Source organism: Rhizobium sp. BK456, from assembly GCF_014194045.1.
GTDB lineage: Bacteria > Pseudomonadota > Alphaproteobacteria > Rhizobiales > Rhizobiaceae > Rhizobium > Rhizobium redzepovicii.
On record NZ_JACIAO010000007.1, the window covers coordinates 55,972 to 167,030 of the forward strand.

Consider the following 111,059-nt stretch of genomic DNA (forward strand, 5'->3'; position numbering starts at 1 on the left):
GAGATCGTCGACCTCGATGTTCGAGAAGGGTACCAGCCCCGCATCCGACCTGGCATCACCCGGCAGCACCGCAATCTGCGCGCCGGCGCGGGACGCTGCAGCATGCAGCGCCTCCAGCGCATAGCGGAAATAGCTGGCGCCGCCGAGCGCACGGACGATGATGAGCCTGGCGTGCCGCGCCGTGCGCTCGACATAGGTATCGACCGACATCGGGTGCTTGAGGCTCATCAGGCTGGCAAGCCGCAGCGAATGCGGCCCACCGCAGGCGTGATGGGCGGCCGCGATCGCCGCAAGCTCGCTGTCGGCGGCCGACAGAAACAGGATATCGCCCGGCGTCTGACCGAGATCGATCGCCTCTTCGCCGTCGCTGATCGTTCCCTGCTGGGCCAGAAGCAGATGCATGGGCCTACGCCAGCGCCTCGATCGCCGCTCTCACCGCACCCTGATCCATCTCATGCAGACCAATGACGATGAGGCGCGTGCCGCGGTTTTCCCCAGGCGCCCAGGCGCGATCGAAATAGTGGTCGATGCGGCTGCCGACTGCCTGGAGCTGCAGGCGCATCGGCTTGCCCGAAACATCGACGAAGCCCTTGAGGCGCAGCACGTCATGGGCCGATATGATGCTCTTCAGCGCCTCGATGAAGCCGGCCGGATCGGCGACCGGGCCGAGATCGACGACGAAGCTGTCGAACTCGTCATGATCGTGCGGCGTGCCGTCCTCATGCTCCAGTTCGTGATGGGACTTGCGGTTGGCGATATCGTCCTCCGTGCCGATGCCGAGGCCAAGCAGGATGCCGGCCGGCACCTCGCCGTTTTTCGCCTCGATCATCACGGGCTTGCGCGAGGTGCGGGCGGCGACCTCGTCGCGCACCCGGCCGAGGCCGGCCACGTCGATCAGGTCGGTCTTGTTGAGCACGATGAGATCGGCGCAGGTGAGCTGATCCTCGAACAGTTCCTCGATCGGGCTCTCATGATCGAGCGATTGATCCCCGCTGCGCGCCGCCTCGACGGCATCGTGGTCGTCGGCGAACCGGCCGGCGGCAACAGCCGCGCTGTCGACCACCGTGATCACGCCGTCGACGGTCACCTGGGTGCGAATGTCAGGCCAGTTGAAGGCGGCGACCAGCGGCTGCGGCAGAGCGAGGCCCGAAGTTTCGATAACGATATGGTCGGGCCGCTGTTCTCGCTCCAGCAGCTTCGTCATCGTCGGAATGAAATCGTCGGCGACGGTGCAGCAGATGCAGCCATTAGTCAGTTCGATGATGTCGTCCTCGCTGCAGTTCTCCGCACCGCAGCCCTTCAGCACCTCGCCGTCGACACCGAGATCGCCGAATTCATTGATGATCAGCGCGATCTTTTTACCGCCGGCATTGGTAAGCAGGTTGCGGATCATCGTCGTCTTGCCGGCGCCGAGGAAACCGGTGATGACGGTTGCGGGAATCTTCTGTTGGTTCATGGATTTAACCCTTCATTTTCAGCGGCAGGCCTGCCGCGATGAAATAGACTTCGGCGGCCTTTGCCGCGATCAGCTGGTGGAGACGGCCGGCATGATCGCGAAAATCCCGCGCCATGCGATTGTCCGGCACGATGCCGAGGCCGATCTCGTTTGACACGAAAACGAGCCGCGCCTTTGCCCGCGGCAAATAATCGGCGAGCGCCAAAAAATCCGCCGCCATATCGCGCTCCTCCATCATCAGATTGGTGACCCAGAGCGTCAGGCAGTCGATCAGCACGACCCGGCCCTCGCCGTCGATGGCGGCGAGCCTGCCGACGAGATCGAGCGGTTCCTCATGCGTCGTCCATGACGGGCCGCGATCGGCTCTGTGCTGGGCAATCCGCGACTGCATCTCCTCGTCCCACGCCCGGCCGGTCGCGACGTAGTGACGATCGAGGCCGGTTGCAACGACGAGGTTTTCGGCAAACCGGGATTTGCCGGAGCGTGCGCCGCCGAGGATGAAAATGGCATTGGAGAGAGCGGTCGTCATGCGCAGAAGGCCTGCTGGGAGAATGCGACACCCCACCACGCTCCCTCATTCCTGTGCCTGTCACAGGAATCCAGCCACGGCGCGTCCGCGCCGTGAATGACTCTCATTCGGGAAGTAAGTCTCTCGCGCCCAAGGACTTGGTCGCACTGGATTCCTGTGACGGGCACAGGAATGAGGGAGGAGAGGGAAATGCGCTCCAGTACCCCACGAGGCAACGCCGAATTCAATCGTTCAGCCAAAACAACCTCCGTGCTGGCAGCGGGTCTCTTGCCCAGGATTGGGCTTTTCGCCCGGCACGAATGGCAGGTCTCCTGGCTCGCGGTTGTCGGCCGCGATCGGGGCGGACCGGAAACCGGTCGCCCCTGATCGTGCCAGCGGATCTGCCTCGCCTTCCCGGCTGCATTGGTGAAGAGGTGGACGATTCGTAGAAATAGAGGCGTCCGACCCCGGTTGATCACCATGCATGTCCAGTGGCTTTTCCGGCATGTCGCCCGTCACGCCCGCCTGCGCGATTGCAAGCGGGCAGGAAGGGCTCGATGCCGGATGGAAGACCCTGACCGCTCTACAGTCGCGGGGTCGGCTGTGATGAAGGCGCCCGGTGTGGGTCCGCCCCGTCACATTCCCTTTTCATCCGGAAGGCGTAACGCCGATCCGGAACCATCCGTTATATCCGCGGATGATCAGATGACCATCCGCGTGGGATGGTCTGGCGACCATCCGTTGAGGGATGGTTAGGCAAGCTCAGGAGTGAAGTCAACCGGCCTTGGCGGTCGGCCGTGGGCGGCAAGGCAGGCACGCTCATCCGAACACGACTTACTCGACCAGGAATATCGTCATTTATCAGAGGCTTACGTCATAAATATTTGACGCGCCCGCCGGCTTTTCGCCGCAATTGCGCTGCAAGCGGACTTCGCCATCGCCCTTGACCGGGCCTCTTCCTGCCTAGTTGTCTTGCCATGCTTATGAAATTGGATCGGCGCCGGTTCCGAGCGCTGCGTGTTTTCTTCGATCCGGGGCGGCTGCGGGCGCTGACCCGCCGCAGCGAAGTCGGTCTATCTCTGGCGGGCGCTGTCGTCGGCATTGCCTCCGGTCTTGCCGTGACCGGCATGAGCTTCGTCTCCAATGAACTGCATCAGTTGGTCTTCGGTATCGCCGACAGCGAAAGGTTGAGCTCGTCGGTGATCGACGACAAGCTGCTGCTGCTCACCGCCCCGATCATCGGCGGCATCCTGCTCGGCCTGTTGCTCTTCATTTTGGCCAAACGCCGCAAGAAGCCGATGGTCGACCCGATCGAGGCCAATGCGCTGCATGGCGGCCGCCTGTCCTTGACTGACAGCATTATCGTCGCCGTGCAGAACCTGATCTCCAACGGGTTCGGCGCCTCCGTCGGCCTGGAGGCCGGCTATACCCAGCTTGCCGCAGGGCTCGCCTCGAAACTCGGCCTGAAGCTGCAGCTTCGCCGCTCGGATCTCCGCGTCCTCGTCGGCTGCGGCGCAGCCGGCGCCATCGCCGCCGCCTTCAACGCGCCGCTGACCGGCGCCTTCTATGCCTTCGAACTGATCATCGGCACTTATACGATCGTCTCGCTGACCCCTGTGGTGGTTTCGGCCCTCGTTTCCACCCTGATCGCAAGGCTGCTCACCCACGGCGATTTCACCATCGATATCGGCGGCTTCGGCGCGGTCGTGCCGGCCGATTATATCCCGGCGCTGCTGCTCGGCGCGGTCTCAGCCGGCGTCGGCATCCTGATCATGCAGGGTGTCGCCTTTGTCGAAGAACTGGCGCGCAAGAGCGCGATCGCCCCGCCCTTCCGCCCGGCCCTCGGCGGCATCATCGTCGGGCTGCTGGCGATGATCTCGCCGCAGGTGCTTTCGGCCGGCCATGGCGCGTTGCATCTGAACCTCTCCCGCGACGTCGCCATCCCGGCGCTGATCGGCCTCTTCCTGTTGAAATCCTTGGCTTCGGCGATCTCGATCGGCTCGGGCTTCAGGGGCGGCCTGTTCTTCGCCTCGCTGTTCATGGGCGCCCTGCTCGGCAAGCTCTTTGCTTATTGCGGCCCCTATTTTGCCGATGCGACGCTGACGCCCGTCATTTATGCCGTGGTCGGCATGAGTTCGCTTGCCGTCGCCGTCATCGGCGGGCCGCTGACGATGACCTTCCTGGCGCTCGAAATCACCGGCGACTTCCCGATCACCGCGCTGGTGCTCGCCGCCGTCATCACCTCCTCGCTCGTCGTGCGCTCGACCTTCGGCTACTCCTTCGCCACATGGCGCTTCCACCTGCGCGGCGAAAGCATCCGCAGCGCCCATGACGTCGGCTGGATCCGCAACCTGACGGTGGACAAGCTGATGCGCGCGGACGTCAAGACGGCAAGGGCTGGCATCTCGCTGGAGGAATTCAAGCAGGCCTTCCCAATCGGCTCGACCCAGCGTGTCATCCTTGTCGAGGAGAGCGACAAATATGCCGGCCTCGTGCTGGTGCCGGAGATCTACGCCAACCCGACCGACACCCAGGACGAGGGCAAGACGCTTGCCGATTTCATCCACTACCGCAACGATTTCCTGCAGCCACAGATGAATGCAAGGCAGGCGGCGGCGATCTTCGATAAGAGCGAAAGCGAAGCACTCGCCGTCGTCAACAATTTGATCGAGCGCAAGGTGATCGGCCAGCTCAGCGAAAGCTATACGCTGCGCCGCTACAGCGAAGAACTGGACCGCCGCCGTCGCGAAGTCTCCGGCGAAATCTGAAGGGGTGTTATGACGCGGCGCCGGCCAGCCGGAAGACGTCGGCCTTCTTCGAAACGCCCCGCAATTCGAAAGAGCCGAGATACTCGCAGGGGACGGCTGAGGTCGCCGCGAAGCTCTCCGACAGCAGCAGGTGCTGCTCGAGCATTCCGCAGAGCTTTTCCAGCCGCGAGGCTTCGTTGACAGCCCTGCCGATCACCGTGAAGTCGAGCCGGCCGTGGGCGCCGACATTTCCGTAGAAAACCTCGCCGAGATGCAGCACGACATCGATGCCGATATCGGGGCCTCCGTTGCGTGTCCGCTCGCGATTAAGCTCTTCGTTGGCCTTCAGCAGATTCTGAGCCGAAGCCAACGCTGCCCTGCAGGCCTTTTGCGGATCCTCCGCCTCAGTCGGAAAGATCGCCAGTACACTGTCGCCCATGAACTTGAGGATCTCGCCGGAATTTTCCTCGACATGCCGGTCGATCAGCTCGAAATGCTCGTTGAGAAACCCGACGATCTCCGCGGGCTGATAGACCTCGGTCAAGGCCGTGAAATTGCGAAGGTCGGCCAGTAGGATGGCGGCATCGATGGAACCGCCCATTCCTCTGCGGGTTTCGCCGGCAAGGATACGCGCACTCGTCCTAGCGCCGGTATAGACCGCGAGGATATCGCTCGCCGTCTTCGAAACCGCCACGCGGTAGGCCGCCAGTCCGAGTGCCGGGAATAGCGCTGCGACGATCGCCAGTTGATCATCGGAAAATCCGCCCGGCGCATCGCTCGTCAGCGAGAAACCGAGCCCGCGCAACGCGACTTCCTTCGGGAATTCGAACAGGCTAATCACGTGATCCGTGCCCCCGGAAAGCGCGAATTCGTTGAGCTCGGTATAATCGAGACCCTCGCCCCTCGCCAAATTCCATCGCCCCGTTCTTTCGCCGCGGCTCAAAAGGTAAAAGATCGGCGTCTTCTCGAAGTCACGCTCCGTAGCACTGCCGTGCTCGGCATTTTCAAGGACGGTCTCACCGCCCCGCATGAAATTGGCCGCGACGCCGCGATACATCGGATGCAGGGACGGCATTCTGATACTCGCCCGCCAGATCGGAAACCCGTCCGCGATCAGCCGCTTACACAGGCCGGAAACGAGCTCGCCAATATGCTCGCTGGTGATTCCCTGCTCTATAATCCACTGAATATGACCGTTAATTTCCGAACCTCCACATGAGCCGGCGCAACCTTATGACGGCAAATCGGGCAAATGGGCGGCGATGCCGAACCGGCTGCCGCCCTATCAATTGATAGTCGCGCCAAACCGATATTTCCAGCCGTTATCAACGGCAAGTCATTTTATCCGAAGCCGGCACAACGCCGGCGGGTATCGTCCTCACATCCGGACCGTCATGCCGCCGTCGACGGTCAATACGTGGCCGTTGACGAAGGATGCGGCGCCGCTTGCAAGAAACAGTGCTGCACCGGCGATCTCGTCCGGGCGTCCCCAGCGTTGGACCGGGATGCGCTGGCGCACGAAGGGCATCAATTCCTCATTCGCGGCCATTGCCGCGTTCGTCTCCGTGGCGAACCAGCCGGGTGCGATCGCGTTGCTGGTGATGCCGTGAGGGCCGAATTCGACTGCCATGCCGCGCATCAGTCCGGTCAGACCCTGCTTGGCAGCCGGATAGACGCAGTCGCCGGGCATGACGACATGACCGCTGATCGAGGTCACCGCGATCAGGCGGCCATAATTGCGCCGCTTCATCAGCACCGCGGCATCGCGCGAAAGCATCATTGCCGCGGCCAGATCGGTGTGCAGCAGCTCGATGATGGCCTCATCGTCGAATTCGGTCAGCGGCCGCCTGTCGCGGGCGCCGACATTGTTGATCAGAATATCGAGACGGCCGCGGACCTTTTCGATATCGGCCATCACAGAACGCTGGGCCTCGCGGTCGGCGATGTCGAACACGGCAGCCTCCGCCGAGCCGCCCGCCGCACGCAGCGTTCTTAGGGCCTCGTCCAGCGTCGCCGCCGTCCGTCCGGTGATGATGACATGCGCGCCGGCCTCGGCAAGCACGCGCGCCATCTCGAAGCCCAGACCGCGGCCGCCCCCGGTCACGAGCGCCACCTGACCAGCCAGTGAAAATCTATCCATTACGCTCATGGTTTATGCTCTCGACCGAATTCTCGTGGTGAGAGAATTAATGGACTCAGTCAACTAATTTGGCAAGAATGGAGCGGCAGACAGTGGGCGCAAGTCGCTGCTCTGAGCATTCGATGGCGCCCCAACTCTCCTCCTCCTTCATTCCTGCGCTTGTCACAGGAATGACGGAGAAGAGGTTAAGCACCTCAGATCAACCGAACATAGGGGACCTGCTTCCAGCGGGAGCAAGGCAGCGCGGCAATCCCCGCCTAACACACATCCATCCCTACCCCAGCAACCCCGCAAGCCAGCGCGAATCGAGATGCTTCTCCAGGTCACTCGCGATTTCATCCAGCGCCCACTCGACGCTCTCGCGGTAATTCCTCTGCTCCCCCGAGAGCCCAAAGCTTTGAAGCAGCAGGGCGCGATAGGCGTCGCTGCCGAAGAGCCCGTGCAGATAGGTGCCCATGATCCGGCCATCGGCCGAAAGCGCCCCGTCGGGTGCGCCGTCGATAATCGCCGAAGGCCGGTCGCAATCCGGGCCGTGGGTGATGCCGAGGTGGATCTGGTAGCCGGCAAGCGGCACGTCGTATTCAGTCGAGCGGGCATGGCTGTTGCGCACGGTTTTTTCAGGCGCCATCTCGGTCTCGACGTCGAGCAGCGCAAGCCCCGGCGTCTCGAGTGTCCCGCCCTCGAGACCGAGCGGATCGTGCACCGTGCGGCCGAGCATCTGGTAGCCGCCGCAAATGCCGATCACTCGGCCGCCGCGTCTGACATGCATATGGAGATCGCGGTCCCAGCCTTCAGCCCTGAAATCGGCGAGATCCGATATCGTCGCTTTCGAGCCGGGAAGAATGACGAGGCTCGCATCGGCAGGCAGCCGTTCGCCCGATCGCACGAAGACCAGTTCGACGTCCGCCTCGGCCCGCAGCGGGTCGAGATCGTCGAAATTGGCGATGCGCGGCAGCACCGGCACGGCGATCTTCAGCGCCCCGGCCCTGCCCTTCGCCAGCCGTTCGAGCACGACCGAATCTTCGGCCGGCAGGCGCGCCGCACCCGGCAGCCACGGCACGACGCCGAAACACGGCCAGCCGGTAAAGCCTTCGATGGCGCAGATGCCGTCGTCGAACAGGGAGATGTCGCCGCGGAACTTGTTGATGATATAGCCCGCGATCATCGCCCGGTCCCCTTGATCGAGAATCGCATGCGTGCCGACCAACGAGGCGATGACGCCGCCGCGGTCGATATCACCGACGAGCACGACAGGCACGCCGGCCCGGGTCGCAAAACCCATATTGGCGATATCGCCGGCCCTGAGATTGATCTCGGCCGGCGATCCGGCACCCTCGACGATGACGAGATCGGCGCCCGCAGCGACTTTTTCGAAGCTTTCGAGCACTGCGCCGAGCAGCTGCGGCTTCAGCCGCTGATAATCCCGCCCTTTCGCCTGTCCGAACACCCTGCCCTGCACGATGATCTGACTGCCATTCTCCGATTGCGGCTTGAGCAGCACCGGGTTCATGTGCACCGAGGACTGCGTGCGCGCCGCCAGCGATTGCAGCCACTGCGCCCGGCCGATTTCGCCGCCGTCATCGGCAACCGCCGCATTGTTCGACATGTTCTGCGGCTTGAATGGCCGGACGGCAAGCCCGCGATTGGCCGCCAGCCGGCAAAGGCCGGCGACCAGCACCGTCTTGCCGACATCCGAGCCGGTTCCCTGCAGCATGATCGCTCTTGCCATAGTGGCCGCCTTTCGCTGAGGCGAGGCCTACAATGGGCGACGATCCCGGGTCAAGGCGTGCCCTCGGTCAAGACGTGTTCTGAGTCAGGACTTGACCCTGCTCAAGCGTCCCGCAGAAACGCGAAAACCGCGCATGGCCTTGGCTCTGCGCGGTTTGCCGAAAACTCAGGCGTCTTCGCCCCTACACGGCGAAGCTCGCTTTCCCCGGTACGCACTACCTGAACCGGGGAAGCGGCGGTCATTGCCGCCACGACCCAACTGATAACGGCACATTCTTACCGGAGAGTTATTGAAGCCTTACGCAAATGTTAATTTTGACTTTTTTTGACTTTCTCGCCGAAATTTCTGCCGAAGCCCCACCGGCGATCGCCAAGAGCGTGCAAACTGCTTAAAGGCGCCATTTTCGGGATATTGAGATAAATTCTTCGAATTCAATCATTTAGTCCCGCAACCATCAGCAGAAGACGGTTGATTTCTGCGAGCGAACGCGTAGGCTTCCCAAAAACGCCATTTTCGAACCATGACCTGCGATAAGCTGCCGGAGCCGCAAGGACGAAGCGCCCCATGAAGCGGAAAACGTTTGTCGCGGGATCGCGGCATTTCCTTTTGGGCGCCGGAGAAACTTGTCGCTGATTTGCGACCCCCGGCTGCGCATCGGTAAATGTCTCCCAGCATCCTTAGCGCGTCTGAAAAGACGCGGCGCTGTAAAGAAGAATTCGGGGAATGACGATGAAGACGATTCTGATTCCAGCCGTCTTTGCCGCGGCTCTTTCTACCGTTGCGCCGGCCGAAGCCGCAGAGTGCGGCAAGGTTTCGATCGCCGAGATGAAATGGGCCTCAGCCGGTATTGCGGCGAATTTCGACAAGATCATCCTGGAAAAGGGCTACGGCTGCTCGGTCACCATCGTCGACGGCGACACGCTGCCGACCTTCGCCTCGATGAACGAGAAAGGCACTCCGGACATCGCCTCTGAATATTGGATCAATTCCGTCAGAGCCTTGCTTGATCAGGCCGTCAACGCCGGACGGCTGGTGCAGGGAGCCGAGATCCTGGCCGACGGTGCGGTCGAGGGCTGGTGGATCCCGAAATTCATTGCCGACGCCAATCCCGACATCCGGTCGGTCGAAGATGCGCTGAAACATCCCGAACTGTTCCCCGCCGAGGACGATGTGTCGAAGGGCGCGGTCTACAATTGTCCCGCCGACTGGAGCTGCCAGATATCGACCACCAACCTGTTCAAGGCGCTTGCCGCGGACAAGAAGAGCTTCGAACTCGTCGAAACCGGCAGCCCCGAACGGCTCGATGCCTCGATTGCTCGCGCCTTCGAAAACAAGGTCGGCTGGCTCGGATACTATTGGGCGCCAACGGCCGTCCTCGGTAAATACGACATGACGCGGCTGAGCTTCGGCGTCGGCCACAACAAGACAGAGTGGGACCGCTGCACGGCGGTTGCCGGCTGCTTGAGGCCGGAAGTCAATTCCTACCCGGTCTCGCGCGCCTTCACCTTGATGACCAGGTCTTTTGCCAGCCGCTCCGGACCTGTCACCACCTATCTCAAAACCCGCAAATGGGACAATCAGACGATCAATCAGGTTCTCGCCTGGCAAGACGAAAACCACGAAAGCAACGAGGATGCCGCCATCCATTTCCTTCGCAATTACGAGGGTCTGTGGATGAAATGGGTTCCGGCCGATGTAGCCGAGAAGGTCAAGGCGAGCTTATAACGGCAGGAGACGATCAACGACCGGACGATTCGACATGAATGGCAATGTTCCCTTTCCCGACCGCGATACCGTTGCGGAAAAGCTCGCCGCGCTGTCGGAGACGGACAAATCATATCTGACGCTGCTCATGGAAAATGTCGCTCAGGACGATAACCTGCTTGACGGCCTGCGCCGCCATCTCGATCTCGCCGCGGGTTCGCGTTTCCTGAACTCGCTGAAGCTCGAAAATCTCGGCCTGTGGCTCGGAGCTCAAGCACCGGATCGGCTGCAGATCCGGCTGATGGAAACCGCCCGTTCCAGCCAGCATCCTGCTTACCAAGCCTTCCGGACCGGTCTTGACCGATCCGGCGGCCTGGAAAAGGCTTATCCCCCGGTCAACTCTTGATCCGGCCCGGTCAACATTTGATCCGGTTCCCGGGCAGGACTTGATCGGCCGATTCCCGCAGGAATCGAACGGCCGTTATTTCTTCGCAGCGCGGTCAACCGAGCGGCCGGCGTCCTGCGTGGCGTTCACGGTGTTTGCGGTATCTTTTCCTATGCCGCGGATCGTGTTGCCGCAGGAGGAGAGCGCCAGAAGAACCATCAAGGCTGCGGCGATTTTGGCCGTTGTCGTCATTTCGAATATCCTTGTTTGAAATCAACCCCGAACGGGACTTATGCCGTTCGCGCCGATAACGCACAAGGGGACAAAAGGTTCAACGCTGGAAAGAGATCGTCAGGCAGCAACCGCCTTCGCTCTCTCGGCAAAGGCGCCACGAATGCTGTCGGCTACCGTCTCGATCGGCCCTGATACTTGCGAGGCGGTCAGCAGGCGGATATCGAAAGCGCCGAGTTCCGGCAGGCCTTCCTGCGGGCCCAGGATCGCCATGTCTTCATTGACATAGGATAGCGGCAGCGGCGCAATGGCCAGATCGGAGAGCACGGCGGCGCGTTGTGCCATGGTGTGGCCGCTGAGATAGGCGACGCGATAGTGCCGTTTATTGCGTTCGAGTTGGGAGAGCGCCTCCTGGCGCCAGATGCAGCCGTCTTCCCAGATCGAGATCGGCAGTGGATCGCGGCGATGCGCCGAACCGCACCTGGCGCCGGCCCAGACCAGCCGCTCGCGGAACACCACCTCGCCACCTGTCGGGAACGGCCGCGTCGCACAGTTGATCAAGGCCAGGTCGAGCCGCTGCTCCTCCATGCGCTTTTTCAGCCCAATGCTCATGTCAATCGTCACATCGACCATGATGCCGGGATAACTTTCAGCGAAACTCTTCAGGATGCTCGGGAGCAGCCGCTCACCGATATCTTCCGGCGCGCCGAGCCTGACGACACCGCTGAGCTCCGGCATGATGAAGCGCGACACCGCCTCGTTCGACAGTGCCAGGATGTTGCGGGCGTAAGACAGCAGCATCTCGCCGTGGCGCGTCAGCGATACCGAGCGCGCGTCACGCAAAAACAGTGTTGCGCCCAGCTGTTCCTCGAGCTTCTTGATCTGCATCGACACCGCCGAAGGCGTACGGAAGACCGCCTCAGCGGCAGTCGAAAAATTGCCTGTCTCGGCGATGGCCACGAAGGTTCGCAGTACATCGTTGTCAAGCAAAGGAATGGGACGGCGAAAGGGAAGGCTCATCGTCGCATCTTTCAATTTTTCTGATTTATAACCCCATATCATTTTGTTTGATTGAATGTCAATCGGCACTCATATTCTGGGTATCGGAGGCTAAAGCAAGCAAAGGAGGCCGAACATGGCACAATCAAGCACATGGAATATCGTACAGGCTCTTTCCGCATTCAAGTCGCGCCGGCGCAGAGATGCGAACCACGAGCATGCGTTGCGGGAATTGAAGCGATTTCCGTCGCACCTGATGGCCGATTGTCAGCGTGAAATGGAGCCGCCGCTTGTGAACAGGGCCGCTCGGCCGAAGCGGGCGCTGAGGATCGTAGAATCACCGGGCCGCGCATAAGGCGCGCCGCCAGCGCCGCTTTTTTCAGACGCGCAGAGCTTGCAATTTGTCGCAGGTTCTGACTTGGTCTGCGCACGGGTCTGCTGAACAGGAACCGCAAGGACGGCTCGCCAATTCGTCACCGTGCGTAAAGCCGACCGTTGAGTCGTCTACATCCCGCCGAGCAGCTTGAAGGCGATGATCCACATGGTGAAAGCGACGACTGTTTCCAGCATCCGCCAGGACGGCGGTTTCGAGAAAATCGGCCGCAGCCATGTCGCGCCATATCCGAGAGAGAAGAAGAACAGGAAGGAACCCGTTACCGCTCCCGCGGCAAACGAAGCCTGCTGTTCGGGGTAACGCGTCGAGATCGTGCCGAGCAGCACGACCGTATCGAGATAGACGTGCGGATTCAGCCAGGTGAGCGCGAGGCAGGTTGCGAGCGTCTGGCGAAAGCTTGAAGTCTTGGCTTCTGCCGCCGAGAGGGTAGCGGATGACCGAAAGGCGGAATAGAGGCTTTTCGTGCCATACCAGGCGAGAAACGCCGCCCCTCCATAACGCATGACCGGATCGAGCCAGGGCATGAACCGGGCGATCTGCTGCAGGCTGGTCACGCCGAGCACGATCAGCACGGCATCTGAGAGCGCGCAGGCGAGACAGACGGCGAAAACATGTTCATTGCGCAGACCCTGGCGCAGGATGAAAGCGTTCTGCGCACCGATTGCGACAATCAAGCTGAGGCCCATCATCAGGCCGGTGGCATAGATCGAAAAATTCATTGCTTCGGCGAACACCCTCACTTCGGTAACGGTGGGCTATCGCCAATCCGCGAATTAGACTAGTTAATCCAACTTATCCCAATTAAGAAAAACTAATCCATGCTCAATTATCCCGCCCTGCGCGCGGTCGCAAGCGTTGTCCAGACCGGCAGCTTTGAACGCGCCGCGACCATCCTCAACGTCACGCCGTCGGCGATTTCGCAGCGCGTGAAGCAACTCGAAGAGCGTCTTGGCACCGTGCTCATCGTCAGAGGCACGCCCTGCACGGCAACGGAAAAAGGAGAATGGCTCTGTCGTCACATGGAGAATGTCGGCATGTTGGAGGCCGAACTCCTCGGGCAGTTGCCGGCGCTCTTTGATCCCGACGAGCCGCGCCAGCGGGTCACCCTTCAGATCGCAACCAATGCCGATAGTCTCGGAACGTGGTTCGTCGAGGCCATGGCGAATTTCGCGAAGAACGCGTCCTACCTCCTGAACATCGCCGTCGACGACCAGGATCACACCGCCGAATGGCTTGAGCGCGGACGGGTGATCGCCGCCGTCACCAGTCTGGAAAAGCCGATCAGGGGATGCCGTCGCTTCGAACTCGGCATTCTCCGCTATCACGCCACGGCGAGCCCCGATTTCGTTGCGCGCCACTTTCCTGATGGCGTTACCGCCGAGGCGATCCGCAATGCGCCGACGCTGACCTTCAATCAGAAGGACAGGTTGCAGAGCGGCTGGATAAGGCAGACCTTCGGACAGGATCTCGATCACCCCACCCACTGGCTGCCCTCGACGCAAAGCTTCGTCGAGGCCGCCCTTTCGGGTATGGGCTGGGGGATGAACCCGACTCAGCTGACCCGCGAACATTTCGCCTCAGGTCGGCTTGTGGAACTCGTTCCCGGTACACCGCTGGATATTCCACTCTATTGGCAGATCAACCGCCTCGCCGCCGACCGCCTGGCGGAGCTGACGCGCGAAGTCGTCACTGTGGCGAAGCGCCGCCTCTATTGCGATCAAACGTAAGCGGTGCGGCTGCCGAACTCGCTGGTCTCGTCGAAATTCTTCGTGCCGATACGGTCGCTTTCGCCGGCAAGCTCCTGCGGAGCCTCGGCGGCGGGCTTCGATCCGGCAGACGCCTCGGCCTTGCTGCTCTCGGACGCTTCGAGCTTGGCAATCTTGGCTTCCAGCGTCTCGATGGATTTTTCGATTGTGGCTTTCTCTTTCTCGTCCTTTGTCTGCGACAGGGCTGCCTGCTTTTCGGCAAGCTGCGCCTCGAGAGAAGCAAGTTGATCCGATGAACTGGAAGACGAGGTTGAAGCGGCTGAACTCAAAATGGTGGATGCAGAACTGGAAATTGCGCTGACCATGAGCATGACTTTCGATGATGGAATGTCACCTTCTAAGTCACGATTGGTAAATGCCTCATAAATAAAGTACCAAACAGTACCATTTTTAAAACAATAATTGCGTGTCGCTGAATCCGACACCACTTAGAGATCGCGTCCTATGCGATAGTGATGATCTCCAGTTCCTGGCCGCCCGTTTCCACCACGTCGCCGACAGCCCGGCCCATCAGCAACCGCGCCACCGGCGAGACATAGGAAATCGATCCGGCCTTGGGATCGGCCTCATCCTCGCCGACGATCCGATAGGTCTGCACGCGCCCGTCGTCACGGCTGAAGGTCACCGTGCTGCCAAAGGCAACAGTGTCGGTTGACGCAGGATCGTCCATAAGTTGGGCGGTGCGTAACCTTACCGCGAGGTAGCGCAGGTCGCGCAAGGGACCTGCAGCCTGCCGCCGCCGTTCGTTCACGTCATCGATCGTGCTCGCTGCATCATAAGCCTCGCGAGCTTGCCGGAACTGCAATTCCAGAGCCGTGAGCCCGGCCTCCGTGACCAGGTTCAGATGCGGCGAAACCGGACGATCGGGCAGCAGGGTTTCCGAGGCGGTTTCGAAACTCTCTTCCTTGGTGAAGGCGACGGCCAATTCTATACTCCGTTTTGGGCGCAGCGCCCTTTTGTTGACGGGCGAACTGCCCATATTTGAAATCATACATACATCAGCTGCAGCCGAACCGCCAATCTCGACCTGGCGGCGCGGGCGCCGGCAACGGGGAGCGTCTTGCGGTAAGGCGTTTAGACCCGGATGCATCCAGGCCGAGGAGGATCGAATGCCCGACGAGCAGCGGAAAGGCCGGGATGAAGTCTGGAGCGCGGCATGCCTTCGCTCTTGACCGACGCCATGCCGCTGACGCCGAGCTGGTGGGATATCACCGCGCGCATCATGCTGACGGTGATCGCCGGCGGCCTTATCGGCCTCGATCGCGAGCGCGGCGGCCACGCCGCAGGCTTCAGGACCACGATCCTGGTGGCGCTTGCCGCCTGCATCGCAATGGTCCAGGCGAACCTGCTACTCTCGACCTACGGAAAAACCCTGAGTTTCTTCACGCAGATGGACGTGCTGCGTTTTCCCCTCGGCGTCCTCACAGGCGTCGGCTTTATCGGCGGCGGAGCAATCCTCAGGCGCGGCGACATGATGACCGGCGTCACCACGGCGGCAACCCTGTGGTTCATGACGGTGGTCGGCCTCTGTTTCGGCGGCGGCCAGATCGTCACCGGCACAGTGGCGACGGTCGTTGCCTTCATCGTGCTGTCGCCGCTGAAACGCCTGGACAGTTGGCTGCGCTGCGAACGCAAGGCGACGCTCGTCGTCTATGGCTCGAGCTCCGATATTCCCGACCTGTCAAATGTGCTGGGCTCCCTTGAATGCAGCGCATTGTTCATTTCGCTGGGACAGACCGAAGATGGCCGCATTGGCCTGACGTTCGAGTTGCGCTGGCTGGCGAAAGATCCGGATGCATCAGCACGCGCAATCCTTTTCGCCGTCTCCGAGACGCACGAGGTCGCGAATTTCTCGATGCATTCAACCACGACGTAATCGGACAGCGCGGCCGTCGCTGCCGCTGTTCTTCGACCTATTTGGAGGCGTGCTCCGGTTTACCCTTTCTTTTGGTGGAGGCGAACTCCTCGAGTTGCTTCTCGCTCATGGATTTCTCCATCTGCTTCGAGGCACCCTTGAGCTCTTTCTTGGGCGTATCGCCGCGCTTGGCCGAGAGTGCGGCACCCGCCGCCTTCTGCTGGGCCTTGGACTTGGCTGGCATATCGATCTCCTTCTCGTTGGGATCAGCAGCCCTTAAAGCTTCCTCAGTTCACCTGGCTTGTGCGCGGCGCGTTTTCCCGATTTATCGCTCTCGACGATATATTGCGGTTCCGCCGCCGATGCCTTCACCTTGTGACTTTTGATCTTCGTGGGGCTGGTCTGCTTCTTCACCACCTTGCCTTCGGTCTCTCCCTGGCTGGTATCCCAGCTTACTTCGTCGCCCTTTTTCAATTGTTTGGACATATGTGTTCCCTTGATGATGGGGCTGCGGCCGAAGCCGCAGCCGACCGCTCGTCAGTTGATGGTGGCCCACTGGCTGCGGACATCCCTGGCGTTCTTCGACAGGTGAACATGTGCGTCGACGTGATCGACCCAATCAATCGGGATCAGGTGGTGTTTGCCGTCTTCCGAGTCGGTCTTCGTCAGCTTGATGCGGGTGGGACCGTCGAGATGATCGACCGTCCCCATATGGGTGCCGTCGGCAGCCCGCACTTCCATATGTTCTCGGATCTGGTCTGCGGAAATCATCGTTTCCTCCTTTGCGTCATTGCTACGAAACGGCAACGACGTGGAGCGGACATGGTTCCGATGCGTCTTGCCGCAGCCGGAATTATGCTGGCCGGGATCAATCTAGCGACTCAAGAAAACCCGGCAGCGGCGCAATGATCATTCAATATCTCTGATGTTATCCATAAACTCTATTCGTTTGAATGATGGGTTCCCAGAGGCCATATTGGCATCGTGGACATGGACGAACCTCCCATCGATGACCATGTCCCTGACCTAAGAAAGGAACCGGAAAATGACCACGCTCACCTATCGCGGTGGCGGCAAGCCCTTCACCTCCGGCGCAGGCCGCTTCGATCTGGCAAATTATGCTCGCAAGCTCGTGCTTGCCTGGACCCGCTGGCGGACCGCCCGTGAAATCGAAGCGATGCCCTTCGACATCCGCAAGGATATTGGCTGGCCGAGCACGGACGACAACAAACACCGGACCATGTAATGAATGCGACATTCCTCTCAAGATGAGGGCGGCGTCTGCATCACGCAACGCCGCCTTTTTCGCGGCCTGACCGCCCATTCCCAGGCCGTTTTCAGGCTTGAATGTCAGTCGCCCGTCAGCCCGATCTTTGTCCCATCCTCAGCCCTCCGGGCGGTTTGACTGACTAGATCGCGACCAATGTCGCATATTTGCTCTTCCCGGCCGCATTTTTCCATGCCAGTGTCGCTTTCAGGACATCGGCGCGACGCATTCCGCGCAACGAATGTATCATCGCCCCTCGAGCATGGATTTCGCTATGAACAGGATGCAGATCAAGAAGCGTTCGCTGGTCTTCTTTATGGTACCGCAATTCACCATGCTGCCCTTTTCGGCGGCCGTGGACACCTTGCGCATCGCCAATCGCATGCTCGGCTACCAGGCCTATACCTGGCGGCTCGCCTCCCTCGACGGGGAGAAGGTCTATTCCTCCTGCGGCATCGGCGTCGAGGCCAATTCCTCGCTCGCCGAAGAGCGCCGCCATCTCGGCGGCGAAAACCGGCCGGGCATGGTGCTTGTCTGTTCCGGCATCGATGTCGAGCAGTTCAACAACAAGTCGGTCAATGCCTGGCTGCGTGAGTGCTACAATCGCGGCGTTGCCGTCGGCAGCCTCTGTACGGGCGCGCATGTGCTGGCCCAGGCCGGCCTTCTGAACGGCAAGCGCTGCGCCATTCACTGGGAAAACCTGCCGGGCTTTTCGGAAGCCTTTCCGCAGGCCGAAGTCTATGCCGATCTCTACGAGATCGACGGCAATCTCTATACCTGCGCCGGCGGCACCGCCTCGCTCGACATGATGCTGAACCTCGTCGGCGAGGATTTCGGCGAAAGCCTCGTCAACCGCATCTGCGAACAGCACCTGACCGACCGCGTGCGCAACCCGCACGACCGCCAGCGCCTGCCGCTGCGCGCCCGCCTCGGCGTGCAGAACGCCAAGGTACTGTCGATCATCGAGCTGATGGAAGGCAATCTGGCCGAGCCGCTGTCGCTGATCGAGATCGCCGATGGTGCCGGCCTCTCCCGCCGCCAGATCGAACGGCTGTTCCGCCAGGAGATGGGCCGCTCGCCGGCCCGCTACTATCTCGAAATCCGCCTCGATCGCGCCCGCCATCTTCTGGTGCAATCCTCGATGCCCGTCGTCGAGGTCGCGGTTGCCTGCGGTTTCGTCTCGGCCTCGCATTTCTCCAAGTGTTATCGCGAACTCTACCATCGCTCGCCGCAGCAGGAGCGCGCCGAGCGCAAGATGACCATGGCGACCGCGCGCCAGCAGGCGGTCGCTGCCTGAGAGTTTGAAAGAGCGCGCCGCCTGACATTAGGGCGGCGCTTCGCCTGAATAGCTTATTGCGCCGCTTCTTCCGTCATCCTGGCGTCGGAATAGACCTGGTTGCGGCCTCTGTGCTTGGCCATATAGAGGAACTGGTCGGCGGCGTTGAGGTAGTTCTCGAAAGTTTCGTAGCCTTCGATTTCGGCAATGCCGATCGAAATCGTAACGCCGAGTTCCTCGTCGTCGGCGGTGACCTTCAGCCGGGAAATGTCCGAGCGGATCTCGTCGCAAAGCTTGGTCGCGGCAAGGGAATCCATCTGTGGGAAAAGGATGGCGAATTCCTCGCCGCCAAGCCGCGAGAGCAGATTGTCGCTGCCGTCGAAGATCGTGAACAGCCTGTTCGCGACAGCCTTCAGCACCTTGTCACCGATCTCGTGGCCGTAGGTATCGTTCAGCCGCTTGAAATGGTCGATATCGAGAATGGCCACGGAACTCGGCACTTTCAGCCGCAGACACTCATTCACCAGCTTCGGGCCGTTGTCGTAGAAATAGCGGCGGTTGTAGAGGCCGGTCAGGTAGTCGCACGCCGCCGCCGCCCTCAGCTGCCGCATCTGCGCCAGCGTTTCCGCATTGTTGGCGATGCGGCACTGCAATTCCTCGGCGACGAAGGGCCGGTAGACGAAATCGCTGGCGCCGGCCTTGAGGAAACTGGCAGACAGCATGCGGTCATTGGAGGCGGAAACACCGATGACGCGCAGCCTGTCCGATCCGAAGCGGTGGCGGATACGCCGCGTCAGCTCGTAGCCGCTCATGTCGGGCATATGGTGGTCGGTGACGACGAGCTCGATATCGCTGTAAGCCTCGAGTGCTGCCAGTGCCTCGAGCCCCGAATTTGCCTCGACGACGAGATATTGCTGCGCCTTCAGCAGGTCGACCAGCACCTGCCGCGCCGAGACGACATCATCGACAACGAGCACCCGCGTCTTGCGGTTGGAGATCGCCCGCCGGACGGTGGCAACCAGATTGTCGAGCGCGAATTCATTGTCCTTCAGCACGTAATCGATGACATTGCGCTCCATGATCCTGTTGCGCGTGTTGAGATCGAATGTCGCGGTGAAGACGATCGCCGGGATATCGTGCTCGATCGTGCAGTCAAGCGCTTCGCCATAGGGCGAATCCGGCAGGTTGAGATCGACGACGGCCATGGTATAGCCGTGACCGTCCTCGGCAAGTTCCTCGCGAAGAGCCTTCAACGACGGGCAGGACTTGACTGCAAGGCCGAGCTCGGTCTGGAACCGATGGCAGAGCACAGCGGAAAACATCCGGGAATCTTCAACCAGAAGTATTTTGAGCCCGCCTGAGCGGAGCCCGATGCCATCTCGCTGAAAATCCGCTTGAAAAGCCACAGCCGCTAATCCCCCATGCGTCCGATGGCCTCGACTCGGCCCTCTCCCCGGCGCGGCGGAAGATAACCGAGGGGCCTGCGCGCGTGAAGGGGACAAATGACGGCGTTACTTGTAATTGCAGAAATTCGATGACGGTCTGCGACCATCATCTCCGCCTCGCTGGCGATATCGATACTGGAAGGGCCGTCAGGCAACCGCCCGCTCCCTGCGCATCGACTGGATTTGCAACAGCGTATCGAGGTTCTGGTTGACGCGGCAATAGAACTCCTCGTCGATGAAGGGGCGCAGCATGAAATCATTGCCACCGGCCTTCAGGAAACGCGCGGAAAGCAACCGGTTCGAGGAGGAGGAAACGCCGATGATGCGCAATTCATGCGAGCCGATATTCGAGCGGATGCGCCGCGTCAGCTCGAAGCCGTCGATGTCGGGCATGTTGTAATCGGTGATCATCAGGCCGATATCGCGGTTGGCCTTCAGGATCTCCAATGCCTTGGCGCCGTTCTCGGCGGTGCTGACGCGGAAATTATAGCGTTTCAGCCGGCTCGACAGCAGCGCGCGGGCCGTGGCGCTGTCGTCGACGATCAGCACGTGGTGACGATGATTGGTCAGGAACCGGCAAATCGATTCCGCCAGAAGGTCGACGGCGAAGATATTGTCCTTGAGGATATAGTCGACAATGTCCTTGGCCATCAGCTTGTCGCGCATGCCGTCGTGGAAGGTGCCGGTAAAGACGATGGTCGGGATGGAAAGATCGACCAGATATTCAAGCGCTTCGCCGTTTTCGGCGCCGGGCAGGTTGATGTTCGAGATTGCCAGCGTGATCGGATCGGAAGACTTGTCGTAGGAAAACTGCAGATCCTCGAAGCTGCGGCAGATCTCGACGTCAATGTCGAACAGCTCCTTGAGGCGTTTGCTGATCATCGAGGTGAATACGTTGGAATCTTCCGCGACAATAATACGCGCACCAGCAAACATTTCCCCGGAATATTGCATCCCCGAAATACCTAGAAACGCCATAGCAAACCTTTGATGTAAAATCTGTCCCCGGATCAATTTGGTACATCAATTAATTTGAGTAATTATTAATCGGCGCGTCCGGACGTGAAACGAAGAAGCGGCCTGATAGGGCCACCTCCGACTTCTTGCAGATATGATTAAGAAATCAGCCGCGAAACGGAGGCTGCAGCCTCGAAGGACGGGCTGATCACGCGGGTAAGACGCCACTTACGCGCGCCCATCGGCTGGCAGCGCGCCGCCGAAGCATTTTTAAACAGGGTTACGACCGACCGGCCGACGAGGCTTGCCCAGAACCCAATCCGACCCGGTGATCGAATGGCTGATCGATTCCGACCCGTCGATCCGGTGGCAGGTGATGCGTGACCTGCTGGACGCCCCAGAGCGGGAATAGATGGCCGAGCGGGCCAAGGTGGAGACCGAGGGCTGGGGCGCCAGGCTACTTGCCTGCCGGGACGAGGACGCGCAATGGGCGGGCGGCGCCTTCCTGCCGCCGGTTTCGATCCCCAGGAATGGCGCGAGCACGGCCAGGCATGGACGGCCACGAGCTTTTCGCTGTCGCAACTCAGGGAATTCGGTCTCGATCCCGCCTGCGGGCAGGCCAGGCGCAGAGTCGAATTGATCGGCACCAACGCCGTTGGGAAGAAGACGGCCAGCCCTATTGGCAGTGCGAGGTCGAAGAATGCATCAACCGCCGCACGATCGCCGACGGCGCTTATTTCGGCATCGATGTCTCGCCAATTGTCGACAGGCTGACCGGCGAGCGTCTCGACGACGGCGGTTGGAACTGCGAGCGGATCGACGGCTCCTACCGCTCCTCCTTCGCCGCACCATCAATGTGCTGGAAGGCCTGCTGGAATTCGAGAGACCGACTGGCGGCACGCCGCAATGCCGGGAGGCGCGCCGGTCTGGTGAGGAATTTCTGCTTGAGCGCCACCTGTCGCGCCCCTCCGAGCTGGTACTGGAAATCCTGCCTGAGACGCACAAAGGCGCCTTCACCAAGGAAGACGGCGAGAAAGTGCTCGACGCCAAGGGCAAGCGGATCGTCTGATCCCGCTTACTTCACCACGGCCGAGCCCTTGACAATGTCGATCGTCTCGCCGCCGTCAAGCCCGATGCGGTCGCCGTCGGGCGTCGTCATGAAACAGCCGGAAGCGCAGAGGTTCTCCGAAGCACCGGCATCGACCACGACCTCGACGCGCTGGCCGCTCTCGGTGATGACAAGCACCACTGCAGCCGGATCGGTGTTAGTGATGGATGCCGACTGAACCGCGGGCGCGGCAAGCAGCGGGACAAGCAAAACGGCGGCAAACCTTGCCATCATGTGCGGCGGCGCGGGCGCGCCCTCCCCTCGAACGACCGGTGCTGCCCTCGGCAGCGATCCCGATGGTGGAGATCATGCACATAGACCTGTGAATGATGGCTGAATGAGCCGTTCAGCTCTTCAAGCTGCCATCCGCCGTCCGCCCGCGCAGTTGCCGCACCGGCCGCTCCTCTTCCTCGATGGGCTTGTTCTTTGGATCGTCCCGGCCGTCCGTCCGCTCCTTGACGGCATTGGCAAGGACAGGCGGAGCATCGCGATGGATGGTGAGGTCGCTCTGCGGCAGCGGGATCTCGATGCCTTCGGCCTTGAAACGCCGGAGGATCTCGATCCTGAGATTGTTGCGCACCGTCATGCCGTCGCCCATGTCAGCGAGGAAGAAGCGCAACTCGAAATCAAGCGAATAGGGTCCGAAGCGCAGGAATTCGACGTGCGGCTCGGGATTGCGCATGACCAGCGGTATCTTCGCCGTCAGTTCCAGGAGTATATCCATCACCTGCTGCGGATCGGCATTGTAGCTGACAGAAACCGGAATTTCCGAGCGGCCGATCTTGTTACGATGCGTCCAGTTGCCGACCAGGCCGTTGATCAGCTCCGAATTCGGCACGATGATCGACTGTTTGCGGAAGGTCTCGATCTCGGTGGCGCGCACCGAAATGCGCTTGACGATGCCTTCGGCCGTGCCCGACACCACATGGTCGCCGACCTTGAACGGCCGCTCCACCAGCAGGATCAGGCCGGAGACGAAGTTGGAAACGATGTTCTGCAGGCCGAAACCGATACCGACAGAGAGCGCCGAGGCGACGAGCGCGAAGCTCGACAGATCGATGCCGGCGGCCGAGACGCCGATGATAGCGGCGATGCCGACGCCGAGATAGCCGATGCCCGTCTTGACCGAATTGCGCACGCCGAGATCGACATGGCTTCTTGCCATCACATTTCCGTCGAGCCAGCGCTGCAGCCAGCGTGTCAGCAGGTAGACGCCGGCAAACAGCAGGATGCCGGTGCAGATGCCGAGCAGCGAGATGCTGATGCCGCCGAGCCTGACCTCGGTAAACAGCCTATAGGCGATGATCTGCAGATCCTGCACATGAAAGCCCCAGAGCAGCAGGATCAGCGGGACGCCGACGATCAGCGCCACGGCATAGATGGCAAGGCCGACGAGCAGGCCGGCCTGGTCAATCGCCACCGGCCCCAGATTGAAGCGGCGTGTCAGGAAGCGGGCAAAGAAGGTATCGCCGAAGCTTTCCTGCCTTGAAATCGCCTTGCCGGAAAGCAGGCCGACATACATGGTGGCGACAACAGCACCGGTAATGATGAGCTGCGTGGCGACGAAGCGCGCGAGCCCGACATACCCTGTCAGCGCGGCGATGATGAGACTGGCGCCGACGACCCGCAGGATGATCGCCATGCCGCGCGGCCAATGCCTTCCCGGCGCGTCGGGATCGCCGTTCCTCGCCAGCATCGGCTTGCCGAAGGAGACCGTGATCAGGATCATGCCGATGATCAGCGCCGCAAACAGGCTTCTGATCACGGTCAGCACCAGCGGCGAGCCCATCGCCTCGCTGACGGTGCCGAACAGATAGTCGAGCCCGTTGACCACAGCCATCGCCAGCAGGCAATAGCCGATCGAGCGGGCGCCGAGATTGGAAAGCCGCACAAGCCGCCAGCGCGGCTCACGCGGCGCGAAGATGGCGTTGACGAAGCGGCCGACGAAATAGACGAGCCCGATTGTTCCGAACAGCGCGCCGATGACCGGCGCGATATCCGGCCTCAGCACGTTGAAGCCGTTCAGGAAGAAGAACGAGGTGACGAGCAGCACCGAGAGCGCCAGCGTACGGATCAGGGTCGACCAGAAGGCGATCGACAACCGGCCGATATAGGATGGCTCCTCGACCGCCTCATCGCGGCGTAGATACGCGCCGAACAGCCGGTAGCTGCCGGAAAGCAGGATGAGCGCTGAGGCGAGCGACAGGAAGATCGCGGCAAACATCGGAAAACGCTTGAATTTCCAGACGAAGACGGCCCAGCTCGACAGAGCCTGCGAGAATTCGCTGATCTCGTGCACGAAGGCGCCAGCCGCATCGTCGATCACCGAAGCGGAGACCTCGGTCCGCTTGAAAAGCGTATCGGCAAACAGCTGCCGCCGCATCTCGATGATCTGGTTGACGAGCTTCGTCACCGCGATCGACAGGTTTTCGGCGTCGCCTGTCACCGCATTGATCTGCGCCCGCTCGGCAGCGAGCGTATTGCGCTCCTGGGTGACGATCTCGGCTTCGGGAGGCTGCCCGTCCTTCGGCGGATCGCCGATCTCGGCAAGCCGGTTCTTTATCTGGTCGAAACGCGGCCTGAGATTGACCGATATGGTGATGACGGCGCGGCTGAGCTCGTCGGCCTTGGTCGCGAGCCCAACCAGCGCATCGTCATTGTCGGCATTCTGCTTGACGCCGTCCTGAAGCGCCGTCAGTTGGACCTTCGCCTTGTCGATCTCTTTCGCCGCCTGGTCGAACGGCGTATCGACAGGCGCCGGCACGGCCGCCTGCGTCTGCGCTTCCTGCGCGAAGGCTGCGGCACCCTTGAAATGCGCGCCGGCGAGCGCCAGCGTCACGAGAAGAATGGTGCGAAGCAGGATGGACCTCAGCCGCAAAAGCGCCTCCGGAAAGGTTGTCGTCGGGATGGAGTTCCAGCTTTTCCTAGCAAAGAAAGGCGACAGAAAGGCGGAAGCTCCTGGAAAGGTTTAGAAGCCGGCCCCGGGCTTGGAGAGATAATCGCGTTCCCCAGCCGTCGATTCCCGTCCGAGCATGGCATTGCGGTGCGGAAAGCGGCCATAGGCGGCGATTATGTCGCGATGGCGGATCGCATAATCCAGATATTCCTCATCGCCGAGCGCGGCGAACAATGCCACCGAACGTTGCTGCTCACCAAGGTCTTCGGCATGTTCTAACGGCAGATAGAAGAAGGTGCGGCAGGCGGTCTCGACCACCTGGTCGGCGCCGACGGCAAGGGCGAGCTTGGCCTCCCGAAGCGCCAGCCCGTCGGTTGCGAAGGCGAGAGGCGTGCCGCGATAAATATTGCGGGGAAACTGGTCGAGCACGATGACGGCCGCGAGCCGGCTCTCGGCATCCGCCCGCCATTCATCACTGATGCCCGCGGCAAGAGTCAGATGCGTCTCTCGGAAGCCTTCGCGGATCTCGACGTCGAGCTCCGGCGGCGGGCGAAACCACAGCTCCCGGCCGCATCGGACGAACCAGAAATCATAGACTTCCCTCGGCGTACGGATCGTCGTCATGTTCGCTTCACCTAGCGTTATGTTCGATAATGCGGCGTCGGTAAGCCATTGCATAGAAGGGATCATAGTGTGCGGCATGATCCATACAGCAGACCTTCCTACTTCCAGCCACCCACGTCTATCTACTTCCCCTCACTCAACGAAAACACCAGCGTCGCCTTTGTCCCATCATGCCCGGGGTCATAGGCAAAATCCGATTTCAAGCTCGCAGCCATGGCCGTCAATATCCGCGTGCCGAGCCCGGTTCCCCTCGCCGGGCTCTCCGGATCGAATCCCGCCCCATCGTCTTCGACGATGACCCTCAACGCCTCATCCGTCTGATCGACAACGACGCGGATTTCGCCCGGCACGCCGTCGGGATAGGCGTATTTGAAGGCATTGGTGACGAGCTCGCTGACGATCAGGCCGAGCGTGATCACCTTGTCGGTCGCCAGATTGACGGGCCCAGCGGTGAGCACGATGCGGTGCGGTCGTTTGTCATCGCGCATCGAGGCTTCGAGTTCGGTGAGCAGGCTGTTCAGATATTCATCCACCTGCACCGAGCCGACCTGCCGGTTGGTATAGAGCCGGCGGTGCACGCTGGCGATGGCGTTGATGCGCATCTGGGTTTCGTGCAGCGCATCGATCGCCACCTGGTCCTTGGTCATCGAGGATTGCATGCGGATCAGCGCGCCGACAAGGCCGAGACTGTTGGCGATGCGGTGATTGACCTCGGCAAGCAGCATCTCGGCAAGGTCGCGCTGCTGGCGGATCACCTCCTGCGCCTGCGCCGTCTCGCGGCGAAAGCGCGCCCGCTCCAGCGCCTGTTCGAGGGCAGCGGCGATCAGGTCGAAATAATCGGCCGAGATCCCCTTGAGCATATAATCGTCGGCGCCGGCTTTCAGCGCCGCGACCGCGATGCTGGTATCGTCCGAACCCGTCGCATAGATGACCGGCGGATGATCCGGCAGCGCCGTGATGCAGGGCAGGATGTCGAGTCCAGTCTCGCCGGCCAGAACATGATCGAGCACCACGGCGTCGATGCCGCCTTTGCCGAGTCTCGCAAGGCCGGCAGCACCGCTCTCGGCCCATTCGACCGAAAAACCACGCCGGCCGAGGTTCTTCTGCATCAAGAGGGCGAGCCCCTCGTCGTCATCGATATAGAGGATGCGGATCAGGGCATCCGCATCGCCGCTAGAAGTGCTCATTCCATCTCCCGGCTTTCTCTCGCAGCAACGACCGCCCGCAAGCGTCCGAGTCGTCCGCGTAGCAATGTGGTATTGCATCGGCCGCCTGCGGTAAACAGCGGCTATCCCTCGCCCTTCTTGCAGGCGGCGCGGAAGGAGGATGGCTGGAAACCGGCATTTTCAGAACACGACCTGACCTGGAGGAGGTTCCCATGGAGCCGTTCAAGGAGATTGGAAACGGAAAACCTGAAATGAAACGCTGAAACGCCGAGCGGCCCGATTGGTTCCGCCGGCGGGCTAATTCCTCTGGAATTTCCGATGGCCGGACACTTCGGCGCCTGCCTCCGCCGGCAATTGCAGGAAGCGCAGCGACGACATGACGCCGATCGCGCCGACCACGACGAAGGCCCAGCGGAAATCGGCAAGAACGGGATTATCGGCGCCCCTGAGGGCCGAGGTGATATTCAGCACGGCCGCCGCAACGGCGACGCCGAGCAGCATCGACACCTGCTGCAGCATGCTCGACAGCGTCGAGGCCGAGCTTCGCTGCGCCGGACCGATATCGGCAAAGGCCAGTGTGTTCAGCGCGGTGAATTCCATCGACCGCGACAGGCCGGCAAGAAAAAGCAGCGCATGGATGAAAAACTGCGGTGTACCCGGCGTGAGGAAACCGCAGGCGGCGATTGAAAGTGCCGCAATCAGCCCGTTGAACACCAGCACGACGCGGAAGCCGAAGAATCGCAGCAGCGGTGTCGTCACCGTCTTCATGCCGAGATTGCCGAGGAAATAGACGAGCAGATAGGTGCCGGCAGCAATCGAACTCAGCCCGAAACCGAGCTGGAACAGGAGCGGCAGCAGGAACGGCGTCGCGTTGATCGCCACCCTGCAGGCCGTGCCGGCCGACAGCGTCGACATCGAGAAGGTCTGGACGCGGAAGGCTGAAAGGTCGAGCAGCGGATTGTCGACAGCGAGGAAATGCCGGGTCGCCATCACAGACAGCACGATGCCGGCGGCGAGCATTGATATGACGGGGAAAAGCCCGCCGTCCCATTTGACCGAAAGCTCCAGGGCGGCAAGCAGGAAGGTCAACCCTGCAGCACTCAGAACGAAGCCGGCGAAATCCAACCGGCCGGGACCTGTCTCGCGCTGCTCCGGCACGAAGCGCAGCACCAGCGCCATGCCGAGAATGCCGACCGGGATGTTGATGAGGAAGTTCCAGTGCCAGCTGGCATAGGTGGTGATGAAGCCGCCGAGCACCGGGCCGATCACGGGTGCGGTCAGCGCCGGCCAGGTGATCAGCGCAATCGCCTGGACGAGTTCGGATTTGCGGGCGTTCTTGAGCACGATGATGCGCCCGACCGGCGTCATCAGCGCGCTGCCCGCGCCTTGGAGGGCCCGCCACAGCACAAATTCCGTAAGACTGCCGGACAGACCGCAAAACAGAGAGGCGGCGGTAAAGACGGCGATCGACATCAGGAAGATACGGCGCGCACCGAACCTGTCGCCGAGCCAGCCCGACAATGGAATGAAGGCGGCCATCGTCAGCATGTAAACGGTGATGCCGATGCTCATCGACACCGGCTGGACATTAAAGCTTGCCGCCATCTGCGGCAGCGAGGTGGCGACGATCGTGCCGTCGAGGATCTGCATGAAGAAGGAAACGGCAACGACAAGCGCCACGATCTTCGCCTGGCGGCCGCTTGCCGCCTCCTGCCCGTTCTCGCTCGTCTCTGCCGTCGTCATCGATCTGCCAATGAAAGTTTGGATACCGCGGCAGGAAAACGGGAAGGAAGCCGATCGGAGATCTGCCGCGCGAGAGAACGCGGAAAAGCGCCGCGCAATGGCTGCATACGCTCGTTGCGCGCGGCCGGAAAGGCTAAATCTCGCACTGCGCGGGAATATTCCCGACGCGGCGGGCGGCGCGACTTTAAGAAAAAGGCCCCGCCGGAGCGAGGCCAAGTTTGAACCGCTCCCGGGAAAACAGGAACGGCACCGAGGTCCATATCCTGCGGCCCATCTCGCATCGAGGTCAGATTTCTCCGTATCGGTACTCTCGCAAACCAAATTCGGGGAAGCGCCGAGATTAGTCCGCGAAGTCGTTACCCACTTGGCGAGCGACCTGTTGGGTGCAGCAACGATTGGCGCTTGCAATGTTTATATAAACTGCTATCACTAAACATATTGCTAAACATGATGATTGAGGAGTTCATGTGAGCATTCTCTAAAATGGGTGAACATGCGACGCCGGCGGGGAGCCGGCATTGGTTCTGGGAGGAACTTATGCAGAAAACATCGAAAGCCCTTTTGGGGCTGGCTGCGGCACTCGTCATGTCGTCGGCATTGCCCAATCTCGCCAAAGCTGAGGAACTGACGCTGTGCTGGGCCGCCTGGGACCCCGCAAATGCGCTGGTCGAGCTGTCGAAGGACTTCACCGCCAAGACTGGCACGCAGATGAAGTTCGAATTCGTTCCCTGGACGAGTTATGCCGACCGCTTCCTCAACGAGCTGAATTCCCATGGCAAGCTCTGCGACCTCATCATCGGCGACAGCCAGTGGATTGGCGGCTCGGCCGAGAACGGCCACTACGTCAAGCTCAACGACTTCTTCGACAAGGAAGGCATCAAGATGGATGACTTCGTGCCGGCGACGGTCGTCGGCTATTCGGAATGGCCGAAGAACACGCCGAACTACTGGGCACTGCCTGCCATGGGCGATGTCGTCGGCTGGACCTACCGCAAGGACTGGTTCGAGAAGCCGGAACTGCAGAAGGAATTCAAAGCGAAATACGGTCGCGATCTCGCAGCTCCGAAGACCTACGACGAACTGAAGCAGATCGCCGAGTTCTTCCAGAAGCGTGAGATCGACGGCAAGACCGTCTACGGCGCCTCGATCTATACCGAGCGCGGCTCCGAAGGCATCACCATGGGCGTGACCAACGTCCTTTACGACTGGGGCTTCCAGTACGAGAACCCGAAGAAGCCTTATGACATGGAGGGCTTTGTAAACTCGGCCGACGCGGTCAAGGGTCTCGAATTCTACAAGTCGCTCTATGATTGCTGCACACCGCCCGGCAGCTCCAACGTCTACATGGTCGAATCCGCCGACGCCTTCAAATCCGGCCAAGTCGCCATGCAGATGAACTTCGCCTTCACCTGGCCCGGCCTCTACAAGGACGAGAAGGTCGGCGGCGACAGGATCGGCTTCTTCCCCAATCCTGCTGAAAAGGCGCATTTCGCCCAGCTTGGCGGCCAGGGAATCTCGGTGGTCTCTTACTCCGACAAACGCGACGCCGCCCTGCAATACATCAAGTGGTTCGCACAGCCCGATGTGCAAGCCAAATGGTGGGAGCTCGGCGGGTTCTCCTGCCTGAACTCCGTGGTCAATGCGCCGGATTTTGCCAAGAGCCAGCCCTATGCCCAGGCCTTCCTGGACTCGATGGCGATCGTCAAGGACTTCTGGGCCGAGCCGAGCTACGCCTCGCTGCTGCAAGCTATGCAGAAGCGCGTCCATAACTACGTGGTTGCCGGCAACGGCACCGCCAAGGAAGCGCTCGACGGCTTGGTGAAGGACTGGAGCGACGTCTTTAAGGACGACGGCAAGATCTAGTGCCGGACGAAGGAACAGGCGGCACCCCTCTGCGCGCCATCCTCACCAGGGTGGCGGCCCGGATCGGCAGACGAGCCGGGCCGCCAGATCTTCCATATCCCAATAGACCGGGTGAAAAATTGACCATTTCCCATTCCTCCATCGTCGAGAATGCAGTCGATGCGACAGCAAGGGCAACGCCGGTCTCGGTCGCCCGGCGCGTCCGCGGCCTCTCCGACAGGGCGATCGCCTGGCTGTTCATCGCGCCTGCCATCATCCTACTGCTGGCGATCAACATCTTCCCGCTGATCTGGGCAATCTATCTCTCCTTCACCAATTACCGCGCCAACCGGCCGAATGCGCCGGTCCAGGGTGTTGGCTTTGGAAATTACCAGCGCGTGCTGAACGACCCCGATATCTGGCAGGCGATGCAGACCACCGCGCATTTCGTCTTCTGGACCATCCTCCTGCAAACGGTGATCGGCTTCAGCCTTGCCTATCTGATCGACCGCAAGTTCCGCGGCCATGCCTTCTGGACAACGATCATCCTGATCCCGATGATGCTGTCGCCCGCCGTCGTCGGCAATTTCTGGCGCTTTCTCTACGAGCCGCAAATCGGTCTCTTCGCCTATGCCGTCTCGCTGGTATCAGGCATTCCGACCTCCGATATCCAGATGCTTGGCAATGTCACTCTGGCGCCCTGGGCGATCATCATCGTCGATACGTGGATGTGGACGCCTTATGTGATGCTGATCTGCCTCGCCGGCCTGCGCTCGATTCCCGACTATATCTACGAGGCGGCCGAGGTCGACCGCGCCTCGCCGTGGCGCCAGTTCTGGTCGATCACCGTGCCGATGGCGCTGCCCTTCATCATGCTCGCCGTGCTCTTCCGCGGCATCGAGAATTTCAAGATGTTCGACATGGTGACGCTGCTCACCGGTGGCGGGCCGGGCTCGGTCACCGAAGTCGCCTCGATCACGCTGAAGCGCGCTGCCTTCGAAAGCTGGGCGACCGGCCGGGCCTCGGCCTTCGCCATCGTCCTCTTCGTCGCGGTGTTCGGGCTCGCCAACATCTATGTCAAGGCATTGAATAGGGTGAAGCAACGATGAGCGCCGCCAACTCAGCCCATTCGGTCGTCGCACCGAGCCGTTCCAGCAAGTGCATCGCCGGCACGATTGTCGTCCTCTATGCGCTGATCACCCTCATTCCGCTCGTCTGGATCTTCCTGACCAGCATCAAGTCTCCGCCGGATTCGATCAGCTATCCGCCGAAGATCGTCTTCACGCCATCGCTCGAAGGTTATTGCAACCTGTTCACCACGCGTACGCGGCAGACGCCCGACTATATCGCCTCGCTGCCGGCGCCGGTCGGCACCTGTGATGAGGTGACCCGCAAGCGCAACATGGTGATCGCAGGTCCGTCGAATTTCCTGCCGCGCTTCATCAATTCGCTGGTGATCGCCTTCGGCTCCACCTTCCTGGCGGTCTTACTCGGAACGCTTGCCGCCTATGGTTTCTCGCGCTTCAAGGTCCCGCTTGCCGACGACCTGTTGTTCTTCATTCTGTCGACGCGCATGATGCCGCCGATTGCCGTCGCCATCCCGATCTACCTGATGTATCGCGAACTCGGCTTGTCGGACACGGCCGTGGGCATGATCCTGCTCTATACCGCCGTCAACGTCTCGCTCGCCGTCTGGCTGCTCAAGGGTTTTATCGACGAGATCCCGCGCGAATACGAGGAAGCGGCGATGATCGACGGCTATACGAGGCTGCAGGCCTTCCGCAAGGTCGTGCTGCCGCAGGCAACCACCGGCATCGCCGCGACCGCGATCTTCTGCCTGATCTTTGCCTGGAACGAATATGCCTTCGCCGCCCTGCTGACCTCGGGCGAGGCCCAGACCGCACCGCCTTTCATCCCGACGATAATCGGCGAAGGCGGGCAGGACTGGCCGGCCGTCGCCGCCGGCACGACGATCTTCCTGATCCCGATCCTCGTCTTCACCATTTTATTGCGCAAGCAGCTGCTGCGCGGCATCACCTTCGGAGCCGTCCGCAAATGACCCACCTGATCGAAACACGCACCCCTGCCCGCTCGAAACGACCATTCTTCCTGCGCCGCGGCCCGATGGAGAGCATCGCAACCGTTCTGATCGGGCTCGGCTTCCTGATGCTGTTCCAGCCCTTCCTGCTGGTGCTTTACACCTATTCGCTGGTCACCCTCCTTGCGGGCACCGTCATGTTCATCATCGTCTCGAAATTCCCGGAGTAAATCATGGCGGATATCCGGATCGAAAATCTCCGCAAGGAGTTCGGCAGTTTCGTCGCCGTGCAGGATTCGAGCTTCACCGTTCATGACGGTGAATTCCTGGCGCTGCTCGGTCCATCAGGCTGCGGCAAAACGACGACGCTTCGCATGATCGCCGGCCTCGAGCTGCCGAGCAGTGGCAAGATCTATCTCGACGGCGAGGATGTTACGTTCAACCGCGCCAGCGCCCGTGACATCGCCTTCGTCTTCCAGCTCTTCGCACTCTACCCGCATATGAACGTGCGCAAGAATATCGGCTTCCCCTTGCTGTCGCAGGGCATGCCCAAGGCCGAAATCCGCCAGCGCGTCGAAGAGACCGCTCGCCTGCTGCAGATCGACCATATTCTCAACCGCTCGGTCTCGGGTCTCGCCGGCGGCGACCGGCAGCGCGTGGCGCTCGGCCGCGCCATCGTCCGGCGCCCGAAATGCTTCCTGATGGACGAGCCGCTCGGCACGCTCGACGCCGAGTTCCGCGAAATCATGGTCCACGAGCTACGCGAACTGCACAACCGCATCCATGCCACGACCGTCTACGTCACTCACGACCAGCACGAGGCGATGGCGATGGCCGACAAGATTGCCGTCATGAACCATGGCATCATCGAGCAGTTCGGCACGCCGCAGGAAATCTACGCCAAGCCCGCGACCATGTATGTCGCCGATTTCATCGGCTCACCGCCGATGAACTTCATGCGCTTCACCTCGGGACTGAAGAGCGGTGACCGCTCCATCCTGCTCGACGGCGTCGATGTCGCCGTTCCGGAGATCCATCAGGACATGGCCCAAAGCGAGCTCGCGCTCGGCGTGCGGCCGGAGCATATCCGATTCAGCGACGCCTCGGCGCTCCGCGGCGCCATCTACGGCAGCGAATATCTCGGCACCAACCAGGTCGTGGCCGTGGAAACCCAGGGCGGCCTGATCAAGGCCCGCGTTCCCGCCAATCGCAGCTTCCGGATCGGCGAGACAGTCGGCCTCGAATTCAACCCGTTGAAACTCGCGCTCTTCGATTGCACGTCGGGCCGCGCGGTGCCGTCCCAGCTCTATCAGGAGACCCGGCATGGCTGATGTCGTCCTCAGAAAACTTAACAAGCGCTTCGGCGACACCCAGGCTCTATCGGATCTCGATCTGTCGATCCGCGACGGCGAATTCGTCGTGCTGCTCGGTCCTACAGGCGCCGGCAAGACCACGACGCTACGGCTGATCGCCGGCCTGGAAAGGCCGGATAGCGGCCGCATCGAGATCGGCGGCCGCGATGTCGCCGCGGAAGCACCCGCCGAGCGTGACGTTGCCTTCGTCTTCCAGCAATATTCGCTCTATCCGCACATGACGGTTTACGAGAACCTCGCCTTCCCGCTGAAGGCGCCGGTCCGCAAGCTGAGTGCGGTGGAGATCGACCGGCGCGTCCGCGAGGTCGCCCGCATGGTCAGGATCGACCACAAGCTGGAGAACCGCTCGACCAGGCTTTCCGGCGGCGAGATGCAGCGTGTCGCGATCGGACGGGCATTGGTGCGCCGGCCGGCGATCTATCTGATGGATGAACCCTTGTCCTCGCTCGATGCGAAGCTGCGCGCCGAACTGCGCCTGGAACTGAAGCGCATCCAGAAGGAACTCGGCTCGACGCTGCTCTATGTCACCCATGACCAGGTGGAAGCCATGACCATGGCCGACCGGATCGGCATCGTCGCCGAGGGCCGGCTGATGCAAGTCGGAACACCGCGCGAGATCTATGGCAATCCCGCCAATCTGCACGTCGCCGCCCGCCTCGGCCAGCCGCACATCAACCTTCTGCCGGCGGACCTCCTGCCGGGCGGCCGGCCGCCGGCCGGCACGAAGACAGTCGGCGCCCGCACCGAACATCTCGACATAATCGTCGGCAAGGATGCCAATGCCGAGATCGACTGGATCGAGCATCTCGGCGACCAGAACCACCTGCACATCAGGGTTGCCGATCCCAAACAGCCTGCGCGGGATCACAAGCTCGTCACACTTGCAGATCCATATCTGGCGATCGCACCGGGCGACCGGATCAGCCTGACGCTGCGCGATCCGCTTTATTTCGACGCGAGTGGACAGCGCCTTTCCTGACCGGCAAACAGACGTGGTGATGGCATGAAAAACAAACAGACGGGTGTCAATCGATGAAACATTTCTTCAACCGCAGGGAAAACATCGTCACCGAATCCTTGGACGGTCTGCTTCTGACGAGCGGTGCTGGCCGTCTTGCCCGCCTCGACAGCTATCCCGACATCAAGGTGATCCTGCGCGCCGACTGGGACAAGTCGAAGGTGGCGATCATATCAGGCGGCGGCGCCGGTCATGAGCCCTCCCATGCCGGCTTCGTCGGTAAGGGCATGCTAACGGCTGCCGTCTCCGGCGAAATCTTCGCCTCGCCGAGTGTCGATGCCGTGCTGACGGCGATCCGCGCCGTCGCCGGCGAAAAGGGCGCCCTGCTGATCGTCAAAAACTATACCGGCGACCGCCTGAATTTCGGCCTCGCCGCCGAAAAGGCGCGCGCCGAAGGCTTCGATGTCGAGATGGTCATCGTCGCCGACGACATCGCTATCCCCGGCATCAACCAGCCGCGCGGCGTGGCCGGCACGCTATTCGTCCACAAGATCGCAGGCTATCACGCCGAAAGGGGCGAGGACCTGAAGACGGTCGCAACCTATGCCGCTAGTGCCGCAGGCGACATCATTTCGCTTGGCATGTCGCTCTCCACTTGCAGCGTGCCCGGCCAGGCGCATGAGGACCGTCTCGGAGCCGACGAGGGCGAACTCGGCCTCGGCATCCACGGCGAACCTGGCATCGAGCGCATCACGCTGCAGCCGGTCGCCGATATCGTCGCCACCATGGTGGCGCGCCTGTCGCCGACGTTGCGCGAAGGGGTAAGCCACGCCCTCCTCGTCAACAATCTCGGCGCCGTGCCGCCGCTCGAAATGGCGGTCATCGCAAATGCCGTGCTGTCCTCGCGGCTTGGCCGTCACGTCCGACTGATCATCGGGCCGGCGCCGATGATGACCGCGCTCAATATGAACGGCTTCTCGCTGTCGCTGATCCGGCTGGATGACGTTCGCGAGGCGGCGCTGACGGCGGCAGTGGAACCGCATGCCTGGATGCCTGCCGTCGAACGCCACGAGATCAACATCATCGCCGCACCGAGAACGCCGGCCGGCATGAATGGCGCGGCCGCAGCCGGGGAAAACACGCGCAACCGTCGCTTGATCACGGCGCTCTGCGAGCATCTGATCTCGCAGGAAAGCGAACTCAACAGGTTGGACGGCCGCGTCGGCGACGGCGATACCGGCTCGACAGTGTCGGCGGGCGCCCGCAGCGTGCTTGCCCGCCTCGACACGCTGCCGCTAGATCGTCCGGCGGCAACGCTCGCCTCGCTCGGCGATATCCTCGGCACCAGCATGGGCGGGTCGAGCGGCGTGCTGCTATCGATCTTCTTCACCGCGGCGGCAAAGGCGATGGCTGACAAGGCCGAATTCGCCGCCGCTCTCCTTGCAGGGCTCGACAGGATGACGTTCTATGGGGGCGCCGGAGTCGGCGACCGGACGATGGTCGATGCGCTGTCGCCCGCCCTGCAGGCGCTCGCGTCGGGCGATGTCGCTGCGGCGGCAAAGGCTGCGGCATCAGGCGCCGAGTCGACGAAGACGATGACGAAGGCGAGAGCCGGGCGCGCCTCCTATATCGGCGAAAGAGATCTGGCGGGCGTCGCCGATCCCGGCGCCGTCGCGGTTGCCGGCGCGTTCGGGGTGGTGGCCAGCCTCGCCTGACCTGAGTAAAGTTTGAGAGCCGCACGGGAGATGCGGCGACAGGGAGGATGACAGTGCAGGCGGAACCGGTGCTTGTGGCAGGATTGATCGAGGTGTGCCGCGCGACGATCGCGGCAAACAGCGATCACCTCTGCGCGCTCGATCGCGCCATCGGCGATGGCGATCACGGAACCAATATGCGGCGCGGCTGCGAGGCAGTCAGCGCCGAAGGCGAAAGCCTGTCCAGCCTGCCCTTCCCCGACGCCATGGAAAAGATCGGCCTGACGCTGGTGATGAATGTCGGCGGAGCGGCCGGGCCGCTCTACGGCACGCTGCTGATGGAGATCGGTCGCGAGCTTCGCAAAAGCGACGAGACGGCCGATTTTTCGCTGGTGCTGAAGCAGGCTATCGACGCCGTCGCGAGACGCGGTCGGGCGCATGCCGGCGACAAGACCCTGCTCGACGTGCTCTATCCCGTGCATGCCGCGTTAGCGAAGAGGTCTCCACTCGGTGACGTCGCCCGCAAGGCCGAACGCTCGGCCAACAGAACCGCCGCGATGAAGGCGATGCGCGGGCGCGCCGCCTATCTCGGTGACCGCTCGATCGGCCATGTCGATCCCGGCGCGTCGAGCTGCGCGCTGCTGACCACGGCAATCTGCCGCTATCTCGGGGAGCATCGTCCGCAATGAATGGAAAGACCGCAAATGTGGGTATCGTGATCGTCTCCCACTCGCCGCTGGTGGCAAGGGGTATCGCCGACATGGTCAGGCAGATGGTGGGCGACAGCGTGCCGCTCTCTTGGTCCGGCGGCAATGTCCATGGCGATCTCGGGACCGATGCCGGCGGCATCCTGAGAGCCATCGAGGCCGCCTGGTCCGAGGCCGGCGTCGCCGTCTTCGTCGACCTCGGCGGCGCCGAAACCAACAGCGAGATGGCGATCGAAATGCTAGGCCTTCCCCGCTCGGCCCTCGTCTCCATATGCAACGCGCCGCTCGTCGAAGGCGCCGTCATCGCTGCTGCCGAGGCGTCGGGGGGCGCGTCGCTGGCCAAGGTCGTCGCCACAGCCGAGGAACTGTCCCCCTGATGACACCAGGATTGCGTAGTGAAAAACAGGAGCCCGATCCATTGCACGTGAATTGCCAGACGGAGGTGGAAGTCAAGCACGGTGTCGGGCTGCACGCCCGCCCCTCCGTCACCTTCACGCGGCTTGCCAAGTCCTTCCCCTGTTCGATCGAGGTCGCCGTCAACGGCAGCGATATCTGGCTGAACGGCAAGAGCATCATCAAGATCATGGGCGCGAGAATCCGTAAAGGTTCGATCCTGAGGATCCGCGCCGACGGCATTCTCGCCGAAGAGGCGATCCGCGCGCTGAAGGAACTCATCGAGCGCAACTTCGATGAGGAAAAGAAGCATGGCCGAACCGCTTAGACTGAAAGCGAAGAGCGCATCCCCGGGCATCGCATCCGGCCCGGCCTTTCTCGCGGAGGAGCCGAGGGCTCCTTCCGCTGCCGAGCGGCCGGACGCCGCCCCTGCATCCCGAGCCGTCGGTGGATACAGCGCGCTGGAGAAGGCGATCGACATCTCGATCGGCGAACTCGAGCACCTTGCCGATGGAGCCGATGCCGAAAGCCGGGATATCATCGATTTCCAGATCGAGGTGCTGCGCGATCCGACGATCGCGGAAGCGACGGGCGCGCGCATGGAGGCCGACGAGAATGTCGTCTTCGCCTGGGTCGCCACCCTCGACGCCTATATCGGTGAACTCGAAGCGGCCGACGAAGAACAAATGCGGGCACGCGCCGTCGATATTCTCGACATCAAGAACCGCGTGCTCGGGGCGCTCGCCGGCACCCCGATCGCCGATTTCCCGCCCGGCTCGGTCTTCGTTGGGAAGGATATGGAGCCGAGCCGCTTTCTCGCCCATGACTGGTCGAAAGGCGGCGGCATCGCGCTGTTTGCAGGCAGCACCGCCGGCCACGTCGCCCTGCTTGCCAGGGCGAAATCAGTGCCGATGGTGGTCGGCACGGGCCGCTTTTCGGCAGCAGATGGAGATCCCGTTCGCGTGGATGGCGATGCCGGCACGGTCGTCCTGAAGGCCGGCGGCATGCTGATCCCCTTGCCGGCGCCCGCACGAACTCCTGCCACCGACATGCAAACAGCAAGCGGCGAGCTACGCACGGCGGATGGCGTCCCGATCCTGCTCTCCATCAACATCAACGATCCTGCCGAGATCGGCGCGCTCGATCCGGCAACGGCAGGCGTCGGCCTGATGCGCTCGGAGTTTTCAGTTGCCTCGGTCGCCGATGCCGCCAACGAGGAACGACAGCTGGCAATCTATCGCCGCGTGCTGGAGCAGGCGGGCGAAAAGCCGGTAACGATCCGCATGCTCGATATCGGCGGCGACAAGCCGCTCGCCGGCCTGGAAGACCTGCCGGCTCTCGCCGCCTCGGGTCTGCGTGGTGTCCGGCTGCTGCTTGCCCAGCCGGAAATTGCCCGCGTCCAGGCCCGCGCCCTACTGCGCGCCGCCGTCTTCGGCAGGCTGTCGGTGATGCTGCCGATGGTGACCTACCCTGATGAGGTCGACAGGATGCGCGAGCTATTCCGCGAGGAAGCCGAAAAGCTTGGCCGCCGTTCGCTTCCCCACCGGATGCCGCCGATCGGCATGATGGTGGAGGTGCCATCAGCCGCATTGATGCTCGACACGTTCGGCGCGGCGGCGTTCTTCTCGTTCGGAACCAACGATCTCACGCAGTATCTTGCCGCCTCCACGCGCGACGACATCGATGCCGATGCCGGCAAGACCGCACCCGCCGTGCTCCGGCTGATTGCTCAGGCTGTGAAGCTTGCCGCCGGCAAGCCCACCAGTATCTGCGGCGACATGGCCGGCAATCCCAGCTATCTGCCAGGGCTGCTCGCCGCCGGCCTTCGGCATTTTTCCGTGGCGCCGGCCCGGCGTCCCGCGATAAGATCGGCGATCATCGGCCTCAACGCCGATGGCACAAAGGCAGCCGGAGAATAGGATGGCGCGCGAAGACACCGAAGACGCCATTATCGCCTACAAGTCCATTCTGGCGCAGATCATCGACAACAGGCCATCGGGCACGCGTCAGCGCCTGGCGACGGCGCTTGGAAAACATCGCAGCTTCGTCACCCAGATCACCAGCCCGACCTATGCAACGCCGCTGCCGGCGCGCCATCTCGCGACCATCGTCCGCGTCTGCCATTTTAGCGCTGCCGAAGAGGAGCGCTTTCTCGAAGCCTATCAGGCCGCCCATCCCGGCAAGTTGCCGGATCTCGGCCATTCCGAGAAATTGCGACACCTGTCGCTAATGGTGCCCGACTTCGGTGACGACAGGAAGAATCGGCTGCTGGAAGAGGCGATCTCCGATCTGGTGCAGAAGATCGTCGCGATTTCAGGGGCGAGTGAGTAGTGGTGAGCAGGTTGACGTAACGTAATGCCTTTGGCCTTGGGAGGGGCTTGATGAAGAAGTTCATGAACACTGCGGAATCCATGGTCGCCGAAAGCGTCGAAGGCTTCGTGCGCGCCCATGAGGCCTTCGTGGTGTTCGGGTCTGAGCGCAGATGCATCCGCCGCCGCCATCTCACCCCTGGCAAGGTGGCTCTCATATCAGGCGGCGGCGCCGGCCATGAGCCGATGCATATCGGCTTCGTCGGCCAAGGCATGCTGGATGCCGCGTGCGTCGGCCATATCTTCACCTCTCCGACACCGAGCCAGATCATCGCCGCCATCGAAGAGGCCGATACCGGCGCCGGCTGCCTGCTCGTGGTCAAGAACTATGACGGCGATCTGATGAATTTCGAAATGGCGATCGAGATGGCCGGCGACCGCCACAACATCGACATGGTCGTCGTCAGCGACGACATCGAAACGTCGCGGATCGGCGAAGGCAGAGGCCGACGCGGCGTCGCCGGAACACTGATCGTCGAAAAGCTCTTGGGTGCAGCGGCCGAGCGCGGCATGCCGCTGGCCGAGTTGAAGCAGCTTGGCGAGGGGTTGAACACCCGCATCCGCTCGATGGGTGTGGCGCTGAACGGCGTGACGGTGCCGCAGACCGAGCGCACGACGTTTGCGCTCGGGCCTGGCGAGATGGAAATGGGCGTCGGCATCCATGGCGAGCCCGGCCATGCCAGGCAGCCCTTCGCAGCCTCCGACGCCATCATCGGCCATCTCTGCGAGACCATCGCCGGCGACATCGCGGCAGCGCCTCACGCAAGGGCACTGCTCTTCGTCAATGGCCTCGGCGGCACGCCGCCGGCCGAACTCTACCTGGCCTACAACGGCGCCCGCCGCTTTATCGAGGAAAGAGGCATCTCGATCGAGCGCTCGCTTGTGGGAACCTATGTCACTTCGCTCGACATGCAGGGCCTGTCCATCACCCTCGCCCTCCTGACCAACGAGGAGATCGCGCTGTGGGATGCCCCGGTGGCGACCGCAGCTCTAAATTGGCCGTAAAAGTTCCCCAGGCGTCAGAGGTAAAGCGCTGCCATCTTCCGCCATGCGCCGGCACGGTGGGCGCGACCATCCCACACATGCAGCTGATGGCCGACATTCTTGTCCGCGAGCAGCCGACTGAAATGCCGGTTGTTGTCGAGAAAAGGATCAGCATCGCCGATGGTGAGAACGATGTCGCGTCGCGCAGCCTGTCGAGCCGCCAGTCGCCGCCGAGACCGGGCAGGAAATGCATCGGCGTGTGGAAATAGACGCCGACGTCGTAATAGCCATCAAACAGGTCGCCGAAGGATTCCACCTTCATCGTCAGATCGTAGCGCCCGGAAAAGGCGACGAGCTTCCGGAAGAGATGCGGGTGGCGGAAGACGAGGCTTGCCGCCTGGAAGGCGCCGAGGCTGCATCCGTGCTGCACGATGGTCCAGTCATGCGGGTTCTTCGCCGCCATCAGCGGCAGCACCTCGTTGAGGATATAATCCTCCAAAGCGGCATGCCGGCGGATGCGATCGGCCGGATGGCGGTGGAAGCCGTAAAGGCTCTCGGTTGCCAGTCCCTCGATGCAATAAAGCTGGAGATGACCGGCCTGCAGCTTGTCTGCAAGGCTTGCGACCAGACCGAGCTGTTCATATTCGAAAAAGCGCCCTTCCCGCGTCGGAAAGACCAGCACCTTTGCGCCGGCATGGCCGAGCACCAGCATCTCCATGTCTCGATGCAGACGCTGACTGTACCAGCGCAGATATTCGCGGTTCATGGCACCCTGAAGAACTGTCCGATCTCGTCGCGGAGCACCGCTTCTTGCTCAGCACTTCCAGGGTAGTCGAAATGCCCGGCGTCCAGGATGAAGATTTCATTAAATTTCGGTATCGAATTGGCGACAGCGAACTGGCAGGGCGGCGCGACCGAAGGATCGAAAAGCGCCACCGCCGTCAGCATCGGCACCCTGATCCGCCGCGCGGCTGTCGCCGCATCGAAGAAGCGCAGCGTCTCCAGCACGTTTCCATGTTCCGCCTGATATTCCTGCACTCCTTGCGCACTGCCGACGCTCGGCAGTTCGAGGCGCAGCGGCTGGTGCCCGAAGCTTGGAAGTGCGAGATGCCCGCGGTCGATGCGCGGATCATAAGCGATCGCCATCGCTCCGATACCGCCGCCGAAGCTGATGCCGCTATAACCGATATGCCCCGAGAGCCAGGGATAGAGAGCTGCGAGCGTCGAGACGGCAAGCCAGATATCCTCGACGCAGCCGCCGATGATATAGGAGTCCTTCTTGTCGATTTCGTGCAGCACGTGCCAGGAAGGATTCTGCGAAATCGGCGGATGGGCGCTGAGCGACAGCCCGCGGCAGCAGGGAAAGATCAGCGCCGTTTCCTCGACCGGCAGGTCGAAATCCGGCCGGTCGCGCCCGCCGTAACCATGGCCGACGACGAGACCGCGCCGCACCTGCCCGCCGCGCGGCAGGAGCAGCCAGCCGCCGATCCGGAACGCATTCGTAGAGAGATAGACGAGGTCGAGCACGTGCCAATCGGGATGGGTGAGCTGGCTCCGGGAAAGAACCGGCTGCGGATCGACCGTCAGCGCCTTTTGATAGCGTGCCTTCCAGAATGCGTCGAAACCATCAGGCTCCTCCGGCGGCTCGACCGCAAGGAGTTCCTCGAGCCGCATGCCGTAGGTCGGATCGAAGGAGAAGGGATGGGTTATGGGAATGCTCATCCGGACTTTGTCGCGTGAAAGCGCCCGGCGCGCAAGACGATGTGGCGGCACTTGCCCACCCGCTCTCACCAGCAGCGCTCATGCGCCCGCAGGCCAATAAGCCGATGTGAATTCCCCTAAGGGATCGGGCAGTGGTATTTATAGTGAGCCAAGGTCATCATCAGCTCGTCGCCCGTCGCCTCGCGTATGCCGGGATTTTCTTCGAGGAACGTGCATAGCGCATTGCCGATCGCTTCCGCCGTGGCCCCGGTTGGAATGCAGACGTTAACTCCAACGGCGATTGCAAAATGCGCCGAGTTCACCATCCTGCTGGGTGTGGGAGCGGCCTCGGTAAAAATGCGACGGGCGAGATACTCGTCACTATTCCATTTGTCCAACCAGCCGGCAACATACCCGACGACAAACTGCCGGGACCCGCTGCAATCAGAATAGAGAACGTCACCGCCAGATAATCCGGCGGGAATCTTTGCTGAAACCGTTGCCAACAGGGTGGCGATAAGAATGCCCGACATCACATCTCCCCAAGTCTCAATGGCGCGGAGCTTCGATCGGGAAAATGTCGGAAATGAGCTTCAAACGTGTCATCTTTTGTGCCGCATTCAAAAGTAGCAATGAGCGGCAATATGTGTGCGGTTACGAGGTCGACAAAACGCGGTGCAATCCCACGATACGCCCTCGCCTAAGGAGTTGGACGCACCGGATTCTCGTGATCGCCCGCCGTCAACCGCGGTCGAAACGGCTGACCTCAAGTCCGCTGCCAACCGGCAGCAGCACGCTTGAGATTCCCGGCCTGGCGCGGATGGCTTCGCCGTAGCGCCTTACATCCTCGCCCCCGGGCCGGATCATATTGTCGGCGACGATGATCGCGCCCGAATTGAGCTTGAGATAGAAGGCCTCGAGGCAGGGAAGGTAGAGATCCTTCCAGAGATCCACGAGCACGAAGTCGATGCCCTCAGAAAGCGCGTCGATCATCTGGACGGCGTCGCCGACTTTGAACTCGACATGGTCGGCAAGGCCCGCCTTGACGGCCATATCGCGCGCATAGGCCGACTTGTAATCGTGCATTTCCATGGTGATCAGCCGGCCGCCTGAAGCGCGGGCGGCTTCCGCCAGCCATATCCCCGAATAGCCGAAGGAGGTGCCAAGTTCGAGAATGGTCGGCGCCCTGAGGCTCCTGGCGAGGATGTTGATGAACTGCCCGGTCTCCGGCCCGACCGCGCGCAGCCGCTGGTCCTGCCCTCCGTCGCGGCCGCCGGGAGGCAGCTCGCGCGGGCTGTTGCGCTCCGTGTCGATCATGCTGTGATAGATATCGAGCACTTCCTCGATCCTGTTGTCCATCGGCCCGCCCTTCTGTCTCGATTGTTGGCCGACATTGCCCGACCGAACGGGCTGCGAAAAGTTAAAGTTCGGCAATCATCGGGTTTTGCGGCCTCGCTGCGGTTGCACATGCCGCCGCGCTCCGCTACATCAAACCCGTCAATGGCCGGGTCACCCAGCCACGTAAGCGTTAACGTCACTCAACGCGTATGATCGAACGGCTTTGCGGCTTCGATCTGCGCGACTGTGTCCTGCGGATCGAGTTTCAAAAGCTCATGAGGACACATGGATAACAATCAATTCAAAGAGCAGACTTCACCGGCCCCCGGCATCGAGCGGGTGCGCCACGACACACGGCGGCGCACCCTAACGGTCGAAAGCGTCATCGACATCACCCCCGGCATGCGCCGCATCGCATTGAGCGGCGACGATCTCGCCGATTTCACCAGCCTTGCGCCCGACGACCACATCAAGATCTTTGTTCCCGCCGCCGATGGCGGAGAAGAGCGCCGGGATTACACGCCGCGCCGCTATGACAATGCCGCGCGCAGATTGACCATTGACTTCGCCTTGCACGAGGGAGGTCCGGTCACGCAATGGGCGATCGGCGCACGCCCAGGCGACCGGCTCGAGATCGGCGGGCCAAGGGGCTCCGCCGTGGTTTCGAAGGCGGTGACGCGATGGTTGCTGATCGGCGACGAGACCGCGCTGCCGGCGATCGGCCGCCGGATCGAGGAGAGTGCGGCCGAAACTGCCATCACCGCGATCGCCGCCGTCACCGGCCCGCTGGAAGAGCAGAGCTTCGAGACCCGAGCGGACCTTGATATCCATTGGGCGCACCGGCCTCTCTCCGAGGCAACCGATGCCGCGGCACTGCTTAAACTGTTGAGCATGATCGACATCAAGCCGGAAACCTTCGTCTGGGTCGCGGCGGAAGCCTCGGTGACACGCGAGATCCGCGCCCATCTGCTGGAACGGGGCTACCCGCTGAGCTGGATCAAGGCATCCGGCTATTGGGTATTCGGCAAGGCCGATACGACGGAGAAGTTCAGTTAACCCGTAGGACGCCGACGCTGGCCGCCGCTCCGGAAGCCGGAGCGACGGCCGGATACACTGTCAGAAAAGCAGCCGGATACACATTGCGATTTAATCGGATGCGATATATATGTATTCGTAAGCAACCAGAGCGTCGATAGGATTCCTATGCCCACCACCAAAACCGCGAAAAAGCCCGAGATGCCTGCACCCCCCGCCCCAGGTGCGGACCGCCGTAAGCTTTCGACTTTCCTGTGCTTCGCGGTCTATTCGGCCAATCTCGCCTTCGGCCGCGCCTACAAGCCGGTCCTGGACGCACTGGGCCTGACCTATACCCAATATATCGCCATGGTGGCCCTCTCGGAGGATGACGATCAGACGGTGAGTATGCTGGGGGAAAAACTGTTCCTCGAATCCAACACGCTGACGCCCATTCTCAAGAAGCTGGAGTCCTCGGGCTTTATCACCCGTCATCGCGACCCCGCCGACGAACGCCAAGTGCGTGTCAGCCTGACGCCGGCGGGGCGCGATCTTCTCGACACCGATCCCGGCTCTGTCCTGATCGACGCCGTCGGCCTCGGCGACGATTTCCCCATCGTGCAGAAATCGGTGACGCGGCTGCGCGACAACCTGCTGCGGGCGCGGGCGCAAAAACCATGATCGCGACACATGTCGACATTCGGTGACATGCCCGAGATCGCGATCGGCGCATTGATCGGGAATGGCAGCGTTCTTCTCGCCAGGCGAAGTTCGGAGCGCAGGACGCACCCGGATCGGTGGAGCCTGCCGGGCGGTCACGTCGAAGACGGCGAAGATGCCGAGACCGCACTGCGCCGCGAATTGCTGGAAGAAATCGGCGTGACGCCGCAGCGCTGGCTGTTTGCCGGAAAGTTCGTTTCGGAAAGCCCGCCTGGGGCATCCGCCATCTTCCATGTCTATCACGTCGACCGATGGCAGGGCTCTCCGCGACTTATCGGCGATGAACACACGGCACTCAGATGGTTTACCGCCGCGGAGATAGAATGCGAAGCGGAACTGGCGCCGCCTCAGCTTGGTGAAATGCTCCTAAAGCTGCTCAGGCGGGAGTGACCCGCAAGACACGATGAAGGAGAGTGCATTCCCACCCTCCTTATTCCTGTGCTCGTCACAGGAATCCAGCCACCGCGCGTCCGCGCGGTGAACGACTCCTTTTTACCTTTAATATTCTCCCGCGCCCAAGGACTTGGGCGCACTGGATTCCTATGACAAGCACAGGAATGAAGGAGGACAAGTAGTGCGAACCCCAGCCTACAACGGGCACGACCGCGCCACCTCCGCAAGTGCGCCCTCCTCCATCATCTCGGCCGCTTTCGCGTAACCGCCGCCCATTCCATCGAGGAAATGCAGATGCGAATCCGGCCGGCCCGATGGCACGAGGCAGGTCATCAGCGCGTGAGACTGGCGGTGCAGACCGAAATCAATCTCGCCGCGTGCCCGGGCCGCAATGAGCATGGCTTCGACACTGTCGATCTGCTCCGGTGCGCAGTCCAGCGTCAGGCGCAGGCCGTCGTCGAACTTGCGGAAATCCGAATTGGAGGCAACGTCCGACCAGCGTTTCGCGCTGACCTGCTTTTCTCTTGCCATACCCGTCCCTCCGGACAGCGGATGAGACCGGCGCGGCGCGGCGTCGAAAACCGCGAGTACGCATTTCGCCAGCGCCGCAAAGACTTCCGGGCGCGTCTGGTCGCGCGGCTCGACCAACAACGATAGTATCTCGCCGCGCTGGCTCGGGAACGGTGCCCAGTCGCAGCTCAAGCCCGTCAGGTCAGGCTTCATCGCATAACGGCCGGGCTTGACCAGAAAGCGTCCCTTCTTGATCTGCTGTTCCGCCCATTTGAGCCCGCCTCCGGCAAACATCGCATAGGTCGCACTCTCGGAAGCGGCATAGCGCGCGATCCTGACGTCGCGCCCGTTCGCGCGGATTTCGCCGACGGTGACAAGCCCGACACGCAGGTCGAGATGAAGCTCGGCTTTGGCAAAGCCCGCGACATCACGTAAGGCCGATGTCGCGGCCATGATGCCGTTTTCCGGCAAGGCGAAGGCTGCCCCATCTCCGCGAAACACAAAGGGAAAATCGAACGAACCCCAGGCATTGCCGAGAGCGGCGATGATCGATGCGCCGGCATAGTTGACGTCTTCATAGCGCCCCGATCGGATTGCCGCCGTCGAGCTGACGACGTCGGTGATGCCGATCAGCCAATCGTCAGGCAACGGCTCGTAGACACCGGGATCGAGCACAAGCGAAAACTCGTCATAGGCTTGGTGCGGCTCGGCCTGGCTGTTGATCATGGCGCATCCTCCGGATCGGCAGGTTGGACTGCTGGCTCAGAAACGGGTCTGCCGCGAATCGGCAGACCCCCGCTTGAAGGTGACGGCGCGAGGCCGGCCCTTCCCGTTCAGACGAGCCTGGTTTCGACGTCGATATTGCCGTGGACCGCCTTGGAATAAGGGCAGATGCCGTGGGCCGCCTCGATCAACTCCTGCGCGATCCCGCGATCGATGTCTGCCAGGCTGACATTGAGCCGTGCGCGCAGGAAGTACGAGCCGTTATCGCCGTTGAGCGTGATCTCTGCATCGACCTCGGGACCGGCTGGCAAGGTGATCTTCCGCTGCGCGGCGGCGAGTTCGATGGCGCCAATATAGCAGGCCGACCAGGCGGCGCCGAACAGGTTTTCGGCCGCCGGATGCGGCTGCGGCAGCTTGATGTCGAGCGTGCCGTCGCTGCTGCGTGCATAGCCGTTGCGGCCGCCGGCGATATGGGTCCTGCCGGCGAAAAGAAGCTTCTCAGTCATTGTCGTATCCTTCCGGTTTGATATTTTTAGCGCATCCGATTTAATCGGATGCGCTCTAATACGCCGAGCCGATTTTGATGTCAACATTATTCCGATTTAATCGGATGCGATTTATTATCCCCCCATAGGGCTTGAGCCTGCCGTGCAGGCAGGCCCAAGCGGCGCATAGTCGCGTCTTGTCCGGGAACGAAGCCCTCTATAGGCTCTGCCTTAAGGCCCCGGGACTTGACGAGGAAGACGGAGAATTGAGATGTCCTCCATAGCCGAAGGCAATGCCGTGCAGTATGGCGACAGCCGCAAGCTCGCCGCCCGCGCCAGACTCCATACCGAATATACCATCGCCAAAACCGGCTGGTTTCCGTGGGTTGCCGGGCAGTTGCCCCTGAAACCTGGAGATCGCGTACTCGACGTCGGCTGCGGGCCGGCATGGTTCTGGGCGGCAACGGCAAGTCTGCTGCCGGAGGATCTACTTGTGACGCTGACCGACCTTTCGTCAGGCATGGTCGATGAGGCAGTGGCGCGCTGCAGCGCGCTGCCCTTCAGCTCCGTTCGAGGCTGCCGGGCCGATGCCGCCGCACTTCCCTTCGAAGACGGCGCCTTCGATCTGGTGATCGCCATGCATATGCTCTATCACCTGCCCGACCCGGCCGCCGGCATCGCGGAGATGGCAAGGGTCTTGAAACCGGGCGGCTTTCTCGCGGTCACCACCAACGGCATCGGCAATATGCGCGAGATCTATCGCCTGACGACCGTCTTCGGCAGCGCGCCGACCGATCCGGCCGCCGTAGCCTTTGGATATGACGCAGCCGAGCAAATGATGCGGACGCAATTCGGAAACGTCGCCATGTTGCAGTATCCGGCAAGCATGCGGATTACCGAGCCCGAAGATGTCTTCCTGGCCCTCACCTCCTATCCGCCCGGCGAAGGCGCCGGCGAGCCTCAACTCACCCGCTTCCGCCAAGCGATCGCCGATGCCTTCAGGCAAGGCAGCGGCGCACTCGATGTCAGCAGGGAGACCGGCCTGTTCCTCAGCAGGAAGCCAGTCTGATCGGATCACCACCTTTCAAGATGGCGACAGGCCGGTACAGGAGCGGCCCTCAGGCCTTCTCTTTATTCCTGACCTTTTCCTCTGGCTCCGCCGGTGCATCGGGCGTCGGGGCGAGCAGCTTGCGCAGTGATGCGATCTTGTCCTTCACCAGCGGCCGGAAGCGCGTCGCGCGATAAGGCATGTCGGCCGCGCCGTAACCTTCCGGCCCGTCGTCATTGCCGCGATGGATTTCCGCGAGCTTCACCCCGATGAATGTGCCGTCGACATAATGGGTATATTCCCCCACCCAGCGGATCGTATAGATCTCGCCTTTGCGGATGAGCTGGTCGATGCTGACGTGTTTGAAGGTATCATTGATGCACACGACCTTCTGGCCGACATGGAAATCGTAGCTCATGGATCTAACTCTCAAACGGCAATCCGCCCGGCAATCTATAGCGCGCCGGGCGGCCAGGATGAACCATTTTCTGCCAGCAGGCCTATTTGCCGCGACCACAGCCGCACCCGCGCCGCACGGTTCAAGGGGACAGATATTAGTCGCAATAGACCTTGCCGCTCTTGCGGGAACGAAGGTCGAAGTGGAAGTGGTTCCAGTGCTCCGGGTTGCTGCCGGGCCCGAGCACGGTGTTGAAATAGCGGCAGCTGTCAGTGCGCACCGCCTTCAAGAGCCGACCCTCGCGCAGCGAGAACAGGCCCTTTTTGCGCACATCGATCTCATGGCCGTTCTTCAGCACGAACTTGCCGACGTCGATGGCATTGCCGCGGGCGTGTTCAGACATCGGATTGTATCGCTGCCGGCTGTTGTTCATGCGGCGGCAGGAATAGCCGCCAAGAGGCTGGATCGTCCTGATGCCGCTCCAGTAGCGGTAGCGGGCTGACGGCGCCAACTCGTTCTTCACCCATTTGGCGAAGGCGAGCGTCACCTGACAGTTCAGCGTTACCGCCGGCTTGACACCGATACTGCCGGAAAGCCCCTTCAGCGATACCGGATAGGGCACCTGGCAGGCCGGCCCGTTCGAGATCGGCGGCTTCTCGTCGAAGAGCACGCCCATGCGCTTCAGCTCGCGCCGGCAGGCAAGCTCGGAGGTCGGCATGACGCTGGGATCGACGGGTGCGGCCGGTTCGCTCATCATCGGATTGTTCGGCCGCAACATCGCGACCTCTTCGCTTTCATCCTCTTCCGGAACGCGTGCCGGCGCCACCACAGGGCTGCCGTCGTTCCAGGCGGGCGCCCGGCTCATCTGTGCCTGTGCCGCCGGCTGCGGCATCGGCTGCGGTGCGGGCTGGCGTAGCGGCTGGTTCACCTGCTTAGGACTATCGGTGCCGATGCCGTCAACGACGGGCTCGGTCGCATTGCCCTCGGCGATCTGCTGCTGTTGTTCCTGCGCCAACCCGACGACCGGCTCTGCTCCAAGTTCGTCATCCATATTGACGCCACCGGAAGGGATCGCAAGGTTCTGCGTGCCGCCCCAGTTGCCGCTCGGCTGGCCCGCCGCCAGCGCCTCATCGCTGTCGATCATCGGCAGCCGCCCCCCGCGCGCCGCCGGTTGGGAGGGCGCGGCATGACCGGTGCCGGCAAGGTTCGGCGTATTGAGGTAATCGACCGAGCCCTGGCTATTGCCGACCGGCGCATTGGAAACGGGATAGGAAGCCTGACTTTCCACCGGCGCCATGCGCACCGAGGGCGCCATGCGTGCCGCCGGCGCCCGTGCGGGCGAGATCGAGCTGACTCTGGTGCCGCTGTCGACATTGGCCGGCGGCACCAGCCCGTCGCTGATCGAACAGGTCGTCAGCGTCGCCGAGAGCAGCAGGGGCAAAAGGGATCGCCGAGGAAAGGAAACAAACGCCATACTCTTATCGCTTCCGCAGGCCGACTGGGCAGTGACAGAAAAAACTCACTCCAATTTTAATTAAAAACGGTGAATGAAAACTTACCGGCACAATCTGAACGCGACGGAGATGAAAAAGGCCGCTTTCGCGGCCTTTGATCTGTCGTTTAACTCACGCTGCCCGTGTGTACCGGGCTCCAGGCGATTGCCCTGCTCCGCGCAGCCGGAAATTCGAAAGAAGCGTCTCCAGCTGGGTACTTTCGTCGGCCAGCGTGCGGCTTGCCGCCGTCGTCTCCTCGACCATTGCGGCATTCTGCTGCGTCATCTGATCCATATGGTTGACGGAGCCGTTGATCTCGTTCAGCCCGGTCGACTGCTCGCGTGCCGCCGTAGCGATCGACGCGACGTGGTCGTTGACCTTGTTGACCAGCGACTCGATCTCCAGCAGCGCCTCGCCTGTCGAGCGCACCAGTGCCACCCCGCCCTCGACCTCCGTCGCCGACCGGCTGATCAGTTCCTTGATCTCCTTAGCCGCATTGGCCGAACGCTGGGCGAGTTCGCGCACTTCCTGCGCGACGACGGCAAAGCCGCGGCCCGCCTCGCCTGCCCGCGCCGCCTCGACGCCGGCATTGAGCGCCAGCAGGTTCGTTTGAAAGGCGATCTCGTCGATAACCGAGATGATCTGGTTGATCCGGCTCGAAGATTCCTCGATCCGGCCCATCGCCGTTACCGCATTGCGGACGATCTCGCCGGAGCGTCCGGCGCTCGCCTTGGTCTCGGCCACCATCTCGCGCGCCTCGTTCGCCCGCTCGGATGCCGTCTTGACCGTGGCGGTGATCTCGTCGAGCGCTGCCGCCGTCTCTTCAAGGGCCGCCGCCTGCTGTTCCGTCCGCTTCGACAGGTTGCCGGTTGCTTCGCTGATATCGGAAGCGCTGTCGTTGACGACGCGGCTCGATTCGGCGATCGCGTGGATGACGCCGTTCAGCGCATCGACGGCGGCGTTGAAGTCACCCCTCAGCTTGGCGTAATCCTCGCCGATATCGCCGATCGCAACCGTCAGGTCGCCGCCCGCAAGCTTTTCCAGGCCGACGCCGAGCGCCTGCATCGCGAGTGTCTGCCGCTCGGAAGCCGAACGCAGGCTCGCCTCGTTGCCGCGGCGCTCGTCCTCGATCTGCCGCTGCCTTTCGTCTTCCCGGCCGCGCAGCGCGCTGCGCTCGTCGACGGAATCGCGCAGCACCAGCAGCGCCTTGGCCATCTGGCCGATTTCGTCGCGACGATCGCTGCCGGCGATCTCCACCGATGCTTCCTCGGCGGCGATCGCATTCATTGCCGTCTTCAGCCGGGCGATCGGCACGGTGACGCTGCGCACGATGGCATAGGCGATGGCAATCGTGGCGGCCGCACCGAGCAGGCAGAGCACCGCCGCCCAGATCGCATTCTGGCGATAGAGGGCGGCAAGGTCGTCGGCATAGACGCCGGTACCGACGATCCAGCCCCAGGGCTCGAAGCCGGCGACATAGGAATATTTCAACACCGGCTCGTCGGCGCCCGGCTTCGGCCAGTAATAGTCGACGAAGCCCTTGCCGTCCTTCTTCACCTTGTTGACGAATTCGACGAACAGGAACTTGCCGTTCGGATCCTTCATCTGCGAAATGTCGGTGCCATTCAGTGCCGGCTTGATCGGATGCATCACCATGGTGGGATGCATGTCGTTGATCCAGAAATAGCCGTCGGCGCCGTAGCGCATCGCGCCGATCACGTCTTTGGCGGCTGCCTGAGCCTGCTCGCGGGTCATCGTGCCCGCCTGCTCCATCTTGTAATATTTGTCGAAGATGCCGATCGCCGTCGCCTCCATCTTCTCCAACCCCGCCTTCCGCTCCGCTTGAAGCTCGGAATAGGAATAGTTCAGAAAGAACACCATCGTTGCTGCGAGCACGGCAAGCGTGAAGCCGACGAGGCAGTAAAGGCGTGTGGAAATCTTGATGTTGCGCATGAGGTTCCCGGCGAGTCTTCTATGTGAAATCGTTCACATACTGGCCCATCAGAATTACTGGAGCGTAAAGTTTGATTAGAAGACAATTAAATAACGTAAGGGAGGTATTGGCTTTAATATTCAACCAATTGAAATTGAATGGAATTTGGATCGGTGCCCGGTTCGGCATCTTTCGGCCGCCGTCTACCCCAAGGATCTGGTCCGGCAGTCTTTTACAGCCTCCAGCCTTTGCACTAGGGTACTCATCAGTGAATCGCCGGTCCATGACCCGCACCAGATGGAGAACCCTTGATGACCGATGCCGCCAAGCCGAGAGGCGAACTGACGCTGCGCACGCTCGCCATGCCGGGTGATGCCAACCCGGCCGGCGATATCTTCGGCGGCTGGGTCATGGCGCAGATGGACCTTGCATCGGGTATCCGCGCCGCCGAGCGCGCCAGGGGCCGCGTCGTCACTGCCGCCGTCAAGGAGATGGCCTTCGAACTGCCGGTCAAAATCGGCGACACGCTGTCGGTCTATACCGACATCGAGCGCGTCGGCCGCACCTCGATCACGCTGATCGTCGAAGCTTGGGCGCATCGTGCCCGTTACGCCAAGATGGAGAAGGTTACCGCCGCCACATTCATCATGGTGGCGCTCGACGAAGAGGGCAAACCGAAGGCCGTCCCCGAGGAGTAACACTCTCGAAACCGAGGGATAAGGCATGGAAACGGTCAGCGCGCCGGAAGTCTTCCTTCACATCAAGGTGGTGATGGGCATGGTCATCAGCCTTTCGCTTGCCAGGCTGCTGACCGGCGTTGCCGGCATCGTCCAGCATCCCGGCAAGGCGAAAGTCTATGCCGTCCATCTCGGCTGGGCGCTCTCCCTGTTCCTCTTCATCATTCACATCTGGTGGTGGGAATATCGCCTGCAGGCCGTGCCTGCGATCGGCTTCGGCATCTATCTCTTCCTCGTCTGCTTCTGCAGCCTGTTCTTCCTGCTCTGCGCCCTGCTCTTCCCGGCGAGCCTCGATGAATATGGCGGCTACGAGGAGTATTTCATTTCCCGGCGCAAATGGTTCTTCGGCATCCTCGGCCTGATCTATGCCGTCGATATCCTCGACACGGCGATCAAGGGGCCGGAACGCATCCTCTCGCTCGGCTGGGAATATCCCGCCCGCAACATCGTCTACATCCTGCTGTGCGTCCTCGCCGCCTGGACCCCCAACCGCCGCTTCCACACCGGCTTCATCATCGCCAACCTGGTCTATCAGGTCAGTTTCATCTTCCGGCTCTATGATGTGCTGGGGTGAGGAGCGATCGGGCGCGGCCCGAGCAATCGATCCAGTGAATCGATTGCAGCGACGAACGCCCTGAGCCCAAGCGAAGGGCCGGGCAGCGGCTTGCTCCCTCTTCTCCCCAGCGGGGAGAAGATGCCCGTCAGGCCAGATGAGGGGGTGAGCGGCAAGGCCGCGAATGCGCGGAGCGCAAGCGAAGGGCAATGAATGGTGTACCGCGCGGCCCCCTCATCCGACCCTTCGGGCCACCTTCTCCCCGCTGGGGAGAACAGAGAGCAGCCCATTCACCCTCTCAAAAACTGCGATCCCTTATCAAACCCCAAACCCGGAAAGATCTTCCCCGTCAGATCGTCCACCCCGACATCGAACAGCCGATAGAGCATCGCCGCCGCCACCTCGCGCACGTCGGCGGTCGGCATCAGGTCGCGGTCGTCGAGCAGCTGGCCGTCGCCGATGCCGGGCCACTTGCCGAGAATACGGCCGCCGTTGATCGCGCCGCCCGCCAGCAGCGCACAGCCACCGGTACCGTGGTCGGTGCCGGCGGAGCCGTTCTGGCGGGCGGTGCGTCCAAATTCTGTCATGGCGAGCACCACGGTCTTTGACCAGATCTCAGGCCCGAGCGTCGTCTTCAACGTGTTGATCGCCTGGACGAGATCCTGTGCCGGCCGCTTGAACTGGCTGGCCTGGCCGATATGCGTATCCCAGCCGGTGATCGAGAAACTGGCGATGCGGTAATCGCCCTTCAGCATGTTGGCGGCGAGCGCCGCCACATCGGCAACCTTCTCGCCGCGCTGGCCATCCGGCTCGACCATCATCAAGGCGGCGTCGGCCCGCGTCGCCTCGGCAAGTGCCGCGGCAAACGGCGGATCGCCGGCATAGAGCCGCACCAGGAACTGCATCTCGTCGCGCGCCGGCGCCAGATTGGAATCCGACGCCCAGACATCGACGTCGTTCGGCCCGGAGAGGATCAGCTCGGTCGAGGTATTGACGTCGATTGCCTTGCGCGCATCCGAGCGCGGAATGACCGCAAGTGCCCGGTTCAGCCAGCCGGTCTTTTCCTCGGCGACATGTTCACCGCCCGATTCCAGCATATCCTGACCGTCGAAATGGCTGCGCTGGTCGCGATAGGGCGTCGACACCGCCTGCACGAAGGCGAGTTCCCGGCTCTTCCACAGCGGCATCAGATCGGCGGCGGCGGGATTAAGACCGAAATGTCCATCGAGGTCGAGAAGCCCTGTATCGGGCGTCAGCGCCAAGGTCGGCCGGAGCGCGGCAAAGCCGGCATCGCCATAGGGCTGCACCAGATCCAGCCCATCCATCGCGCCGCGCAGCACGATGGTGACGAAGCGGTTGTCACCCGGCATCGCCGCGAAGGTGACCGGGGTGAAGACGGGAGCGGCAGCGAGACAGCAGGCTGAGGTCAGAAAACCGCGGCGGGAAAGCGAGATCCGGTTCATCGACAGTGTCATGGCGAAAGTCTCCTATCGGCGGTTGAATTCAGGCGATGCCAGCACCAGCGTCAGGCCGCTGATCTTGTTCGGCGCCTGCGACACCACGCGGATCGTCTCGTCGCGCGCAGCATCGGCAAGCGTCGACTTCAGGAATTCGCGCGGATCCTCGTCGCGGCCGAACTGTGCAGAAGCGCGTCTTGCCCAAGCCAGTCGCTCGGCGAGCTGGCTGCCTGTGATCCAGGCGGAAAAACCTTCCTCGAAGCCGGCTGGGCTCGGCGGCAGCCAGGTCGGCTGTCCCATGCGCTTCAGCGCCCCCTGCCCCAGCGCCCGCGCCGTCCGGAAGGCCTTGAGACGCTTGTCCCTCGCCTCGCCGGCAGGATCCGTGGTCACAGGCGATCCCACCATGCCGGGCGTATTGGTCGCCATGTCACCCTCCTCAGTGCCCTGCTGGTTTGCCGCCAGGAAGCTGCCGACGACGCCGTTGACCGGCCCCGCATTCAGCGCCCTGAGACCCGCAACGACGTAGTCGAAGGGCTGTCGCGCCTTGGCGCCCTCGTTCTGCCAGGCGGCGGGATGGTCGAGCATGGCGGTGTAGACGGCGGTGAGATCGCCATCCGTCTTCTTCCAGACGGTCGCCATGTTGGACACCATGCCCTCGTCGGGCTGGTCGGAGACGAAATGCACTGCCAGCTTGCGGCTGATATGCGCCGCCGTCTTCGGATGGACGGAAAGATCGTCGAGCATATCGAGATAATCGTCTCGCGAGCGCTTGCGCCCGCCATAGCTGACGCCGAGCACCTCATGCAGGCCGGGCTCGGAAATATTCGGCCGAAAGGCGATGTCCATCTCCTTGCGGTCGATGGTGAGCCCCGTTAGCACCATGGCCGCCGCCGTCACATCGGCCTGGCTGTAGCCGCTGCCGGCGCCGAGCGTGTGCAACTCCAGCAGTTCGCGGCCGAGATTTTCGTTCAGCCCCTTGTTGCGCTTGATACCGCCGGCCGAATCCGGCCCGAGCGAATCCGCCTGGTCGAGATAGATCAGCATGGCCGGATGGGCCGTGGCGCTGCGCAACAGATCACCGAACTTGCCTGCGATAAACGGCCGGATCGCCTCGGTCTCATAGAGCGGCACGATGAGGCGCATCGGCAGGCTCTTATTGGCGCTGGTGGAGAAATGATCGTTCCAGAAGGTCGAAAGCCGCTCGTAGAAGCCGTAGGGCGACAGCACCGCCTGCATCAGCCGCAGGTTCGCATCATGCTGGAACTGCTGCTGCGCCTGGTGCTGCACGCCCTTTCGCATCTCGCGCCGCGCCGGGTCGTCGGTCACCGTCTTGGCGTCCTCGCGGATCTGCCTCAGCTGCTCCTGCAGGCTGAGGATCGCGCGATGGCGCATGTCGGGACCGCCGAGCGGAAAGTCCGGCGTCGCCGCCACGCCCTTGCCGAGCTGACCGATCAGCTCGTCCTTGTTCTGCGGCGGCGTCTCGCCCGGCCGGAACCCATAGCCGAACCGGATCGCAGCCATCGTCGGGAAAGAGAGGCTCATGGCCGGTCAACTCCTGATCAATAAAGAGTGACAGGCTGCCAGCCGATTGCGACGGCAATCTGTAGGAAATGTGGCGATATCCAGACATGGACGATTTGTAATCTGTTGAAAAAACTACAATTTACGCCCGAAAGATGAAGGATGCTCCAATTGCGATAAGCGCAAAGCCGATCGCGTGATTCCAGGTCAGGTTCTCGCCGAGCCAAAAGATCGAAAAGCCGGCAAAGACCAACAGCGTGATCACCTCCTGCATCGTCTTCAACTGCGCCGTCGTATAGACCGCCGAGCCGATACGGTTGGCCGGCACTGCCAGGCAATATTCGAAGAAGGCGATGCCCCAGCTGACGAGGATGGCAAGGAAGATGGCGCTGCTCTTGTGCTTGAGATGGCCATACCAGGCAAAGGTCATGAAGATGTTGGAGGCAAACAGCATGATGACAGGCCAAAGGGCGGCGGGAGAAAAGGACATGGAGTAACTCGGGCTGTGGAGGAAACGGTCGATCCGGTTCGATACCGGCGAGCTCTACCTAGCACGCCGCCATTCGACGGCAAGCCCCCGAGGCTCGGACCGATCGTCTCATGCGGCAGAGACGAGGCGGATAGCCGGCGGCACGTTTTCCAGCACTGGCCATGGCCGGTAGGCCATGAGCAAAGACCGGCGACATCAGCCGCCGGCCTCTGTAACCGCCGGCAGCGCTAGATTCGCATCGCGCCATGCGGCTCCTTGGCTTCCTCCATGCCGAAGCGCACATCCTTTTTCTCGTAGCCAAAGCCGGCGAGCAGGGCGACGGCGAGCGCCACCACCGCCGCGACGATCAGCAGCGCATAGGCGTAATCGCCATCCCAGCGAGCGGCGAGGCCCGCCTGCAGCGTCGCATTGCCGGAGGCCAGCAGGTTGCCGAGCTGATAGGCGAAGCCCGGGAAGGTGCCGCGCACCTCGTCCGGCGACAGCTCGTTCAGATGCACCGGCACGATGCCCCAGGCGCCCTGCACGAAGAACTGCATGAGGAAAGCACCGATGGCGAGCAGCACCGGCCCCGGCGCATAGGCCCAGAGCGGGGCCACCGGCACGGCGATCAGCGCGGCAGTGACGATCGCCCGCTTGCGGCCGATCCGCTGCGACAGCGCCCCGAAGAACAGCCCGCCGCAGATCGCGCCGATATTGTAGACGATGGCAATGGCGCCAACCGTATAGCTCGAATAGTTGCGCTGGCTTTCGAGGAAGGTCGGGTAGATATCCTGCGTGCCGTGGCTGAAAAAGTTGAACGCCGTCATCAAGAGCACCGCCCAGATGAACAGCGGGATATTTTCGCGCAGCACTGTCAGGAACGGCGGGCGCCCCTCGGCCTGCCGTCTCAGAAAGGCGGGACTCTCCTCGACATTCCGCCGGATGTAGAGCACGAGCAGCGCCGGAGCCGCGCCGATGAAGAACATGCCGCGCCAGCCGATGACGGGAAAGAGCAGGAAGAACACGATCGAGGCGATCAGATAGCCCGAGGGATAACCCGCCTGCAGGATGCCTGAGACGATGCCGCGGCTTTCCTCCGGCACCGTCTCCATGACCAGCGAGGCGCCGACGCCCCACTCACCGCCCATAGCAATGCCATAGAGTGCTCGGAGAACCAGGAACATGGTGAGGCCGGTGGAAAAGCCGGTGAGGAATTCGAACAGCGAATAGAGCAGCACGTCGGCCATCAGCGTGATGCGCCGGCCGTATCGATCGGCCGCCAGTCCGAAGATCAGTGCGCCGAGCGCCCGCATGGCGAGCGTCAGGAAGATCGCCACCGAGACGGCGGGGACGTCGGTATGGAATTCCTCGGCGATATATTTAAGAACGAAGACGAGAATGAAGAAATCGAAGGCGTCGAGCGTCCAGCCGAGATAGCTGGCGATGACGGTGTTACGCTGCTGCGGCGTCAGCCGGCGCAGGCTTTCCAAAGCGGACATCTGATATTCCTCCGTCCGAAAGCGGCGGCGAGGCGGGCAATTCCGGATGCCGTCGGAAGGGGTGCCCAAAACGGGCGGGTTGCGGCTGTCAGGGCTGCGGTTGCGGGAAAGCACATTCGCAATCGGAGACAGCGGAAACAACGGCAGCGATGCTGACCGAGTTCCATCACGTTTGTCGTGATTAAGAGCGGCGGTCCGGTGGCGGGAGCACCTCCCGGCGCTCCTTGTCCGCGGGGCGGCACCCACCAATCCCTCATGCTGAGGTCCGCAGCCCGACAGGGCGGAGCCTCGAAGTACGCGCCGCAACATTGCTTCTTGCATCCATCAGCCGCCGGAGCACCCGTCTCGCCCTTCGGATGAGGAGCCTCGGAGCATCCGCAACGTCACTCAAACAACCCTGCCCCGGCACGCCCACGCCACCGACGCAAACGACCGCGGCCCATCCGGCTCGCCGGCTTCATATGCCGCCCTGACGGCCGCATCGACTGCCTTTCGCTTGGCCGGGTCCAGCCCGGCGACATATTTGCCGAGCGGCCCCTCGCCAGCGGCGATCGGCCCCCAATAGTCCTCGAAGGAGCCGTATTCCATCCGGATCAGCAGCGACGTCTCCTCGACGTCGACGAGGCCTTGACTGACAAAACTCTGCTTCATCTCCCCCGGCCGCATCATCGGCTGGAAGCAGTATTTGCGACGCAGCGGCAGCGCGTCCTCGTCGAGCATGACAGCCGTGTCCCACATCATCCGCATGATCGGCATGCCACCGTAATGGTCCCAGACGGCGGCGGCAACCACACCGCCCGGGCGCACGACACGGGCCATTTCCGAAACAGCCTTGCCCGCCTCCGGCACGAAATGCAGCACGAGCAACGAGATCGCCCGGTCGAAGCGGTTATCCTCAAAGGGCAGCGCGCAGGCATCCGCCTGCCGGATCGCGATCCGCGGATCGGTATTGCGCCGTGTCGCCGCCTCGACAAAAACCGGCGAATAATCGATCGCGGCGATCTCCTTCAAGCCCGGTCTTCCCGCCAGCGCAAAAGTCAGGCTGCCTGTGCCGCAGCCGACATCCAGCACGCGATCCCCGTCCGCCAATCCGGCGAAATCGATCAGCAGCGGCGCCAGCCTCTTGCTCCAGCGCCCCATCAGCCGCTCATAACCATCCGCACTTTCGACATTGAAACTCGACGGCATCGAAACCTCCCTCTTCAACAACGATGGTCTATCGCCTTGGAGCCGAGCGATCCGTCGCCTTGCGCAAGGCGGGTCGGGCTCCCCGTCGTCCCCGGTTCAGGCCGGGGACGACGGGGAGTGTATCAGGCGGATGCCTTGCCGAGAACGCTCCAGTCGAAGCCCCGCGCCCAATCGGCATAGCTGTGCCAGCCGACATCAGGGAAATCGCGGCGCAGGGCAGCGATGTCGGCGTCGTAGCCGGTGCGGTCGAACCATCCGAACATCAGCGCCGCGTCCTCGCTCTGCTGCCGCATGGCGGCGATCGGCAACTCCTGGTAGCGTATCGGCCGATCGAGCGTCTCGGACAGGATCTTCGCCTGCTGCTCGCCAGACAATTCGTCACCGGCAATATCGAAACGCTTGCCGAACACCTGTTCGCGCCGCTCGGCCAGTGCTGCAACGAAAGCGCCGATGTCCTTGATGGTGATCTGCTGCAGCGGGCGGGTCGGCGGCAGGGCAGCGGCGTAGACGCCCTGGCGCAACCCGTCGATCGCCCAGGGCGCCACCGTATTTTCCATGAAGGCGACGGGCGCGCTGATCGTATAGGGAATGCCGAGGCCTGCGATATGCTTTTCGACGAGGTACTTGCTGTCGAAATGCGGAATGCCGGTTTTCTTGTCCGCATCGCCAACGGAGGAATAGATCAGGTGACCGATGCCGGCGGCCTTTGCCGCATCGGCCACGGTGATGCCCTGGCGCGTTTCCGCCTCCGTCCCGGCCTCGTAGCTATTGCCCATCAGGAACATCGTATCGACGCCCTCAACCGCCCTCGCCACGGATGCGCCATCGTTGAGATCGCCGGCGACGACCTCGACCCCAGCCGCGGCCAGCCGCTTTGCGCCATCGCTGTCCGGCTTGCGTGAGATCGCCTTGACACGGTGTCCCCGCGCGATCAGGGCGCGAACGACCGCGCCGCCCTGCTGGCCGGTGGCGCCGGTAACCAGAACGTTTCGTGTGTTGTCCATCTGTCTGCTCCTTGCTTGTGACTGATGGAGCAAAGTTAGGGCCTGTTGCATTGGACCATAATGGCCTATAATTGGGAAACATCGTACCATATCAGGCTACAATGCTCGACCTCAACGATATCATGATCTTCGCCCGCGTCATCGAGGCCGGCAGCTTCACCGCCGCGGCGCGCCTGCTCGGCATGCCGAAGACAACAGTCAGCCGACGCATTGCCGCTCTCGAGCGCGAACTCGGCCTGCGCCTGCTGCAGCGCACGACCCGCAGCCTCAGCCCGACGGATGCCGGCCGCCTCTATTACGAGGAAAGCAGCCAGGCGCTCCGCACGATCGAAGGCGCCAACCTGCGTCTTGCGGAGGCAAGGGCGGAGCCCGCCGGCACGATCCGCATATCGGCGCCGGTCGGCTTCGGCGGCCACTTCCTGCAGGACGCGATCTTCGACCTTCTGACGACCTACCCGAAGTCGAGGGTCGAATTGCGGCTGACCGACGACAGGCTGAATCTCGTCGAAAACGGAATAGACCTCGCCTTCCGCACCGGCATTCTGGAGGATTCGACGCTGATCGCCCGCAAGCTCGGCTCTACCCATCGCTTGCTCTGCGCGAGCCCCGACTATCTCGCCCGCTGCGGCGCGCCCGATCGCCCGGCAGATCTCGTCCGCCACGACTGCGTTATCGCCGGCCAATCCACCCATGCGCAATGGCTGCTCGAAGGCCCGCACGGACAGGAAACGATCCCGGTCTCGGGGCGCTTCGCCGCCAATGAAATGCAGGCGGTCATGGCCGCGGCGATCGCCGGTTACGGCATCGCCCGACTGCCCCATGGGGTCGCAAACGCCTATATCAGGGATGGGCGGCTGTGCCGCGTTCTCGACGGCTACACGACCCCAGTCGGCGGCCTGCACGTCGTCTATCCGAGCAGCCGGCACCTGCCGCCTCTGGTCAAGACCTTTATCGAACTCGCCGCCAGACGGTTGAACGCGGGAGCCGATGGCAGCGACGACTTCGCCATCATATAGCGGTAGCCCCGTTACACTTCCTTCAGCACCACCTTGCCGTCGAGGCTTTCTATCAAGGTTGCACTCGCCTGATTGAGGCCTGCGACCTCAACGGCGATGCCATGTGCCTTGAATCGCTGCACGACCTTGTCGAGCGCTGCGACGGCGGTGATATCCCAGAAATGCGCCTCGGAGACGTCGATCAGCACGGTCTTGCCGATCGCGTCCTGAACGTCGAAGGCGTCGACGAAAACATCGGCGGAGGCAAAAAACACTTGGCCCGACACGCGATAGGCGCGCCGTCCGGCGGATTGATCGGGCGCGACATCGATGCGCAGCAGGCGGGCGACCTTGAAGGTGAAGAACACGCCGCTGAGCAGCACCCCGACCGTCACGCCCAGCGCCAGATTGGCGGTGAAGACGGTGACCACGACGGTCGCCACCATGACGGCGCTCGACATCCGAGGATGGACCACCACGGCCCGGAGCGACGACCAGTCGAAGGTGTCGATCGAGACCATCACCATGATCGCCACCAGCGCCGCGACCGGAACCTCGGAAACCCATGGCTTCAGGAGCACCATCAGGATCAGCAGGAACGCGCCGGCAAACAGCGTCGAGAGCCGGCCGCGCCCGCCATATTTCACGTTGCTCACCGTCTGGCCGATCATGCCGCAGCCGGCGATGCCGCCGAACAGGCTCGCGGCCGCATTGGCGAGACCGAGACCGGTGCATTCGCGGTTTTTCGAACTCGGCGTATCCGTCAGATCGTCGACGACGCTCGCGGTCATCATCGATTCCAGCAGCCCGACCATGGCGATGGCCAGTGCGGGGCCGGCGATGATCCGCAGGGTTTCCAGCGTCAGCGGCACCGCCGGCAAGGCGAACACCGGAAGCGAATCCGGCAGCCTGCCGAGATCGGCGACGGTGAGAACGGGAAGCCCTGAAGACACCGAGGCGACGGTCAGGATCAGGACGCAGATCAGCGGCGACGGGATCGCCGTAGTGATCCGCGGCGTCAGATAGATGATCGCAAGCCCGGCGCCCAGCACGGCATATTCCATCCAGCCGGCGCCGATAATGTGCGGCATCTGCGCGGCAAAGATCAGGATGGCAAGCGCATTGACGAAACCGGTGCGCACGGATTTGGAGACGAAGCGCATCAGCACGCCGAGCCGCAGCAGGCCGAACCCGATCTGCAGCAGCCCCGCCAGCAGCCCGGCCGCGAACAGATAGGGCAGTCCATGGGCGTGCACCAGCGGTGCCGCCACCAGTGCGACCGACCCGGCCGCCGCTGAAATCATCGCCGGGCGCCCGCCGGTAAACGCAATGACGATGCCGATGACGAAGGAGGCGAACAGGCCGACTTCTGGATCGACCCCCGCCACGAATGAAAAGGCGATGACCTCGGGGATCAGGGCGAAGGTCGCCACCGCCCCGGCAAGCATTTCGCGCATGGGATTGGCGGCCCAATCGCGACGGATAGAGGAAAGCAGCATGGGATGGAGTCTCGCAAAGCATGGCCCGACACGCTCTGCCGAGCGGTCGCGTGATGGCGTGCAGGTTTGCGTTGTCTGGCGGATCGGCGGCCAGAAGAGCCACCCGGGGTCTCACCGGGTCCGTGGTGAATGCCTGGGGTATAGACGAAAATTTTGCCGCAGTGCAACATTCAAATGTGCAGGAATGAAAGCGAAAGCGGCGAGCGAATTGATAACAGCCTGAGCGCGCCGCTTGAGATCACGCCGGACGCCACGATGAAACTCGTCGCCGAGGTGCTCCTTCGCTGCGCGACCGCAGCCGAGGCCCCCTTCATTGCCAGAGGAAATCCGGGCCTGTGCTCTGCGACGTAAGCTTGAGTGTGCCATCCGGTTGAACCACATAGGTCTCGAATACACGATAACCGAATTGGCCGAGAAAGGTATTTTTGACCACAGTCCCCGGTCGATAGGGTGAGTGAACGACCTTTCCGCCATAGGTCAGGCTACCCGAAAGAGGTTGAGGGCCTTCCGCGTTGGCGCAGGCCGTGAGGGTGAAGAGAATGGCAAGGAGTATGTGCCTCATCCGGATGATCTCCCTGGAAGGGTCCAGCGACGTGCACGACGTCAATCTCCTTTTTATCAGATCGCTGCCCTGCTGCTGTCAAAATCTTTGCGTCGGGCCGCCTCTGCTCGCGAGAGCGCGCTGACAATCCTTTCGTCGGTGAAAGGCTTGGAGATCACGTCGAGCGCTCCAGCGATACCGTTGCCGACACTCTCGGGACTACCGGTCACGAAAATAACGTCCACGCCGAAGCGATCGATCAGCCGGCGCGCAAGCTGGGCGCCGCTCAGCCCGTCGGAAAGGCTGAGATCGACGAGCGCTACATCGCTTCTCGGAGCGTAGGCTAGAGCTTGCTCCACCGTCGAAAGCGGCCCGACAGTCTGGTGTCCAGCCTCTTGCGCAATGCGTTCCAGCTCCAGAGCGATAATATTCTCATCTTCAACGATCATGACCTTCATGAATAAGCCTCCTTATCCGGCCGCGGGGGCACACCGCCGGCAACGGCTACAACGCGGCTGGTTCCAGAATGTTTCCACTCTGCATTGAATTTCCTTCAAGACCTCGGACGCCGCCCGGTCGAACTTCGGCCGAGCGGGTTGAAATCCGGTCATCGGCCCCCGCCTTGCCGGCTGCTATCCAAGGCCGGCAAGGCAATTGCCCTCTCGTCACGATTTCTCGTTTGCACCCTCGGCCCGGAAAGCCGCCTCGCCGGCATCGGAGACCTCGACCCACTTCTTGTCGGGCTCGGCGTCGGCGACATAAGCGTCGTTCCAGTTCCACCACTTGTAGGTCGCTGTCCGGGGATAACCCTCCGGCGAATCCTCCCAGACTTCCTGGCGGCCGAGCGGCGTGATGTCGAGATAGTTCCAGGTGCCGCCCATCTGCTCGTCGCCGCGGTTGTTGATGAAATAGGTGCGGAAGATGCGCTCGCCGTCGCGGTAGAACACGTTGGTGCCGTGCCACTCGTCGACGCCGAAATCCTTGTCGAAACTGTCTGTGATCGTCACCCACGGCATCGTCCAGCCCATCCGCGCTTTCAGCCGGGCAATATCGGCCTGCGGTGCGCGTGAGGCGAAAACCAGCGTCGTGTCGCGGGCGTTGAGATGGGCGACGTGGGCGACCTGATCGGCCACCATCGAGCAGCCTCGGCAGGCGTGCTCGGGCCAACCGAAGACGCCTGGCTCGTAGAAAGCGCGGTAGACGATCAACTGGTGCCGGCCTGCAAACAGATCGAGCAGGCTTACCCTTCCCTCAGTCCCTTCGAAGACATAATTCTCTTCCACGACCACCCAGGGCATGCGCCGCCGCTCGGCGGCAAGCGCATCGCGAGCGCGGGTATGGGCCTTCTCCTTCACCAGAAGTTCCCTACGAGCCACTTCCCAGGCCTGCTGCGAGACGACCGCGGGCTTGTGCATCGCCTGCCCACCTTTTCCATTCTCCGTTGTTGCAGTCATTGCGTCGATCTCCTCTTTGAGGCGAATTCCCGCGCTCCGTTGGCGAAACCGGTTCATCGCGCATTGATCGGAGATAGTTTCGCATCGGAGATCGGACAGTGGGAGTAACAAGTGTGACCGTAATTCCCCCGGTCGGCGCCGCCGATCCGGCCGCCGGCAACGAAGTGATTGGCTAGCGTTAGCGCAAGCCACCCTCGCAGCGCGACCAGCCCAGCCGGCGCGCATCGATTGGCAAAATCTTGTTTCATATGGCGCTGCAGATCGCTTCCCGCCGGTAATAGCCTTAATGAGGCAGCGTTTCGTCAGTCCGGCTGAAAACGCGCGTGCCCTCTTCTTCGATCTGGCTCAATCGACTGTAACCGATGACATTCGGCTTGGCAGCGATCTGGGCGACCAGAATCGCGCCCGCCGAAATACTTCAAACCATCGCAGCCGGTTTGATCGGGAGAGAGTTGCCAAAAGCAGGCGAGTATCGGAAGCTCGTTTTTTGGCTATCAGGCGACGGATTGTTCGATATGACGACAGCCTCTTCCAGTGAGCCGGCCAGGCACGGCACCGCCAGGATCTGCCGCGGCTGCTGGGATCAGATGCATATGCCGATCCCGATCGGCGGCCCGCTCGCGCTTCCTTTCCGCGCCTTCGGCATCACCCGCAGCAAGATGAACCCCGATATCTGCACGATCTGCGAACGCTCTTTCCAGTACGTCAAGAAGCAGCGCCAGATCACCGTCGACGCCACCATCCTGTTTGCCGATATCAGGGGATTCACGGACCTGTCGGAGCGCATCGAGGCGGTGCAGCTGAGCGAGATCGTCAGCCTATTCCAGGATCGCTGCGCCCAGGCGATCTGGGCGCATGACGGCATCGTCAACAAGCAGATGGGCGACGGCCTGATGGCGATCTTCAATTTTCCCATCGTCAGCAAAAATCACGCCAGCGCCGCGATCCTGGCTGCCCAGGAGATCCAGCGCAACTGCGCCGCGGCGCTGAATGGCCTGGCGCTCGAGGCCCTACCCGGCCGCGCCCTCGGCGTCGGCGTCGGCATCCATTCCGGCGAGGTGCAGATCGGCGAATTCTCGACCTTCCGCAGCGATTTCACCGCCATCGGCGGCGTCGTCAACCAAGCCGCCAGGCTCGAATCCCATGCCGCCGCCGGCGAGATCTTGATCTCGGCAGAAACGGCCGCGAAGGCCCCCGACCTCGCGGCAGGCGCCGAAACCCGCATGTTGGCCCTGAAGGGCATCGAGCAGCCGGTGCAGGCACGTGTGCTGGCCAAGCACTGAGCGACGGCGATTGCGGCCCGCTCAAAGCATCATCCCGCCGCCGACATGGCGGCTGCAGTTTCTCACGCTGTGATTGCGAAACATATTCGATTACCAGCCGGTTAATCCTCCGGAAACAAACATCGCTTATCTCTAAGCCGTTTAACAGCTGGGGTTTCTCATGGGCAGTTTTTCTCTGTTTCACTGGTTGATCGTCCTGATCCTGTTCGGCGTGCCATTGTTCTTCGTTTTCAGAAAACCGCTGGTTGGGCCGAACCGCTTCGGCGGCCGGCCGCCGGCCATGGGTTTCGGCCAGGCGATTGGAAGCTATTTCAAGAACTATGTGAACTTCAACGGCAGAGCGAGCCGATCGGAATTCTGGTATTCGGCACTCTTTGTCTCTCTCGTCGCCATCGCTTTGCTTGTCGTGGATCGGAGCCAAACCTTGAACCGGATCTGGTCGCTGGCCACGTTTCTTCCGTGGATCGCCGTGGCCGCCCGACGCCTTCACGACATCAACCGAAGCGGATGGTGGCAGCTTCTTGCACTATTAGTTCCCATTGGGTCGGTCGTCGTGCTCGTATGGTACTGCAGGGCGTCGACAATGGATGATTCCAGGGAAGCCGTGTTCGCGTGAGCAAGGTGTGAGAATGGTCCTCGCGGGTTGAGCGGGTCCGAGGCACCGGTCATCGTCGTTACGCGGACTGCGGGGTGCGGTCCGCTTCTGACGGCATCCCGAAGGGGACCGGCGCGGTTGGCAAAAGCCCGCCTCTGCCTCAGTACTTCATGTTCCGTAATTCAGGAAAATCATAGTAACGCAGCCGCTTGTCATGGCAGCGATAGTCGTTCTTTTTCAAGTCCACTATCAAGTCGTGTTGCAAGCTCAGGCCGATATAGGACCAGTTCGGATTGCTGCGTTCCGTCGTGCGCGTGCAATAAGCATATATCTGCTTTTCCGGATTCAGCAGAACCACGCTCGAAATCTCGGCCTTTACGAAGTTCCCCGGCTTAATGGTTCCCTGCAGCACATCGACGTGCTCGCGCCGAATTACGCTGGAAGGCGGCCGCTGGGAATCTGCAACGGATTGCGGAACCGGCGCCTGGCAGCCAGCCAGCGCCAGCAGGGCAGCGCAGACAAGGAATTTGATTTTCATTCGGCTGGATCTTCCTCTACGAAAATCGATGGACTGAACTTTCCGGATGGACAGCGCTCGCACAACGCTGGGGCAAATCGCGCCGCCACTCAACAATGCCTGGAACGGCGACTCAACCCGAGCCCTCGTCCTGGGTCAGGTCTTCATGCCGGTCAGCTCGGGAAACGGGTAGTAGCGCAGCCGCTTGTCTTTGCAGCGATTATCGTTCGCGGTCCCGCCTAGGATTTGGCTATCCGTGAAAGAGATGCCGAGATAGGCCCAGTCTCCCCAGCTGCGTTTGGGCACCACGCGGACACAGTAGGCATAGATCTTCTTCTCGGGATCAAACAGCACAACGCTCGAAATCCGGGCCCAGACGACTTCTCCCGCTTCGTGTCTATAACTTCTCTTGAATATGAGGTTGATGAAGTTCTGCCGGACGTCATTCGAGGGAGGCCGCTGGGAATCGGCAACGGATTGCGACACCTGGGCATTGCAGCCGGCGAGCATCAGGAAGGCAGCGCAAGCAAGGACTTTTATTTTCATTCAGTTGGATCTCCAAGAATCGGAGCGTAATAAACGCTGCGCATTCTTACAAACACAGCGGGAACAATATTTGCAATACGCGAAAATGAATATGATTGAGCCTGCGCATGTGACTGCATGACAGTGGATATGGCTGCGTCGCTCGACTTATACCGGAGGGTTTGAAACGGAACTTGCGGCCCCGTTCTCATCATCGGCGATTGGTACGCCCGCTTCCAACGCTGCGAGGATAAAAGCCTGCCGCACCGTCTCGGCCGGCATCCGCCCGGCAAGCCAGGCACGACAGAAATCGATGGCTCTTTGCTGATGAACGCCGTCATGGATCGGCCAGTCGGAGACGAGTGCATAAAGCGCGTCCTGCGGTGAGCGGAGAACCAGCCGTTCGCCGGCATCAAGATCGATCGAGATCGTTTTTTTCCAGAACGCGGAATGGTCGCTAATGGCAGTAGCACCTGAAGGTGAATTGACCAGGAATAACTGCGGAAGCCCGATCTCGGTTCCAGTGTGGGTCCGGATGGTATCACTATTGGAAGGGGCGATACGCCGACATGGGAAGGATGCAAGGAGAAGCGTTGCGGCGCGTCCTTTGAGGCTCCGCCCGATTGGGCGTGCGCCTTCAGGATGAGGATCGGCGGGAATGCCGCGCCAGCGCTCAAGAGAGACCTTGAGATGATCGTCGGAACCCAAGAAAGCCTCATCCTGAGCGCCGCCGCCCTTTCAGGCGGGCAGCCTGCAGCCCTTGCTCATGCCGGCGGACTGCATGGCGGAAACCTTGCCTTTTGATGCAGCAATTTCGCCTTCCTTGTCTCCCCCGGCAACGCTGCCGATGGGGACGCCGACAAGAAAGACGCCGAAGGCATCGCCGTTCGCCGCGCTGATCTGCTGCTTCGACAAGTCGTCCAGCTTGGCTCTCTCCTTTTTCAGTTCGGCGGCGAGAGCTTCGCAGCTAAGGTTCGTATAAGCCGCCATTGGAATGTCGACCTGGACAATAGCGTCAGGACGTTTGGCGCAGCCGGCGAGTGCCGCCGTCGCCGCAAATGCGATAATGATCTTTTTCATGAATGGTCCCCAATTCCCGCAATAGCTGTAACATTGCCGCCCTCATCGCGGGAGATGATCCGTCTTTCAACCACAGACTTTTATTGATTCACTCGGGAAAACCGCATTGCAGACTCTTTGCCGACATTCCGCGCCGAACATTATTCGCCAATCCGAACGATTCATTCGTTTCCCTTTTGTACTCTTTCCCTCTTCCCTTTCGCGCTGACTCTCTCCATATTCCCGCCATGGCCAAATCTCCGAAGAAATCCCCCGCCCCGAATGGCTTCGAGGAAGCCCCGCAGTCGTCCTTCGAGGGCGCTCCCCTGTCCGGCTCCGTGGCCGACTGGGTCAAGCAGCTGGAGGCTGATGCCGAAGCGTCGGGCGTCGAGACCCAGCGCCAGATCGCCTCAAAGGCCGGCAAGCACCGCAAGAAGGTGGAAATCGCGGCTTCGAAATCGGCGCGTGGCACTTCGATGGGCGGCTCGACCGACCCGAAGACGCGCGCGGCCGCAGGCCTCAACCCCGTAGCGGGCATGAATACGACGCTGGAGGAAGCCTCGTCGCTGCAGGCCGGCACCGCCGTCACTGCCACCGTCGAGGCGCTGTCAGCGCTGATCGAGAGCGGCAACCCGCTGCATAAGAACGGCAAGATCTGGACGCCGCACCGCCCGGCCCGGCCGGACAAGTCGGAAGGCGGCATCCGCATCCTGATGAAGTCGGATTACGAGCCGGCCGGCGATCAACCCACAGCCATCCGCGATCTAGTCGAAGGGCTGGAGAATGGCGACCGCAGCCAAGTGCTGCTCGGCGTCACCGGCTCCGGCAAGACCTTCACCATGGCCAAGGTGATCGAGGCGACGCAGCGCCCGGCCGTCATCCTGGCGCCGAACAAGACGCTGGCCGCCCAGCTCTATTCGGAATTCAAGAATTTCTTCCCCGACAACGCGGTGGAATATTTCGTTTCCTACTACGATTATTACCAGCCGGAAGCCTATGTGCCGCGCTCCGACACCTATATCGAGAAGGAAAGCTCGATCAACGAGCAGATCGACCGCATGCGCCACTCGGCGACGCGCTCGCTGCTCGAACGCGACGATTGCATTATCGTCGCCTCGGTCTCCTGCATCTACGGTATCGGCTCGGTCGAGACCTATACCGCGATGACCTTCCAGATGTCGGTCGGTGACCGGCTGGACCAGCGCCAGCTGCTGGCCGACCTCGTCGCCCAGCAATATAAGCGCCGCGACATGGATTTCACCCGCGGCAGCTTCCGGGTGCGCGGCGACACGATCGAACTCTTCCCCGCCCACCTTGAAGATGCCGCCTGGCGCATCTCGATGTTCGGCGACGAGATCGACGCCATCACCGAGTTCGATCCGCTCACCGGCCAGAAGGTCGGCGATCTGAAATCGGTGAAGATCTACGCCAATTCGCACTATGTCACGCCGCGCCCGACGCTGAATGGCGCCATCAAGTCGATCAAGGAGGAGCTCAGGCTTCGCCTTGCCGAGCTTGAGAAGGCCGGCCGCCTGCTGGAAGCCCAGCGCCTGGAGCAGCGCACGCGCTACGATATCGAAATGCTCGAAGCCACCGGCTCCTGCCAGGGCATTGAGAACTATTCTCGTTATCTCACCGGCCGCGACCCCGGCGATCCGCCGCCGACGCTGTTCGAATATATCCCCGACAACGCCCTCGTCTTCATCGACGAAAGCCATGTCACCGTGCCGCAGATCGGCGGCATGTACCGCGGCGACTTCCGGCGTAAGGCGACGCTGGCCGAATACGGCTTCCGCCTGCCCTCCTGCATGGACAACCGGCCGCTGCGCTTCGAGGAATGGGACGCCATGCGCCCCGACACGATCGCCGTTTCGGCCACCCCCGGCAGCTGGGAGATGGAACAGTCCGGCGGCGTCTTCGCCGAACAGGTGATCCGGCCTACGGGCCTGATCGACCCGCCGGTCGAGGTCCGCTCAGCCCGCACCCAGGTCGACGACGTGCTCGGCGAGATCCGCGAAACCGCCGCCAAGGGCTATCGCACGCTGTGCACCGTGCTGACTAAGCGCATGGCCGAAGACCTCACAGAATATCTGCATGAGCAGGGCGTGCGCGTCCGCTACATGCACTCCGACATCGACACGTTGGAGCGCATAGAGATCCTCCGCGACCTCCGCCTCGGCGCCTTCGACGTGCTCGTCGGCATCAACTTGCTGCGCGAGGGCCTCGACATTCCCGAATGCGGCTTCGTTGCCATCCTCGACGCCGACAAGGAAGGTTTCCTGCGATCCGAGACATCGCTGATCCAGACGATCGGCCGCGCCGCGCGTAACGTCGACGGCAAGGTCATCCTCTATGCCGACCAGGTCACCGGCTCGATGAAGCGGGCGATGGAAGAAACCGGCCGCCGCCGCGAAAAGCAGATGATCTATAACCAGGAGCATGGCATCACCCCGGAATCGGTGAAAGCCAGGATCTCCGACATCCTCGACTCTGTCTACGAACGCGACCACGTCCGCGCCGATATCTCAGGCGTTTCAGGTAAGGGCTTCGCCGATGGCGGCAACCTCGTCGGCAACAACCTACAGGCCCATCTCAACGCGCTCGAAAAGAGCATGCGCGACGCCGCCGCCGATCTCGACTTCGAAAAAGCCGCCCGCCTCCGCGACGAAATCAAACGCCTCAAGGCCGCCGAACTGGCCGTGATGGACGATCCGATGGCCCGAGAGGAATCCAAGGCAATGGAAGGTAAAGCTCGCGACAAATACCCTTCTCCCCAGCGGGGAGAAGGTGCCGGCAGGGCGGATGAGGGGGCCACCCCCTCCTACTTCGCTAAGCCTTCAATCGACGACATGGGCCCAGGCACCGACACTGCCACGCCCCTCTTCCGCAAACCCGCCCTCAATGACATGGGCCGCGACATCGCCGAACCCGCCAAGAAGAGCCTGTTCCGCAAAAACGACCTCGACGAAATGACGGTCGGCCGCACGGAGAAGCCGGTCACCGGACAGCTGCCGGAAAAGCCCGATGCCGCCAAGGGTTCGAAGCGGTTTTCACCACTGCTGGAGGGCCAGCCGGACCGCGACGATGGCCTGCGGCCCGTAGTACGCGCCCGGGTGGGCGCCGGCAGCTACGAGGATCCGGGCGAACAGAAGCGTAAGGGCCGGACGAAGGGGAAGACTGGGCGGCCGGGGCGGTGAGCGAACGGCACGCCGAGTGAGGGAGCCCACTCCGCAAAATAACCAATGCCGCGGCGAACATACTTCCCCCTCATCCAGACCCGACCCTCCCCGTCCCCGCTACCAGCGCAAAATAAATCCGCTCTACCCGACAGGCTGCACTCCTGGCGCTCGCCTCGAACCCCGCCGCCGGCCAGCCGCGCCGAGGGCTGCCGTCGGCCGCAATCAGCCAGTACCAGCGCTCGTCCGACCCCGTCAGGTCGATCTTGAAGATCCGCCCCATGCAGGCATCGCCGTAGAAACCGATGAAATCGTCGCCGGGCTTTTCCTTCCAGGAGTGGCGCCACCTCCCCCGCGGCGTCTCGCCGCTGACGACCATCTCCCAGCTCTTCCAGCCGTTATAGTCCGATTGCGCCGTCAGGGAGCCATCATAGGGTTTCGCCTCGATCTGCAGGCAGCCTTCGAGAAACTCTGCGACCGAGTTGCAAACGGTGTTCCATGCCTCGTCACTGTGCCAGGTCAGTTTGTAGGCGAACTCATCAGAGACATTCTTCAAGGCAGCGGCGACGGTGGAGGCCACACCTTCCCGGCTCGCCGGTTCGCCGCGCAGCCTGATAAGGAGATAGGTGCAGAGAAAATCTGCCGTATCCCGCGCGATCGGTTTGATGACATGAAGGTTTCGGCGCTTGCCGACCTCATAGCCGCCGAAATCCCGGATGCGGCGCTGAGGCTGTTTGCGAAGGGCATTATTGAGGAACGATCTGAGAAGCGTTCCGATATCGTCTTGCATGCGTTTCCTCTCCTCGTGAGGATGTCTCTGCCGCATGGTTTCGTGAATGGCTCCGCCCGAGCCGTAAAATCAGAGCAATTCCGGGCGCAAAACGCCGCACGCTTTTGCCCGGATTGCTTTAGATCAGCGTCGGTTCCGGATCGTCCTCGACCTCTTCGATGATCTCCGGCCTATCGTTCTTCGGAGAGCCGACATCCCGGCCGATCTTCCACATCGTCATCAGTTCGGAGGGGAAGGATTTCAGGAGATCGTTCGGGTCCGGTTCGGGCGACAGCCATCTCTCGTAATCGGCGCGATGCAGAATGACGGGCATGCGGTCATGAATCTCAGACATCATCTCGTTCGGCTCACAGGTGACGACGGCAAAGTTGCGGATGGACACGCCCCTCTCATCCGTCCACGTCTCCCAGATGCCGGCGAGCGCAAAAGGCGAGCCGTCGGTCATGGCGATGGCATAGGGCTGTTTGTTCTTGCCGGTCCCGTGAATGTCCTTCCATTCGAAGAAGCCATTGATCGGAATGAGGCAGCGACGCGATCGGTATGCCGAGCGGAACATGCCGTTGCCGCTGATCGTCTCGCATCGAACATTGACTGGCGGCGGCCTGCCGCCGGGTTTCGCCCAGGAAGGCATCAGACCCCAGCGCGCGGTCACGAATATAGGCCCCGACGTATCGGGTTCGCGCACGATATCCCTGATGATAATAGGATAATCTTGCGACGGCGCCCCATTCCAGCGGGGAAAGCGGTTTCCCAGCCCGTCGATATCCCCGCCCTTCACTGCAAAGGCGAAATTGCCGATCAATTCTTCAAGCGAAGTTTTTACGAAGATGCGTCCGCACATTGTGCTTCCTGTCGATCGAATATTAGATGTTCTGATTATGTTCTCAGCGGTGACGTCGTCAACGAAGCGTCAGTTGTGGCCGTTCAGGAATGCCCCTTCGCGGCCAGGATGACACAGAAATGAAGGATGAGAAGTAGGCGCCCTCTCGTCGAGGCTGAGAGGAGGCCTGCCCCATCAATCGGTCTATTGCGAAGCAAGCCGAATTGGCGGAAAAAACACGTCAGGCAAGCGGCGTGACAAACGAATCGGAAACCACCCATGCCCGAACTCCGCATCGACCCCTTCCCCTCGCCCGCCGATCTCAACGCCCTCTGGTCGGCAGCCTGGAACACGCCTGAAGCACCGGATTTCTCCCACATCCTCCCCCGCAGCCTCACCCATATCGGCGCCTATCACGACGACACACTCGTCGGCTTCGTCAATGTCGCCTGGGATGGCGGCATCCATGCCTTCATTCTCGACACCTCAGTGCATTCCGACCTGCGCCGGCAGGGGATTGCGACGCGGCTGGTCAGGGAAGCGACGAGAGTTGCGCGGGAGCGCGGCGCTGAGTGGCTGCATGTCGATTTCGAACCGCACCTGACCGACTTCTACCGAGCCTGTGACTTCCAGCCCACCGCGGCGGGCCTCATCAAGCTCGCATGAGAACCAGGCCGCCCTCAAACGGCAGGCGCCAACCCCATCATCAGCCGGGATAGCGACGCAGATGGTCGGGCGCCGACGCGCAATGCCAAAGCGCGCCAAAGGAATACAGTTTTTCACGCTTATACCGCGAGCTTATGTCCGCTTATGATGGGTATAAATTAAAAGACTAAAATACGACTTTTGGTTTGCAAATTCAAAGTCCTTTCCCAGTATTTCAGCCTTACTTTTTCGTTAAAAGACCAAGAAAAAATCACAATTTTTCATTGAAAACTTCATTAATGGTTGGCATAGATCCCCGTGGGGTTGTCGTCCGCTGAGCCGATGAACAGTTCTTTCGGGGATTTCTCATTTTTCAGAGTAAAACGCATCTTTTGGGGAAGATTAAAATATGGCCTTGAACATTCTGGATACAAACGGCGCCACAATTACCAACACCGGTGCCGAGTTCGAAGCCTACGACGTTATCCGCTACTCTGAAGCCAATCCTTCCGTAGCTGTCTCCCTCACCGTCTCCGACTCCTCCGCCGCGAATCTGGCTGACGAGCTGGGCTCGGTATCGGCGGACGTGATCGGCTCGAGCGGCGACAACACGATCACGACCGGTGCCGGCAACGACATCCTCTCAGGCGGCGACGGCGCAGACATACTGAGCGGTGGCGCCGGCGACGACACGATCTACGGCAATGCCGGCAACGACAAATTGGTCGGCGGTGATGGCAACGACCGGATCACTGATGGTGGTTTTGGCTTTGTGCTCGGACCTGATGGCAGCCTCCAGCCAGAAATTGTCGATATTGACGGCGGCGACGGCGACGATTTGATAACCATTGAGAGATTTGCTCCACTGATATCGGGAACGATCGATGGCGGTGCCGAGATCGATACGTTGCGTGCCTCGGCGCTCCGCGATCTAAAGATCAAGAACGTCGAAGTGCTTGAACTCGCCGATTTCCAGGTGAGCGGTTCGAGCGCGCAGTTCGAAAGCTTCGACAAAATCGCCAGATCAACCGATCCGTTCTTCAGTTTTGACCCCTCACTTGTGGTGACGGATAGCGCCCACCTCGATCTTTCGGACGAACTCGGAGATCTCGGAACTCTCGTCCGCGGCTTCTCCGGAATCGACGTCAAAACCGGCGACGGCAACGATGAGTTTGCGGGCAGCGACGTCAACGATATTTTCGACGGCAGCGGCGGTAGCGACCTCATCAATGGCAACGACGGCGATGATAAACTGACCGGCGGCGCCGGCAACGACACCATTAGTGGCGGCGCGGGCATCGACACGGCTGCATTCACAGGCAATTTCGCCGATTACTCCTTCGCGGTCGACAATGGCAGCCGCGTCGTGACGAGCGTGCTGGAAGGCGCGGATAGACTGACAGACGTCGAATTCGCGCGCTTTGCCGATGGCGTTTACGACTTCGCGACTGAAACCTTCAAGGTCAACAGCATCGAGCCTAGCACCCCGCTGAATATTCTGGACACGAATGGCGCGACGATTACCAAAACCGGCGCTGAGTTTGAAGCCTACGACGTCATCCGCGACTCCGAAATCAATCCTCTCGTCCCGGTCAATTTAGTCATCTCGGATTCCGGCACCGTAGACCTTTCCGACGAACTGGGCTCTGGCTCCGCCAACGTGATCGGCACAAGCGGCAACGATGTGATCACGACAGGCGCAGGCAACGACAATATTGCAGGCGGCGACGGCGCAGACACGCTGAATGGCGGCGCAGGATACGACAGCCTCAATGGCGGCGTTGGCAATGACACGCTGAATGGCGGTGACGGCAATGATTACATCTCCGGCGACGTCGGGAACGACGTTATCAGAGGCGGTGCAGGCAACGATACGATCGACGATGGCGAGCTTTTCGGCCTGAGCCCGGAAGTCATTGACATCAATGCGGGCGACGGCAACGATTCCATAAGCTTAGGAACATTGGCTTCGCTGAATTCCGGAACGATTGATGGCGGCAATGGGATCGATACGCTGCAAGCCGCTTCGCTCCGGGGCCTGACGATCAAAAACATCGAAGTCCTTGAGACGGCAGGATGGTCGGTCGCCGGATCGAGCGCACAGTTCGATAGCTTCGATAAAATCGTCTGGTCGACCGATCCGTTTGGCGATTTTCGCGCCGCGGTGACACTGACGGACAGCGCCCACCTCGATCTGGCCGACGAGTTGGGGGATCTCGGAGCGTTCGTCGACGGCGATGCCTTCGGCATTGACGTCAAGACCGGCGGCGGTGACGATGAGTTTACCGGGACCGACGGCAACGACATTTTCGACGGCAGCGGCGGCAACGATACCCTCAATGGCAATGCCGGCGATGACAAATTGACCGGCGGCGCAGGCAACGACACCATCGATGGCGGTGCGGGCACCGACACGGCACTGTTCGCAGGCAATTTCGCCGATTATTCATTTGCGTTGAACAATGACGATCACCTCCTGACCAGTACCGCGGAAGGTATGGATACGCTGACAGGCGTCGAATTCGCCCGCTTTGCCGATGGCCTCTACGATTTCGGCACGGAAACCTTCACAAGCAACGATACCCAACCGAATGTACCTTTGAATATCCTCGATACGTATGGCTTCATAACAACCATGACCGGCGCTGAGTTCGAAGCCTACGATGTCATCCGCAACTCACCAACCGATCCTCTCGCCCCCGTGATTCTGTTCCTTTCAGATTCCGGGACGGTAGACCTTTCCGACGAATTGGGCTCGGCCGTTGCAGATGTGACCGACTTCGGCGGTGGCGATTCGATCATCACCACCGGCGCAGGCAGCGACAAAATCGCGGGCGGTTACGGCGCAGACACACTGAGCGGCGGCGCCGGAAACGATTGGATCCATGGTGGAGATGGCAACGACACTCTGAAGGGCGGTGATGGCAGTGATTTGCTCTGGGGTGCCGCCGGAAATGACGTCATCAGAGGCGGCGCGGGTGACGATTTCATCTCCGATGGTGAGTTTTTTGGCCTTATCCCTGAGGTCGTTGATATCGACGCGGGCGACGGCGACGATTTTATAACCGTGCCGGCATCGGCTCCGGTGGCTTCAGGAACAATCGATGGCGGTGCCGGCATTGATACTCTCGAAGCCTCGTCGCTGAGAGGCCTGACGATCAAGAACATCGAAGTACTTGCAACGGGATGGGAGGCTGCAGGTTCGAGCGCGCAGTTCGAAAGCTTTGATCAAATTGTCTGGTCGAGCGATCAATCCGACAATCGACCCTCCCTGGTATTAACGGACAGCGCCCACCTCGATCTTTCCGACGAACTGGCGGACCGCGGGGCTTTTATCACCGGCGATACCTCCGGCATCGACGTCAAGACCGGCGGCGGCGCCGACGATTTTGCCGGCACCAACGGCAACGACATTTTTGACGGCAGCGGCGGCAACGACATCTTCAATGGCCGCACCGGCAATGACACATTGATCGGCGGCGCGGGCATCGACACCGCGGTTTTCTCAGGCAATTTCGCTAATTATTCCCTGGCGTTGAACAATGGCGATCACGTCCTGAGCAGCGCCGAGGAAGGTGTGGACACGCTGCGCGACATGGAGTTCGCCAAGTTTGCCGATGGCATCTACGATTTCGCCACGGAAACTTTCAAACTCAACAATACCGCACCGACCAATATCCAGCTTTCGAAAACCTCTCTCTCGGAGGACACGCCGATCTGGACCACGGTTGGTCTGCTGAGTGCCAAGGACGCCGACGGCGACAAGCTTACCTACAAGCTCATCGACGGCGCCGACGATCACTTCCGCCTCAATGGTAATCGCATCGTCACCTCGAAGGCTTTGGACTACGAGACGGACAAATCGCACACGATCAAGGTAGCCGTCTCCGACGGCAAGGTCACCGTCGAAAAAGACATCACGATCAACGTGCTCGACGTCAACGAAGCGCCGGTCAACCAAGCGCCGATCAAGCTGTCTTTCTCGCGCAGCTCGATCTCCGAGAATGTCGCCATCGGCACATCGGTCGGTCTTCTCTCAGCCGTCGATCCGGAGGGCGGTACGGTGAAGTGGCGGCTGACCGATGATGCGGACGGCATCTTCAAGCTGGTCGGCAACAAGATCCAGACAAAGGCTGCCATCGACTACGAAAGCAGCCACAGCCTGACCTTCACCGCCGAGGCCTATGACGCGGCTGGAAATGCTACCAGCCACGACTTCACGATCGCCGTGAAGGACGTCTTCGAGCCATCGTTTTCGAGCCTGCTGCACTAAGCGCTGATCTAGCCTCAACATGATCGCTCCCAGATTCAGGGATGCGTCCCAACCTCTTTTTTGAAAGTTTGAATATGGCCTTGAACATTCTGGACACCAACGGCTCACCAATCACCAAAACCGGCGCTGAGTTCGAAGCGTACGATGTTATCCGCTACTCCGCCGCTAATCCTCTCGCTACGGTCACACTGCAAGTTTCAGCCTCCGGTACGGCAGACCTGGCCGACGAGCTAGGCTCGGTTTCGGCAAATGTGACGGGCTCAGGCAGTGCCAATGTGATCACAACAGGCGGAGGCAACGACACTATTTGGGGTGGAGCCGGCGCAGACACGCTGAATGGTGGAGGCGGAAACGATTCGATCAACGGCGGCACTGGCAACGACACGCTCAATGGCGGCGAAGGCAATGACGTACTCACCGGCGACGTCGGCAATGATGTCATCCGCGGTGGCGCAGGCGACGACACGATTTACGATGGTGACTATTTCTCAAGCGCCGCTGAAGTCTTCAACATCGATGCGGGCACTGGCAACGACATCGTGAACCTATCAAACGATGTCAGCCTCAAAATATCCGGAACAGTCGACGGCGGCGCCGGCACCGACAGGCTGCAAGCTAGTGCTTTGACAGGCCTGACAATCAAGAACTTCGAAATCCTCGAGGCAGGGCCATTTGGCATTGTCGCATCGACCGCGCAGCTCGAAAGCTTCGACAAGATCGTCGCACAAAATGGCAGTTTTGACATCAACTTGAGCATAATGGACGGTGCCCATGTCGATCTCTCTGACGAACTGACAAGTGGCCAAGTATATATCTATGGCAGGGTCTCCGGTATCGATGTCACGACCGGCAGCAGCCAGGATCACTTCTTAGGGACTGGCGGCAATGATATTTTCGACGCCCGCGGCGGCGACGACCTCATCAATGGCAACGACGGAAATGACCTGCTGACCGGCGGCGAAGGCAACGACACGATCTATGGCGGCGCCGGAAATGATATCATCAGGGGCGGAACAGGCAACGACACGATCTTTGATGGTGACTCTGTCGGCATTTCTCCGGAAGTCCTCGACATCAATGCGGGCGACGGCAACGATACCATAAGCGTGGAGACATATGCTCAGGCGCTCTCTGGAACAATCGATGGTGGCGCTGGCCTTGACAAGTTGCTAGGCGGACAGTTCACCGGCCTGACGATCAAGAACGTCGAAATTCTTGATACGGCAGGTCATGGAGCCGTTGGTTCGGCCGCGCAGTTCGAGAGCTTCGATAAGATCATCAGCTCGGATCCGGACTCTCCCGTTTTCTTGAGATTGACAGACGGCGCACATGTCGATCTTTCCGAAGAACTGGCAAACTATGGGGTCGACATTAGCGGCATTAGCGGCGCCGCCTTTGGTATCGACGTCAAGACCGGCGGCGGCGGCGACCTGTTGACTGGGACTGATGGCAACGACATTTTGGACAGCGGCGCAGGCAATGACAAGCTCTTCGGTGGCGCCGGAAGTGATGTCCTCAGGGGTGGAGCGGGCGACGACAAGATCACCGACGGCGATAATATTTCCACCGCCCCTGAAGCCTTCGACATTGACGCCGGCGACGGCAATGATGCCATCAACTTGCAGTCACACTCTTCCGCGCTTTCCGGAACGATTGATGGCGGCGCCGGCACGGATACGCTCCGCGTTATCGAGCCGACCTTGGATCCCGGCATGGAATTCATCGGACTTGCCGGCCTGACGATCAAAAACGTCGAAATTCTCGAAACGGCGGGCGCCGAGGTTCTCGCTTCGGCCGCCCAGTTCGAAAGCTTCGACAAGATCGTCAAATACGACAAGCCGGGTTACGAGGACGATGTGCTTGCACTGACGCTGACGGACAGCGCCCATGCCGATCTTTCCGACGAGTTGGCAAACCGCCATGTCGACATCTTCGGCACCGCCTTCGGCATCGACGTCAAGACCGGCGGCGGAGACGACTATTTCTTCGGGACCGATGGCAACGACCGGTTCGAAGGCGGCGCCGGCAATGACGCACTGTTTGGCGGCGCCGGCATCGACACGGCGGTCTTCTCCGGCAATTTCGCCAATTATACCTTCGCGATGAACAACGGCGATCACGTCCTGACCAGCGCCAAGGAAGGGACCGATACGCTGCGTGACATCGAAATCGCTCGTTTTGCCGATGGTGTCTACGATTTCGCCAAGGGCACCTTCACGGCTGACCACAATGCCGCGCCGACTAATCTCCAGTTGTCGAAAACCTCCTTGTTGGAAAACACGCCGATCTGGACGACGCTCGGCCTGCTCAGCGCCAAGGACGCCGATGGTGACACCTTGACCTACAAGCTCATCGACGGGGCCGACGATCACTTCCGCCTCAATGGCAATCGCATCGTCACCTCGAAGGCCTTCGACTACGAGACAGCCAAATCGCACACGATCAAGGTCGCGGTCTCCGACGGCAAGGTCACGGTCGAAAAGGACATCACCATTAACGTCCTCGACGTCAACGAAGCCCCGGTCAACCAGGCGCCGATCAAGCTCTCTTTCTCGCGCAGCTCGATCTCCGAGAATGTCGCGATCGGCACGTCGGTCGGTCTTCTCTCGGCCGTCGACCCGGAAGGCGGGGCAGTGAAGTGGCGGCTGACCGACGACGCGGACGGCATCTTCAAGCTCGTCGGCAACAAGATCCAGACCAAGGCCGCGATCGACTTTGAAAGCAACCACAGCCTGACCTTCACCGCCGAAGCCTATGACGCGGCTGGAAATACCACCAGCCACGATTTCACGATCATCGTAAAGGACGTCTTCGAACCGTCGTTTACGAGCCAGTCGCATGAAGCATTGATCTAACCGCGATACGATCGCCGGTGGACGCAGAGATGCGCAACCGGCGATCTCGACAAAAAATGCCGGACTCCCTGCCTGGCTGCCCCAAGCGGCAGAACTTTCCTGGTACCCAAGACATCGGTAGGAAACCGCGAGGGCGGCGACCGCTTCCGGACCGCCCTTTTCCAAAATGCACCTCCACCTTGATACCCGTTTCGGTTATGATTTCTCGTCATCCGAGGAGAGCCCGCATGCGCCTGCCCACATTCATCCTGGCCCTGGCCGTCTCAGCGCTCGCAGCCTTGCCCGCATCGGCCGAGACGTACAAGACACCGAAGGCGCTGCTCAAGGCTCTCTACAGTTACAACACCGACAACAGCGATGCCGAGGCGCCCTCGCCTTATTCGATCTTCTTTTCCGACCATCTGAACGAACTCCTGCAGGCCGACCTCGACAACACGCCCGAGGGCGACGTTGGCGCAATCGACTTCGATCCCGTCATCGCGGGCCAGGACGGCACGGCGAGCGACGTCAGGATCGGCCAACCAATCGTGCTGGATGATAAGGCCGAGGTGGAGGTGCAGTTCGAAAACGGCCAAGAGGTGACACTCTTCTACACGCTGGTGCGGCAACACGGCGGCTGGAAGGTCGACGACATCGCCAATCAGAAGGCGGATAATCCGTGGAGCCTGAGCGCGTTGCTGGGTGATACACAATAAGGGGCGGCCTTGGGCACCCTCGCATGGATGAAGCAACAATTGCGCTAACTTGGGTAGAAAGCCGCAGGTGCAGAGGATAGCCCTCATCGTGAGGAGGCCCGAAGAGCCGTCTCGAACCACGAGGGCGGGCGAGGAATCTCCCATGCAATTTCGTGTGCGAGGCAATGGCGCCGGTGTCCGCCCCGTCCTTCTAGGCTTCGGCCACCGGCTTCCGCACCTCTGGATGAGGCCGGATCGATGGCCACGCCAGACGACAAAATCCATGCCCGGCTATCGAATCTACCCGCTCGTCCCGGTTCGGCACGGAATCCCTCTATGGCACAGCCGTGCAAGGAACCGCTAACTTTTCGTCAAGTATCTGAATCTTCGACATTTACCGACTTCGATGCGGGCATGTCAAAATAATCCCGCTTGCTTTTTGCCCGAAAAGCTGGCACCAATTCACCTACTCGGGCATTTGCATGCCGGTGACTGGACTGATGTGGTAATCCCTTCCGTTTGGAAGGCGGCGCGGGACTACCCGCCTACGTAGACGTTCTTTCCCCGTACGTGACTTCTCCGACTGACCCTTCGTCCCAATCGATCGGGGCGAAAGCTAAAGCCGTCCGCTTCCTCTCGGGGGCGCGGATACTACACAGACTAAGGGAAAAGGACGATCCCAATGGCCACCAAGGGCACCGTAAAATTCTTCAACCAGGACAAGGGTTTTGGTTTCATCACGCCGGACGGCGGCGCAAAGGACGTTTTCGTCCATATCTCTGCGCTGCAGGCTTCTGGAATCCAGTCGCTGCGCGAAGGCCAGCAGGTTACCTTCGACACCGAGCCGGACCGCATGGGCAAGGGCCCGAAGGCCGTAAACATCTCAGCTTCGTAAGTTAGACTTTCCGCTTCGGCGGCATGAACGGCGCTCCACAAGGGGCGCCGTTTCTGTTTGCGTGAACGCCATTTGTCGATCTCACCGCCGGATGTTATATGCGCGCTGAAGAGATGATCCCGCCCCATGGCGGTGCGGCGCCATGCGGCCCCCAAGAACAACGAATTATGGAACGTCGATGACGCAGAAGAGCCCGATTTTCGCGGTCGCCCCGATGATCGACTGGACGGATCGGCATTGCCGTTATTTCCATCGCCAGATCAGCCGGCAGGCGCTGCTCTATACCGAGATGGTGGTGGCCGATGCGATCATCCACGGTCCGCGCGACCGGTTGCTCGGCCATGACGCAGCGGAACATCCGCTGGCCCTGCAACTCGGCGGATCGGATCCGGCCAAGCTTGCCGAAGCGGTTAAGATATCGGAATCCTACGGTTATGACGAGATTAACCTCAATGTCGGCTGCCCCTCCGACCGGGTGCAGTCGGGCACCTTCGGCGCGTGCCTGATGCTGACGCCGGAAACGGTGGCCGAATGCATCGCGGCGATGAAGAGGGTCGCAACCGTGCCGGTGACGGTGAAATGCCGGATCGGCGTCGACGAGCAAGAGCCGGAACAGGCCCTGCCGGAGTTGATCACCCGCGTTCTCGATGCCGGCGCCGACGCGATCTGGATCCATGCCCGCAAAGCCTGGCTGAAGGGCCTGAGCCCCAAGGAAAACCGCGAGATCCCACCGCTCGACTATGAGATCGTCTACCGGATGAAACAGCGCTGGCCCGATGTCCTCATCGGCATCAACGGCGGCATCCGCACGCTTGATGAAGCCGCCGCCCATCTCGCCCATGTCGACGGCGTCATGCTTGGCCGCGTAGCCTATCAGAATGCGGCGATCCTTGCCGAAGTCGACCAGCGCTTCTTCGGCGCTCCCGCGGGAGAACCGGACTGGGAAGACCTGCGCGACCGGATGATGATCTATGCCGAGCGCCATATCGCCAGTGGCGGTCGGCTGCAGCACGTGGCCCGCCACATGGTCGGCCTGTTCACCGGCCTGCCCGGCGCCAGGCGCTACCGCCAGATCCTGTCGACCGACGCGGCCAAAAGCGGTGCCGGGCCGGAGGTACTGGCCGCAGCTTTTGCGGCAGTGGATTTTTCGGGAGTGGAGCAGGAGGCGGTCAGCGCCTGACGGAACATGACGTCTTTGTCACGACGTCCGCGCCACCGGCAGCAAGGTCTTCTTTTCGATCCGACCCGCCACCGAGAACACCAGTATCTCCGTATCCCGGTCGATCCTGCTGCCATCCATCAGCCTGACGATATCGTCGACACCGCCGACCGGACTGCCGTCGATGGCGAGGATGTAATCGCCCTCCTGCAGCCCTCCCTTTGCTGCCGGTCCGTCCGGCTCGACGCGCCGGATGCGAACGGAGGTCGTCTGCACCGTGCCAGCCGCAAGCGCGACGCGGCGCGGCAGCACGATCGTATCGCCTGCGATACCGATGAAGGCGCGCCTGACCCGGCCGTAGCGGAGAATTTCCGAAACGACAAAATTGGCGGTATTCGACGCTACGGCAAAAGCGATGCTCTGCGCGCCCTGGATGACGGCGGTATTGACGCCGATGACCTCCCCGCTGGAAGACACCAGCGGCCCGCCTGAGTTGCCGGGATTGAGCGCCGCATCGGTCTGGATGACATCCTCCATCAGGCGGCCGCTGGCTGCCCGCATCGACCGGCCGAGCGCCGAGACGATGCCGGCGGTGACAGTCCATTCGAAACCGAGCGGGTTTCCGATCGCGATGGCGATATGGCCTCGGCGCAACCGCTGGGAATCTCCGAGCCTCGCCCAGGCGCCGGTGCTTGTGTCGGCGCGAATGACGGCGATATCGGTATCGACATCGCGGCCCAACACCCGGCCTTCCGTAACGAAGCCGTCGGGCGTGGTAATGCGGACGACTTTGGCGTCGTCGACGACATGGCTGTTGGTAATGATCAGGCCGTCTGGCGAGACGGCGAAGCCCGACCCATGCCCCTGCCGGCCACCGACCCTCTCGATCCGGCTGACGGCCGGCCCGACCGTGTCGACTGCTGCTGCGATCGATTGTGAATAGGCATCGATCAGCGCCCCATTATTCTGAGGCGCTATCGCTTTGTCCATGTAACCCATGATTTGATCCTCAGGCGGGAATAACCGTCGTCCGCGGCCCAAGCGGTCTTGGTTGCGACGGTTCGCCATCATACTGTTGTTGAGGATTAGATGGTTGGGCCTCGAACGCGGTTCAAGTGAGCGAGGGTAGCTCCCGCAATTGCGATAGCACGCGAGCATAACTAGGCGGACAGCTATATCGAACTACCCGGACAGATATCTTGAACGAACGGCAAAAAACTGGCTCACTGCAGATGTTCGCCCGTGCAATCCGCTGCCCTCGATACGCTATGACCAGCCTGTTACGGCGACAATGCATCGAACCATACAAACTGCGGTCATATCAATAGAATAGAAACAGGCCTTCAATAACAACATCGAGCCGGCGTTGCCTGCGGCTTAACCTTCTTGCCCAAGCCTCGCGCGGCAGCGCTCGTCGTCTTGCCAATTCTGCCGGCAACGGCGCAAATTTCCGACCGCATCAACCCCACCAACAAGGAAGCTATGAAATGAGCAAAGTCACCACCAAGGACGGCGTCGAGATCTTCTACAAGGATTGGGGGCCGAAGGCCGCTCAGCCGATCATGTTCCATCACGGCTGGCCGCTCTGCTCCGACGACTGGGACGCCCAGATGCTTTACTTTCTCGAGAAGGGCTACCGGGTCGTCGCCCATGACCGGCGCGGCCACGGCCGCTCGACCCAGGTCGGCGAAGGTCACGACATGGATCATTACGCCGCCGATGCCGCAGCCGTCGTCGAGCATCTCGATCTCAGGAACACCGTCCATGTCGGCCACTCCACAGGGGGCGGCGAAGCGACCCACTACGTCGCCCGTCATGGCCAACCCCAGGGCCGCGTCGCCAAGCTCGTCATCATCGGCGCCGTACCGCCCATCATGGTGAAAACGGCTGCTAATCCCGGCGGCCTGCCGATCGAGGTGTTCGATGACCTGCGCAAGCAGCTCGCCGCCAATCGCTCGCAATTCTACCGTGACCTGCCGGCTGGCCCATTCTACAGCTTCAACCGGCCGGGTGCGAAGGTGTCGGAACCGGTCATCAACAATTGGTGGCGCCAGGGCATGATCGGCGGCGCCAAGGCGCACTACGACGGCATCAAGGCCTTCTCGGAAACCGACTTCACCGAAGACCTGAAGATCATCACCGTGCCGACCTTCGTCATGCACGGCGACGATGATCAGATCGTGCCGATCGCCGACTCCGCTTTGCTCTCGTCGAAGCTGCTGCAGAACGCCACGCTGAAGGTCTACGAGAAATTTCCGCACGGCATGTGCACCACCCATGCCGACATCATCAATCCCGACATCCTCGCCTTCATCAAGGGCTGAACGATCAATCCGCCGGGCGCCGATCAGGCGCCCGACGGCCGGCATCACAAAAGGGCGCTGTCGCCGCAGACTGATCGATTGATAGCCGGTGACGCATTTTCTCATGAAACCGTTTTCGCCGATTTGCGTTTAGCGGCCATGACAAGAGAACGTGAACCCTCATCAAAGGCTTACCGGCAGGATCGGTTCGAGAACACCGAGCGAGCTGCCAAGGAAACCATCGAGGCTGAACAGCGGGCCCGCCGGGAGAAAACCAAGCGGCTGAAAGAACTGCGCCTGTCGAAGCAAATCGGCAAGGACCCCACAACCAAGTAGATTTTCTGTCAGGTCGAAACGCTCATCGCTATCATCCCATACCGCGCTGCCTCGCCAGTATCCTTCCGAGTGGGCGCTCCCCGAATTGTTTTGAATATCGGACGTTCGCCCATCTTGCAGAGCAAGGATCGCGAAATTATCTTTTTTTCACCGTTAGCGATTCACGGCATCGAAAGAGGGTAGATTGCGATGTCAGACAAGCTGTTCAGCACGCGTGACGAACCGCTCGCATCCGAAGACCTCGATGTGTGTAGGCGGGTCCATGAAGCGCTGTGTAGCGAGTTCCAGATCGACCGGTCAGGCGAGCAAGCCGACCGCCTCGGCGCTCTTATCATCGAGCTTTACCGGCAAGGCGTGCATGACGAGAGCCAGCTTCGATTGCTGGCCGGCGGGAAGCGAACCTGATAACGCAATTCCGCCGCGCGCTGGAAGAGCATCCTTCAGCCTCCGGCAGGACACGCTCCGCCGGTGGCCGAGCTGCTTTTTACGTTAGCGGATACGCACATAGGTCATCCCTCCCCATCCCAAAATGAAACCAATTGCCTTCCGCTGCGTTATGCCCTGGATACATCCGTTTACCCAAGGTGAGTGAAATGAACAGGTTCGCCATCATTGCGCTGTCGATAGCCACGGCTTTCTCCGGAGTGCCGGCTTCGGCAGGCCCGGTCTTCGTGCCGAACACCATGCAATCGGCTCCGGGGTCAGGTAATGCCGATGCCCGGATTATGACCGTCGGCTGCAGTCCTTACTCCATCGTCTGCTCGCGCTACGGCGAAACCCGCAGATACAACAATAACCGCAGCTACTATCGCGATCGCCACTATGATCGCGACCGCCACTATCGCGACGACCGCTACGGCTGGGATCGCCGCTACGATCGCCGGTATCGTCACCACGACAATAGCGGCGCCATCATCGGCGGCCTGGCTGCCGGCGCCCTCATCGGCGGCATCATCGCCTCGCAGCCGCGCGCCTATTCTTCACCCGGCTACAGCTCGCATGCCGACTATTGCTACAGCCGCTACCGGTCCTATCGCGCCTACGACAACACCTATCAGCCTAATTACGGCCCGCGCCGCCAGTGCCGCTAGCCCGTCTACCCGTCAGCAGCAAGCCTCGCATGAAGATGCGGGGCTTTTTTTGATCTTGCTCGGGCAACGCCTGCGCCATCAGTGACGCCCGCGCCCCAAAACAACTCGCTTCCCAACAGCGCCCAGCCGTGCTTGTCTTCCAGCTTGTGAGCCGCGCGGATCGAACCTCTGAATTGCGCCGCCGGCTGGTCTCCCGATCCACGCCGCGCCGGAGACCAGGCCCATATTTTGGGCGAACTCCAGCGGCTACGCCAGCACAGATCGGGGTTCCTCAACGGCCTCATTGCTGGTGACCAACGGGGCAGCGGGATCCGATCGCCGGAGTTGATCACCCGTCTGTTCTGGATATGGGACGGCGAATTCTGCGGCAGCATCAGCCTGCGTTTTCAAGCCGGCACCGAGGAACTGCCGTCCGAAGTATCGGGACATGTGGGATACTCCGTCGTGCCGTGGAAACAGCGCAACGGCCACGCGACCACCGCCCTTAAACTGCTGCTGCTGGTCGCGGCAAAGGAAGGCCTCCACCGCCTCGTCATCCTCTGCAACGAGGACAATCATGCCTCGCGGCGCGTGATCGAGCGCAATGGCGGTGAATTGTTTATGCGCGGCCCGCATCCCTCCGACAGGCCCGATCAGCTCAAACTCTATTTCCGGCTGAAGGCAGGAGCCACCGGCTGACGTGAAAATGCGGGACGGATTTCCAGACGGACGGAACACGGGCCTTGCCCGCCTTTGCTCCGTCCGTCCCGTCAGCCTGGGCGGGGCTGAGCGCGCATTTTTTCAATAAGTCGCCGCCGGTGTCGGCTTCTTCTCCGTCCATTGCGGCGGCACGCCGTATTTGGCGGCCACCGCGCCGATCAGTCCGGGCGATCGCCCGAAGGCATCGCAGGCGGCGTATTTCGGTTTTCCGCCGAGCCAGGATTTCATCCGCTGCCCAGACGGCAGCGAGATATCCACACCCTTCGGCTCCCTGCCCTTGATCAGCATCCGGGAAAACTCGCTGCTGAATTTCGACGCCAGGCTATAGGCATCGCCGACTTCGGAAACGCGGGGCGTGTTCTGCAGCGAGTTTGCCCCACGCGACCAGACGATCGCCGCCCGCTGCACGCCACCACTGTCGACGGCCTCCGCCTCGACCGCCAGTCCGCCGAGACCGGCCGGCAGCCGCGGCACGGCGACCGGCAGCACGAAACCGGTACCAACGGTGACGACGGTGGAAACACCAGCCATCGCCTTATTGGTCGGTACGATGTCGGTAACGACGGAGCGAATCGTCAGGTCCGCCGGCTGGCCTGAAGAGACCAGCTGAAATTTGTCGCTGAGCGAAATGCAGAGCGCTCGGTCCAGCGCATTCGCCACCATCACACGGTCCGCGTCCGATTTGACACGGGTCGCGGCGCTGAAAGCGAAGCTCGTCGGCACGATGCTCACCGTATTTGCCGAGATAAGGCGCGTCCCATCGACATAGACGCGCGATTTCGACAACTTGCCCTTCGGCGCGCCGAGATTGCCGTAGGAGGAAAGCGTGCCGGCCTCTTTGAGCGGCACCGAGCTGCATCCTGCCCCTGCCATAGCGAGCGCCATCAACACGGCGAGAGACAAGCCTCTCGGCGCCCATGGCAAAGAAAATGGAAATGGATTGCTGAGCACGCTGTCTGGCCTCCGTCGCCGGTAGCGCATAACCCCGAAAGTCGAAATCGATTTTCGGAAAATTATGCGCGGGTTTAAAGCGCTAGAGCGTCCTTGGCGCGTCTTGTAAGACGCGCGGCGCTCTAGGTGTTTAGTCTCCAGCGAAAGTGGCGGTCGAGAATTGCCGCAACATTACAGGCCGCTTCCGACAGGCGTACGCGTCTATGCGAGTTCGATCGTCACCCGCGTCCCGGCAACACTGCTTTCGATGCCGACTTCGCCGCCATGGTTTGCGGCGACCTGCCTGACGAGGCTGAGGCCGAGACCGGCGCCCTTGCTTCTGGGGGTGACGCGATAGAAGGGCTCGAACACCAATTCGCGATGTTCGGCCGGAATGCCCGGCCCTTCGTCGGCGACGCTGATCCTGTCGCCGCCCGAAACCGCGCGCGAGACCGAAACCGTGATCATACCTCTGTTGCCGCCATGATCGATGGCGTTGCGCACCAGGTTGCTGACCGCCCGCGGCAGGGCGGAAGGGCTTCCGCGGCGTTCAAGCCTATCCGCATCGCTTTGAAAGCAGATCTGGTAACCGCCCGCGATTGCCAGCGGCGCGAGGTCGGCCACCACGGTACGGGCGATGCCGACGAGATCGACCGTTTCGTCAAGATCGACCGCCTGGTCGTTTCGCTCGAAATCGAGGAGCTGCTCGGCCGCCTCGGCCAGCCGCGCCACGTCGTCGAGCATCCGCCGCCGCTCCCGGCCGTCGGGCATCCCGTCGATACGTGTCTGCATGATGGCGATCGGGGTGCGCAGTTCATGCGCAGCATCGATCAGGAAGCGCTGGCGCTTGCGGAATTCATTCTCCAGCCGTTCCAGCGCGCCGTTGAAGGCCGCTACCAGCGGGGACACTTCCCGGGGAATGCCGCTCACGGGAAGGCGTGCGCCCTGCCGGCGCGGGTCGATTGCCGCCGCCTCACGCGCCACCTCGCTGATCCCCCTCAGCGACCGCCCGACGATCCTCGGGACCGCAAAAAACACCGCCGGCAGGGCGATCACCAGAAGCGGCACATAGATCGGATAGGTCTCTGTGAGCATGGTCAGGAAGGTGGCGCTCCGGCTCGGGTTGCCGCCATACATCACCCGCAAAGGCCCGATCCCGGTCTCGACGCTGTCGATCGAGGCACTCTCGCCGACAGATGCGGCACCGCGTATATCGGCCTCCTTGATCAGATACACATAGGGGCCGAGCGCCTGATAGGCCTCCGGCACGGCGCCATAGGAAACCGTCTGCCCGTCCGGCGTCGCCACGACGAACCAGAGCCTGTCGCTCTCGGCCTTGAAGGCGCGAAGACGCGGGCTGTCGGTCATGACGAGCCTGCCTTGAGCATCGCGGGCCAGCGCCTCATCGAGCGCCACAGTCAGCCTGTCTTCCGTGGCGACGTTCGGCGAAAGGATTATCGCCCCATAAATGCAAAGGCCGACGATGACAGCCGCCACCACAGCGACGAAGACGATGCTGAGCTGCCAGCTGAGTCGCCACCACAGCGACGGATTGGCGTCTTGCGCCTTGGCCATCATTCTTCCTTCATGAGATAGCCGACGCCGCGGATATTATGGATCGCGACGCCAGCGCCGGCATCGATCAGTCGCTTGCGCAGCCGCGAAATATGCGCGTCGAGCGCGTTCGACTGGATCTCCTCCTCGTAATTATAAACCGCCGCCTCCAGCGTCGAGCGGAGCACGGTCTTCTCCTTCCGCCTGGCAAGGGCTGCCAATACCAGAAGTTCGCGTCGCGGCAGGTCGAGCGGCACCGTGCCGACCGTGACGCTGAGGTGCAGCGGATCAATCACCATCCGCCCGGCGGCAATCTGCAATTCGGCAAGATCCGGCGCCCGCCGCAGCACCGCCCGCAGCCGTGCCATCAGTTCTTCCACGAGAAACGGCTTGCCAAGATAGTCGTCGGCGCCGAGGTCGAGGCCTTCGACCCGCTCCTTGGGCTCGTTGCGCGCCGTCAGCACGATGATCGGCGTATGTTTTCCGGTCCGCCTCAGCTCCGGAATGAAGCTCAACCCCTCTCCGTCAGGCAGGCGCCGGTCGAGCAGAATCGCGTCGTAGTGGTTCTGCCGCGTCAACTCGACGGCATCGGCCAGATGCATCGTGTGGTCGGTGACGATCCCATGTTTGCCGAGTGCTGCCGACAGTGCCTCGGCCAGTTCCCTCTCGTCTTCTATCAACAATATTCGCATCGCCCGCCTGTGTCTCAGTTTCCCTTTTCTCCGCCACAAGGGTTGCGGCAGCATTGCGGAGCTTGCAAGGCGCCGGTCATGCTGCCGCAATTGTCGAGGTCCAGCACAGAAGATATCCGCGGCGCCTAGAAATCGAGATGATCAGACCTATCCTTCGTCTCCTCACCAGACATGCCCTCTCCGCCTTCATCGTCGCGGCGCTGCTCGCAGCCCCGCTCGCAATACTGCACTCGCTTCACGGAAAAGCGGCGTTCGAGAGCGGCCTCATGATGGAGGTCCGATGACCGTCTGGCCAGCTGCCTCGCAATAGGCCGAGAAGGCCTGAAGATAGGCCTGCACCCTCGAACGGTTCTCCGCCGTCTCGACCGCCCGCAACACCTCGGCCGGTTCCAGCTTCATCAGAGGAAGCCGGAGAAAGATATCCGCTGCGAACCGATCGGTGATGGTGGCAAGGATCGTGCGCAGGCCCTCCAGCATGTCATCGCCCCGATGCGATGCGTGCAGCAGCGCAACGGGCTTGTGGACGATCTGCTCGCCAGAGACCAGCCAGTCGATCGCGTTCTTCAGGCCGCCGGGGATGGATCGCACATATTCCGGGCTGGCGATGATCACCCCGTCGCTCCCAGCGATCGATGCGACGAAATCCCGCACGGCCGCCGGCAGAGCTTCCCCCTCGAGATCGGGCGAGAATACCGGCAAACCTCCCACACCATCGAAGATCGCAATTTCGATATCACTTGGGGCAACGGCGCGGACAGCCCGCAGCATGGCCGTATTGGTGGAATCGCGCCTAGCGCTGCCGGATATTGCGAGAATCTTCATGAGCCCAACAGCGATCGATTGACCGCGGCTGTCAACGCAAAAGGCTGTGGCGCCGCGCGTCTTTTCGGAACGGCAGGCGGCGCGGGAGCGCTTCGAATTGCGCGATTGAGGGAAAGGCAAAAGCGACTTTTGCTTGCACTGGCCGAGCCCGGCGTTAGCTTGGGTTCCAATCCTGACAGCTGCCGAATCGGCGGGAAATACAGATGACGGCTTTGATCGAGGCACGGGGCGTCAGCAAACGCTTCCGGCAGCACAAAAGATTTCCGGGTTTTCTGGGCGCCCTGAAGACGCTGGTGACGAGCGAATATACCGAAGTTCTGGCCGTTTCCGACATCGATTTCGACGTCGCGGCCGGCGAAGCGGTGGGGTATCTCGGCCCCAACGGCGCCGGCAAATCCACGATGATCAAGATGATGACCGGCATCCTGGTGCCGAGCGCCGGCACGCTCTCGGTGCTCGGCCGCACGCCGCATCTGAGCCGCATGGATAATGCACGCGATATCGGCGTCGTCTTCGGCCAGCGCAGCCAGCTGTGGTGGGACCTGCCGCTGGTGGACAGTTTTACCTTGCACCAGCGCATCTACGACATACCCGTTGCCCGCTATACGGATAATCTCCGGCGCTTCAGCGAGCTGCTCGACCTGACGCCCTTTCTCGACCGCGCGGTGCGCCAGCTCAGCCTCGGCCAGCGCATGCGCGCCGAAATCGTGATGTCGCTGCTGCACGATCCGAAAATCCTCTTTCTGGACGAACCGACCATCGGGCTGGATGTGGTCGCCAAGGATGCGGTGCGGCGCTTTCTTGCCGAGATCAACCGCGAGCGCGGTGTGACCATCATCCTCACCACCCACGACCTGCAGGACATCGAGACCATCTGCCCGCGGCTGATCATGGTCGATCACGCCAGGCTGATCTTCGACGGCGAATTGAGGAGCCTGCGCGCCGCCTTGGGTTCGGCCCGGCGGCTGACCCTCGAATTTGCCAGCGACCCCGGGCCGCTGCCGCTCAGCACCGCTTCGCTCGTCAGCGACGAGGGCCTGCGCAAGAACTATCTGATCGAACGCGAAGACGTTTCGCTGGTCAGGATCCTGTCGGAGGTCGGAAGCGACCGCGGCCTCAAGGATGTGGCTTTGCACGAGCCGGACATCGAAGAAGTCATCCGCACCTTTTACCAGGGGCGCAACGCCAGGGCGCGGGCGTCATGAGCGCCTATCTCGCCTTTACCCGGAGTTCCTTCCATTCCCAGCTCGCCTATCGCAATGAGGTCTGGGCCAACATCTTCGGCAAACTGGTGCAAGTATTCGCCCGCGTCGCCATCTGGCAGGCCGCCTATGCCGGCGTCAGTGCAGTCGTGGTCGACGGGGTCTCGCTGCAGCAGATGGTAACCTATGCGCTGCTCGGCGGCACGGTGATGGGCGCCACCCGGCCTGAAAGGATCATCGGCGAGATCGGCCGGTCGCTCAAAACAGGCGATATCGCTGTCTGGTTGCTGAAGCCGCTATCCTATCCGCTCTATCTCTTCGCCAACGAATGCGGCAGCTTTTTCTATCGGCTGATGACGCAGGTGATCCCAACCATCGCCTTCACCGCATTGTTTTACGGCATGCTACCGCCGGCAAGCCTGTTCCACGCCCTGATGTTCATTGCCTTCTGGGCACTTTCCTTTACGCTCCTATTCCTGATGTCGGCGTTCTTCGGCCTCATCGCCTTCTGGCTGATGACGAGCTTCTCACTCGACTGGATCCTCGGCGCCCTGCTGCAATTGTTCTCCGGCGTACTCGTGCCTTTCTGGTTCTTTCCCGAGCCGCTGGCGACGGTCGCCCGCCATCTGCCCTTCGCCTGGGTCGTCTATTATCCCAATGCCGTCTATCTCGGCCGGCTTTCGACTGCCGACACCTGGCTTCATCTTGGCCTCGGTCTCGGCTGGGCCGGATTGTTCCTCTTGGGCGTCCTTTGGCTATGGCACTCAGCCTCCACCCGCATCACCGTGCAGGGAGGCTGACCGTGCTCCTCCACCACCTCCGCGTCATCCCGTTGCTGGTGCGCATGTATGTCCGCTCGCAGATGGAATATCGCGGCGCCTTCTGGCTCGATCGTCTTGCGCAGATCCTCTCTTACGGCAGCGTCTTCGCCACCATCGGCATCCTGCTAGCGCGATTCGACACGCTCGGCGGCTGGACCTGGCCGGAGTTGGCGCTGTTGTTCAGCTTCCAGCTGCTCGCCTATTCTCTCGGTGCAGCAATGAGCTTCGTGCAACTGCGCGACCTGGAAGAACTGGTGCGGCTTGGCACCTTTGATACGCTGCTGGTCAAGCCATTCAGTCCCTGGGCCTATCTGATCTTTTCCGGTCTCAACATCAGCTACGCCGGCCACGTCATCCTCGCGGTGGCGCTGATGGGCTGGGCCGTCCTATCCGTCGATTTCGGCTGGTCGGTCTGGTCCGTGTCATTCCTCATTGCCACGCTCACCAGCGCGGCGTTGCTGACCGCCTCGTTGATCACGATGATCGGCGCCACGGCAATGATCTGGGTGCGCTCCAATCACTTGTTCTCGATCTTCTTCGGCTTTTGGGAATTGACGCGTTATCCCCTCAACATATTTCCCGGCGGCATTCAGATCACCCTCATCACCGCGGTGCCATTAGCCCTCACCAGTTCGGTTCCCGTCGCCGCCCTGCTCGGCAAACCCGTCCCCATCCTCGGGGACTGGGCCGCGCCTGCGGCTCTGGCGGCCGGCCCGGTCTGGGTGCTGATCGCAATGGCGTACTGGCGCTACGCCACCGGGAAATACCAGGGCGCCGGCGGCTGATCGGGCCGGGTGATTTCCCACGATATCAGGAGGCCAGCGCCGACGATTTCGCTCGGACCTCGAGGAACGCCGCCGTCAGCTTGGCCAGCACCGCCGAGGTGCGCGTGCCGTTGGCTCCGCCGATCGGATCGACGATATGGATTTGCCGGAGATCCTTCATGAAGTCGTCCCAGAGCGGCGGCCCGCCTTCTTCGAGAAGCTGCGCCCGGATGCTCAGCTCCTCGCTGACAGGCAGATGGCGCCGCCCCCAGGCGCCGATCATAGCGAAGACGGAAACAAGCTGGATGGCCGGCTCCTCGAGGCTGTAGATTGCCTTCTGGCTGTGGCTCGGATCGTCCCGCTTGCTGATAAACCCCAGCGAGAGCAGGCGCTTCAGCCTCGCCGCCAGGATGTTGGAGGCGATCCCCTCTTCCGAATGGGTCAGAAGATCGCGGAAATGGCGACGGTTGCCAAACATGATGTCCCGGATGATGATGAGGCTCCACCTGTCGCCCAGCACCTCCATCGTCAGGTTGATCGGGCAGCCCGACCGCAGTTCGATATCCACGACATGCACTCCTAGAAAAAACTGGTTGCAATATAGGATCACTCGTGAGATAACGCAACCGGTTTCAAATCGCAATTAGATGGAGGAGAACATGTCAAAGGTGCGTGTCGCAGGGTTTTCCCTGTCCGTAGATGGTTTCGGTGCGGGTCCGGAACAAAGCATGCAAGATCCGCTCGGCAAACGCGGAGCCGAGATGTTTCAATGGTTTTTCCATACCAGCACTTTCCGCGCGATGCAGGGAAAGGACGACGGTTCACAAGGGATTGACGAGGACTATGCCGCCCGCGGCATGGCGAATTTCGGCGCCTTCATTCTCGGGCGCAACATGTTCGGCCCCATTCGCGGCGATTGGCCTGATGAGAGCTGGAAGGGCTGGTGGGGGCCGAACCCGCCCTATCACGCGCCAACCTTTATCCTGACGCACTACCCGCGCGAACCCCTCGTCATGGAGGGCGGTACGACCTTTCACTTCATCACCGGCGGCATCGAAGATGCACTTAAAAAGGCGAAGGCTGCGGCCGGCGACAAGGACGTGAAAATCGGCGGCGGGGTCAGCACCGTCCGCCAATATCTGCAAGCCGGCCTGATCGACGAATTGCATTTCGCCATCTCGCCCGTCGTGCTCGGCAAGGGAGAAGCGATGTTCGCCGGCATCGACCTGCCCGCCCACGGCTTCCGCGTCGCCGAGCATGTCGCCACTGAACACGCCACACATATCGTGCTGGCAAAATAAACCAGCCGCCGATCTGACTTGATATCGCCTTTGCCAGCGCGCATGCCGCAGGATGTCTGCGGCAAAGATGGCGATGACGACGGTCGGAAGCACCGGCAGCCTAGCCGCATCCAAAGCGTCCGCAACATCAAGACCGAAACCCCGATGCAGAAGATCAGACAATCCTTAGCAGGTGCCGGTCTGACGGCCGTCAATACATCCCGTTGGCCCCTGGAGCCGGCCCGGAACCGTACGTCATCGCACCATTCTAAAATGGCAGTGGTGTTCGCATTTTATAAGCGTAAAATTATATTGTCGGCCATAAGATTTTTCGGCGGGACCGCTTAAGAGTTGCTGCGGGTTCTTGCCGGTCAACGGAGTGCGCGTGATGCTCCAATCCCTGATTTACCTCGACGACCGCGAAATAATCCTCGTCACCGATGCCGTTCGGCAATGGTGCTCCGACAGGAAGGTTGACGTCGACAGCGTCGAAGGACGCCGCGCCGTCACCGCCGCCGTCGATCTTGTCCAGACGACCACCGACCGCGACAGGCTTTTGGCCGAACTGTCGAAGCATCTGGCTCACCAGTAGGGCCATCGATCCATCGAACTTCTTCTAAAGACGCTTTTCAAAAAACGTGTCGGGATATGGGTCGTCATTGAAACGGCCGATCTCAACCCAGCCGCTTCCGCGATAAAGCTGTTGCGCCTCGGAAAGCGCGCTGTTCGTATCCAGGCGCAGGAGCTTGACGGACAGTTCGCGGGCGATGGTCTCGGCGGCCGTCATCAGGCATGTTGCGAGCCCGAGACCACGTGCGGATGGGGCGACCCACAATCTCTTAACCTCTGCGACCTCGCCGCCATCGCCCTTCATTCCAACGCAGCCGATCGGCAGGCCATCGGACATGGCCACCAGAAACGCACCGCGCGGACGGATCATATCCGTGGCATCGGGATCGCGGGACAGCGACACATCGAAACCCTTCTCGAAGCGGCGTGCAAGTTCGCCGTAATATTCGCTTAGGCAATAGCGGGCATCCTCGTGCCGAGGGTCCTTCTCCTCGATCACGATCTGGTCGCGCTTCAGCGAGGAAGCAATCATATCCATGGCGCACAGAAGTTCTTCCGGACGGCGATGGCGCGCCAGAAATGCTTCCGCCTGCGCATTGGAAAGCGCTTCATAGGCTTGAAACTCGGACCGGCCGTTTTCGGTCAATCTGACGACGCGGCGACGTGCGTCCTCAGCGTTCGGCACCGTCTCGATGAGACCCTCCTCTTCCAGGCTGCGCAGCAGGCGGCTCATCAAGCCGGAGTCGAGGCCCAGATAATCGCGGATCGCGGCAACATCCGATTGTCCCCGGCCGATCGAATTGAGCACGCGGGCAGCCCCCAGCGGACGTCCGCGTCCGAGGAACGAGCTGTCGAGAGCCCCGACCTCGGAGGTGACGGCACGGTTGAAGCGACGGACGCGAGAGATAGGATCGCAAACCATATTATCTGACTTAAGTCAGATAACTGCCGCTGTCAATTTGGAGCGCACTGGCCGGTCGCCGGCCTGCAGCTATCTTGCCGATCAGCATCCCCTCGCCTATGGGATGACAACGTCCCGCAAGGCTCTCCAGTGTTCCGTCTTACCCTCCACGTCCTGATCGTCGTCATTCTGACGCTGCTCACGCAGATCGGCGGAGTCGCCTATCTCATCGCCCTCGCCGCGTCACGCGCCTGGCGCATCCGCCGCTTTCTGGCAAAGCTGACCAAATCGCGCCACCCGCTCCCCGATCGGCTATTTCGCCTTCGAAGAGCCGGCACCAGGCGACGAACTGCCATGCCAAGGCCGCAACGACTGGCTGACCACACGCTGGGATTTCGACGCGCTGCAGCCATTGTTTCCGGCCTATGGCATCGAGGAGCAGCGCACATCGGCCGCGGTCGCCTGGCTGACCAGCGAAGGCGTGGCACGCTTCGGCCTGCAGAAAATCTTCATCGAGCCGCATCTGAAGAACGCGCTTGGCATCACCGACAGCCACGTCCGCTTCCAAGGCTGCCGTGCCGCCCGCCACGACGACCATATCCATATCCAGATTGAATGAGGGACGTTGCTCCGTATGAATATTTTCATTCTGCTGATCGGTTTTCCGGGCGTCGGCAAACTCGCGATCGCCAAAGAATTAAGTCCGCTTGTCCCCGCAAAGATTATCGACAATCACTGGTTCAACAACCCGATACTGCGCCTCCTGGATGACGGCGGGACGTCCCCCCTCCCGGAAGGAATATGGGAATATACCGGCAGGGTTCGGCAAGCCGTCTTGGATGCGATCGTGGCCTATAGCGCGCCTTCGGCCAATTTCATCTTCACGCATGCCGGGATTGACGGCGATCAGCGAAGCATGCGCACGTTTCAGCAAATTGCTGCCGCAGCACAACAACGCCAAGCCTTGCTGGTGCCAGTGCGGCTGCTCTGCGATGAGGACGAGTTGGCGCGCCGGATTTCGACACCGGCACGCCGTGCCCACCTGAAATCCACAGATGCGGAGGCGTCGAGAAAACGCAGCCGACAAGCTTGCGTTCTCGATCCCCAACATCAAAACACCCTCGTCCTGGATGTCACTTTCGCATCACCGCAGGAAAGTGCGGCCGCCATTCGAAATCACGTATTGAACGCCGCAGGCAATCCCTGACGTCGTTACTTTCCAGCCCAGCGATAGCGAATCCGTCGTGAATAAGCGGGTGCTGCTTCAGATTCCCAGGACGGGCAATACTTCCGCCCCGTCAGGAATTCCCATGTCAGCCTCGGAGCTGGGGTTAGTTGCGTCGGCAGACAGCGATGCCGGCAATCCATAGGCATGGCAGACAGAGCCGCGTTGCGCCACCAGCAGATATTTGCGATGGCCTGAAAGATTCAGACTTTTCAAGAGAGCCTCGAATGGAAGCAGGCATGATATGGCTGACGCTTTTGCCCTTTGCAGCAATTTTCATCGCGGCGCTGATAATGGGGCAAGGCAGGAGGTTATGGATATCAATTGCAATCGCCAGCTCAGCCTTGGTGGTCGGAGCGCTGTGCCTGTATGGCAATGCCGTAAGAGCCTCTTGTGAAATTAACGAGAGCGAGTGTGTGGGTGCGACCGCAACTGCTTGGCTCATCGCCTTCGTATGGAGTGCTCCAACCCTTGGATTCGTTCTCAAGCTTGTGGCTCAAATTCGTTCCCCTGGCAGAGGCAAAATTGTCGAATGATATGGCTTGAGCTGGACGAGGGCCAGGCGAATTGGCGCTATGTCGTTACCGAGCACAGGACCAACGGGTCAATTTTCTTCATTTTTTCAATAGCATCTCTGAACTCAATGCCGCTCGCAGTGGCCCAGTGCTCTGGACTTAGTCCCGGCTCCATTCTTACGCTTTCAATGATCGCGACGGTGCTGTCGTGCTTGAGCAGGTATGTTACTATCAAGTTGCCTGAGCCGATCTCGGAGGACATGGAGAGGCGATCCGGTCCGATAGCAGTTACCGCAACGTTTCGAAGAAGCGTCTTGTACTTTGTGCCATCAAAGGAAATGTAATTGCCATCGCGCACCGCTAAATAAGGACCTTCGCAGAAAGAGCCCAGGAAATGAAGCTCGCTGGCCACAAACTTAGCTGCGATGGCGCTTTCATCTGCATTTGAACACGAAGCCACAAACCCCACCATAGCTAACATCAAGGCAATCGAATGCTGATGATGCCTTTGCAGCGGCCTAACTCGCAGCGTTCTTTCGGCAGTCTCGCTCATTAAATAACTCGTGCAAAACACAACGCCTTCTGAATAACCGAGAGCATAAGACAGCTTGTTAATGACTTTGGTCAATTTTAAGTGGTTTTGCGGATTTCCTTGCAATCGATCATCCTCCAGATTGCGCACGTCAGGATGAGGGCTGATCGGTGTGCCTCTGTGGTCTGCAGGCCGTCCCTCCACAGCATCAGACATTTCCTAACGAGGGCGCCCTCTCTCCAGCCTCATTCTGAGGTGCCCCGAAGGGGCCTCGAAGGACGAGGCTGGCCACGCACCGGTACACAAGCCGCGCGCGCCTACCGAACCGGCAGCTCGTAACTCCGCTTCAGCGTTTCCATCGGCACGTCGGTCTTGACGCTGAGGACGCTCGGGATGCGGGTCAGGTGGTCGGCCTGGAAACGCCAATAGCTGTGAAGATCGGCGGTGACGATGCGCAGCACGGCGTCGCACTCACCCGTCGTCAGGTAGCACTCCATCACCTCGGGAAACCGCCGGACCGCTTCGGCGAAGCGCAGCGTGACCTCGGCATCCTGGGTCTTGAACCATACGCGGGCGAAAACCGTCAGCCCCGCCCCGACCTTTGCCGGGTCCAGCACAGCAACATACCGATCGATAACACCCGCCTCTTCCAAGAGCCGCACGCGGCGCAGGCAGGGCGAAGGCGACAGCCCTACCTCCTTTGCCAGTTCGACATTCGAAATGCGCCCGTCGCGCTGAAGCACGCGCAGGATATGGCGATCGATCGCATCAAGGAGGTTCGGCACTTTATAGCTCCGAGTTCTTTCATAGTGGCATAATATGCCAAATAATCGCAATTTTGAGGCTTCTTCGCAAGCTCGTTGCGCAAGACATAACCTATCGTTGCAAGCATCGATATGGAGACGGTTGATGGCAAGACAGATAGATAAAATCGTGCTCGCTTATTCCGGCGGCTTGGATACCTCGATCATCCTCAAATGGCTGCAGGCGACCTACGGATGCGAGGTCGTGACCTTCACCGCCGATCTCGGCCAGGGCGAGGAGCTTGAGCCGGCGCGGGCGAAGGCAGCAATGTTGGGGGTCAAGGACATCCGTATCGTCGATCTGCGGGAGGAATTCGTTCGCGACTTCGTCTTTCCGATGCTGCGCGCCAACACGCTTTATGAGGGGCAGTATCTGCTCGGCAGTTCCATAGCCCGGCCACTGATTGCCAAGCATCTGGTCGCCATAGCCCGGCAGGTCGGTGCTGATGCCGTTGCCCACGGCTCGACAGGCAAGGGCAATGACCAGGTCCGGTTCGAACTCGCCGTCAATGCACTCGATCCGTCGATTGAGGTCGTTGCTCCCTGGCGCCAATGGAGCATCCGCTCCCGCATGCAGCTTCTGGAATATGCCGAGATGCATCGGATCCCGGTGCCGAAGGACAAGCGCGGCGAAGCGCCCTTCTCAATCGACGCCAACCTGTTGCACACCTCTACCGAAGGCAAAATCCTCGAAGATCCGGCCGAGGCCGCGCCCGAATACATCTATCAACGCACAATCGATCCTGTCGACGCTCCCGATACCCCCGAGACCGTCACCATCGGCTTCGAAAACGGCGACCCTGTATCCGTGAACGGCCAGGCGATGACACCCGCTGCCTTGCTCACAGAACTCAACAGCTTCGGCGGTCGACATGGCGTAGGGCGGCTCGATCTCGTCGAAAACCGCTTCATCGGCATCAAATCGCGAGGCATTTACGAGACGCCGGGAGGCACGATTTTGCTTGCGGCGCATCGCGGCATTGAATCGATCACGCTCGATCGTGCCGCCGCACACCTCAAGGATGAGATCATGCCCCGCTACGCCGAGCTGATCTACAATGGCTTCTGGTTCTCTCCCGAGCGGGAAATGCTGCAGGCTCTGATCGACCGGAGCCAGGACTTCGTCAGCGGCGAAGTGACGGTACGGCTCTACAAGGGAAGCGCTACGGTCATCTCCCGCACCTCGCCCTGCTCACTCTATTCCGCCGATCTCGTCACCTTCGAGGAAAGCGCCGTCGCCTATGACCATCACGACGCCGAAGGTTTCATCAAACTCAACGGATTGCGGCTCAGGAGCTGGGCAGCCCGCAACGGCAGATGAGCCTGCCTTGCGTCGGCGCGTTGGCAGCCGCGACCGGGAATCCGATTTCAAACGATCTTAAAAAGACACACGAAAAAGCTAATCGATTTTAATTTTATCATTAAAATTTTCTTGTTGCGGCGCAAAAGAATTTAGACATTAGCTATATCGGATGCTCACTGTGTTCGTTGGAAGGAACTCGCATGACTGTGACATTTCCGCTTACTGAGAAGCGCGATGCGGAGGCGTTGCTGAAGCACTTGACGATGCACAAACTCAGTTTTCCGGGAAACTGCGTCGTGTCGCTCAAAACGCATATCGCGCAGGTATCATCCTCGCATACAACAGCACTCGGCACTGCCCGTACCGCCTGGTAGCGATTGAATATTCGGGCTTCTTGCCCGATCTCCGTGCCACTCGCTCATGCTCAGGATCGAAGCAATCCTGCTGGACGGACTTGTGTGGAGAGGATGGGCCGAGCGCGCCGACAACAGCCTATCTCGCTGCAGGCAATCCCATGCCGACGAGCTTCAGGATTTCCTCGACCTTCGCATCGGGATCGGCTCCGGCTTCGACCTGGCCGTCTATCATCAGCAAGGCAAGGCCATGCGTCAGCGACCAGAGGAAGAGCGCGGCGTTCGGCACGTCCCCGGGCCGTCATCCTCGGCGCCGGGTTCGACACCTTCGCACTGCGCAATCCTCATGCCGGCTTGAAGGTCTTCGAAGTCGATCATCCTGCCACGCAGAGCTGGAAGCAGCGGCGGCTGAGCGAGATAGGGGTGACGCAAAATCTGCCGACATTCGTTCCCGTCGATTTCGAGCAGGAAGATCTCGGAACGCGCCTGGTCGATTGCGGTCTCGAACTCGAAACGCCCTCCTTCTTCATCTGGCTCGGCGTCGTGCCCTATCTCACGGAACCGTCGGTGTTTGCCCTGCTGCGCTTCGTCGCCGGCCTGCCGAGCTCGTCCATCGTCTTTGACTACAGCGAACCCTTGGAGAACTATCCGCCCGAACGCCGCGCCCGCGCCGCGGAAATGGGGTCGCGCACGGCCGCTGCCGGCGAGCCATGGCTGACGCACTTCGATCCCAAGCAGCTCGCGGACCGATTGCTGAGCCTGGGTTTCCGATATCTGGAGGATATCGGCCCGACCGAAATGGCCAAACGTTTCTTCGGCCTGCCCGCAGATGCGCCGGATCGCGGCGCCGGTCCCCATGTCGCATTCGCCGGTAAATAGGAACGGACCCAAGGCTGCCGCTCGCTGCAGGCGGCCATTGCTCCGCTTGCAAAAATTCCTATTCTGGCCGCCGCTATCCCGGCCGCTGCGACAGGAAATTTGGATTGTCTCATGATGACTTCGAGTCACCCCGACCTCAGCGACATCCACCATGGCGACTGGGTGGATCGCCGATTGCCGGTCGCATGGCGGCCTTATACGCGGCTCGCGCGGCTGGATCGGCCGGTCGGAATATGGCTGACGCTTTTCCCGTGCTGGGCTGCCCTCATTCAGGCGTCGCACGGCCTGCCGGACCTCGGTGAACTCGTGATCTTCTCTCTCGGCGCCTTGCTGATGAGAAGCGCCGGCTCCACGGTCAACGACATCGCGGATCGGAATTTTGACGCTCACGTTGAGCGGACCCGTTTTCGGCCGCTCGCAAGCGGCGATATCGGTGCGATGCACGCCTTCGTCTTTCTGGTCGCCGAACTGATGCTCGCGGCCTCGCTTCTGTTTTTCCTGACGCCTTACACGCGTTTGATCGCGATATCGGTTCTGCCGCTCGTCTTCGTCTATCCGCTCTGCAAGCGCTTCACCCATTGGCCCCAGGCCGTGCTGGGCGCGGCGTTCAACTGGGGCATGCTGATGGCATGGGCCCAGATTGCCGGCCATATCCCAGCCGGCGCTGTGCTGATGTGGGCCGGGGCCGTCGCCTGGCAGATCGGCTATGATACGGTCTATGCCTATGTCGATGTCAGGGCTGACACCCGCCTCGGCCTGAAATCGACGGCAATCCTGTTCGGCCGGCGCGGCAAGTTGTGGATCGGCTTGTTCTATGCTCTGGCCGTTGCGGCGTGGTCGCTCGGGGGTTGGCTGCTGGAGATGTCGTCGCCTTATACGATCGGAATGCTGGTGATCGCAGCCCAGCTTGCGTGGCAGACCCGGCGGATCGACCTTGCCCGCCCGGACCTGAATTATCGCCTGTTCCTCGCCAATATCCTGACGGGCGTGCTGCTCGCCGGCACGGCTCTGTCAGGCACATGGTAGACAGCTCGAGGACGTGACGCCGATGACCTATTTTAAACAAGCCGCGTTCGCGGCCACCATGATGCTGGCAGCAACGATGACACCCCTGCATCAGGCCCATGCTGAGCAATGCGACCAGGAGACTTTCGAAGAGGCGAAATACGTCGTCTGCACGCTGCAAACGGGGAAAGCCGACTTGCGCCTGTTCTGGAAGGGCGCCGATGGCGAGCCGTACCGGACTTTTTCAAGCCTTGCCGAAGCCGTTCGCGCCGAGGGGAAGACGCTGGTGCTGGCCGTCAACGCCGGCATGTACCGGGCCGATTTTTCGCCGATGGGGCTGTATGTCGAAAACGCCAGGGAATTGAAACCCGCCAATACCGCAAAGGCCGAAAGCTCCGCCGGCCAGGTGCCGAATTTCTACAAGAAGCCGAACGGCGTATTCTTTCTTGGTGAAGCAGGCGCCGGCATACTGCCGACCGATGAATTTCTGAAAAATGCGCCCAAGGTGCGGTTCGCCACGCAGTCCGGTCCGATGCTTGTCATCGCCGACAAGCTGAACCCGATCTTGATCCCCGGCTCGACGGATCGAACCCGCAGAAGCGGTATCGGCGTCTGCGCGGCCGGCACGGTCCGCTTGGCAATCAGCGAAGACGGAGTGAATTTCCACGATTTCGCACGGCTCTTCCGCGACCAGCTGCAATGCCCCGACGCGTTGTTTCTCGACGGCGGAAACGGTGTCGGGCTCTACCATCCGGCGATGGGCCGCAACGACCGCTCCTGGCACGGCGGCTACGGCCCGATCCTTGGGCTTGTCGAATAACCATAGCCTTCATCAGGGCGCCAATCAGCTGGCCGAAACATTTGGTCGCACGTCGATATCGACCCTGACACCATAGTGCTCCCCATCAATGCCTACCCCCTCCCCGCACGCGTCATTTCGGCCCGCATCCAGCTCGAGTCTCCCCAGGTGGAGAGCCAGATCATCAGGTCGGTTAGGGCACCGATGACGGGCAGGAGCAAGGCGTGGCGCAGGCCCCGTCTCTTCTGGCTGTCTTCGGCTTTCCTGAGATGCGCCAGCTCCTGTTCCTGGATCGACGCGATGAGGGCGTGAAGTTCGGGATCACGCTGGGCGAGGAGAAGGCCAGCTGGTCTTCGAGATGGCGATGGACCGTGCTTTCCACCGCCTGTGTGCAAATCCAGATCATGTTGCGCCCGCCAAGCGCCGTCAGGATGCCGAGCACGGAACCACCGAGGCTCCAGAAGGCCATGACGCGACACGGCCTGGCGCGCCTTGCAGGCATGGCCTCGCGAAACAGCCGGCAATGCTCGATCTCGTCCTCGCGCATTTCTTCGAGCGCCGGCACGATGCCGGGAAACAGCCGCCGGGCCATCAGGATTTGGGCGCCATAGATCCTGATGGCGCCGAACTCGCCCGCATGGTTGACCTTGAGAATGCGACGGACGGTGACATCGGGGTCGCGCATTCCCGCGTTGCTCGACGGATTGATCATAACCACTCTGCCCCGGTTCCCTTGCCGGCAGTAGGTAGGATTGCCGCCGTGATCGTCAAGAGGCGCCGCGGGCCGGCCCGTCAGCCCTTGAGTGATGGGCCCTTTCAATAACCACCGGCCTCGCATAGGCTCTCCGGCAAGCAACGTAGGAAAGCCGGATGGACCATATCAATTCGCTCGCATTGCTCGTCAGCGTCTACATCGCCTCCCTCGTCAGCCCCGGACCGAATTTCATCATCGTCACCGAAACAAGCATATCGGTATCCCGCGTTGCCGGGCTCTTTGCGGGTCTCGGACTTGCGGTCGCATCCCTGACCTGGGCCGTCATGGCGATGGCCGGGCTCGGGTTTCTCCTGACCCATTTCGAATGGCTGCATATGATGTTGCAGGTGGCCGGCGCATTGTATCTGATCTGGCTGGGGCTGAAGATGATCCGCAACGCGTCCAAGCCCTTGAAGCCGACGGGACCGAGCGAAGTCGCATGGTGCTCCGCCATGCGCCGCGCTTACGTCGTCAGCATGACCAATCCGAAATCGGTGGCTTTCTTCGGCAGCATCTTTGCGCTTGTCATTCCCGCACATGCGCCCGTTTGGCTCTATTGCTTCATCGCCCTGACCTGCTTCCTTCTTTCGGCTCTCTGGTATTGCGGCCTGGCCTTTTTCTTCTCGAACCCGCGCGTTTCCGCCGGCTTCCTGCGCTTCAAGGTCGGCATGGAGCGCGTGATGGGCGTCGCCCTGAGCTTGATCGGCGACCGCCTGCTCTTGGTTCGCTGACGGCATCCCAATTTAGCCTTAGAGATGGCCAGTCGCTCGTCAGGTCGCAGGCGAAGCCGGCAATGCTTCATGAATGTCTTCAGGAATGAAGCCGCCGGTCTGGCGTTTCCACAGACGGGCAAACAGGCCATCGCGTTCGACCAGTTCCTCCGGTCTGCCCTCCTCCACGATCCGCCCGTGATCGAGCACGACGATCCTGTCCATTCTGGCGATTGTGGACAGGCGGTGGGCGATGGCAATCACTGTTTTCCCCTCCATGACGAGGTTTAGCCTTTCCTGGATGGCGGCTTCGAATTCGCTGTCGAGCGCCGAGGTCGCTTCATCCAGCACCAGGATCGGCGCGTCCTTCAGCAGAACGCGGGCGATAGCAACACGCTGCCGCTGGCCGCCGGAAAGTTTGATGCCGCGATCCCCGACGAAGGCGTCATAACCCTTGCGGCCCTCGCCGTCGGCAAGATCGGCAATGAAGGCATCGGCGCTTGCCATCTTCGCCACCTCTTCGATCTCGTCCCGCGTCGCCTCCGGCCGGCCGTAGCGGATATTGTCGCCGACCGACCGGTGCAGCAATGCGACGTCCTGCGCGATGACCCCGATGGCGCGGCGAAGGCTCGACTGCGTGACCGCTCGAATATCCTGCCCGTCGATCAGGATCGCGCCGTCGCCGATGTCGTAGAAGCGCAGGAGCAGATTTGCGAGCGTGGTCTTGCCGGCTCCGGAGAGACCGACCAGGCCCACCTTCTCGCCGGGCCGCACCGTCAGCGACAACGCATCGATGACCGGCTTGCCCGACTTGTAGGCGAAGTGGACTTTTTCGAAGCGGATCTCCCCGCGGCTGACCGTGAGACTCGACGCATCCGGCCGGTCGGTGATGGTCGGCGGCGTCGTCATGACCGGCATAGCGTCCTTGATCGTGCCGATCGCCTGGAAAATCTGCTGTCCCATCTGCAAGAAAGTAAAGGTGTGCCCGGACAGCCGGTGCAGGATATAGACCGCGCCCACGAACTCGCCAACCGTGAGAAAGCCGTTGATGAGCCCGGAAAAGCCGATAGAAAGCATGGCGAGCCACAGCATCATGTTGAGCGCCACGACGATCAATTCCGACGTGCGGTAGATGCGTTGCTCCCTGTGCTGCGTCTGCACGGATTTCTGGATGATTCGTCGGATAGCACCCGCTTCGCTGTCTTCAGCCGCAAACTGCTTGATCATCTGCATGTTGGTGTAGAGATCGGTAATAGCACCGGCGACAAGGCTGCGCTGCTTGGCGGTGCGCCGCGAACGCTCAGTAAAGACCGGCGCCATCCTGGTGGCGAGCGCTACATTGAGCGCGATCCAGATGACGACCGGCAGGGCAAGCTGCCAAGACAAACTCACCAGCAAGAGCACCGAGCCGACCATCTGCAACAGGAAGCGCGGAATGGCCTGGAAGGCGACAACGATCTGCTGCTGGACGGAAGACGCCACTTGTGACAGGCGCGAGGAGACCTGCCCGGCAAAAACATCGTGAAAGAAAGCGAGATCCTGCCGCTCCACCGCCTTGTGACCCTGCCACTGGATGGCGGCAGGCATACCGACACCGAGCGTATGCGAATTGAAAGTGTTGAGAAGAAACGAGGCGATTGGCATGGCTGGAAAAATCAGGAAGCCGAGGAAGGCAAGCAGCGGCCATTCACTGTTCAGGAAAGCAGGCGCGCCCTTTTGGGTCACACCGTCGACAATGACCGCAAGTCCCCAGACGATCGTGAGGTTGATTGCTTCGATTGCCATCGAGGAAAACGCCAAAGCGATGAGAACGCCTCGAAACATCGAAATGAAGTGCAGAAGGACGGCCACAGGCCCGTTAGAAGGAAGCGGTCGGTACGGAATGTCGAGCGGCCGGATCCAGGTTTCAAAGGGACGGTAGATCGCATCGGAAATCGACATGGATCGCTCGGATCAAAAATTGGGAGGAAGCGTGGACTCGGCTACGCCAAGTCGCATGGGATCATCTTTCGGCCGCCATCTCAACTAGAAATTTCATAAATTAACCGAACGGGCTCGCGAGCGGAGGGAAGCGAGGCGCTTGAAAGCCCAATTGTGATCGTCTCGCGATTGGGGCAGGATGCCCGGAAGAAACAGCTGGATGGAACACTCATGCTGACGGGCTCATGTCATTGCGGCAAGGCAAGCTGGACGCTCGAAGGCGATCCCGGCTCGATCACCGCCTGCAACTGCACCCTCTGCCGCCGTTACGGCACCCTCTGGGCCTATGATTACGAAGGAGAGCGTATCGCTCTCAGCGGAGAAACCGCCTCCTATACCCGCTCGGGCCGGGAGACGTCGTCTCTCGAAATCTTGTTCTGCCCATCCTGCGCCTGCGTCTTGAGCTGGCGCGGCCTGCGGCTTCAAAAGGATGGCCGCCGGCGCATGGCAGTCAACATGCGGCTTGCGCCGCCGGATCTCGTCGCCGATCTGCCCATCGATCATTTCGACGGCCTGGACACGTTCGAAGATCTTCCATCCAAAGGGCGCTGCGTGCGCGACCTCTGGTTCTGACAGCGGGGCATCTATTGATTTCGCGCAGGCGCCTCAACCGCGCCGGGCCGCCTCGATCGCGGCGACATCGATTTTCCTCATCGTCATCATCGCGTCAAAAGCACGTTTTGCCTGACCACCGCCTGCCGCCAGCGCTTCGGAGAGGACACGCGGCGTGATCTGCCAGGAGACACCCCATTTATCCTTGCACCAGCCGCACTCACTTTCCTGGCCGCCATTGCCGACGATGGCGTTCCAGTAGCGATCGGTTTCTTCCTGATCGTCGGTTGCGATCTGGAACGAGAAAGCCTCGCTGTGTTTAAACGTGGGACCCCCGTTCAGGCCGATGCAGGCAATACCCGCGACGGTGAATTCAACGACCAATACATCCCCCTGCTTGCCATCCGGATAATCTCCCGGTGCCCGAATGACGGCGCCGACGGCACTGTCGGGAAACGTCGCCGCATAAAAGCGGGCCGCCGCCTCGGCGTCTTTGTCGTACCATACGCAGATCGTGTTCTTTGCCATTGCGCGGGTCCTTTCGCGTTTCGTTTCGAATTCCCTCGGTGAAATAAGAAGCAAACCGTGTTTCTCCAGCCCTTGCAGCTTATTTCCTCGGCGACAGCTGAGCGCTCCTAAATCGCCGAACCCTCGGGTCGCCATGCCATCATTCAGGTTCGATTCGGGGGCTTTGCACTAAGGAAGATCGCGGTGGTTCCGACGGACGAGTTTCGGACGGGCCACCTTGACCCACCCGCCAAGGCGGGTCGACGCGGTTGGATCCGGCGAAATAAAGGATGATGCGGTTACCGCCAGGGTCGAGCAGCTCCGCCTCGCGCCACAGCCAACTCTTGTCCTCGGGTCCGCTCACGAATTGCAGGCCGGCCTCGCTAAGGCGGCTGACCGTCTCGTCCAGGCTCTCACACTCGAAATACACTGTGGTTCCGCCACCGCCACTTTCGCCCTGATGCAGCGAGAAGGTGCTGTCCCCG

Annotated in this window: 111 protein-coding genes, 8 pseudogenes, 1 riboswitch and 1 other annotated feature (2 of these 121 only partly in view); of the genes and pseudogenes, 58 read left to right on the forward strand and 61 right to left on the reverse strand. The window is 61.3% G+C overall.

Features of this window, described 5'->3' with window-relative positions; translation table 11 throughout:
- The 3 genes in view from cobN to cobU are tightly spaced (at most 4 nt apart) and all read right to left on the reverse strand, a layout consistent with a single transcriptional unit that may run on beyond the window.
- Positions 1–402, reverse strand: partial view of a cobaltochelatase subunit CobN gene (gene cobN, locus FHX03_RS19965; RefSeq protein WP_183855093.1) — the 5' end (the start) only. 3,513 nt of this gene lie to the left of the window's left edge; only the first 402 of its 3,915 coding nucleotides appear in the window; its start codon is at positions 400–402; the stop codon falls past the left edge of the window.
- Between the two features lie 4 nt (positions 403–406).
- The gene (gene cobW / locus FHX03_RS19970) at positions 407–1,456 is read right to left on the reverse strand and encodes a cobalamin biosynthesis protein CobW (RefSeq protein ID WP_183855095.1); all 1,050 of its coding nucleotides are present in this window, start codon (positions 1,454–1,456) and stop codon (positions 407–409) included.
- Between the two features lie 4 nt (positions 1,457–1,460).
- Positions 1,461–1,985: a bifunctional adenosylcobinamide kinase/adenosylcobinamide-phosphate guanylyltransferase gene (cobU, locus tag FHX03_RS19975; protein ID WP_183855097.1), complete on the reverse strand. Its 525-nt coding sequence runs from the start codon at positions 1,983–1,985 to the stop codon at positions 1,461–1,463.
- Between the two features lie 283 nt (positions 1,986–2,268).
- A riboswitch (cobalamin riboswitch) is annotated at positions 2,269–2,662 on the reverse strand.
- 279 nt (positions 2,663–2,941) lie between these two features.
- On the opposite strand from cobU, the gene FHX03_RS19980 reads away from it, so the two are divergent.
- On the forward strand, positions 2,942–4,732 hold the full coding sequence (locus FHX03_RS19980) for a chloride channel protein (protein WP_097625812.1): 1,791 nt from the start codon (positions 2,942–2,944) through the stop codon (positions 4,730–4,732).
- Positions 4,733–4,739: 7 nt separating this feature from the next.
- Here FHX03_RS19980 and FHX03_RS19985 read toward each other — a convergent pair whose 3' ends face one another.
- The 3 genes from FHX03_RS19985 to FHX03_RS19995 all read right to left on the reverse strand — a co-directional run bounded on the left by FHX03_RS19985 (position 4,740) and on the right by FHX03_RS19995 (position 8,580).
- Positions 4,740–5,828, reverse strand: coding sequence for an adenylate/guanylate cyclase domain-containing protein (locus FHX03_RS19985; RefSeq protein WP_097625813.1), 1,089 nt, complete (start codon positions 5,826–5,828; stop codon positions 4,740–4,742).
- 261 nt (positions 5,829–6,089) lie between these two features.
- A complete protein-coding gene (locus FHX03_RS19990) occupies positions 6,090–6,860 on the reverse strand; it encodes an SDR family oxidoreductase (protein ID WP_183855099.1) in 771 nt (256 codons plus the stop codon).
- A gap of 265 nt (positions 6,861–7,125) precedes the next feature.
- A complete protein-coding gene (locus tag FHX03_RS19995) occupies positions 7,126–8,580 on the reverse strand; it encodes a cobyric acid synthase (RefSeq protein WP_183855101.1) in 1,455 nt (484 codons plus the stop codon).
- A gap of 723 nt (positions 8,581–9,303) precedes the next feature.
- Between FHX03_RS19995 and FHX03_RS20000 the strand changes: the two genes are divergently transcribed.
- Together FHX03_RS20000 and FHX03_RS20005 are read left to right on the forward strand one after the other, a co-directional pair.
- Positions 9,304–10,305: a glycine betaine ABC transporter substrate-binding protein gene (locus tag FHX03_RS20000; RefSeq protein ID WP_179867119.1), complete on the forward strand. Its 1,002-nt coding sequence runs from the start codon at positions 9,304–9,306 to the stop codon at positions 10,303–10,305.
- A gap of 34 nt (positions 10,306–10,339) precedes the next feature.
- Complete coding sequence (locus tag FHX03_RS20005) at positions 10,340–10,690, forward strand: hypothetical protein (RefSeq protein WP_097625816.1); 351 nt, start codon at positions 10,340–10,342, stop codon at positions 10,688–10,690.
- A 75-nt stretch (positions 10,691–10,765) separates the two neighbouring features.
- Here the strand turns inward: FHX03_RS20005 and FHX03_RS20010 are convergent, their stop codons facing one another.
- Both FHX03_RS20010 and FHX03_RS20015 read right to left on the reverse strand, forming a co-directional pair.
- Positions 10,766–10,921 (reverse strand): hypothetical protein, encoded by a 156-nt coding sequence (locus tag FHX03_RS20010; protein ID WP_003540537.1) that lies wholly within the window; start codon positions 10,919–10,921, stop codon positions 10,766–10,768.
- A gap of 99 nt (positions 10,922–11,020) precedes the next feature.
- Positions 11,021–11,962 carry a LysR family transcriptional regulator gene (locus tag FHX03_RS20015; RefSeq protein WP_172643288.1) on the reverse strand — a complete coding sequence of 314 codons (942 nt, stop codon included), beginning with the start codon at positions 11,960–11,962 and terminating at the stop codon, positions 11,021–11,023.
- A gap of 73 nt (positions 11,963–12,035) precedes the next feature.
- On the opposite strand from FHX03_RS20015, the gene FHX03_RS34525 reads away from it, so the two are divergent.
- Positions 12,036–12,254 carry a hypothetical protein gene (locus FHX03_RS34525; RefSeq protein ID WP_246699270.1) on the forward strand — a complete coding sequence of 73 codons (219 nt, stop codon included), beginning with the start codon at positions 12,036–12,038 and terminating at the stop codon, positions 12,252–12,254.
- Between the two features lie 149 nt (positions 12,255–12,403).
- Here the strand turns inward: FHX03_RS34525 and FHX03_RS20020 are convergent, their stop codons facing one another.
- Positions 12,404–13,012 carry a LysE/ArgO family amino acid transporter gene (locus tag FHX03_RS20020; RefSeq protein ID WP_183855373.1) on the reverse strand — a complete coding sequence of 203 codons (609 nt, stop codon included), beginning with the start codon at positions 13,010–13,012 and terminating at the stop codon, positions 12,404–12,406.
- A 99-nt stretch (positions 13,013–13,111) separates the two neighbouring features.
- Here FHX03_RS20020 and FHX03_RS20025 point away from each other — a divergent pair, with 99 nt between their 5' ends.
- Positions 13,112–14,020: a LysR family transcriptional regulator ArgP gene (locus FHX03_RS20025; RefSeq protein ID WP_183855103.1), complete on the forward strand. Its 909-nt coding sequence runs from the start codon at positions 13,112–13,114 to the stop codon at positions 14,018–14,020.
- Here FHX03_RS20025 and FHX03_RS20030 read toward each other — a convergent pair.
- Together FHX03_RS20030 and greA are read right to left on the reverse strand one after the other, a co-directional pair.
- The gene (locus FHX03_RS20030; protein ID WP_183855375.1) at positions 14,011–14,370 is read right to left on the reverse strand and encodes a hypothetical protein; all 360 of its coding nucleotides are present in this window, start codon (positions 14,368–14,370) and stop codon (positions 14,011–14,013) included. The two genes, FHX03_RS20025 and FHX03_RS20030, sit on opposite strands and share 10 nt — an antisense overlap.
- 131 nt (positions 14,371–14,501) lie before the next feature.
- A complete protein-coding gene (gene greA, locus FHX03_RS20035; RefSeq protein WP_183855105.1) occupies positions 14,502–14,984 on the reverse strand; it encodes a transcription elongation factor GreA in 483 nt (160 codons plus the stop codon).
- A gap of 231 nt (positions 14,985–15,215) precedes the next feature.
- Here greA and FHX03_RS20040 point away from each other — a divergent pair, with 231 nt between their 5' ends.
- Positions 15,216–15,935 carry an MgtC/SapB family protein gene (locus FHX03_RS20040; RefSeq protein ID WP_183855107.1) on the forward strand — a complete coding sequence of 240 codons (720 nt, stop codon included), beginning with the start codon at positions 15,216–15,218 and terminating at the stop codon, positions 15,933–15,935.
- 37 nt (positions 15,936–15,972) lie between these two features.
- On the opposite strand, the gene FHX03_RS20045 is transcribed toward FHX03_RS20040, so the two are convergent.
- Genes FHX03_RS20045 through FHX03_RS20055 form a run of 3 tightly spaced genes read right to left on the reverse strand, consistent with a single transcriptional unit; the run spans position 15,973 to position 16,685 of the window.
- On the reverse strand, positions 15,973–16,158 hold the full coding sequence (locus tag FHX03_RS20045; protein ID WP_183855109.1) for a DUF3008 family protein: 186 nt from the start codon (positions 16,156–16,158) through the stop codon (positions 15,973–15,975).
- Positions 16,159–16,190: 32 nt separating this feature from the next.
- Entirely contained in the window at positions 16,191–16,400 is a 210-nt protein-coding gene (locus FHX03_RS20050) for a DUF2945 domain-containing protein (RefSeq protein ID WP_183855111.1), read from the reverse strand.
- 51 nt (positions 16,401–16,451) lie between these two features.
- On the reverse strand, positions 16,452–16,685 hold the full coding sequence (locus FHX03_RS20055) for a DUF2171 domain-containing protein (protein ID WP_012557983.1): 234 nt from the start codon (positions 16,683–16,685) through the stop codon (positions 16,452–16,454).
- 274 nt (positions 16,686–16,959) lie between these two features.
- Here FHX03_RS20055 and FHX03_RS20060 point away from each other — a divergent pair, with 274 nt between their 5' ends.
- Positions 16,960–17,160 carry a hypothetical protein gene (locus FHX03_RS20060; RefSeq protein ID WP_003593933.1) on the forward strand — a complete coding sequence of 67 codons (201 nt, stop codon included), beginning with the start codon at positions 16,960–16,962 and terminating at the stop codon, positions 17,158–17,160.
- A 295-nt stretch (positions 17,161–17,455) separates the two neighbouring features.
- Positions 17,456–18,478, forward strand: coding sequence for a GlxA family transcriptional regulator (locus tag FHX03_RS20065; protein WP_003564299.1), 1,023 nt, complete (start codon positions 17,456–17,458; stop codon positions 18,476–18,478).
- Between the two features lie 53 nt (positions 18,479–18,531).
- Here the strand turns inward: FHX03_RS20065 and FHX03_RS20070 are convergent, their stop codons facing one another.
- Together FHX03_RS20070 and FHX03_RS20075 are read right to left on the reverse strand one after the other, a co-directional pair.
- Positions 18,532–19,863: a diguanylate cyclase gene (locus tag FHX03_RS20070; protein ID WP_097625824.1), complete on the reverse strand. Its 1,332-nt coding sequence runs from the start codon at positions 19,861–19,863 to the stop codon at positions 18,532–18,534.
- A 186-nt stretch (positions 19,864–20,049) separates the two neighbouring features.
- Positions 20,050–20,880, reverse strand: a complete 831-nt coding sequence (locus FHX03_RS20075; RefSeq protein WP_003593930.1) for a response regulator — start codon at positions 20,878–20,880, stop codon at positions 20,050–20,052.
- A gap of 355 nt (positions 20,881–21,235) precedes the next feature.
- On the opposite strand from FHX03_RS20075, the pseudogene FHX03_RS35100 reads away from it, so the two are divergent.
- Together FHX03_RS35100 and FHX03_RS35005 are read left to right on the forward strand one after the other, a co-directional pair.
- Positions 21,236–21,823: pseudogene (locus FHX03_RS35100) on the forward strand (squalene cyclase); the annotation flags it as partial.
- Positions 21,803–21,928: pseudogene (locus FHX03_RS35005) on the forward strand (arsenate reductase (glutaredoxin)); the annotation flags it as partial. The pseudogenes FHX03_RS35100 and FHX03_RS35005, both read left to right, overlap by 21 nt.
- A gap of 6 nt (positions 21,929–21,934) precedes the next feature.
- Here the strand turns inward: FHX03_RS35005 and FHX03_RS20085 are convergent.
- The 5 genes from FHX03_RS20085 to FHX03_RS20105 all read right to left on the reverse strand — a co-directional run bounded on the left by FHX03_RS20085 (position 21,935) and on the right by FHX03_RS20105 (position 28,396).
- Positions 21,935–22,201, reverse strand: a complete 267-nt coding sequence (locus FHX03_RS20085) for a hypothetical protein (RefSeq protein WP_183855113.1) — start codon at positions 22,199–22,201, stop codon at positions 21,935–21,937.
- Between the two features lie 112 nt (positions 22,202–22,313).
- The gene (locus FHX03_RS20090; protein WP_183855115.1) at positions 22,314–24,845 is read right to left on the reverse strand and encodes a mechanosensitive ion channel family protein; all 2,532 of its coding nucleotides are present in this window, start codon (positions 24,843–24,845) and stop codon (positions 22,314–22,316) included.
- A gap of 90 nt (positions 24,846–24,935) precedes the next feature.
- Positions 24,936–25,487, reverse strand: a complete 552-nt coding sequence (locus tag FHX03_RS20095) for a DUF924 family protein (protein WP_097625827.1) — start codon at positions 25,485–25,487, stop codon at positions 24,936–24,938.
- 122 nt (positions 25,488–25,609) lie between these two features.
- Entirely contained in the window at positions 25,610–26,674 is a 1,065-nt protein-coding gene (locus FHX03_RS20100; RefSeq protein ID WP_183855117.1) for a sensor histidine kinase, read from the reverse strand.
- A 276-nt stretch (positions 26,675–26,950) separates the two neighbouring features.
- The gene (locus FHX03_RS20105; RefSeq protein WP_183855119.1) at positions 26,951–28,396 is read right to left on the reverse strand and encodes an MFS transporter; all 1,446 of its coding nucleotides are present in this window, start codon (positions 28,394–28,396) and stop codon (positions 26,951–26,953) included.
- A 537-nt stretch (positions 28,397–28,933) separates the two neighbouring features.
- Here FHX03_RS20105 and FHX03_RS20110 point away from each other — a divergent pair.
- From FHX03_RS20110 to FHX03_RS20170, 13 genes are all read left to right on the forward strand, one after another.
- Positions 28,934–30,259: an ABC transporter substrate-binding protein gene (locus FHX03_RS20110; protein WP_097625830.1), complete on the forward strand. Its 1,326-nt coding sequence runs from the start codon at positions 28,934–28,936 to the stop codon at positions 30,257–30,259.
- Between the two features lie 119 nt (positions 30,260–30,378).
- Entirely contained in the window at positions 30,379–31,347 is a 969-nt protein-coding gene (locus FHX03_RS20115; protein ID WP_183855121.1) for a carbohydrate ABC transporter permease, read from the forward strand.
- A complete protein-coding gene (locus FHX03_RS20120; RefSeq protein ID WP_183855123.1) occupies positions 31,344–32,297 on the forward strand; it encodes a carbohydrate ABC transporter permease in 954 nt (317 codons plus the stop codon). Before FHX03_RS20115 ends, FHX03_RS20120 begins: the two co-directional genes overlap by 4 nt.
- A complete protein-coding gene (locus tag FHX03_RS20125; protein ID WP_097625833.1) occupies positions 32,294–32,506 on the forward strand; it encodes a hypothetical protein in 213 nt (70 codons plus the stop codon). Before FHX03_RS20120 ends, FHX03_RS20125 begins: the two co-directional genes overlap by 4 nt.
- A gap of 3 nt (positions 32,507–32,509) precedes the next feature.
- The gene (locus tag FHX03_RS20130) at positions 32,510–33,607 is read left to right on the forward strand and encodes an ABC transporter ATP-binding protein (protein WP_097625834.1); all 1,098 of its coding nucleotides are present in this window, start codon (positions 32,510–32,512) and stop codon (positions 33,605–33,607) included.
- Positions 33,600–34,628 carry an ABC transporter ATP-binding protein gene (locus FHX03_RS20135; protein WP_097625835.1) on the forward strand — a complete coding sequence of 343 codons (1,029 nt, stop codon included), beginning with the start codon at positions 33,600–33,602 and terminating at the stop codon, positions 34,626–34,628. The genes FHX03_RS20130 and FHX03_RS20135 overlap by 8 nt, the downstream gene beginning before the upstream one ends.
- Positions 34,629–34,681: 53 nt before the next feature.
- Positions 34,682–36,322 (forward strand): dihydroxyacetone kinase subunit DhaK, encoded by a 1,641-nt coding sequence (locus tag FHX03_RS20140; RefSeq protein ID WP_097625836.1) that lies wholly within the window; start codon positions 34,682–34,684, stop codon positions 36,320–36,322.
- A 47-nt stretch (positions 36,323–36,369) separates the two neighbouring features.
- Positions 36,370–36,990 carry a dihydroxyacetone kinase subunit DhaL gene (dhaL, locus tag FHX03_RS20145; protein ID WP_097625837.1) on the forward strand — a complete coding sequence of 207 codons (621 nt, stop codon included), beginning with the start codon at positions 36,370–36,372 and terminating at the stop codon, positions 36,988–36,990.
- Positions 36,987–37,385, forward strand: a complete 399-nt coding sequence (dhaM, locus tag FHX03_RS20150; protein ID WP_097625838.1) for a dihydroxyacetone kinase phosphoryl donor subunit DhaM — start codon at positions 36,987–36,989, stop codon at positions 37,383–37,385. Before dhaL ends, dhaM begins: the two co-directional genes overlap by 4 nt.
- On the forward strand, positions 37,385–37,729 hold the full coding sequence (locus FHX03_RS20155) for an HPr family phosphocarrier protein (RefSeq protein WP_097625839.1): 345 nt from the start codon (positions 37,385–37,387) through the stop codon (positions 37,727–37,729). Before dhaM ends, FHX03_RS20155 begins: the two co-directional genes overlap by 1 nt.
- Positions 37,713–39,320 (forward strand): putative PEP-binding protein, encoded by a 1,608-nt coding sequence (locus tag FHX03_RS20160; RefSeq protein ID WP_183855125.1) that lies wholly within the window; start codon positions 37,713–37,715, stop codon positions 39,318–39,320. The genes FHX03_RS20155 and FHX03_RS20160 overlap by 17 nt, the downstream gene beginning before the upstream one ends.
- A 1-nt stretch (position 39,321) precedes the next feature.
- Positions 39,322–39,732, forward strand: a complete 411-nt coding sequence (locus FHX03_RS20165; protein WP_097625841.1) for a hypothetical protein — start codon at positions 39,322–39,324, stop codon at positions 39,730–39,732.
- A 50-nt stretch (positions 39,733–39,782) separates the two neighbouring features.
- Positions 39,783–40,775 (forward strand): dihydroxyacetone kinase subunit DhaK, encoded by a 993-nt coding sequence (locus FHX03_RS20170; protein ID WP_183855127.1) that lies wholly within the window; start codon positions 39,783–39,785, stop codon positions 40,773–40,775.
- Positions 40,776–40,789: 14 nt separating this feature from the next.
- Here the strand turns inward: FHX03_RS20170 and FHX03_RS20175 are convergent.
- The 4 genes and pseudogenes from FHX03_RS20175 to FHX03_RS20190 all read right to left on the reverse strand — a co-directional run bounded on the left by FHX03_RS20175 (position 40,790) and on the right by FHX03_RS20190 (position 43,814).
- Positions 40,790–41,520 (reverse strand): annotated as a pseudogene (locus FHX03_RS20175) (esterase family protein).
- Positions 41,517–42,476: an acetylxylan esterase gene (locus tag FHX03_RS20180; protein WP_183855129.1), complete on the reverse strand. Its 960-nt coding sequence runs from the start codon at positions 42,474–42,476 to the stop codon at positions 41,517–41,519. The pseudogene FHX03_RS20175 and the gene FHX03_RS20180 overlap by 4 nt, the downstream one beginning before the upstream one ends.
- 116 nt (positions 42,477–42,592) lie before the next feature.
- Positions 42,593–42,988, reverse strand: coding sequence for a Rap1a/Tai family immunity protein (locus tag FHX03_RS20185; RefSeq protein WP_097625844.1), 396 nt, complete (start codon positions 42,986–42,988; stop codon positions 42,593–42,595).
- Positions 42,989–43,196: 208 nt separating this feature from the next.
- Positions 43,197–43,814 (reverse strand): O-methyltransferase, encoded by a 618-nt coding sequence (locus FHX03_RS20190; protein ID WP_183855131.1) that lies wholly within the window; start codon positions 43,812–43,814, stop codon positions 43,197–43,199.
- Positions 43,815–44,078: 264 nt separating this feature from the next.
- Between FHX03_RS20190 and FHX03_RS20195 the strand changes: the two genes are divergently transcribed.
- From FHX03_RS20195 to FHX03_RS20205, 3 genes are all read left to right on the forward strand, one after another.
- Positions 44,079–44,849, forward strand: coding sequence for a siderophore-interacting protein (locus tag FHX03_RS20195; RefSeq protein WP_097625846.1), 771 nt, complete (start codon positions 44,079–44,081; stop codon positions 44,847–44,849).
- Positions 44,850–44,996: 147 nt separating this feature from the next.
- Positions 44,997–45,488 (forward strand): MarR family winged helix-turn-helix transcriptional regulator, encoded by a 492-nt coding sequence (locus tag FHX03_RS20200; protein ID WP_097625847.1) that lies wholly within the window; start codon positions 44,997–44,999, stop codon positions 45,486–45,488.
- A gap of 27 nt (positions 45,489–45,515) precedes the next feature.
- Positions 45,516–45,917, forward strand: coding sequence for an NUDIX hydrolase (locus FHX03_RS20205; protein ID WP_097626054.1), 402 nt, complete (start codon positions 45,516–45,518; stop codon positions 45,915–45,917).
- 198 nt (positions 45,918–46,115) lie between these two features.
- On the opposite strand, the gene FHX03_RS20210 is transcribed toward FHX03_RS20205, so the two are convergent.
- On the reverse strand, positions 46,116–47,156 hold the full coding sequence (locus FHX03_RS20210) for a DUF3095 family protein (RefSeq protein ID WP_183855133.1): 1,041 nt from the start codon (positions 47,154–47,156) through the stop codon (positions 46,116–46,118).
- Positions 47,157–47,263: 107 nt separating this feature from the next.
- Positions 47,264–47,659: an Ohr family peroxiredoxin gene (locus FHX03_RS20215; protein ID WP_097625849.1), complete on the reverse strand. Its 396-nt coding sequence runs from the start codon at positions 47,657–47,659 to the stop codon at positions 47,264–47,266.
- 250 nt (positions 47,660–47,909) lie between these two features.
- Here FHX03_RS20215 and FHX03_RS20220 point away from each other — a divergent pair, with 250 nt between their 5' ends.
- Positions 47,910–48,707 (forward strand): class I SAM-dependent methyltransferase, encoded by a 798-nt coding sequence (locus tag FHX03_RS20220; protein WP_097625850.1) that lies wholly within the window; start codon positions 47,910–47,912, stop codon positions 48,705–48,707.
- 49 nt (positions 48,708–48,756) lie between these two features.
- On the opposite strand, the gene FHX03_RS20225 is transcribed toward FHX03_RS20220, so the two are convergent.
- The 3 genes from FHX03_RS20225 to FHX03_RS20235 form a co-directional block, all read right to left on the reverse strand.
- On the reverse strand, positions 48,757–49,104 hold the full coding sequence (locus FHX03_RS20225) for a CAP-Gly domain protein (RefSeq protein ID WP_097625851.1): 348 nt from the start codon (positions 49,102–49,104) through the stop codon (positions 48,757–48,759).
- A 136-nt stretch (positions 49,105–49,240) separates the two neighbouring features.
- Positions 49,241–50,557 (reverse strand): extensin family protein, encoded by a 1,317-nt coding sequence (locus FHX03_RS20230; protein WP_183855135.1) that lies wholly within the window; start codon positions 50,555–50,557, stop codon positions 49,241–49,243.
- 151 nt (positions 50,558–50,708) lie between these two features.
- Positions 50,709–52,529 carry a methyl-accepting chemotaxis protein gene (locus FHX03_RS20235; RefSeq protein ID WP_097625853.1) on the reverse strand — a complete coding sequence of 607 codons (1,821 nt, stop codon included), beginning with the start codon at positions 52,527–52,529 and terminating at the stop codon, positions 50,709–50,711.
- 291 nt (positions 52,530–52,820) lie between these two features.
- Here FHX03_RS20235 and FHX03_RS20240 point away from each other — a divergent pair, with 291 nt between their 5' ends.
- Positions 52,821–53,207, forward strand: coding sequence for an acyl-CoA thioesterase (locus FHX03_RS20240; protein WP_097625854.1), 387 nt, complete (start codon positions 52,821–52,823; stop codon positions 53,205–53,207).
- Between the two features lie 25 nt (positions 53,208–53,232).
- A complete protein-coding gene (locus tag FHX03_RS20245; RefSeq protein ID WP_097625855.1) occupies positions 53,233–53,820 on the forward strand; it encodes a hypothetical protein in 588 nt (195 codons plus the stop codon).
- Between the two features lie 269 nt (positions 53,821–54,089).
- Here the strand turns inward: FHX03_RS20245 and FHX03_RS20250 are convergent, their stop codons facing one another.
- The 6 genes from FHX03_RS20250 to FHX03_RS20275 all read right to left on the reverse strand — a co-directional run bounded on the left by FHX03_RS20250 (position 54,090) and on the right by FHX03_RS20275 (position 60,937).
- A complete protein-coding gene (locus FHX03_RS20250) occupies positions 54,090–55,274 on the reverse strand; it encodes a DUF1501 domain-containing protein (RefSeq protein WP_097625856.1) in 1,185 nt (394 codons plus the stop codon).
- Between the two features lie 12 nt (positions 55,275–55,286).
- On the reverse strand, positions 55,287–56,798 hold the full coding sequence (locus tag FHX03_RS20255; RefSeq protein WP_183779435.1) for a DUF1800 family protein: 1,512 nt from the start codon (positions 56,796–56,798) through the stop codon (positions 55,287–55,289).
- Positions 56,799–56,919: 121 nt separating this feature from the next.
- Positions 56,920–57,267 carry a DMT family protein gene (locus FHX03_RS20260; RefSeq protein ID WP_097625858.1) on the reverse strand — a complete coding sequence of 116 codons (348 nt, stop codon included), beginning with the start codon at positions 57,265–57,267 and terminating at the stop codon, positions 56,920–56,922.
- A gap of 227 nt (positions 57,268–57,494) precedes the next feature.
- Positions 57,495–58,745 (reverse strand): MFS transporter, encoded by a 1,251-nt coding sequence (locus FHX03_RS20265; RefSeq protein ID WP_097625859.1) that lies wholly within the window; start codon positions 58,743–58,745, stop codon positions 57,495–57,497.
- A gap of 387 nt (positions 58,746–59,132) precedes the next feature.
- Positions 59,133–59,933 carry a class I SAM-dependent methyltransferase gene (locus FHX03_RS20270; RefSeq protein ID WP_183855137.1) on the reverse strand — a complete coding sequence of 267 codons (801 nt, stop codon included), beginning with the start codon at positions 59,931–59,933 and terminating at the stop codon, positions 59,133–59,135.
- Between the two features lie 122 nt (positions 59,934–60,055).
- On the reverse strand, positions 60,056–60,937 hold the full coding sequence (locus FHX03_RS20275) for an NmrA/HSCARG family protein (protein ID WP_183855139.1): 882 nt from the start codon (positions 60,935–60,937) through the stop codon (positions 60,056–60,058).
- Positions 60,938–61,038: 101 nt separating this feature from the next.
- Between FHX03_RS20275 and FHX03_RS20280 the strand changes: the two genes are divergently transcribed.
- A complete protein-coding gene (locus FHX03_RS20280) occupies positions 61,039–61,953 on the forward strand; it encodes a LysR family transcriptional regulator (protein WP_183779441.1) in 915 nt (304 codons plus the stop codon).
- An 11-nt stretch (positions 61,954–61,964) separates the two neighbouring features.
- Here FHX03_RS20280 and FHX03_RS20285 read toward each other — a convergent pair whose 3' ends face one another.
- The 4 genes from FHX03_RS20285 to FHX03_RS20300 form a co-directional block, all read right to left on the reverse strand.
- Positions 61,965–63,431 (reverse strand): SulP family inorganic anion transporter, encoded by a 1,467-nt coding sequence (locus tag FHX03_RS20285; RefSeq protein WP_097625863.1) that lies wholly within the window; start codon positions 63,429–63,431, stop codon positions 61,965–61,967.
- 69 nt (positions 63,432–63,500) lie between these two features.
- Positions 63,501–63,556, reverse strand: a sequence feature (sul1 is cis-regulatory element that is thought to sense ions involved in sulfur or methionine metabolism; They are found in Alphaproteobacteria).
- 185 nt (positions 63,557–63,741) lie between these two features.
- Positions 63,742–63,993: a hypothetical protein gene (locus FHX03_RS20290; protein WP_097625864.1), complete on the reverse strand. Its 252-nt coding sequence runs from the start codon at positions 63,991–63,993 to the stop codon at positions 63,742–63,744.
- Positions 63,994–64,049: 56 nt separating this feature from the next.
- A complete protein-coding gene (locus tag FHX03_RS20295; protein ID WP_097625865.1) occupies positions 64,050–64,430 on the reverse strand; it encodes a response regulator in 381 nt (126 codons plus the stop codon).
- 207 nt (positions 64,431–64,637) lie between these two features.
- Positions 64,638–65,426, reverse strand: a complete 789-nt coding sequence (locus tag FHX03_RS20300; RefSeq protein ID WP_183855141.1) for a DUF899 domain-containing protein — start codon at positions 65,424–65,426, stop codon at positions 64,638–64,640.
- Positions 65,427–65,941: 515 nt separating this feature from the next.
- Here FHX03_RS20300 and FHX03_RS20305 point away from each other — a divergent pair.
- Positions 65,942–66,709: an adenylate/guanylate cyclase domain-containing protein gene (locus FHX03_RS20305; protein WP_183855143.1), complete on the forward strand. Its 768-nt coding sequence runs from the start codon at positions 65,942–65,944 to the stop codon at positions 66,707–66,709.
- A 160-nt stretch (positions 66,710–66,869) separates the two neighbouring features.
- Positions 66,870–67,325 carry a DUF805 domain-containing protein gene (locus tag FHX03_RS20310; RefSeq protein ID WP_183779449.1) on the forward strand — a complete coding sequence of 152 codons (456 nt, stop codon included), beginning with the start codon at positions 66,870–66,872 and terminating at the stop codon, positions 67,323–67,325.
- Positions 67,326–67,464: 139 nt separating this feature from the next.
- Here FHX03_RS20310 and FHX03_RS20315 read toward each other — a convergent pair whose 3' ends face one another.
- The 4 genes from FHX03_RS20315 to FHX03_RS20330 form a co-directional block, all read right to left on the reverse strand.
- Positions 67,465–67,842: a hypothetical protein gene (locus FHX03_RS20315; RefSeq protein ID WP_183855144.1), complete on the reverse strand. Its 378-nt coding sequence runs from the start codon at positions 67,840–67,842 to the stop codon at positions 67,465–67,467.
- Positions 67,843–67,977: 135 nt separating this feature from the next.
- The gene (locus FHX03_RS20320) at positions 67,978–68,367 is read right to left on the reverse strand and encodes a hypothetical protein (protein ID WP_183855146.1); all 390 of its coding nucleotides are present in this window, start codon (positions 68,365–68,367) and stop codon (positions 67,978–67,980) included.
- 147 nt (positions 68,368–68,514) lie between these two features.
- Positions 68,515–69,054 (reverse strand): DUF982 domain-containing protein, encoded by a 540-nt coding sequence (locus tag FHX03_RS34535; RefSeq protein ID WP_246699272.1) that lies wholly within the window; start codon positions 69,052–69,054, stop codon positions 68,515–68,517.
- Between the two features lie 30 nt (positions 69,055–69,084).
- Positions 69,085–69,426: a lipoprotein gene (locus FHX03_RS20330; RefSeq protein WP_183855148.1), complete on the reverse strand. Its 342-nt coding sequence runs from the start codon at positions 69,424–69,426 to the stop codon at positions 69,085–69,087.
- 227 nt (positions 69,427–69,653) lie between these two features.
- On the opposite strand from FHX03_RS20330, the gene uvrB reads away from it, so the two are divergent.
- A complete protein-coding gene (uvrB, locus tag FHX03_RS20335) occupies positions 69,654–72,602 on the forward strand; it encodes an excinuclease ABC subunit UvrB (protein ID WP_183855150.1) in 2,949 nt (982 codons plus the stop codon).
- Positions 72,603–72,672: 70 nt separating this feature from the next.
- Here uvrB and FHX03_RS20340 read toward each other — a convergent pair whose 3' ends face one another.
- Together FHX03_RS20340 and FHX03_RS20345 are read right to left on the reverse strand one after the other, a co-directional pair.
- Positions 72,673–73,371, reverse strand: a complete 699-nt coding sequence (locus FHX03_RS20340; protein ID WP_183855152.1) for a hypothetical protein — start codon at positions 73,369–73,371, stop codon at positions 72,673–72,675.
- Positions 73,372–73,489: 118 nt separating this feature from the next.
- The gene (locus tag FHX03_RS20345) at positions 73,490–74,212 is read right to left on the reverse strand and encodes an SOS response-associated peptidase (RefSeq protein WP_097625872.1); all 723 of its coding nucleotides are present in this window, start codon (positions 74,210–74,212) and stop codon (positions 73,490–73,492) included.
- A gap of 258 nt (positions 74,213–74,470) precedes the next feature.
- Here FHX03_RS20345 and FHX03_RS20350 point away from each other — a divergent pair, with 258 nt between their 5' ends.
- The 6 genes from FHX03_RS20350 to dusA all read left to right on the forward strand — a co-directional run bounded on the left by FHX03_RS20350 (position 74,471) and on the right by dusA (position 84,713).
- Positions 74,471–74,857, forward strand: coding sequence for a GNAT family N-acetyltransferase (locus FHX03_RS20350; protein WP_183855154.1), 387 nt, complete (start codon positions 74,471–74,473; stop codon positions 74,855–74,857).
- Positions 74,858–75,245: 388 nt separating this feature from the next.
- Positions 75,246–79,109 (forward strand): cadherin domain-containing protein, encoded by a 3,864-nt coding sequence (locus FHX03_RS20360; RefSeq protein ID WP_409565145.1) that lies wholly within the window; start codon positions 75,246–75,248, stop codon positions 79,107–79,109.
- A gap of 74 nt (positions 79,110–79,183) precedes the next feature.
- Positions 79,184–81,964 carry a metal-binding protein gene (locus tag FHX03_RS20365; RefSeq protein ID WP_183855156.1) on the forward strand — a complete coding sequence of 927 codons (2,781 nt, stop codon included), beginning with the start codon at positions 79,184–79,186 and terminating at the stop codon, positions 81,962–81,964.
- A gap of 227 nt (positions 81,965–82,191) precedes the next feature.
- A complete protein-coding gene (locus FHX03_RS20370; protein WP_183855158.1) occupies positions 82,192–82,659 on the forward strand; it encodes a DUF3828 domain-containing protein in 468 nt (155 codons plus the stop codon).
- A 661-nt stretch (positions 82,660–83,320) separates the two neighbouring features.
- Positions 83,321–83,533 (forward strand): cold-shock protein, encoded by a 213-nt coding sequence (locus FHX03_RS20375; protein WP_003540801.1) that lies wholly within the window; start codon positions 83,321–83,323, stop codon positions 83,531–83,533.
- Positions 83,534–83,711: 178 nt separating this feature from the next.
- Positions 83,712–84,713, forward strand: a complete 1,002-nt coding sequence (dusA, locus tag FHX03_RS20380; protein ID WP_183855160.1) for a tRNA dihydrouridine(20/20a) synthase DusA — start codon at positions 83,712–83,714, stop codon at positions 84,711–84,713.
- A gap of 18 nt (positions 84,714–84,731) precedes the next feature.
- Here the strand turns inward: dusA and FHX03_RS20385 are convergent, their stop codons facing one another.
- Positions 84,732–85,691, reverse strand: a complete 960-nt coding sequence (locus tag FHX03_RS20385; RefSeq protein WP_097625918.1) for a S1C family serine protease — start codon at positions 85,689–85,691, stop codon at positions 84,732–84,734.
- Positions 85,692–86,179: 488 nt separating this feature from the next.
- Here FHX03_RS20385 and FHX03_RS20390 point away from each other — a divergent pair, with 488 nt between their 5' ends.
- The 5 genes and pseudogenes from FHX03_RS20390 to FHX03_RS20410 all read left to right on the forward strand — a co-directional run.
- Positions 86,180–87,016: an alpha/beta fold hydrolase gene (locus FHX03_RS20390; protein WP_097625919.1), complete on the forward strand. Its 837-nt coding sequence runs from the start codon at positions 86,180–86,182 to the stop codon at positions 87,014–87,016.
- Positions 87,017–87,097: 81 nt separating this feature from the next.
- The gene (locus FHX03_RS20395) at positions 87,098–87,331 is read left to right on the forward strand and encodes a hypothetical protein (protein WP_375166047.1); all 234 of its coding nucleotides are present in this window, start codon (positions 87,098–87,100) and stop codon (positions 87,329–87,331) included.
- Positions 87,332–87,520: 189 nt separating this feature from the next.
- Positions 87,521–87,736: a hypothetical protein gene (locus tag FHX03_RS20400; RefSeq protein ID WP_097625921.1), complete on the forward strand. Its 216-nt coding sequence runs from the start codon at positions 87,521–87,523 to the stop codon at positions 87,734–87,736.
- A gap of 188 nt (positions 87,737–87,924) precedes the next feature.
- The gene (locus FHX03_RS20405) at positions 87,925–88,422 is read left to right on the forward strand and encodes a BA14K family protein (protein ID WP_097625922.1); all 498 of its coding nucleotides are present in this window, start codon (positions 87,925–87,927) and stop codon (positions 88,420–88,422) included.
- Positions 88,423–88,599: 177 nt separating this feature from the next.
- Positions 88,600–89,100: pseudogene (locus FHX03_RS20410) on the forward strand (GNAT family N-acetyltransferase); the annotation flags it as partial.
- A 102-nt stretch (positions 89,101–89,202) separates the two neighbouring features.
- Here the strand turns inward: FHX03_RS20410 and FHX03_RS20415 are convergent.
- The 4 genes from FHX03_RS20415 to FHX03_RS20430 all read right to left on the reverse strand — a co-directional run bounded on the left by FHX03_RS20415 (position 89,203) and on the right by FHX03_RS20430 (position 93,119).
- Complete coding sequence (locus tag FHX03_RS20415; protein WP_097625923.1) at positions 89,203–90,102, reverse strand: DUF3313 domain-containing protein; 900 nt, start codon at positions 90,100–90,102, stop codon at positions 89,203–89,205.
- Positions 90,103–90,273: 171 nt separating this feature from the next.
- Positions 90,274–91,626 carry a sensor histidine kinase gene (locus FHX03_RS20420; protein WP_097625924.1) on the reverse strand — a complete coding sequence of 451 codons (1,353 nt, stop codon included), beginning with the start codon at positions 91,624–91,626 and terminating at the stop codon, positions 90,274–90,276.
- On the reverse strand, positions 91,626–92,297 hold the full coding sequence (locus FHX03_RS20425; protein ID WP_097625925.1) for a response regulator transcription factor: 672 nt from the start codon (positions 92,295–92,297) through the stop codon (positions 91,626–91,628). The genes FHX03_RS20420 and FHX03_RS20425 overlap by 1 nt, the downstream gene beginning before the upstream one ends.
- 264 nt (positions 92,298–92,561) lie before the next feature.
- Positions 92,562–93,119 carry an NADPH-dependent FMN reductase gene (locus tag FHX03_RS20430; protein WP_097626066.1) on the reverse strand — a complete coding sequence of 186 codons (558 nt, stop codon included), beginning with the start codon at positions 93,117–93,119 and terminating at the stop codon, positions 92,562–92,564.
- Between the two features lie 203 nt (positions 93,120–93,322).
- On the opposite strand from FHX03_RS20430, the gene FHX03_RS20435 reads away from it, so the two are divergent.
- Genes FHX03_RS20435 through FHX03_RS20445 form a run of 3 tightly spaced genes read left to right on the forward strand, consistent with a single transcriptional unit; the run spans position 93,323 to position 95,927 of the window.
- Positions 93,323–94,324 carry an ATP-binding cassette domain-containing protein gene (locus tag FHX03_RS20435; RefSeq protein WP_183855162.1) on the forward strand — a complete coding sequence of 334 codons (1,002 nt, stop codon included), beginning with the start codon at positions 93,323–93,325 and terminating at the stop codon, positions 94,322–94,324.
- On the forward strand, positions 94,321–95,121 hold the full coding sequence (locus FHX03_RS20440; protein WP_183855164.1) for an ABC transporter permease: 801 nt from the start codon (positions 94,321–94,323) through the stop codon (positions 95,119–95,121). The genes FHX03_RS20435 and FHX03_RS20440 overlap by 4 nt, the downstream gene beginning before the upstream one ends.
- A complete protein-coding gene (locus FHX03_RS20445; protein WP_183855165.1) occupies positions 95,079–95,927 on the forward strand; it encodes an ABC transporter permease in 849 nt (282 codons plus the stop codon). The genes FHX03_RS20440 and FHX03_RS20445 overlap by 43 nt, the downstream gene beginning before the upstream one ends.
- A gap of 25 nt (positions 95,928–95,952) precedes the next feature.
- On the opposite strand, the gene FHX03_RS20450 is transcribed toward FHX03_RS20445, so the two are convergent.
- Positions 95,953–96,474 carry a winged helix-turn-helix transcriptional regulator gene (locus tag FHX03_RS20450; RefSeq protein WP_183855167.1) on the reverse strand — a complete coding sequence of 174 codons (522 nt, stop codon included), beginning with the start codon at positions 96,472–96,474 and terminating at the stop codon, positions 95,953–95,955.
- 91 nt (positions 96,475–96,565) lie between these two features.
- Between FHX03_RS20450 and FHX03_RS20455 the strand changes: the two genes are divergently transcribed.
- Both FHX03_RS20455 and FHX03_RS20460 read left to right on the forward strand, forming a co-directional pair.
- Positions 96,566–97,207: a dihydrofolate reductase family protein gene (locus FHX03_RS20455; protein WP_131711771.1), complete on the forward strand. Its 642-nt coding sequence runs from the start codon at positions 96,566–96,568 to the stop codon at positions 97,205–97,207.
- Positions 97,208–97,574: 367 nt separating this feature from the next.
- Complete coding sequence (locus tag FHX03_RS20460; protein WP_097625931.1) at positions 97,575–97,778, forward strand: hypothetical protein; 204 nt, start codon at positions 97,575–97,577, stop codon at positions 97,776–97,778.
- 24 nt (positions 97,779–97,802) lie between these two features.
- Here the strand turns inward: FHX03_RS20460 and FHX03_RS20465 are convergent, their stop codons facing one another.
- On the reverse strand, positions 97,803–98,678 hold the full coding sequence (locus FHX03_RS20465; RefSeq protein ID WP_097625932.1) for a helix-turn-helix domain-containing GNAT family N-acetyltransferase: 876 nt from the start codon (positions 98,676–98,678) through the stop codon (positions 97,803–97,805).
- A 129-nt stretch (positions 98,679–98,807) separates the two neighbouring features.
- On the opposite strand from FHX03_RS20465, the pseudogene FHX03_RS20470 reads away from it, so the two are divergent.
- A pseudogene (locus FHX03_RS20470) lies at positions 98,808–99,276 on the forward strand (hypothetical protein).
- Positions 99,277–99,291: 15 nt separating this feature from the next.
- On the forward strand, positions 99,292–99,864 hold the full coding sequence (locus tag FHX03_RS20475) for a chloramphenicol phosphotransferase (protein ID WP_183855169.1): 573 nt from the start codon (positions 99,292–99,294) through the stop codon (positions 99,862–99,864).
- A 57-nt stretch (positions 99,865–99,921) separates the two neighbouring features.
- On the opposite strand, the gene FHX03_RS20480 is transcribed toward FHX03_RS20475, so the two are convergent.
- Positions 99,922–100,098 (reverse strand): hypothetical protein, encoded by a 177-nt coding sequence (locus tag FHX03_RS20480; RefSeq protein ID WP_183855171.1) that lies wholly within the window; start codon positions 100,096–100,098, stop codon positions 99,922–99,924.
- A gap of 11 nt (positions 100,099–100,109) precedes the next feature.
- On the opposite strand from FHX03_RS20480, the gene FHX03_RS20485 reads away from it, so the two are divergent.
- The gene (locus tag FHX03_RS20485) at positions 100,110–100,418 is read left to right on the forward strand and encodes a hypothetical protein (RefSeq protein ID WP_183855173.1); all 309 of its coding nucleotides are present in this window, start codon (positions 100,110–100,112) and stop codon (positions 100,416–100,418) included.
- A 37-nt stretch (positions 100,419–100,455) separates the two neighbouring features.
- On the opposite strand, the gene FHX03_RS20490 is transcribed toward FHX03_RS20485, so the two are convergent.
- Both FHX03_RS20490 and FHX03_RS20495 read right to left on the reverse strand, forming a co-directional pair.
- Positions 100,456–101,145: a hypothetical protein gene (locus FHX03_RS20490; RefSeq protein ID WP_246699273.1), complete on the reverse strand. Its 690-nt coding sequence runs from the start codon at positions 101,143–101,145 to the stop codon at positions 100,456–100,458.
- Positions 101,146–101,246: 101 nt separating this feature from the next.
- Positions 101,247–101,714 (reverse strand): Lrp/AsnC family transcriptional regulator, encoded by a 468-nt coding sequence (locus FHX03_RS20495; RefSeq protein WP_183855175.1) that lies wholly within the window; start codon positions 101,712–101,714, stop codon positions 101,247–101,249.
- A gap of 124 nt (positions 101,715–101,838) precedes the next feature.
- Here FHX03_RS20495 and FHX03_RS20500 point away from each other — a divergent pair, with 124 nt between their 5' ends.
- Positions 101,839–103,053 carry an argininosuccinate synthase gene (locus FHX03_RS20500; RefSeq protein ID WP_183855177.1) on the forward strand — a complete coding sequence of 405 codons (1,215 nt, stop codon included), beginning with the start codon at positions 101,839–101,841 and terminating at the stop codon, positions 103,051–103,053.
- A gap of 474 nt (positions 103,054–103,527) precedes the next feature.
- On the opposite strand, the pseudogene FHX03_RS20505 reads toward FHX03_RS20500, so the two are convergent.
- A pseudogene (locus FHX03_RS20505) lies at positions 103,528–103,686 on the reverse strand (TetR-like C-terminal domain-containing protein); the annotation flags it as partial.
- On the opposite strand from FHX03_RS20505, the pseudogene FHX03_RS20510 reads away from it, so the two are divergent.
- From FHX03_RS20510 to FHX03_RS20520, 3 genes and pseudogenes are all read left to right on the forward strand, one after another.
- Positions 103,683–104,267 (forward strand): annotated as a pseudogene (locus tag FHX03_RS20510) (class I SAM-dependent methyltransferase); the annotation flags it as partial. The pseudogenes FHX03_RS20505 and FHX03_RS20510 overlap by 4 nt on opposite strands.
- A gap of 111 nt (positions 104,268–104,378) precedes the next feature.
- On the forward strand, positions 104,379–105,293 hold the full coding sequence (ubiA, locus tag FHX03_RS20515; RefSeq protein ID WP_183855179.1) for a 4-hydroxybenzoate octaprenyltransferase: 915 nt from the start codon (positions 104,379–104,381) through the stop codon (positions 105,291–105,293).
- A gap of 22 nt (positions 105,294–105,315) precedes the next feature.
- On the forward strand, positions 105,316–106,092 hold the full coding sequence (locus tag FHX03_RS20520) for a phosphodiester glycosidase family protein (protein WP_183855181.1): 777 nt from the start codon (positions 105,316–105,318) through the stop codon (positions 106,090–106,092).
- Positions 106,093–106,184: 92 nt separating this feature from the next.
- On the opposite strand, the pseudogene FHX03_RS20525 reads toward FHX03_RS20520, so the two are convergent.
- Positions 106,185–106,783: pseudogene (locus FHX03_RS20525) on the reverse strand (demethoxyubiquinone hydroxylase family protein).
- Positions 106,784–106,941: 158 nt separating this feature from the next.
- Between FHX03_RS20525 and FHX03_RS20530 the strand changes: the two are divergent.
- Complete coding sequence (locus FHX03_RS20530; protein ID WP_183855183.1) at positions 106,942–107,556, forward strand: LysE family translocator; 615 nt, start codon at positions 106,942–106,944, stop codon at positions 107,554–107,556.
- Positions 107,557–107,595: 39 nt separating this feature from the next.
- Here the strand turns inward: FHX03_RS20530 and FHX03_RS20535 are convergent, their stop codons facing one another.
- On the reverse strand, positions 107,596–109,476 hold the full coding sequence (locus FHX03_RS20535) for an ABC transporter ATP-binding protein (protein ID WP_097625942.1): 1,881 nt from the start codon (positions 109,474–109,476) through the stop codon (positions 107,596–107,598).
- Between the two features lie 210 nt (positions 109,477–109,686).
- Here FHX03_RS20535 and FHX03_RS20540 point away from each other — a divergent pair, with 210 nt between their 5' ends.
- Positions 109,687–110,088, forward strand: a complete 402-nt coding sequence (locus tag FHX03_RS20540; RefSeq protein WP_097625943.1) for a GFA family protein — start codon at positions 109,687–109,689, stop codon at positions 110,086–110,088.
- A 33-nt stretch (positions 110,089–110,121) separates the two neighbouring features.
- Here the strand turns inward: FHX03_RS20540 and FHX03_RS20545 are convergent, their stop codons facing one another.
- Together FHX03_RS20545 and FHX03_RS20550 are read right to left on the reverse strand one after the other, a co-directional pair.
- Entirely contained in the window at positions 110,122–110,595 is a 474-nt protein-coding gene (locus tag FHX03_RS20545; protein ID WP_183855185.1) for a VOC family protein, read from the reverse strand.
- Between the two features lie 139 nt (positions 110,596–110,734).
- Positions 110,735–111,059 carry the 3' portion of a VOC family protein gene (locus FHX03_RS20550; protein ID WP_097625944.1) on the reverse strand. It continues 125 nt past the right edge of the window, so 325 of the gene's 450 nt are visible here — the last part of the coding sequence; its start codon lies beyond the right edge, outside the window; its stop codon occupies positions 110,735–110,737.

Bases quoted from the DNA above. Each gene is read 5' to 3' on its own strand.
- FHX03_RS20345 (WP_097625872.1), bottom strand. From the start codon at position 74,212: ATGTGCGGACGCATCTTCGTAAAAACTTCGCTTGAAGAATTGATCGGC.
- FHX03_RS20185 (WP_097625844.1), bottom strand. From the start codon at position 42,988: ATGTCGGGCATTCTTATCGCCACCCTGTTGGCAACGGTTTCAGCAAAG.
- FHX03_RS20425 (WP_097625925.1), bottom strand. From the start codon at position 92,297: ATGCGAATATTGTTGATAGAAGACGAGAGGGAACTGGCCGAGGCACTG.
- FHX03_RS20315 (WP_183855144.1), bottom strand. From the start codon at position 67,842: ATGAAAATCAAATTCCTTGTCTGCGCTGCCCTGCTGGCGCTGGCTGGC.
- FHX03_RS20520 (WP_183855181.1), top strand. From the start codon at position 105,316: ATGACCTATTTTAAACAAGCCGCGTTCGCGGCCACCATGATGCTGGCA.
- FHX03_RS20535 (WP_097625942.1), bottom strand. From the start codon at position 109,476: ATGTCGATTTCCGATGCGATCTACCGTCCCTTTGAAACCTGGATCCGG.
- FHX03_RS20260 (WP_097625858.1), bottom strand. From the start codon at position 57,267: ATGTCCTTTTCTCCCGCCGCCCTTTGGCCTGTCATCATGCTGTTTGCC.
- dhaM (WP_097625838.1), top strand. From the start codon at position 36,987: ATGAATGGAAAGACCGCAAATGTGGGTATCGTGATCGTCTCCCACTCG.
- FHX03_RS20235 (WP_097625853.1), bottom strand. From the start codon at position 52,529: ATGCGCAACATCAAGATTTCCACACGCCTTTACTGCCTCGTCGGCTTC.
- FHX03_RS20255 (WP_183779435.1), bottom strand. From the start codon at position 56,798: ATGAGCCTCTCTTTCCCGACGATGGCTGCGATCCGGTTCGGCTATGGG.
- FHX03_RS20205 (WP_097626054.1), top strand. From the start codon at position 45,516: ATGCCCGAGATCGCGATCGGCGCATTGATCGGGAATGGCAGCGTTCTT.
- FHX03_RS20365 (WP_183855156.1), top strand. From the start codon at position 79,184: ATGGCCTTGAACATTCTGGACACCAACGGCTCACCAATCACCAAAACC.
- FHX03_RS20140 (WP_097625836.1), top strand. From the start codon at position 34,682: ATGAAACATTTCTTCAACCGCAGGGAAAACATCGTCACCGAATCCTTG.
- FHX03_RS34525 (WP_246699270.1), top strand. From the start codon at position 12,036: ATGGCACAATCAAGCACATGGAATATCGTACAGGCTCTTTCCGCATTC.
- FHX03_RS20305 (WP_183855143.1), top strand. From the start codon at position 65,942: ATGACGACAGCCTCTTCCAGTGAGCCGGCCAGGCACGGCACCGCCAGG.
- FHX03_RS20195 (WP_097625846.1), top strand. From the start codon at position 44,079: ATGGATAACAATCAATTCAAAGAGCAGACTTCACCGGCCCCCGGCATC.
- FHX03_RS20000 (WP_179867119.1), top strand. From the start codon at position 9,304: ATGACGATGAAGACGATTCTGATTCCAGCCGTCTTTGCCGCGGCTCTT.
- FHX03_RS20215 (WP_097625849.1), bottom strand. From the start codon at position 47,659: ATGACTGAGAAGCTTCTTTTCGCCGGCAGGACCCATATCGCCGGCGGC.
- FHX03_RS20330 (WP_183855148.1), bottom strand. From the start codon at position 69,426: ATGAAAAAGATCATTATCGCATTTGCGGCGACGGCGGCACTCGCCGGC.
- FHX03_RS20120 (WP_183855123.1), top strand. From the start codon at position 31,344: ATGAGCGCCGCCAACTCAGCCCATTCGGTCGTCGCACCGAGCCGTTCC.
- FHX03_RS20275 (WP_183855139.1), bottom strand. From the start codon at position 60,937: ATGGACAACACACGAAACGTTCTGGTTACCGGCGCCACCGGCCAGCAG.
- FHX03_RS20170 (WP_183855127.1), top strand. From the start codon at position 39,783: ATGAAGAAGTTCATGAACACTGCGGAATCCATGGTCGCCGAAAGCGTC.
- FHX03_RS20240 (WP_097625854.1), top strand. From the start codon at position 52,821: ATGACCGATGCCGCCAAGCCGAGAGGCGAACTGACGCTGCGCACGCTC.
- FHX03_RS20180 (WP_183855129.1), bottom strand. From the start codon at position 42,476: ATGAGCATTCCCATAACCCATCCCTTCTCCTTCGATCCGACCTACGGC.
- FHX03_RS20165 (WP_097625841.1), top strand. From the start codon at position 39,322: ATGGCGCGCGAAGACACCGAAGACGCCATTATCGCCTACAAGTCCATT.
- FHX03_RS20245 (WP_097625855.1), top strand. From the start codon at position 53,233: ATGGAAACGGTCAGCGCGCCGGAAGTCTTCCTTCACATCAAGGTGGTG.
- FHX03_RS19990 (WP_183855099.1), bottom strand. From the start codon at position 6,860: ATGAGCGTAATGGATAGATTTTCACTGGCTGGTCAGGTGGCGCTCGTG.
- FHX03_RS20350 (WP_183855154.1), top strand. From the start codon at position 74,471: ATGCCCGAACTCCGCATCGACCCCTTCCCCTCGCCCGCCGATCTCAAC.
- FHX03_RS20020 (WP_183855373.1), bottom strand. From the start codon at position 13,012: ATGAATTTTTCGATCTATGCCACCGGCCTGATGATGGGCCTCAGCTTG.
- FHX03_RS20055 (WP_012557983.1), bottom strand. From the start codon at position 16,685: ATGATTTCCGCAGACCAGATCCGAGAACATATGGAAGTGCGGGCTGCC.
- FHX03_RS20445 (WP_183855165.1), top strand. From the start codon at position 95,079: ATGGCACTCAGCCTCCACCCGCATCACCGTGCAGGGAGGCTGACCGTG.
- FHX03_RS20400 (WP_097625921.1), top strand. From the start codon at position 87,521: ATGTCAGACAAGCTGTTCAGCACGCGTGACGAACCGCTCGCATCCGAA.
- FHX03_RS20100 (WP_183855117.1), bottom strand. From the start codon at position 26,674: ATGAGCACTTCTAGCGGCGATGCGGATGCCCTGATCCGCATCCTCTAT.
- FHX03_RS20110 (WP_097625830.1), top strand. From the start codon at position 28,934: ATGCAGAAAACATCGAAAGCCCTTTTGGGGCTGGCTGCGGCACTCGTC.
- FHX03_RS20370 (WP_183855158.1), top strand. From the start codon at position 82,192: ATGCGCCTGCCCACATTCATCCTGGCCCTGGCCGTCTCAGCGCTCGCA.
- uvrB (WP_183855150.1), top strand. From the start codon at position 69,654: ATGGCCAAATCTCCGAAGAAATCCCCCGCCCCGAATGGCTTCGAGGAA.
- FHX03_RS20340 (WP_183855152.1), bottom strand. From the start codon at position 73,371: ATGCAAGACGATATCGGAACGCTTCTCAGATCGTTCCTCAATAATGCC.
- FHX03_RS20130 (WP_097625834.1), top strand. From the start codon at position 32,510: ATGGCGGATATCCGGATCGAAAATCTCCGCAAGGAGTTCGGCAGTTTC.
- FHX03_RS20085 (WP_183855113.1), bottom strand. From the start codon at position 22,201: ATGATGGCAAGGTTTGCCGCCGTTTTGCTTGTCCCGCTGCTTGCCGCG.
- FHX03_RS20190 (WP_183855131.1), bottom strand. From the start codon at position 43,814: ATGGACAACAGGATCGAGGAAGTGCTCGATATCTATCACAGCATGATC.
- FHX03_RS20475 (WP_183855169.1), top strand. From the start codon at position 99,292: ATGAATATTTTCATTCTGCTGATCGGTTTTCCGGGCGTCGGCAAACTC.
- FHX03_RS20225 (WP_097625851.1), bottom strand. From the start codon at position 49,104: ATGAGCTACGATTTCCATGTCGGCCAGAAGGTCGTGTGCATCAATGAT.
- FHX03_RS20105 (WP_183855119.1), bottom strand. From the start codon at position 28,396: ATGACGACGGCAGAGACGAGCGAGAACGGGCAGGAGGCGGCAAGCGGC.
- FHX03_RS20010 (WP_003540537.1), bottom strand. From the start codon at position 10,921: ATGACGACAACGGCCAAAATCGCCGCAGCCTTGATGGTTCTTCTGGCG.
- FHX03_RS20050 (WP_183855111.1), bottom strand. From the start codon at position 16,400: ATGTCCAAACAATTGAAAAAGGGCGACGAAGTAAGCTGGGATACCAGC.
- ubiA (WP_183855179.1), top strand. From the start codon at position 104,379: ATGATGACTTCGAGTCACCCCGACCTCAGCGACATCCACCATGGCGAC.
- FHX03_RS20415 (WP_097625923.1), bottom strand. From the start codon at position 90,102: ATGCGCTACCGGCGACGGAGGCCAGACAGCGTGCTCAGCAATCCATTT.
- FHX03_RS20095 (WP_097625827.1), bottom strand. From the start codon at position 25,487: ATGACGACGATCCGTACGCCGAGGGAAGTCTATGATTTCTGGTTCGTC.
- FHX03_RS20250 (WP_097625856.1), bottom strand. From the start codon at position 55,274: ATGACACTGTCGATGAACCGGATCTCGCTTTCCCGCCGCGGTTTTCTG.
- FHX03_RS20060 (WP_003593933.1), top strand. From the start codon at position 16,960: ATGACCACGCTCACCTATCGCGGTGGCGGCAAGCCCTTCACCTCCGGC.
- FHX03_RS20545 (WP_183855185.1), bottom strand. From the start codon at position 110,595: ATGGCAAAGAACACGATCTGCGTATGGTACGACAAAGACGCCGAGGCG.
- FHX03_RS20405 (WP_097625922.1), top strand. From the start codon at position 87,925: ATGAACAGGTTCGCCATCATTGCGCTGTCGATAGCCACGGCTTTCTCC.
- FHX03_RS20360 (WP_409565145.1), top strand. From the start codon at position 75,246: ATGGCCTTGAACATTCTGGATACAAACGGCGCCACAATTACCAACACC.
- FHX03_RS20030 (WP_183855375.1), bottom strand. From the start codon at position 14,370: ATGCTCATGGTCAGCGCAATTTCCAGTTCTGCATCCACCATTTTGAGT.
- FHX03_RS20230 (WP_183855135.1), bottom strand. From the start codon at position 50,557: ATGGCGTTTGTTTCCTTTCCTCGGCGATCCCTTTTGCCCCTGCTGCTC.
- FHX03_RS20200 (WP_097625847.1), top strand. From the start codon at position 44,997: ATGCCCACCACCAAAACCGCGAAAAAGCCCGAGATGCCTGCACCCCCC.
- FHX03_RS20015 (WP_172643288.1), bottom strand. From the start codon at position 11,962: ATGATATGGGGTTATAAATCAGAAAAATTGAAAGATGCGACGATGAGC.
- FHX03_RS20210 (WP_183855133.1), bottom strand. From the start codon at position 47,156: ATGATCAACAGCCAGGCCGAGCCGCACCAAGCCTATGACGAGTTTTCG.
- FHX03_RS19995 (WP_183855101.1), bottom strand. From the start codon at position 8,580: ATGGCAAGAGCGATCATGCTGCAGGGAACCGGCTCGGATGTCGGCAAG.
- FHX03_RS20540 (WP_097625943.1), top strand. From the start codon at position 109,687: ATGCTGACGGGCTCATGTCATTGCGGCAAGGCAAGCTGGACGCTCGAA.
- FHX03_RS20075 (WP_003593930.1), bottom strand. From the start codon at position 20,880: ATGGCGTTTCTAGGTATTTCGGGGATGCAATATTCCGGGGAAATGTTT.
- FHX03_RS20430 (WP_097626066.1), bottom strand. From the start codon at position 93,119: ATGAAGATTCTCGCAATATCCGGCAGCGCTAGGCGCGATTCCACCAAT.
- FHX03_RS20375 (WP_003540801.1), top strand. From the start codon at position 83,321: ATGGCCACCAAGGGCACCGTAAAATTCTTCAACCAGGACAAGGGTTTT.
- FHX03_RS20285 (WP_097625863.1), bottom strand. From the start codon at position 63,431: ATGCTGCTTTCCTCTATCCGTCGCGATTGGGCCGCCAATCCCATGCGC.
- FHX03_RS20420 (WP_097625924.1), bottom strand. From the start codon at position 91,626: ATGGCCAAGGCGCAAGACGCCAATCCGTCGCTGTGGTGGCGACTCAGC.
- FHX03_RS20455 (WP_131711771.1), top strand. From the start codon at position 96,566: ATGTCAAAGGTGCGTGTCGCAGGGTTTTCCCTGTCCGTAGATGGTTTC.
- cobW (WP_183855095.1), bottom strand. From the start codon at position 1,456: ATGAACCAACAGAAGATTCCCGCAACCGTCATCACCGGTTTCCTCGGC.
- FHX03_RS20135 (WP_097625835.1), top strand. From the start codon at position 33,600: ATGGCTGATGTCGTCCTCAGAAAACTTAACAAGCGCTTCGGCGACACC.
- FHX03_RS20310 (WP_183779449.1), top strand. From the start codon at position 66,870: ATGGGCAGTTTTTCTCTGTTTCACTGGTTGATCGTCCTGATCCTGTTC.
- FHX03_RS20265 (WP_097625859.1), bottom strand. From the start codon at position 58,745: ATGTCCGCTTTGGAAAGCCTGCGCCGGCTGACGCCGCAGCAGCGTAAC.
- FHX03_RS20300 (WP_183855141.1), bottom strand. From the start codon at position 65,426: ATGACTGCAACAACGGAGAATGGAAAAGGTGGGCAGGCGATGCACAAG.
- FHX03_RS20295 (WP_097625865.1), bottom strand. From the start codon at position 64,430: ATGAAGGTCATGATCGTTGAAGATGAGAATATTATCGCTCTGGAGCTG.
- FHX03_RS20530 (WP_183855183.1), top strand. From the start codon at position 106,942: ATGGACCATATCAATTCGCTCGCATTGCTCGTCAGCGTCTACATCGCC.
- dhaL (WP_097625837.1), top strand. From the start codon at position 36,370: ATGACAGTGCAGGCGGAACCGGTGCTTGTGGCAGGATTGATCGAGGTG.
- FHX03_RS20025 (WP_183855103.1), top strand. From the start codon at position 13,112: ATGCTCAATTATCCCGCCCTGCGCGCGGTCGCAAGCGTTGTCCAGACC.
- FHX03_RS20290 (WP_097625864.1), bottom strand. From the start codon at position 63,993: ATGAGGCACATACTCCTTGCCATTCTCTTCACCCTCACGGCCTGCGCC.
- FHX03_RS20500 (WP_183855177.1), top strand. From the start codon at position 101,839: ATGGCAAGACAGATAGATAAAATCGTGCTCGCTTATTCCGGCGGCTTG.
- cobU (WP_183855097.1), bottom strand. From the start codon at position 1,985: ATGACGACCGCTCTCTCCAATGCCATTTTCATCCTCGGCGGCGCACGC.
- FHX03_RS20160 (WP_183855125.1), top strand. From the start codon at position 37,713: ATGGCCGAACCGCTTAGACTGAAAGCGAAGAGCGCATCCCCGGGCATC.
- FHX03_RS20005 (WP_097625816.1), top strand. From the start codon at position 10,340: ATGAATGGCAATGTTCCCTTTCCCGACCGCGATACCGTTGCGGAAAAG.
- FHX03_RS20320 (WP_183855146.1), bottom strand. From the start codon at position 68,367: ATGAAAATAAAAGTCCTTGCTTGCGCTGCCTTCCTGATGCTCGCCGGC.
- FHX03_RS20125 (WP_097625833.1), top strand. From the start codon at position 32,294: ATGACCCACCTGATCGAAACACGCACCCCTGCCCGCTCGAAACGACCA.
- FHX03_RS20045 (WP_183855109.1), bottom strand. From the start codon at position 16,158: ATGCCAGCCAAGTCCAAGGCCCAGCAGAAGGCGGCGGGTGCCGCACTC.
- FHX03_RS20280 (WP_183779441.1), top strand. From the start codon at position 61,039: ATGCTCGACCTCAACGATATCATGATCTTCGCCCGCGTCATCGAGGCC.
- FHX03_RS20155 (WP_097625839.1), top strand. From the start codon at position 37,385: ATGACACCAGGATTGCGTAGTGAAAAACAGGAGCCCGATCCATTGCAC.
- FHX03_RS20440 (WP_183855164.1), top strand. From the start codon at position 94,321: ATGAGCGCCTATCTCGCCTTTACCCGGAGTTCCTTCCATTCCCAGCTC.
- FHX03_RS20040 (WP_183855107.1), top strand. From the start codon at position 15,216: ATGCCTTCGCTCTTGACCGACGCCATGCCGCTGACGCCGAGCTGGTGG.
- FHX03_RS20065 (WP_003564299.1), top strand. From the start codon at position 17,456: ATGAACAGGATGCAGATCAAGAAGCGTTCGCTGGTCTTCTTTATGGTA.
- FHX03_RS20490 (WP_246699273.1), bottom strand. From the start codon at position 101,145: ATGTCTGATGCTGTGGAGGGACGGCCTGCAGACCACAGAGGCACACCG.
- FHX03_RS20390 (WP_097625919.1), top strand. From the start codon at position 86,180: ATGAGCAAAGTCACCACCAAGGACGGCGTCGAGATCTTCTACAAGGAT.
- FHX03_RS20220 (WP_097625850.1), top strand. From the start codon at position 47,910: ATGTCCTCCATAGCCGAAGGCAATGCCGTGCAGTATGGCGACAGCCGC.
- FHX03_RS20435 (WP_183855162.1), top strand. From the start codon at position 93,323: ATGACGGCTTTGATCGAGGCACGGGGCGTCAGCAAACGCTTCCGGCAG.
- FHX03_RS20460 (WP_097625931.1), top strand. From the start codon at position 97,575: ATGCTCCAATCCCTGATTTACCTCGACGACCGCGAAATAATCCTCGTC.
- dusA (WP_183855160.1), top strand. From the start codon at position 83,712: ATGACGCAGAAGAGCCCGATTTTCGCGGTCGCCCCGATGATCGACTGG.
- FHX03_RS20385 (WP_097625918.1), bottom strand. From the start codon at position 85,691: ATGGGTTACATGGACAAAGCGATAGCGCCTCAGAATAATGGGGCGCTG.
- FHX03_RS19980 (WP_097625812.1), top strand. From the start codon at position 2,942: ATGCTTATGAAATTGGATCGGCGCCGGTTCCGAGCGCTGCGTGTTTTC.
- FHX03_RS20465 (WP_097625932.1), bottom strand. From the start codon at position 98,678: ATGGTTTGCGATCCTATCTCTCGCGTCCGTCGCTTCAACCGTGCCGTC.
- FHX03_RS20270 (WP_183855137.1), bottom strand. From the start codon at position 59,933: ATGCCGTCGAGTTTCAATGTCGAAAGTGCGGATGGTTATGAGCGGCTG.
- FHX03_RS20485 (WP_183855173.1), top strand. From the start codon at position 100,110: ATGGAAGCAGGCATGATATGGCTGACGCTTTTGCCCTTTGCAGCAATT.